The organism is Mycetohabitans sp. B46, from assembly GCF_037389205.1.
GTDB lineage: Bacteria > Pseudomonadota > Gammaproteobacteria > Burkholderiales > Burkholderiaceae > Mycetohabitans.
In genome coordinates this window covers 115,344-199,553 of sequence record NZ_JADBGL010000008.1, presented here as the reverse complement: position 1 = coordinate 199,553, position 84,210 = coordinate 115,344, and the positions used below count along the sequence as shown (strand labels likewise).

Annotated in this window: 64 protein-coding genes and 5 pseudogenes (1 of these 69 cut by a window edge); 36 read left to right on the top strand and 33 right to left on the bottom strand. The window is 63.5% G+C overall.

The genetic code is table 11. From position 1 onward, the window contains the following. Positions 1–129: 129 nt before the first annotated feature. Together secD and secF are read left to right on the top strand one after the other, a co-directional pair. Entirely contained in the window at positions 130–1,095 is a 966-nt protein-coding gene (secD, locus tag IHE30_RS10905) for a protein translocase subunit SecD (RefSeq protein ID WP_337690522.1), read from the top strand. 41 nt (positions 1,096–1,136) lie between these two features. Beyond that, a pseudogene (secF, locus tag IHE30_RS10900) lies at positions 1,137–2,094 on the top strand (protein translocase subunit SecF). Positions 2,095–2,151: 57 nt separating this feature from the next. Here secF and IHE30_RS10895 read toward each other — a convergent pair. Beyond that, positions 2,152–3,500 (bottom strand): annotated as a pseudogene (locus IHE30_RS10895) (MFS transporter). A gap of 534 nt (positions 3,501–4,034) precedes the next feature. Here IHE30_RS10895 and IHE30_RS10890 point away from each other — a divergent pair. From IHE30_RS10890 to IHE30_RS10875, 4 genes are read left to right on the top strand one after another with little or no spacing between them, the layout of a single operon-like run. Then, complete coding sequence (locus IHE30_RS10890) at positions 4,035–4,679, top strand: paraquat-inducible protein A (RefSeq protein ID WP_337690520.1); 645 nt, start codon at positions 4,035–4,037, stop codon at positions 4,677–4,679. Beyond that, positions 4,676–5,326: a paraquat-inducible protein A gene (locus tag IHE30_RS10885; protein WP_337690518.1), complete on the top strand. Its 651-nt coding sequence runs from the start codon at positions 4,676–4,678 to the stop codon at positions 5,324–5,326. The genes IHE30_RS10890 and IHE30_RS10885 overlap by 4 nt, the downstream gene beginning before the upstream one ends. Then, positions 5,319–6,992 carry a PqiB family protein gene (locus IHE30_RS10880; RefSeq protein ID WP_337690515.1) on the top strand — a complete coding sequence of 558 codons (1,674 nt, stop codon included), beginning with the start codon at positions 5,319–5,321 and terminating at the stop codon, positions 6,990–6,992. Before IHE30_RS10885 ends, IHE30_RS10880 begins: the two co-directional genes overlap by 8 nt. Beyond that, positions 6,989–7,711, top strand: a complete 723-nt coding sequence (locus tag IHE30_RS10875; RefSeq protein ID WP_337690514.1) for a PqiC family protein — start codon at positions 6,989–6,991, stop codon at positions 7,709–7,711. The genes IHE30_RS10880 and IHE30_RS10875 overlap by 4 nt, the downstream gene beginning before the upstream one ends. Before the next feature lie 14 nt (positions 7,712–7,725). Here IHE30_RS10875 and tgt read toward each other — a convergent pair whose 3' ends face one another. Together tgt and queA are read right to left on the bottom strand one after the other, a co-directional pair. Next, entirely contained in the window at positions 7,726–8,856 is a 1,131-nt protein-coding gene (tgt, locus tag IHE30_RS10870; protein WP_337690513.1) for a tRNA guanosine(34) transglycosylase Tgt, read from the bottom strand. Between the two features lie 64 nt (positions 8,857–8,920). Further along, complete coding sequence (gene queA / locus IHE30_RS10865) at positions 8,921–9,973, bottom strand: tRNA preQ1(34) S-adenosylmethionine ribosyltransferase-isomerase QueA (RefSeq protein ID WP_337690512.1); 1,053 nt, start codon at positions 9,971–9,973, stop codon at positions 8,921–8,923. Positions 9,974–10,078: 105 nt separating this feature from the next. Here queA and recG point away from each other — a divergent pair, with 105 nt between their 5' ends. From recG to ubiA, 3 genes are all read left to right on the top strand, one after another. Continuing rightward, on the top strand, positions 10,079–12,589 hold the full coding sequence (recG, locus tag IHE30_RS10860; RefSeq protein WP_337690510.1) for an ATP-dependent DNA helicase RecG: 2,511 nt from the start codon (positions 10,079–10,081) through the stop codon (positions 12,587–12,589). Positions 12,590–12,841: 252 nt separating this feature from the next. After that, positions 12,842–13,801 (top strand): hydrogen peroxide-inducible genes activator, encoded by a 960-nt coding sequence (locus IHE30_RS10855; RefSeq protein WP_337690508.1) that lies wholly within the window; start codon positions 12,842–12,844, stop codon positions 13,799–13,801. Positions 13,802–14,010: 209 nt separating this feature from the next. After that, complete coding sequence (gene ubiA / locus IHE30_RS10850; RefSeq protein WP_337690561.1) at positions 14,011–14,883, top strand: 4-hydroxybenzoate octaprenyltransferase; 873 nt, start codon at positions 14,011–14,013, stop codon at positions 14,881–14,883. A gap of 15 nt (positions 14,884–14,898) precedes the next feature. Here the strand turns inward: ubiA and proC are convergent, their stop codons facing one another. The 6 genes from proC to IHE30_RS10820 are packed head-to-tail and all read right to left on the bottom strand — an operon-like array spanning position 14,899 to position 21,736. Continuing rightward, the gene (gene proC, locus IHE30_RS10845) at positions 14,899–15,711 is read right to left on the bottom strand and encodes a pyrroline-5-carboxylate reductase (RefSeq protein ID WP_337690506.1); all 813 of its coding nucleotides are present in this window, start codon (positions 15,709–15,711) and stop codon (positions 14,899–14,901) included. Next, positions 15,708–16,427, bottom strand: coding sequence for a YggS family pyridoxal phosphate-dependent enzyme (locus tag IHE30_RS10840; protein WP_337690503.1), 720 nt, complete (start codon positions 16,425–16,427; stop codon positions 15,708–15,710). Before IHE30_RS10840 ends, proC begins: the two co-directional genes overlap by 4 nt. Positions 16,428–16,447: 20 nt before the next feature. Continuing rightward, positions 16,448–17,674, bottom strand: coding sequence for a glycolate oxidase subunit GlcF (gene glcF, locus IHE30_RS10835; protein WP_337690502.1), 1,227 nt, complete (start codon positions 17,672–17,674; stop codon positions 16,448–16,450). Between the two features lie 8 nt (positions 17,675–17,682). After that, the gene (glcE, locus tag IHE30_RS10830) at positions 17,683–18,765 is read right to left on the bottom strand and encodes a glycolate oxidase subunit GlcE (protein ID WP_337690560.1); all 1,083 of its coding nucleotides are present in this window, start codon (positions 18,763–18,765) and stop codon (positions 17,683–17,685) included. A gap of 13 nt (positions 18,766–18,778) precedes the next feature. Next, positions 18,779–20,272: an FAD-linked oxidase C-terminal domain-containing protein gene (locus IHE30_RS10825; RefSeq protein ID WP_337690500.1), complete on the bottom strand. Its 1,494-nt coding sequence runs from the start codon at positions 20,270–20,272 to the stop codon at positions 18,779–18,781. A gap of 21 nt (positions 20,273–20,293) precedes the next feature. After that, positions 20,294–21,736: an FAD-binding oxidoreductase gene (locus IHE30_RS10820; RefSeq protein WP_337690498.1), complete on the bottom strand. Its 1,443-nt coding sequence runs from the start codon at positions 21,734–21,736 to the stop codon at positions 20,294–20,296. Between the two features lie 188 nt (positions 21,737–21,924). Here IHE30_RS10820 and IHE30_RS10815 point away from each other — a divergent pair, with 188 nt between their 5' ends. Beyond that, positions 21,925–22,476 (top strand): cob(I)yrinic acid a,c-diamide adenosyltransferase, encoded by a 552-nt coding sequence (locus tag IHE30_RS10815; RefSeq protein ID WP_337690497.1) that lies wholly within the window; start codon positions 21,925–21,927, stop codon positions 22,474–22,476. Positions 22,477–22,495: 19 nt separating this feature from the next. Here IHE30_RS10815 and IHE30_RS10810 read toward each other — a convergent pair whose 3' ends face one another. The 5 genes from IHE30_RS10810 to IHE30_RS10790 form a co-directional block, all read right to left on the bottom strand. Beyond that, positions 22,496–22,747, bottom strand: a complete 252-nt coding sequence (locus IHE30_RS10810; protein ID WP_337690496.1) for a hypothetical protein — start codon at positions 22,745–22,747, stop codon at positions 22,496–22,498. A 22-nt stretch (positions 22,748–22,769) separates the two neighbouring features. Beyond that, entirely contained in the window at positions 22,770–23,843 is a 1,074-nt protein-coding gene (gene aroG / locus IHE30_RS10805; RefSeq protein ID WP_337690494.1) for a 3-deoxy-7-phosphoheptulonate synthase AroG, read from the bottom strand. Between the two features lie 353 nt (positions 23,844–24,196). After that, complete coding sequence (gene tldD, locus IHE30_RS10800; RefSeq protein ID WP_337690492.1) at positions 24,197–25,663, bottom strand: metalloprotease TldD; 1,467 nt, start codon at positions 25,661–25,663, stop codon at positions 24,197–24,199. A gap of 142 nt (positions 25,664–25,805) precedes the next feature. Continuing rightward, entirely contained in the window at positions 25,806–26,648 is an 843-nt protein-coding gene (locus tag IHE30_RS10795) for a carbon-nitrogen hydrolase family protein (RefSeq protein WP_337690490.1), read from the bottom strand. Next, positions 26,648–31,021, bottom strand: a complete 4,374-nt coding sequence (locus IHE30_RS10790; protein ID WP_337690488.1) for a YhdP family phospholipid transporter — start codon at positions 31,019–31,021, stop codon at positions 26,648–26,650. The genes IHE30_RS10795 and IHE30_RS10790 overlap by 1 nt, the downstream gene beginning before the upstream one ends. A gap of 116 nt (positions 31,022–31,137) precedes the next feature. Between IHE30_RS10790 and glnE the strand changes: the two genes are divergently transcribed. Continuing rightward, positions 31,138–33,990, top strand: coding sequence for a bifunctional [glutamate--ammonia ligase]-adenylyl-L-tyrosine phosphorylase/[glutamate--ammonia-ligase] adenylyltransferase (glnE, locus tag IHE30_RS10785; RefSeq protein ID WP_337690486.1), 2,853 nt, complete (start codon positions 31,138–31,140; stop codon positions 33,988–33,990). Positions 33,991–33,997: 7 nt separating this feature from the next. Here glnE and recN read toward each other — a convergent pair whose 3' ends face one another. Both recN and IHE30_RS10775 read right to left on the bottom strand, forming a co-directional pair. After that, positions 33,998–35,650, bottom strand: coding sequence for a DNA repair protein RecN (gene recN, locus IHE30_RS10780; RefSeq protein ID WP_337690484.1), 1,653 nt, complete (start codon positions 35,648–35,650; stop codon positions 33,998–34,000). 82 nt (positions 35,651–35,732) lie between these two features. Next, entirely contained in the window at positions 35,733–36,632 is a 900-nt protein-coding gene (locus IHE30_RS10775; RefSeq protein ID WP_337690482.1) for an NAD kinase, read from the bottom strand. 117 nt (positions 36,633–36,749) lie between these two features. On the opposite strand from IHE30_RS10775, the gene hrcA reads away from it, so the two are divergent. The 3 genes from hrcA to IHE30_RS10760 all read left to right on the top strand — a co-directional run bounded on the left by hrcA (position 36,750) and on the right by IHE30_RS10760 (position 39,403). Continuing rightward, on the top strand, positions 36,750–37,769 hold the full coding sequence (gene hrcA, locus IHE30_RS10770; RefSeq protein ID WP_337690480.1) for a heat-inducible transcriptional repressor HrcA: 1,020 nt from the start codon (positions 36,750–36,752) through the stop codon (positions 37,767–37,769). 145 nt (positions 37,770–37,914) lie between these two features. Further along, positions 37,915–38,988 carry a ferrochelatase gene (gene hemH / locus IHE30_RS10765; RefSeq protein WP_337690478.1) on the top strand — a complete coding sequence of 358 codons (1,074 nt, stop codon included), beginning with the start codon at positions 37,915–37,917 and terminating at the stop codon, positions 38,986–38,988. A gap of 7 nt (positions 38,989–38,995) precedes the next feature. Continuing rightward, positions 38,996–39,403 (top strand): RNA-binding S4 domain-containing protein, encoded by a 408-nt coding sequence (locus IHE30_RS10760; RefSeq protein ID WP_337690476.1) that lies wholly within the window; start codon positions 38,996–38,998, stop codon positions 39,401–39,403. On the opposite strand, the gene IHE30_RS10755 is transcribed toward IHE30_RS10760, so the two are convergent. Then, positions 39,375–39,536 carry a hypothetical protein gene (locus IHE30_RS10755; protein WP_337690475.1) on the bottom strand — a complete coding sequence of 54 codons (162 nt, stop codon included), beginning with the start codon at positions 39,534–39,536 and terminating at the stop codon, positions 39,375–39,377. The two genes, IHE30_RS10760 and IHE30_RS10755, sit on opposite strands and share 29 nt — an antisense overlap. Before the next feature lie 459 nt (positions 39,537–39,995). Here IHE30_RS10755 and grpE point away from each other — a divergent pair, with 459 nt between their 5' ends. From grpE to pabB, 4 genes are all read left to right on the top strand, one after another. Continuing rightward, positions 39,996–40,553 carry a nucleotide exchange factor GrpE gene (gene grpE / locus IHE30_RS10750; RefSeq protein ID WP_443193645.1) on the top strand — a complete coding sequence of 186 codons (558 nt, stop codon included), beginning with the start codon at positions 39,996–39,998 and terminating at the stop codon, positions 40,551–40,553. A 147-nt stretch (positions 40,554–40,700) separates the two neighbouring features. After that, positions 40,701–42,638, top strand: a complete 1,938-nt coding sequence (gene dnaK, locus IHE30_RS10745) for a molecular chaperone DnaK (RefSeq protein ID WP_337690472.1) — start codon at positions 40,701–40,703, stop codon at positions 42,636–42,638. A gap of 163 nt (positions 42,639–42,801) precedes the next feature. Further along, complete coding sequence (dnaJ, locus tag IHE30_RS10740) at positions 42,802–43,929, top strand: molecular chaperone DnaJ (protein ID WP_337690471.1); 1,128 nt, start codon at positions 42,802–42,804, stop codon at positions 43,927–43,929. Between the two features lies 1 nt (position 43,930). Continuing rightward, entirely contained in the window at positions 43,931–45,844 is a 1,914-nt protein-coding gene (pabB, locus tag IHE30_RS10735) for an aminodeoxychorismate synthase component I (RefSeq protein ID WP_337690470.1), read from the top strand. 31 nt (positions 45,845–45,875) lie between these two features. On the opposite strand, the gene panB is transcribed toward pabB, so the two are convergent. The 6 genes from panB to hda are packed head-to-tail and all read right to left on the bottom strand — an operon-like array spanning position 45,876 to position 51,144. After that, positions 45,876–46,694, bottom strand: a complete 819-nt coding sequence (gene panB / locus IHE30_RS10730) for a 3-methyl-2-oxobutanoate hydroxymethyltransferase (RefSeq protein WP_337690469.1) — start codon at positions 46,692–46,694, stop codon at positions 45,876–45,878. A gap of 22 nt (positions 46,695–46,716) precedes the next feature. Beyond that, entirely contained in the window at positions 46,717–47,409 is a 693-nt protein-coding gene (locus tag IHE30_RS10725; protein WP_337690559.1) for a deoxynucleoside kinase, read from the bottom strand. Further along, complete coding sequence (gene folK, locus IHE30_RS10720; RefSeq protein WP_337690468.1) at positions 47,406–47,948, bottom strand: 2-amino-4-hydroxy-6-hydroxymethyldihydropteridine diphosphokinase; 543 nt, start codon at positions 47,946–47,948, stop codon at positions 47,406–47,408. The genes IHE30_RS10725 and folK overlap by 4 nt, the downstream gene beginning before the upstream one ends. 46 nt (positions 47,949–47,994) lie before the next feature. Beyond that, the gene (gene pcnB, locus IHE30_RS10715) at positions 47,995–49,731 is read right to left on the bottom strand and encodes a polynucleotide adenylyltransferase PcnB (RefSeq protein ID WP_337690466.1); all 1,737 of its coding nucleotides are present in this window, start codon (positions 49,729–49,731) and stop codon (positions 47,995–47,997) included. Next, positions 49,728–50,426 carry an HAD family hydrolase gene (locus tag IHE30_RS10710; RefSeq protein WP_337690465.1) on the bottom strand — a complete coding sequence of 233 codons (699 nt, stop codon included), beginning with the start codon at positions 50,424–50,426 and terminating at the stop codon, positions 49,728–49,730. Before IHE30_RS10710 ends, pcnB begins: the two co-directional genes overlap by 4 nt. Positions 50,427–50,436: 10 nt before the next feature. Then, positions 50,437–51,144 (bottom strand): DnaA regulatory inactivator Hda, encoded by a 708-nt coding sequence (gene hda, locus IHE30_RS10705; RefSeq protein ID WP_337690558.1) that lies wholly within the window; start codon positions 51,142–51,144, stop codon positions 50,437–50,439. Between the two features lie 114 nt (positions 51,145–51,258). Here hda and purM point away from each other — a divergent pair, with 114 nt between their 5' ends. Next, a complete protein-coding gene (gene purM, locus IHE30_RS10700) occupies positions 51,259–52,320 on the top strand; it encodes a phosphoribosylformylglycinamidine cyclo-ligase (RefSeq protein ID WP_337690463.1) in 1,062 nt (353 codons plus the stop codon). 106 nt (positions 52,321–52,426) lie between these two features. Here the strand turns inward: purM and miaA are convergent, their stop codons facing one another. Both miaA and mutL read right to left on the bottom strand, forming a co-directional pair. After that, positions 52,427–53,533, bottom strand: coding sequence for a tRNA (adenosine(37)-N6)-dimethylallyltransferase MiaA (miaA, locus tag IHE30_RS10695; RefSeq protein WP_337690461.1), 1,107 nt, complete (start codon positions 53,531–53,533; stop codon positions 52,427–52,429). Continuing rightward, positions 53,466–55,589, bottom strand: a complete 2,124-nt coding sequence (gene mutL / locus IHE30_RS10690) for a DNA mismatch repair endonuclease MutL (protein ID WP_337690556.1) — start codon at positions 55,587–55,589, stop codon at positions 53,466–53,468. Before mutL ends, miaA begins: the two co-directional genes overlap by 68 nt. Before the next feature lie 379 nt (positions 55,590–55,968). Between mutL and IHE30_RS10685 the strand changes: the two genes are divergently transcribed. Then, complete coding sequence (locus IHE30_RS10685) at positions 55,969–56,643, top strand: DedA family protein (RefSeq protein ID WP_337690459.1); 675 nt, start codon at positions 55,969–55,971, stop codon at positions 56,641–56,643. Positions 56,644–56,647: 4 nt separating this feature from the next. On the opposite strand, the gene IHE30_RS10680 is transcribed toward IHE30_RS10685, so the two are convergent. Next, positions 56,648–58,213 carry an N-acetylmuramoyl-L-alanine amidase gene (locus tag IHE30_RS10680; protein ID WP_337690458.1) on the bottom strand — a complete coding sequence of 522 codons (1,566 nt, stop codon included), beginning with the start codon at positions 58,211–58,213 and terminating at the stop codon, positions 56,648–56,650. Beyond that, positions 58,207–58,731: a tRNA (adenosine(37)-N6)-threonylcarbamoyltransferase complex ATPase subunit type 1 TsaE gene (gene tsaE / locus IHE30_RS10675; protein ID WP_337690456.1), complete on the bottom strand. Its 525-nt coding sequence runs from the start codon at positions 58,729–58,731 to the stop codon at positions 58,207–58,209. Before tsaE ends, IHE30_RS10680 begins: the two co-directional genes overlap by 7 nt. A gap of 14 nt (positions 58,732–58,745) precedes the next feature. Here tsaE and queG point away from each other — a divergent pair, with 14 nt between their 5' ends. The 3 genes from queG to xerD all read left to right on the top strand — a co-directional run bounded on the left by queG (position 58,746) and on the right by xerD (position 61,433). Continuing rightward, complete coding sequence (gene queG / locus IHE30_RS10670) at positions 58,746–59,900, top strand: tRNA epoxyqueuosine(34) reductase QueG (protein ID WP_337690454.1); 1,155 nt, start codon at positions 58,746–58,748, stop codon at positions 59,898–59,900. 118 nt (positions 59,901–60,018) lie between these two features. Beyond that, positions 60,019–60,510: a methylated-DNA--[protein]-cysteine S-methyltransferase gene (locus tag IHE30_RS10665; protein ID WP_337690453.1), complete on the top strand. Its 492-nt coding sequence runs from the start codon at positions 60,019–60,021 to the stop codon at positions 60,508–60,510. Next, positions 60,507–61,433: a site-specific tyrosine recombinase XerD gene (gene xerD / locus IHE30_RS10660; RefSeq protein ID WP_337690452.1), complete on the top strand. Its 927-nt coding sequence runs from the start codon at positions 60,507–60,509 to the stop codon at positions 61,431–61,433. The genes IHE30_RS10665 and xerD overlap by 4 nt, the downstream gene beginning before the upstream one ends. A 174-nt stretch (positions 61,434–61,607) precedes the next feature. On the opposite strand, the gene IHE30_RS10655 is transcribed toward xerD, so the two are convergent. Continuing rightward, the gene (locus tag IHE30_RS10655) at positions 61,608–61,970 is read right to left on the bottom strand and encodes a type II toxin-antitoxin system PemK/MazF family toxin (RefSeq protein WP_337690451.1); all 363 of its coding nucleotides are present in this window, start codon (positions 61,968–61,970) and stop codon (positions 61,608–61,610) included. Continuing rightward, positions 61,970–62,224, bottom strand: coding sequence for an AbrB/MazE/SpoVT family DNA-binding domain-containing protein (locus tag IHE30_RS10650; RefSeq protein ID WP_337690450.1), 255 nt, complete (start codon positions 62,222–62,224; stop codon positions 61,970–61,972). Before IHE30_RS10650 ends, IHE30_RS10655 begins: the two co-directional genes overlap by 1 nt. 544 nt (positions 62,225–62,768) lie before the next feature. On the opposite strand from IHE30_RS10650, the pseudogene IHE30_RS10640 reads away from it, so the two are divergent. From IHE30_RS10640 to plsY, 6 genes and pseudogenes are all read left to right on the top strand, one after another. After that, positions 62,769–63,071: pseudogene (locus IHE30_RS10640) on the top strand (transposase); the annotation flags it as partial. A 457-nt stretch (positions 63,072–63,528) separates the two neighbouring features. Continuing rightward, entirely contained in the window at positions 63,529–63,711 is a 183-nt protein-coding gene (locus tag IHE30_RS10635) for a hypothetical protein (protein ID WP_337690449.1), read from the top strand. After that, complete coding sequence (locus IHE30_RS10630; RefSeq protein WP_337690447.1) at positions 63,708–65,297, top strand: Eco57I restriction-modification methylase domain-containing protein; 1,590 nt, start codon at positions 63,708–63,710, stop codon at positions 65,295–65,297. The genes IHE30_RS10635 and IHE30_RS10630 overlap by 4 nt, the downstream gene beginning before the upstream one ends. Beyond that, on the top strand, positions 65,294–66,211 hold the full coding sequence (locus IHE30_RS10625; protein WP_337690446.1) for a XamI family restriction endonuclease: 918 nt from the start codon (positions 65,294–65,296) through the stop codon (positions 66,209–66,211). The genes IHE30_RS10630 and IHE30_RS10625 overlap by 4 nt, the downstream gene beginning before the upstream one ends. Before the next feature lie 740 nt (positions 66,212–66,951). After that, positions 66,952–67,443: a Cys-tRNA(Pro) deacylase gene (ybaK, locus tag IHE30_RS10620; RefSeq protein WP_337690444.1), complete on the top strand. Its 492-nt coding sequence runs from the start codon at positions 66,952–66,954 to the stop codon at positions 67,441–67,443. 198 nt (positions 67,444–67,641) lie between these two features. After that, the gene (gene plsY / locus IHE30_RS10615) at positions 67,642–68,280 is read left to right on the top strand and encodes a glycerol-3-phosphate 1-O-acyltransferase PlsY (protein WP_337690442.1); all 639 of its coding nucleotides are present in this window, start codon (positions 67,642–67,644) and stop codon (positions 68,278–68,280) included. A 12-nt stretch (positions 68,281–68,292) separates the two neighbouring features. Here plsY and IHE30_RS10610 read toward each other — a convergent pair whose 3' ends face one another. Beyond that, positions 68,293–68,778, bottom strand: coding sequence for a YajQ family cyclic di-GMP-binding protein (locus IHE30_RS10610; RefSeq protein WP_337690440.1), 486 nt, complete (start codon positions 68,776–68,778; stop codon positions 68,293–68,295). 202 nt (positions 68,779–68,980) lie between these two features. Between IHE30_RS10610 and murB the strand changes: the two genes are divergently transcribed. Next, entirely contained in the window at positions 68,981–70,030 is a 1,050-nt protein-coding gene (gene murB, locus IHE30_RS10605; RefSeq protein WP_337690438.1) for a UDP-N-acetylmuramate dehydrogenase, read from the top strand. 117 nt (positions 70,031–70,147) lie between these two features. Here the strand turns inward: murB and argF are convergent, their stop codons facing one another. Beyond that, complete coding sequence (argF, locus tag IHE30_RS10600; protein ID WP_337690436.1) at positions 70,148–71,080, bottom strand: ornithine carbamoyltransferase; 933 nt, start codon at positions 71,078–71,080, stop codon at positions 70,148–70,150. 529 nt (positions 71,081–71,609) lie between these two features. Between argF and IHE30_RS10595 the strand changes: the two genes are divergently transcribed. Beyond that, the gene (locus tag IHE30_RS10595; RefSeq protein ID WP_237575031.1) at positions 71,610–71,957 is read left to right on the top strand and encodes a DUF3579 domain-containing protein; all 348 of its coding nucleotides are present in this window, start codon (positions 71,610–71,612) and stop codon (positions 71,955–71,957) included. 253 nt (positions 71,958–72,210) lie between these two features. Here the strand turns inward: IHE30_RS10595 and rpsT are convergent, their stop codons facing one another. After that, a complete protein-coding gene (gene rpsT, locus IHE30_RS10590; RefSeq protein ID WP_337690434.1) occupies positions 72,211–72,486 on the bottom strand; it encodes a 30S ribosomal protein S20 in 276 nt (91 codons plus the stop codon). Positions 72,487–72,744: 258 nt separating this feature from the next. Between rpsT and IHE30_RS15180 the strand changes: the two are divergent. From IHE30_RS15180 to IHE30_RS10575, 4 genes and pseudogenes are all read left to right on the top strand, one after another. Beyond that, positions 72,745–73,072 (top strand): annotated as a pseudogene (locus IHE30_RS15180) (IS110 family transposase); the annotation flags it as partial. Between the two features lie 54 nt (positions 73,073–73,126). Continuing rightward, entirely contained in the window at positions 73,127–74,077 is a 951-nt protein-coding gene (locus IHE30_RS10585) for an Rpn family recombination-promoting nuclease/putative transposase (protein ID WP_337690431.1), read from the top strand. A 783-nt stretch (positions 74,078–74,860) separates the two neighbouring features. Further along, positions 74,861–76,411 (top strand): murein biosynthesis integral membrane protein MurJ, encoded by a 1,551-nt coding sequence (gene murJ / locus IHE30_RS10580; protein WP_337690429.1) that lies wholly within the window; start codon positions 74,861–74,863, stop codon positions 76,409–76,411. Between the two features lie 7 nt (positions 76,412–76,418). Beyond that, complete coding sequence (locus tag IHE30_RS10575) at positions 76,419–77,261, top strand: SirB1 family protein (protein WP_337690427.1); 843 nt, start codon at positions 76,419–76,421, stop codon at positions 77,259–77,261. 335 nt (positions 77,262–77,596) lie between these two features. Here IHE30_RS10575 and IHE30_RS10570 read toward each other — a convergent pair whose 3' ends face one another. Beyond that, entirely contained in the window at positions 77,597–79,294 is a 1,698-nt protein-coding gene (locus IHE30_RS10570) for a ShlB/FhaC/HecB family hemolysin secretion/activation protein (RefSeq protein ID WP_443193644.1), read from the bottom strand. A 311-nt stretch (positions 79,295–79,605) separates the two neighbouring features. On the opposite strand from IHE30_RS10570, the pseudogene IHE30_RS10565 reads away from it, so the two are divergent. Then, positions 79,606–84,210, top strand: a pseudogene (locus IHE30_RS10565) (hemagglutinin repeat-containing protein); its annotated part runs 3,006 nt beyond the window's last position; the annotation flags it as partial.

Here is an 84,210-nt window from a genome sequence, read left to right as displayed (position 1 = left end):
ATTCGCGCATCAAGCGTACGAAGCACCGCAGGGCGAATGGGAGACCACGCTGGCCGAGATGGGACCGGATCACCGACGCGTCGGCCGGTTTCGACGAGCACCAGCGTCCGGCTGTGAAGATCCGCCTCGATGCGCCGGCGGACGGGTGCTGCGCGACGTGTCGCGCGACACATCGGCAAGCCGATGGCGATCGTGCTGTTCGAGAAGAACAAGGGCGAGGTGCTGACGGTGTGGGACGATCCAGTCCGAGCTTGGCGAAAACTTCCAGATCACCGGCCAGCGACGCCACAGGCGGCAACGGATCTCGCGCTGTTGCTGCGCGCCGGCTCGCTGGCCGCGCCGATGGAGATCATCGAGGAACGCACGATCGGACCGAGCCTGGGCGCGGACAACATCAAAAAGGGTTTCGACTCGGTGCAGTACGGGTTCGTCGCGATCGCGGTGTTCATGATCGCGTACTACATGCTGTTCGGACTCATCTCGGTGATTGCGTTGTCGGTGAACCTGCTGCTGCTCGTCGCGGTGCTGTCGATGATGCAGGCGACGCTGACATTGCCCGGCATCGCGGCGATCGCGCTGGCATTGGGCATGGCGATCGACGCCAACGTGCTGATTAACGAGCGCATTCGCGAAGAGCTGCGTCGCGGCGCGCCTGCGCAACTGGCGATCCAGAATGGCTTCTCGCATGCATGGGCGACAATCCTGGATTCGAACGTCACGACGCTGATCGCCGGGCTGGCGCTGCTCGCGTTCGGCTCCGGGCCGGTGCGCGGCTTTGCGGTCGTGCACTGCATCGGCATTCTGACATCGATGTTCTCCGCCGTGTTTTTCGCGCGTGGGCTGGTGAACCTGTGGTACGGTGGCAAGAAGAAGCTCAAGTCGCTGGCCATTGGTCAGGTATGGCGTCCGGAAGGCACGCCGGCCGCGTATGCCGAGTCTGCTCAGCAAGGAGCGGCTGGCGCGGCGCAGGCGCTGCCGCGCACCCCGGGCGCCAAGCGCACGGAACCGAAGCGCGCGGTACGGCGCAATGCGCCAGCGTGCCACGGCCCGGCGATGCGCCCTCATCGGAGCGCACACCGCAACGTGATGCGCTGACTAAGCCGGGCCAGTCCCGCTGACCACGCTCGGAGACCCTCATGGAATTTTTCCGGATTCGCAAAGACATTCCGTTCATGCAGCGGGCGGTTGATCTTCAACGTGATCTCGCTCGTGACGTTCCTGCTCGCGGTGTTCTTCCTGCTGCATCGTGGTTTGCATTTGTCGTCGGAATTTTACGGCGGCACCGTGCTAGAAATCCACACGCCGCAAGCCGCGCAAGTCGACCCGATCCGCGGCGCGCTAGACAAGATCGGCTATGCCGATGCGCAGGTACAGACCTTTGGCACGTCGCGTGATGTGCTGATTTCGACTGCCGTTGAAGGGGGGGCTGTCGTCGGCGCAGCAAAGCGATCAGGTGATGGCCGCGCTGAACGGGCTGGATGCGCAGATCAAGCTGCAACGCGTGGAGTTTTGTCGGGCCGCAGGTGGGCAAGGAGCTTGCGACCGACGGGTTGCTTGCGCGCTCGCCGGTGCGTAGTCTCGTGGGCATCGTGATCTATCTGTCGTTCCGCTTCGAATGGAAATATGCGATCGCCGGGATCATCGCGAACCTGCACGATGTCGTGATCATCCTGGGTTTCTTTGCGTTCTTCCAATGGGAGTTTTCGCTATCGGTGCTGGCCGCGGTGCTCGCAGTGCTCGGCTATTCGGTCAACGAGTCGGTCGTCATTTTCGATCGGATTCGCGAGACGTTTCGGCGCGAGCGCAAGATGACGGTCACCGAGGTTATCAATCATGCGATTACAAGCACGATGTCGCGTACAATCATCACGCACGGCTCGACGCAGATGATGGTGTTGTCGATGCTCTTGTTCGGCGGGCTGACGTTGCACTATTTCGCGCTGGCGCTGACCATCGGCATTTTGTTCGGCATCTATTCGTCGTTCGTCGCAGCGGCGCTGGCGATGTGGCTCGGCGTTAAGCGCGAAGACCTGATCAAAGGAAAAGAAGTCGGGGCACGACCCCAGCGATCCGAACGCCGGCGCGCAGGTGTAGCCGCGCTCGCCGCTCTGTGGCGGTTGGCCGGCCCGTGACTGGCCGGCCCGTGACGGCTCAGACCGGCCAGCCGCTACAATTGCTGCAACCGCTGCAATCAGCTCGCGCGTTCAGCGCACCGCGAGCCGCAGAGCACGCGAACAGCGCGACGATGCTGATCGCGGCCGCAAAGATCATGTAGAAGCCGGGCGCCACCTTGGTGCCAGTCGATGCGATCAACCATGAGATGATGAACGGTGCAAAGCCGCCGAAGATCGTCACAGCGATGTTGTACGACAGCGACAGCCCGGTCGTGCGGGTGCTGACCGGGAAAAATCTCCGACAGCAACCCGGGCAGCGTGGCGAAATAGCCGCTCATCAAAAAAACCGAAGATGATCTGCACGACCAGCAGCGTCGCTAAGGTTGGATGCGAGACCAGCGTCGCAAACGCAGGGTAGATCAGCACGAGGATCGCGATCGCCGACGCGAGCATGATGCCGATACGGCCGTGCCGGTCGGACCAGTGGCCCACTAGGGGCGACACGACCAGCTGGATCATGCCGGTCAACACGATCGCGGCGAACGACGCCGACGCCGGCAGGCCGAGCTGCTTCACCGCGAAGGTCGGCATGAACAGCACGACATATGTCGACACGGTGGCCAGAATCACCACGCCGATGGCGATCAGCAAACGCTCTTTCTGCGTCGCGAGGGTATCGCGCACGGGTGTCAACGTGGTCTTGCTCGACATCTCGGCCGCAACGAACTCGGGTGTCTCATCGACGCGCTTGCGGATATACCATGCGACCGGCCCAATCAATAGCCCGAAGAAAAACGGGATCCGCCAGCCCCATGCATCCATTTGCGCGGGTGACAGGTTGCTATTGAGCACGACGCCGAAGCTGGCTGCGAGCAGCGTCGTGAGCCCCTGGCTGGCGACTTGCCAACTAGAGAAAAAGCCACGGCGCTGCGGCATATGCTCAGCCAGGAACGCGGTGGCGCTGCCGAACTCGCCGCCGGCGGAAAAGCCTTGCAGCAATCGTGCGATGACTAGGATCAGCGGCGCGGCCAGCCCGATGGTCGCGTAATTGGGTAGCACCGCGATGATCAGCGTGCCGGCCATCATCAGCAAGATCGTCAGCGACAGCGCGGCCCGGCGGCCGGCGCGATCCGCATAAGCACCGAGCACGATAGCGCCCAGCGGCCGCATGAAGAACGATACGCCGAACGTGCCCAAGGTGAGCAGCAACGATATCGTGTCGTTGCCGGCCGGGAAGAATTGCCGGGAGATGACGACGGCAAAGAAGCCGTAGGCGACTAGATCGAACCATTCGAGTGCGTTGCCGATCGAGGCGGCGGCCACTGCGCGCCAAACCTTCGGCTGCACAGCCGGGGTGACGGACGACAACGAGACAGATGCACCCATGCGAGTCCCTTATTCTATGACTGCGTTGACGAATGCCGTCGCCTGATCGTTGCACGCACAATGATTTTTTGGCGCCGGTGCCTGCGTGCACCTCACCTTAACGGTAACGCCGTCGGATTTCAACCGTTAAAAAGGTGGGCCAGGGTCCGCCTTGCGATGCCGCATCGGCTGCGCGCGACGCGGTTCAAGCCGCTCACCCGGCCGCGTTTACTATTGCTTGATGCCTTCGATTTGGATCTAGAGCGTGGTCTGCATATTGAAGCTGTAGGACTTGCCATAGTCCAACCCGAAGTCAGCGCGGTTGAAGCTGGCCTTGGCATCGGCGCCGCATCATCCGCGTTTGAGCCTAGGCCGTCACCGTATCGCAACTGCCAATGCGACGTCAGCGGATGGCATGAAAGTCAGGCTCTCGTCGTAGGAAACAATGCAGTAGTATTTGCTCGAATCCATCCTCACGCTAAACGAGGCAACGCTGGCGCTATGCTTTGCTAAGATGGACCGCCGTGTGGCGCTTACCGGAACCGTCGAACCCGTATGGACCCTACCGAGCTGATTGCGTGTCACCAGTGCGACGCGCTGCATTACAAGCGCGCACTGCACCCGGGCACAGTCGCGCGCTGCGCTCGTTGTGGCGCAGTGCTGTATCGTGGCCTGTCCGGGCGGCTGGACCGAGTAACCGCAATGACGCTTGCCGCGCTGATCACGTTTGTCATCGCGCAGGCCGCGCCGATCGTTCAGTTGGAGACCAACGGGATCGTCACGCAGACCACGCTGGCCGCTGCGATTGCTGCGCTGTGGGCCGAAAACAGCCAGGTGATCGCGGTGCTCGTGCTGTGCTCCACGACGCTGTTTCCGCTCGCCGAATTGTGTGCGCTGCTCTACTTGCTGTTCTCGTTGCGCGCCGGCATTCGCCCGTATGCGTTCGACGAGTTGTTGCGGATGATCCAGTGGATCCGGCCGTGGGGCATGATCGAGGTATTCATGCTCGGCATGCTCGTCGCGCTAGTCAAGCTATCGAGCCTGGCGGAGATGCGCCCGGAAGCAGCGCTGTTCGCGTTCGGTGCGCTGACGCTGATGATCGCATCAGTGGTGACGTTCGATCCCCGTGTGCTATGGGACGTCGCGGACCGACTCGACGAAGGCGCCACCACGTGCAGCCGCGCGGCGAGGCATCCATGAGCGCGCCGCGCACGAGCTATCCAAGCGCGCGGCGCGCCGGCCTGGTGGCGTGCCATGCGTGCGGGCTGGTGTCGCCGTTGGTGCGCACCGGCGAGAGGCAGTGCTGTGCGCGTTGCGGCGCGACGCTGCACGTGCGCAAGCCGGATTCAATTGCGCGCACGTACGCGTTCTTAATGGCCGCAGCGATCATGTACGTGCCGGCGAACCTGTTGCCGGTGATGCATACGTCGTCGTTGCTTGGCTCGCAGGACGATACGATCATGTCTGGCGTCGTCTATTTCTGGACCTCTGGCGACTGGCCGCTGGCCGTGATCGTATTCGTGGCGAGCATCCTCGTGCCGATGCTCAAGCTCGCTGTGCTGACGCTGTTGGCCGTCACGGCCCAAACCGGTTTGAGATGGCGGCCGTTGCAGCGCACGCGGCTGTATCGCGGCGTCGAGGCGATCGGCCGCTGGTCGATGCTGGATATCTTTGTCATCACGCTGACCGTCGCGCTGGTGCGCTTCCGCTCGCTCGCGGAAATGACCGCTGGACCCGGTGCGGTTGCGTTTGGCGTGGTCGTCGTACTCACGATGATCGCCTCAATGCAATTCGATCCCCGCCTGATCTGGGACAACATCGAATCGTCAGGAAAGGAACATGAATAACAAAAACAGCGCCACCGAGGCCGGCTCGCCGGAGGCGGAGCCGGGCGGCCTTCTTGGGGCTGCTGACGGTGGCGTGCCGCCGCATTTGCCGGAGCCGGTCGTGCAGCGCAGGAGCCGCTGGCTGCCGTCGCTGGTCTGGGTAGTGCCGCTGATCGCCGCGCTGGTCGGCGTGTCGCTGTTCGTGAAGACGGTGCTGGAGCGCGGGCCGATGATCACTATCACATTCAGGACGGCCGAAGGGCTCGAGCCGGGCAAGACGCAGGTTAAATACAAAGACGTGGTGATCGGCGCAGTGAAGACCATTACGCTGTCCAAGGACCTGGCCACCGTGCTCGTGACCGTCGAGTTGACCAAGCAGGCCGAGGATTTCGCCGTTGACGACACGCGCTTCTGGGTCGTACGGCCGCGCGTGGCGGCCAGCGGCGTATCGGGGCTGAACACGCTGCTCTCGGGCGCCTATATTGGAGTGGATGCGGGCCGGTCGCGGGAAACGCGCAAGCAGTTCCTTGGACTCGAACAGCCGCCGCCGATCACGCGTGATCAGAGCGGGCACCAATTCGTGCTGCACGGCGATAGCCTGGGGTCGGTTGATATTGGCTCGCCGGTATTCTATCGGCGCGTGCAGGTCGGGCAGGTGGTGGGCTACAGTCTCGACCCGAATGGCACCGGCGTGACGATGCAAGTATTCGTCAATGCGCCCTATGATCAGTACGTCGGTGAGAACACGCGCTGGTGGCATGCGAGCGGCGTCGACCTGCGGCTCGATTCAGGCGGCTTTAAGCTCAATACGCAATCGCTGGCAGCCATGGTGATTGGTGGCATCGCGTTCCAATCGCCGCCGAGCGAGCCGGTGGGCACACAAGCGCGCAATGACGCCCATTTCCGCCTGGCGAGCGATGAGGCCGATGCGATGCGGGCGTCGGACGGCGAGGCGGTGTCGTTCGTGCTGAACTTCAATCAGTCGCTGCGTGGCCTGTCGGTCGGCGCGCCAGTTGATTTCCGCGGCATCGTGCTGGGCCAGGTGCGCTCGATCGGCATCGATTACGATCCGGTGAAGCACGCGTTCTTGATGCCGGTGACCGTCGAGCTGTATCCGGACCGGCTCGGGCCGCGCGTGCGCGAAGCAGCGCGCACCGGCGGCGTGCGAGCGCGCGCGACGATGATCGAGAGCCTGGTGAAATCGGGGCTGCGGGCCCAGTTGCGCACTGGCAACCTGATCACCAGCCAGTTATACGTCGCGCTGGACCTTTTCCCGAATGCGCCGCCGGCTAAGGTGAACATGAGCCGCTCGCCGATCGAGTTGCCGACCGTGCCCAATACGCTGGACGAACTGCAACTGCAGGTGGCCGACATTGCGAAGAAGCTCGACAAGGTGCCGTTCGACGAGATCGGCACGCGCTTGAACAGCACCCTGAAGAACGCGGACAGCTTGTTTAAGCAACTTGATACACAGCTTGCGCCGCAGGCCAAGGACACGTTGAGCACGGCGCAGCAAACGTTCCATGCTGCACAGTCGTCGCTGCAACAGGACTCGCCGCTGCAGACCGACGTGCGCCAGGCGCTGCAACAGCTAACTCGTACGCTGCAGTCGCTCAGTACGCTGTCGGACTATCTCGAACGTCATCCTGAATCGCTGCTGCGCGGCAAGGGGAGGGATCAACCATGAAGTCGTGCCGATCTTCGCGGCGCTGCACCGCACACATCGCGCCGCTTGCCGTCCTGTGCACGGCGGCGTTGCTTGTGAGCGCGTGTGGCAGTGTAGTGCCCGATCGCTTCTATACGCTGGCGGGACAGGCACGCGGGGCGCCGCGTGCGGCGCCAGCAAAGTTTTATATCGAGTTAATGCCGGTTGACGTGCCGCAGCAAGTGGCTCGCTCCCAATTCGTCGTCACGACCGGGCCGGGCCAGGTGGAGTTGCTCGAGCACGAGCGGTGGAGCGCGCCGTTGTCCGACGAGGTGGGCCGCGCGCTGTCCGACGAACTGAGTCGTACGCTCGGCGCGATCGATGTCTATCGCACGCCGCATCCGGCCACTTCGCCGGTGTTCCGGATCCACGTTAACGTGCAGCGCTTCGAATCGGCGCCCGGTGCACACGCCGGCGTGGAGGCGACGTGGAGTGTGCGTGCGTTGCCCGACGGGGCGCCCGTGACATGCCACAGCACGATCGAGGAGCCCGTTGCGGCCGGCTATGATGCGCTGGTGGCCGGTCATCGGCGTGCGCTGCAACGCTTGTCAGTCGACATCGCCGACGTGGTGCGCGAGCTTGTGCAGCATCGCTGCGCGACCTCTGCCTGCGCCGCGCCGCCAATTGGGCGCACCAGCGCCAGCATCGCGCCCACGGGGGCAGCGCCGGATCCGGTGCTGCGATGCCCGGCTCCTGCGTAAGCGCGCGTGAGCCGCTATTCGACGCCGCGTGCGCGGTCCGCGTGAAAGCGGGTCACGAACGCGTTGAACGTTCCCGCCTCGATGGCATCGCGGATCTCCTGCATTAAGTTTAGATAGTAATGCAGATTGTGGATCGTGTTCAGTTGCGCGCCGAGAATTTCACCGACGCGATGCAGGTGATGCAGGTACGCGCGCGAAAAGTGGCGGCACGTATGGCAGGCGCAGCTTTCGTCCAGCGGCCGCGTGTCATTGCGGTGCATCGCATTGCGGATCTTTAGGTCACCGAACCGCGTGAATAGCCAGCCGTTGCGCGCGTTGCGCGTGGGCATCACGCAGTCGAACATGTCGATGCCGGCGGCCACGCCGACCACCAGGTCCTCCGGCGTGCCAACCCCCATTAGATAGTGCGGCTTGTCGACCGGCAGCCTGGGGCCGATGTGCTGCAGCACGCGCAGCATGTCTTCCTTTGGTTCGCCGACTGATAGGCCGCCAATCGCGTAGCCGTCAAAGCCGAGGTCCGACAGTCCCGCGAGCGATTCATCGCGCAGTGCTTCGTACATGCCACCCTGCACGATGCCGAACAGCGCGTTTGGATTGGCAAGGCGCCTGAATTCGTTGAGCGAGCGTTTGGCCCAGCGCAGCGACATCTGCATCGAGCGTGCCGCGGCATCATGCGAGGTGGGCACGCCATCGGTCGCGTACGGGGTGCACTCGTCGAATTGCATCACGATGTCGGAGTTCAGCACCTTTTGCACCTGCATCGACACCTCGGGCGACAGGAACAGCCGGTCGCCGTTGATCGGCGACGCGAACGTCACGCCATCCTCGGTGATTTTGCGCAGCTCGCCGAGCGAGAACACCTGGAAGCCGCCGGAGTCGGTCAGGATCGGCCGTTGCCAGCCCATGAAGCGGTGCAAGCCGCCATGCGCGGTGATCGTGTCGAGTCCTGGGCGCAGCCATAGATGAAACGTGTTGCCCAGGATGATCTGCGCGCGGATGTCCTCAAGTTCGCGTGGTGCCACGGCCTTAACCGTGCCATAGGTGCCGACCGGCATAAAGATCGGTGTGTCGATCGTGCCGTGGTTTAGCGTCAGTCGGCCGCGCCGTGCGAGGCCATCGGTGCGCAAGAGGTCAAATTTCAACATGATGGGTTTAGGGCGGGCTCAGGGGCGGTGCGCGATGACGGCGAGCGCGGGTGGCGATGCCGGGTCATCGCTGTGCGGCGGACGCGGCCCGTGTGAGCAGCATCGCGTCGCCGTAGCTGAAAAAACGGTAGCGTTGCGCGATCGCGTGGCGGTACGCGCGGCGGATCGGCTCGACACCGGCGAACGCGGACACCAGCATGAGCAGCGTCGACTTCGGCAAATGAAAGTTCGTCACGAGCCGGTCGATGACGCGGAACTGGTAACCGGGCGTAATGAAGATGTCCGTCTCGGCACGGACCGCACGCAGCTCACGGCCATCGCGCTCGGCATCGCGAGCTGCCGCCTCCAGTGCGCGCATCGACGTCGTGCCGACCGCGATTACTGAGCGTCCCGCAGCCCGCGTGGCCTCGATGGCCTCGACGAGCGTCGGCGGGATGTGGTACCACTCGCTGTGCATCTTGTGCTGCGCAATGTCGTCGGTGCGCACCGGCTGGAACGTGCCGGCACCCACGTGCAGCGTCAACGTCGCGCGGCGTACGCCGCGCACGTCCAGCGCGGCCAGTGTTGGCGCATCGAAGTGCAAGCCGGCGGTGGGCGCCGCGACCGCGCCCGGCGTCGTCGCGAACACGGTTTGATAACGTGCCTCGTCATACGTGTCGGGAGTATGCTCGATGTAGGGCGGTAGCGGCAACCGACCATGCCGGTCAATCAATTCGATGCAATCGTGCGGGAAATGCAGCGTATGAAATGGCTCGACGCGCTCGCCGACGGTCACCTCGAAGGCGTCCGCGAGCCGAATTGTCGAACCCGGCGCGGGGCGCTTGCTTGCACGGATTTGCGCGAGCGCGGTGCGCGGACCGGTCACGCGCTCGATCAGTACCTCGACGCGTCCGCCGCTCGCCTTGACCCCGTCGAAGCGGGCTTTGAGCACTTTCGTGTCGTTGAACACCAGCAGGTCGCCGGGCTCGATGCAAGCCGGCAGTTCACCGAAACGGCGGTCCAGCAGGGCACCGCTCGGCGTGACTTCGAGCAGGCGGCTCGCGCTGCGCTCGGGCAACGCATGTTGTGCGATCAGCTCAGGGGGCAGATCGAAATCGAAATCGGATAGCGCGTACATGACAGGGGACCGGGTAGCGCAACGGCACGCTCGCGCAACCGCGCTACCCTGATGCACAATGCAGGGCCGTGCCAATAAAATCGATATTGTACTTGCGATAGCCCGATGCCTTTGTCCCGTCATCCGCAGTTGGTGTTACCGCGATCAGGTGAACCTGACGCCGTACCTGGCGATGCCACCGCAGGCGGTGCCGCTACGCCCGAGCGCGCCGCCGCCGGGCCGTCGGCACACAAGCGCCCCCCGGCGGCCATGGCCGGCGACGAGGCTGCGCTCCAAGCCGCTGATGACACGGCGGCCCAAGCTGCCGGCAATCCCGCCATTCAGCCCGCTGGCAAGGTTTCGACCCAGCCCGCCGGCAAGGCGCCGACGGGGGCCACTGCGCAGGACCCGGCCGAACCTGCTACCGAGGTTTCAGCCCCATCTGCCACCGGGGCTTCAGCCAAACCTGCCACCGGGGCTTCAGCCCAACCTGCTAACGGGGCTTCGGCCAAACCTGCTACTGAGGCTTCGGCCAAACCCGTCGCTAAGGCGACGACCCAGTCCGCCGGCAAGTCGGGTGTTAGGCCGAGCGACAAACTGGCCCGGTTGGGGCTGGTGCGCGACATCGACTTAGTGCTGCATTTGCCGATGCGCTACGAGGACGAGACGACGCTGACGCCGATTGGCCAACTGCTGCCAGGCATGACCGCGCAGGTCCAGGGCGAAGTGGTGGACAACGAGATCACCTATCGGCCACGCCGCCAGATGCTGGTGCGGCTGCGCGACGAGCATGGCGATGTGCTGATGCTGCGGTTTTTGAACTTTTGGGGCTCCCAGGCCCGGCAACTCGCCTCTGGCGCGCGCTTGCGCGTGCGTGGTGACGTGCGAGGGGGCTTCTTCGGGATGGAAATGGTCCATCCGGTATACCGCGTGGTTGAAGACGACACGCCGTTGCCCGACGCGTTGACGCCTGTGTACTCGAGCACAGCCGGCGTGTCGCAGGCGTATTTGCGCCGCGCGATCGACAACGCGCTGCAACGCACGCCATTGCCGGAGTTGCTGCCGCCGCGGATCGCCGACGCGTTCCTGGCCCCGCTTGGGGTGCCGTCGCTGGCCGATGCGGTGCGCACGCTGCATCACCCGCGTGCGGATGCGGATGAGGCCGCCCTAATGGATCGGACTCATCCGGCGTGGTTACGGATCAAATTCGACGAGTTGCTCGCGCAGCAATTGTCGCTCAAGCGCGCGCATGACGAGCGGCGCTTGCGCGCCGCACCGGCGATGGCGCGTCGTCCCGCCGCCGATCGCGACGCGCTCGTCACGCGGCTGCATGCCGCGCTGCCGTTCCAGTTGACCGGCGCGCAGCAGCGGGCCAGCGAGCAAATTGCGGCGGACCTGGCCGCGGCGCATCCGATGCAGCGGCTGCTGCAGGGGGACGTGGGCAGCGGCAAGACAGTGGTCGCCGCGCTGGCGGCGGCGCAGGCGATCGATGCCGGCTATCAGGCGGCGCTGATGGCCCCCACTGAGTTGCTGGCCGAGCAACATGCGCGCAAACTGCGCGGCTGGCTCGAGCCGCTTGGTGTGCGCACGGCGTGGCTGGCCGGCAGCCTGAAGGCGCGCGACAAGCGCGCCGCACTGGAGGCGGTGGCCAGCGGCGATGCGCCGCTGGTGATCGGCACGCATGCGATGATTCAGGAGGCAGTGAAATTCGCTCGGTTGGGTTTGGTGATCGTGGACGAGCAGCACCGCTTTGGCGTCGAACAGCGGCTTGCACTGCGCGCGAAGGCGCAGGCTGAAGCCGCGGTGTCGGGGTTCCAGCCGCATCAATTGATGATGTCTGCGACACCGATTCCGCGCACGCTCGCGATGACGTACTACGCGGACCTGGACGTGTCCACGATCGACGAGTTACCACCGGGGCGCACGCCGGTGCTCACCAAGCTGGTATCGGATGCGCGTCGCGATGAAGTGATTGCCCGCGTGCGCGAGGCCGCACTGGCTGGACGCCAGGTGTACTGGGTGTGCCCGTTGATCGAGGAGAGCGAGGCGCTGCAATTGCAGACTGCCGTGGACACCTATGAGACGCTCGTCGCCGCGCTGCCGCAGTTGCAGGTGGGACTGGTGCATGGTCGCCTGGCGGCAGCCGACAAGGCCGACGTGATGGCGCGCTTTACCCGCAACGAGATCCATTTGCTGGTAGCGACCACGGTGATCGAGGTCGGCGTTGATGTGCCCAATGCGTCGTTGATGGTAGTCGAGCACGCGGAGCGCTTCGGTCTCGCGCAATTGCACCAATTACGCGGCCGGGTTGGCCGGGGCAGCCAGTCGTCGGTGTGCCTGCTGATGTACGCCAGCCCGCTGTCGTTGGCGGCGCGCGAACGACTGCGTACGATGCGCGAGACCACGGACGGTTTTGAAATCGCGCGTCGGGATCTGGAGATTCGCGGCCCCGGAGAATTCCTCGGCGCGCGGCAATCCGGCGCAGCGATGCTGCGCTTTGCAGATATCGAGCAGGATGCTTGGCTGATCGAGCCGGCACGGCGTGCGGCCGAGCGGCTGCTGAGCGAGTATCCGCAGGTCGCCGCCGCGCATTTGGCTCGTTGGCTCGGCAGCCGCGAGCAGTACTTGAAGGCGTGAAAAGTGTAAGGCACGAAAGCACGAAAGCACGAAAGCACGAAAGCACGAAAGCACGAAAGTGCGAAAGTGCGAAAGTGCGAAAGTGCGAAAGTGCGAAAGGCGTGAAGGCGTGAAGGCGCGAAGGTGTGAAGGTGTGAAGGTGTGAAGGCGGATCGGCCGTGCCGGCGAGGGTGCGTACAGGCCCCTTGGCAAACGGGCCGGCAACGCGTATAAGAGAAAATCTATCGAAAGTATCGCCTCGATTAGTCGATAATGACGCTCACCGAACTCAAGTACATTGTTGCCGTTGCCCGGGAACGCCATTTTGGCCGGGCCGCGGAGGCATGTTTCGTCAGCCAGCCGACGTTGTCGGTCGCGATCAAGAAGCTCGAGGACGAACTAAATGTTCAGATCTTCGAGCGCGGTACCAGCGAGGTCAGCGTTACGCCGATCGGTGAGCAGATCGTTACCCAGGCGCAGCGTGTGCTTGAGCAAACGCTTGCAATCAAGGAAATCGCCAAGCAAGGCAAGGATCCGCTGGTCGGGCCGCTGCGGCTTGGCGTGATCTATACGATCGGCCCCTATTTGCTGCCGGCGCTGGTCAAGCAGATGATCGAGACGGTGCCGCAGATGCCGCTGATGCTGCAGGAGAACTTCACGCTGAAGCTGATCGAACTGCTCAAGCAAGGTGAGATCGACGTCGCGATCATGGCACTGCCGTTCCCGGAAACCGGCTTGATGGTCCGTCCGCTGTATGACGAGCCGTTTGTGGTCGCGCTTCCTGCGGGGCACCCGTGGGAGCGACGCAGCGCGATCCATGCCGAGGACCTGAAGCAAGAAACGATGTTGCTGTTGGGCAGTGGCCATTGCTTTCGGGACCATGTATTGGGCGTATGCCCGGAGCTTATGCGCTTTTCGCAAAATGCAGACGGGATTCAAAAGACGTTCGAGGGCAGCTCGCTGGAGACGATCCGCCACATGGTGGCCAGCGGCGTGGGCATTACCGTGCTGCCGCGCACCTCGGTGCAGGAAGTACGCGCGCATGCGAGCGGCGTGGACAACGGCCTGCTCAGCTACGTGCCGTTTACCGAGCCGCAGCCGGACCGGCGCGTGGTGCTGGCATGGCGCAAGAGCTTCACGCGGATGCCGGCGATCGATGCGATCTGTGATGCGATTCATGCGTGCGAGCTACCCGGTACACGCAAGCTTGAGCTACCCGCCGCGGTCAATTGACCGTTGCACCCGGATAGGCGTTTTGCCGCTCGATACGTCCCATGCCGCTTCGTGTGCTGCAAGGCTGGCGTGGCATGCGGCACGCCTGGAGAACGTGGCGCAACTGGAGAACTGGCACGGGGGCTACGCCGCGCAGGCGGCAAGCGGCGGCCTACGCGCGTTTTCGCCTAGAATAACGGATCACGACGTTTCGATCCGAGTGCTGCATGATGTCCGCGCTAACCTTGCGCCTGCCGTTGTATTTCCGCCTGCTGCGGCTGCATAAGCCGATCGGCAGCGTGCTGCTGCTGTGGCCGACGCTGAATGCGTTATGGGTAGCGGCAGACGGCCGTCCACCCGCCTATATCGTGGTGATCTTCGCGATTGGCACAGTTCTGATGCGCTCGGCCGGATGCGCGGTCAACGATTACGCGGATCGGGATTTCGACAAGCATGTGAAGCGCACACAGGATCGCCCTCTCACGTCGGGCCAGATCGCCCCATGGAAAGCCCTTGTCGTGGCGGCCGCGCTTGCGCTGGTGTCGTTCCTGCTGATCCTGCCGCTGAATGCGCTGACCCAGTGGCTATCCGTCGCGGCGCTATTCGTGGCGGGTACGTATCCGTTTATGAAGCGCTTTTTCGCGATTCCGCAGGCCTATCTGGGCATTGCGTTCGGTTTCGGGATCCCGATGGGGTTCGCCGCGATCCAGAACCATGTGCCGCCGCTCGCGTGGCTGATGCTGCTGGCGAACGTGTTCTGGTCGGTCGCCTACGATACGGCCTACGCGATGGTGGACCGGGATGATGACATCAAGATCGGCATCCGCACGTCCGCATTGACGTTCGGCCGTTTCGACGTGCTGGCCGTGATGCTGTGCTACGCAGCGATGCTGAGCATCTATGCGTGGATCGGCTATGCGCTGCACGGGTCCATCGCATACTGGGCCGGATGGGCGGGCGCGCTCGGCTGTGCAGCGTACCACTACACGTTGATCCGCGACCGCGACCGAATGCGGTGCTTTGCGGCGTTCATGCACAACAATTGGCTCGGCGGCATCCTGTTCGCCGGCATCGCCGCGCACTATGCCAGCACAGGGCACTGAGCGCGCGGCGCCTGTTCATTGCTTGCCGAACGCGTCGCCTATCTGGATCGCCCGGGCGTGGGCCGCCAACGCGCCGCGTACGATCGCCGCGCCGATGCCGTCGGCCTCGAAGGACTCGAGCGCGGCGGCCGTTGTGCCACCTTTCGAGGTCACGCGCTCGCGCAGCACGCTGGCAGGCTCGCCTGACTGTGCGGCCAGTTGAGCGGCGCCGGTGAACGTGGCGAGTGCCAGCGCGCGCGCCTGTTCGTCATCGAGTCCCAGTTCGCGTGCAGCGCGCTGCAGGGCCTCAATGAAGTAGAACACGTAGGCTGGGCCGCTGCCCGAAATGGCCGTCACCGCATCGATTTTCGATTCGTCGTCGCACCACACAACCTCGCCTACCGCGCGCAGCACCCGCTCGGCGAGTGCCCGGCCGGCATCATCGACACCGTGCAGCGCTGCCAGGCCGGTCACCCCGCTGCCGATCAGCGCTGGGGTATTGGGCATCGTGCGTATCACGCGCTGGTAGCCGTTGAGCCAATGCGCGATGTCTGCAGCGCGGATCCCGGCGGCAATGCTGATGATCAGCTGCGCACGCAACCACGGCACGAGCGATTCGACCACGGCTTTCATCACCTGGGGCTTGACCGCGATGACGATGGCATCGTAGTCGCCGAGCGACGCGTCGGCAGCCTCGCCGGTACGTATTGGGTGCTGCTGCGTCAAGCGTGTGCGCGCGTCGGCCGATGGGTCGATGGCGTACAGGTCAGCGGCCGGGATGCCACGCTTGAGCAGCCCACCGATCAGGGCGGCGGCCATGTTGCCTGCGCCGATGAATGCGATTTTCATAGAGATGTTGTTCCGTGAGTGGGGTAGGTTCGTGGGCCAAAAATCGCGGTGCCGACCCGCACGATCGTTGCGCCTTCGAGAATGGCCGCGTCCAAATCGGCCGACATGCCCATCGACAGCGTATCGAGGCCGAGGCCTTGCGCATTGACAGCATCGAATAGTTCACGCAATTGCCGATGCAGCGCGCGCTGCGCGTGCAGCCCGGACACGGGCTCAGGGATCGACATCAATCCGCGCAGCCGCAGTCGGGGCAGCGCCGCAACGTCACGCGCCAGCGTGGCCACCTCATCGGGCGCGACGCCGCTCTTGGACGCCTCGCCGCTGACGTTTACCTGCACGCAGACATTGAGCGGCGGCAGGTGGGCCGGCCGTTGCTCGGACAGCCGGTGCGCGATCTTGAGTCGATCGATTGAATGCACCCAGTCGAACTGCTCGGCGACCGGCCGCGTCTTGTTCGACTGCAGTGGTCCGATGAAATGCCATTCGAGCGACGCACGCAACGGCTGCAGGGCGGCGATTTTATCCAATGCCTCCTGCACATAGTTTTCACCGAACGCCTGCTGGCCCGCCGCGTGGGCAGTGCGTAGGGCATCGGCCGGAAAGGTTTTGGATACGGCGAGCAATTGTACGCTCGCCGGATCGCGGCCGGCGGCCGCAGCCACCGCGGCAATGCGTCGGCGGACTTCGTCCAGATGTTGCGCAATGAGGGTGGGCATGACGTGGAACGGGGAAGGGTTTAATCGGACAGCAGACGATCGACGAGTTCGATCCAATGCGCGACCGGCGTTGACGTGCCGCTTTGCAGGTGCGCGATGCAGCCCACGTTCGCCGAGACGATCATCTGTGGCTCGAGTGCCGACAAGCGTTCAAGCTTCTGGTTGCGCAGCGTGTAGGACAGCGCCGGCTGCAGCACCGAGTACGTGCCGGCCGAGCCGCAGCAAAGGTGCGCGTCGGAGGGTACACGCACCTCCAACCCAAGCGCCTGGAGCAGCCGCTCGACGCGCCCGGTAATTTTCTGCCCATGCTGCAGCGTGCATGGTGGGTGGTAGGCGACCGTATGTATGTCGCGCCGGCGGATGCGGGACGCAAGCTCGGCTTCATAGCGGGGCAGCAGCTCGGCCAGGTCTTGTGCCAGGCTGGCCACGTGCGCCGCCTTATGGGCGTAGGCCGGATCGTCGCGCAGCAGGTGTCCGTATTCCTTGATCGTCGCGCCGCACCCGGAGGCATTGATGACGACGGCTGCCGCGCCCTGCTCGATGTGGGGCCACCATGCGTCGATGTTGCGGCGTGCGTCATCGAGCGTTTCCGCGTGGTACCCCAAGTGCAGCCGGATGGCGCCGCAGCAGCCAGCGTCGTCGGCCACGACCGGCTCGATGCCGAGCGCGTCGAGCACGCGCGCGGTCGCTACGTTGATGTTGGGCATCATGCCGGGCTGCACGCAGCCGGTCAGCATTAGCATCCTGATCTGGTGCCGCGCTGTCGGCCACGCGCGCGGACGTTGCCGTGGCGGCACCTTGTCGCGCAGTCGCTTGGGCAACAGCGGGCGCAAATATTGTGCGAGCCGCATCGCCGGCGTGAACAGTGTCGCATTCGGCAGAAAGCTCGCCAGCAGGCGCCGTACGAGCCGCGAGCGCCAGCGGCGCGGCACCTTTTGCTCGACGAGCTTGCGTCCGATGTGTGCCAGTCGCCCGTACTGCACGCCGGACGGACAAGTCGTCTCGCAATTGCGGCACGTCAGACAGCGGTCCAGGTGCAACTGCGTGCTCTGCGTGACCGGCGCGCCCTCGAGCATTTGCTTGATCAAATAGATGCGCCCGCGCGGGCCGTCCAGCTCGTCGCCAAGGATTTGATAGGTAGGGCAGGTCGCCGTGCAGAAACCGCAATGCACGCATTGACGCAGGATGGCATGGGCCTCGTGGCCGTCCGGCGTATGGCGAATGAAGTCCGCAAGATTGGTCTGCATCGCAGCGGTCAGAGGTCCGGATAGAGCCGGCCACGATTGAAGATGCGTGCCGGGTCGAATACCGCTTTCAGGCGGCGATGAATGCTCATCAGCGGCGATGGCAGCGCAGTGAATACGCCGACGTTACGATTGTAGCGTGAACCGCAGCGAAACAGCGTCGCATGGCCACCGGCCTGCCGCACCGCCATGCGCACCGTCTGCGCATCGGTATCGGTAACCCACCAGCGCTGCGCGCCCCCCCATTCCATTAACTGGACCCCGGGTAATTGTAGCGGTTCGGTGATCGATGGCAGCGATAGGCGCCATAGCGCCGCGTCAGCGGGAATCATCCGAAAAAATGCATCGGTCTGCTCGCGTAGCCCGGTCCAGAAACGCTCGGCCTCCACCGCGTCGATCACTTCGCCGCCGAGCGTGTTACGCGCGCTCTTGAGCGCACTGTCTGCGCCGCCCAGGCGCAACGCCAGCGTGCCGTTACGCCACGCACTGGCCGTCAGCGGTAGCGGCCGGCCGGCCCATTCGTTGAGCTTGCGTACCGCGTCGGTGGCATTCATGTCGAACTTCAGCGTCAACTCTGCATGCGGGCGCGGCAGCACTTTCAACGACACGTCCAGCAGCAGGCCGAGCGTGCCGAGTGAGCCGGCCATCAGCCGCGCGATATCGTAGCCGGCGACATGCTTCGTCACGCGCCCGCCGAAGCGCAGCACGTCGCCGCGTCCGTTCATCACGGACGCACCCAGCACGAAGTCGCGCGCCGCGCCCGCGCTGGCACGGCGTGGGCCAGCCAGGCCGGCGGCGATGCAGCCGCCGATCGTCGCGCCACGACCGAAGTGCGGCGGCTCGAATGCGAGCATCTGACGATGTTCAGCCAGTGTCGCTTCGATGTCGGCCAACGGCGTGCCGCAGTACGCGGTGATCAGCCGTTCGGCTGGATCGTAGGCGACGATGCCGCTTACCACGCGCGTATCGAGCACTTCCCCCTCGATATTTTGGCCATACCACGACTTCGTGCCACCACCGCGAATCTGCAGCGGCATGCCGCGCTCGCTGGCTTGCGTGACCTGCGAGCGCAGGCTCGCGTAGGGATGCGGCATCTGCGTCATCGTGTCAGAGCCTTGGCAACTCGGGATGCGGCAGCAAACCTTGATGGCTCCGCATCCTGCCGTACTCGGCACAGCGCGCCCGCGTTGGGATGCCCTTGCCCGGATTCAGCAGTCCTGGCGGGTCGAACGCGCACTTAACCGCGAGGAGCGCATCGTGCTCCTCAGCACAGAATTGCACGCCCATCGCATCGATCTTCTCGATGCCTACGCCATGCTCGCCGGCGATTGTGCCGCCGAGCCCCACGCAGGTTTCCAGAATGTGCGTACCGAATGTCTCGGCGCGCCGCCACTCATCGGGATCGTTGCCGTTGAATAGGATCAGCGAACGCATGTTGCCGTCGCCCGCATGGAAGACGTTCATGCAGCGCAGCCCATATTGCTTTTCCATTTCGGCGAGGCGCGCGAGCAGCGGCCCGATCGCCCGCCGCGGCACGGTACCGTCCATGCAATAGTAGTCCGGCGAGATACGCCCCGCGGCCGGAAAGGCATTCTTGTGCCCGGACCAGAACTTGAGCCGCTCCGTCTCCGAGCGCGAGATCTGGATCCGCGTCGCGCCGTGCGCACGCAGCACCGCAGTCATGCGCACAATCTCGTTGGCGACCTCGTCGGGCGTGCCGTCGGACTCGCACAGCAGGATAGCCTGCGCCTCCAGGTCGTAGCCGGCCTGCACGAATTCTTCCACCGCGCGCGTGGCCAGCTGGTCCATTATTCCGAGGCCTGCGGGCACAATGCCGGCCGCAATGATCGCCGCGGCCGCGTCGCCGCCCTTGACTACGTCATCAAAGCTGGCCATGATGACCTGCGCCACTTGCGGCTTCGGGATCAGCCGGACCGTCACCTCCGTGACGACGGCAAACATGCCTTCGCTGCCGACCAGCACTGCCAGCAGGTCTAGCCCCGCACAATCCGGCCCCAGTGAACCGAATTCGACCAGGTCGCCCTCCATCGTGACCGCGCGCACGCGCAGCACGTTATGCACGGTCAAGCCGTATTTCAAGCAATGCACGCCGCCAGCATTCTCGGCGACATTGCCTCCGATCGTGCAGGCGATCTGCGAGGATGGATCAGGCGCGTAGTACAGCCCGTATGGCGCAGCCGCCTCCGAGATCGCCAGATTGCGCACACCGGGCTGGAGCGTCGCGGTACGCGCGTAGGGATCGATGTTGACGATCTTGCTGAGGCGCGCGAGCGACAGCACGATGCCATCGCGCAGCGGCATCGCGCCACCGGACAGACCCGTGCCGGCGCCACGCGGCACCACCGGCACGTCGAGCCGGTGGCATGTCTGCAGCACACGCCGCACTTGCGATTCTGTCTCGGGCAGCACGACCGCGAGTGGCAGCTGCCGATACGCGGCAAGCCCATCGCATTCGTACGGTGCCGTATCCTCGTCGCGATATAGCAGGCAGTGTGGGGGCAACACCGTCGTCAGCGCCTGAACCACTTCGCGTTGTCGCGCCGCGATGGCTTCCGGGGACGGTTCGACTGAAGCGTTCATGACATGCTCCGCGCGACGTGTCTAATGTGGTCCGTGAAAGGCGAAGATCTTGCCGGGATTCATCAGATTGCGCGGATCCAGCGCATGCTTGATCGCTCGCATTGTGTCAACGGCATCCGCGCCATGCTCGTTGACGAGGAAATCCATCTTGTGCAGGCCGATGCCGTGCTCGCCGGTGCATGTGCCGCCAAAGCGCAGCGCGCGTGACACGATCCGCTGGTTCAACTGCTCCGCCTCCTGAATCTCGGCGGGGCTAGCGGGGTCGATCAGCATCGCGACGTGGAAGTTGCCGTCGCCGACGTGGCCCACGATCGGGCACAGCAGTGACGATTGCTTCAGGTCCGCCTCTGTCTGTTCGACACATTCAGCCAGCTGCGAGATAGGCACGCACACGTCAGTGGTCAGCGCGCGGCAACCAGGGCGCAACTGCAACATCGCAAAGTATGCGCTGTGCCGCGCGCTCCACAACCGGCTGCGCTCCTCCGGGCGGGTGGCCCATTCGAAGCCTTGCCCGCCATGTTGCGTAGCCATGTCCTGCACCGTCTGCGCCTGCTCACGCACGCCGGTCTCGCTGCCGTGGAATTCGAAGAACAGCGTTTGCATCTCCGGCAACGTCAGGTTCGAGTGGCGGTTGATCGCACGGATCGCGAGCGCGTCAACGAATTCCACGCGCGCCACCGGCACGCCGAGCTGGATCGTCTCGATCACGGTGCGCACGGCGTCGCCCATGCTTGGGAATGCGCACACGGCCGCGGAAATTGCTTCGGGCAACGGATACAGGCGGACGGTGACGTCGGTGATCACGCCAAGCGTGCCTTCGGAGCCAACAAAGAGGTGTGTCAGATCGTAGCCCGCCGCCGACTTGCGCGCGCGCGAGCCCGTGTGGATGATGCGTGCATCGGCCCGCACCACCGTCAAGCCCAATACGTTCTCGCGCATCGTGCCGTAGCGGACCGCGTTCGTGCCCGAGGCGCGCGTGGCGGCCATGCCGCCGATGCTCGCGTCGGCGCCGGGGTCGATCGGGAAGAATAAGCCCGTTCCGCGCAACGCGTCATTGAGCGCCTTGCGCGACACGCCGGCTTGCACGGTGGCCGTCAGGTCGTGCGCGTCGATCGACAACACGCGGTTCATCTCGGACAGATCGATCGTCACGCCGCCCTGCACCGCGAGCAGATGTCCTTCAAGCGACGAGCCGTTGCCATACGGAATCACCGGCACCTCATACTGCGCGCACAGCGCGACAATGGCCGCGACCTCCTGCGTCGTACGGGCGTAGACGACTGCATCCGGCCACTGCGGATCAAACATCGACTCGTCGCGCCCATGGTGCGCGCGCACCGCTTCGGCGACCGAAACGCGCTCGCCGAATGCGCCCTTGAGCGCGTCGAGCAGTGAAGGGGGGAAGGGCTTGCGCACGGCGGCACGCGCAATCGAATGAGTCACGGGGTGGTCTCCTGAACGCATGGCATGCAAGCGGGTCAACTGTTTTGCTATTTTAAGCCAATGTGCATCGCTCAAGCCGTTTGCCTCGCAAGGCGGGGCGCCGGACGAGACCGCGTGGCGGCATACACGCCACTATAATGCGCGGCGGACACGGCAAACTGTCCTGACACGGCAAACTGCCTTCGATCCGCTCGTCAATCACAGGAGCCATGATGGGAAACCGCTTGAGCAAGATCGTCACGCGCACGGGTGACGACGGTACCACCGGTCTGGGGGACGCAAGTCGCGTGGCCAAGGACGATACGCGCATCGCGGCGATCGGCGACGTAGACGAGCTGAATGCGTCGCTGGGCGTGCTGCTGGCCGAAGCATTGCCGGCCCGTGTGCGGGAGGTGCTCGTTGCGGTGCAGCACGATTTATTCGATGTCGGTGCGCAACTATGCATGCCGGGCGAGGTGGTGATCGTCAACGAGCATGTCGCGCGGCTCGACGGCTGGCTCGAGCACTTCAATGCGCAACTGCCGCCGTTGCGCGAGTTTGTCTTGCCCGGCGGCTCGCGCTCGGCTGCGTTGTCACATCTGTGCCGTACCGTTTGCCGGCGGGCCGAGCGCACGATCGTCGCGCTCGGCCATGAACAAGCCGTCGATGCTGCGCTGCGGCAGTATGTGAACCGCTTATCGGACCTGATGTTCGTCCTGGCCCGCGTGCTCAATGACGCGACGGGCCAGCCGGAGGTGCTGTGGCAACATGAGCGGACGTAAAGGGCCGCTTGTGCCGGCGTCACGGCATGGTGTTGCCAGCCCATTGCGGCGCACGGTCATGTTCCGTCCACTCGTCAGTGGCTACCGCCGTCGATCGCCATTGCTGGTGAGTGGTGGTCGCCAGTCGATCGCCATTGTCGGTGAGTGGTGGTCGCCAGTCGATCGCCATTGCCGGTGAATGCTCATCGCCGGCCGATCGCCATTGCCAGTGAGTGGTTGTCGCCGGCTGATCGTCGTTGCCGGTAAGGGGGTATCTCCGGTCAATCGCCATTGTCACAGCGTTGCCGCCCGCGTTAATTGCCGCTGCTGCGTGCGATGCGCCGTTGCCGGACCGCATCGGCTAGTCCTTCGAGTACCATCACGCTATCGTCCCAGCCGATGCAGGCGTCGGTGACACTCTGACCGTAGGTTAGCTCGCAGCCGTCCTTCAAATCCTGGCGTCCTGCGACCAGATGGGACTCCACCATCACGCCGACGATGCGCTCGTCGCCAGCGGCGACTTGCCGGCCGATGTCCGCGCAGACCGGAATTTGGTTTTCGTGCTTCTTTTCGCTATTCGCATGGCTTGCATCGATCATCAATCGCGCAGCCAGCCCCAACTTGCCGATCGCGGCGCATGCGGCGTTGACGCTTGCCGCATCATAGTTCGGGGTTTTGCCGCCGCGCAGGATGACATGACAGTCCTCGTTGCCAGCGGTCGATACGATCGCCGAATGACCGCCTTTGGTCACTGACAGGAAATGGTGCGGCTGTGAAGCGGCCTTGATCGCATCGACCGCGATTTTCACATTGCCGTCGGTACCGTTCTTGAAGCCGACTGGGCACGACAATCCGGAGGCCAGTTCCCGATGCACCTGCGATTCGGTGGTGCGCGCGCCGATCGCGCCCCACGAGATCAAATCGGCGATGTACTGCGGGCTGATCATGTCCAGGTACTCCGTGCCGGCCGGCAGCCCGAGCGCGTTGATTTGCACCAGCAGTTCGCGCGCGGTACGTAATCCGTCGTTGATCTTGAAGCTGTTGTCCATGTCAGGGTCGTTGATCAACCCCTTCCAGCCCACGGTCGTGCGTGGCTTCTCGAAGTACACACGCATCACGATTTCTAATTCGCCGGCAAAGCGCTTGCGCTGCGCCACTAGGCGCTGCGCGTATTCCAGTGCCGCACGTGTGTCGTGGATCGAGCACGGGCCAATCACGACGATGAGCCGGTCGTCCATGCCATGCAAGATCCGATGCAGCGATTGGCGAGCATTGAAGATCAGGTGGGCGATGCGCTCCTCGCAGGGAAACTCCCGCAGCAGGTGCGCGGGCGGCATCAATTCCTTAAGCTCGCGGATTCGGACATCATCGGTGTTGTGCAGGGCCATCATTGTTCTCCGGTTCAACGGTACGCGCCTCGCGCGCGGTGTTCGGGGCCTGGCGCCTGGCGAAAAAAAAAACCGCCAGGCGGGCTGGCGGTTTTTCGGGAATGTGGGGTGATTCGCTTATCCGTCACCCACCCTCTCGGTCCGCCAGCGGCCTGAGATACCAAAAGAAATCAAAGTAAAACTTGGCGGACATCGCGGAATGCAAACGAATTGAAAGGTGGCGTCGGTTCCGACTACGCCGACTTTATACTCTGGACGAACCCCCGTTGGCAACAGGGGGCGACAACGACGATGCATGATTGCGTCATTTCAATCAAAACCGCAATCCCCTTGCGGCACCGGCACGATTGGCGTTATACCGTGCCACCCACCGTCATGCGGTCAATGCGCAGCGTCGGCTGCCCGACGCCGACCGGCACGCTCTGGCCTTCCTTGCCGCATACGCCTACGCCTGTGTCCAACGACATGTCGTTGCCGATCAGCGACACGTACTTAAGCGACTCCGGTCCGCTGCCCACTAGCGTCGCGCCTTTGACCGGGTAGGCAATCTTGCCGTTCTCGATCATGTAGGCCTCGGAGGCGGAGAACACAAACTTGCCGTTCGTGATATCGACTTGTCCGCCACCGAAGTTTACCGCGTACAGGCCATGGTTGACCGACGCGATGATCTCGGCGGGATCCTTGTCGCCGCCCAGCATGTAGGTGTTGGTCATGCGCGGCATCGGCAACGCAGCATACGATTCGCGCCGCGCGTTGCCGGTTACCTTCATCTTCATCAGCCGCGCGTTCAACGTGTCCTGCATGTAGCCGGTCAGGATGCCGTCCTCGATCAGCGTCGTGCATTGCGTGGGGTTGCCCTCGTCATCGATGTTCAGCGAGCCGCGCCGGTTCGCCAGCGTGCCGTCATCGACCACTGTGACGCCGTTGGCCGCGACCCGCTCGCCGATGCGTCCGGCGAACGCCGACGAGCCCTTGCGGTTGAAGTCACCCTCCAACCCGTGGCCGATCGCCTCGTGCAGCAGCACGCCCGGCCAGCCCGGCCCGAGCACGACGGTCATCGTGCCGGCGGGCGCGGGGCGTGCCTCCAGGTTCACCAGTGCGGCATGCACCGCGTCGTCGACGTATCGTGTCAGCACCTCGTCGGTGAAGTAGCCATAGTCGTAGCGGCCTCCGCCACCGCCGGTGCCGATCTCACGGCGCCCGTTCTGCTCCGCAATCACGGTGACCGACACGCGCACGAGCGGACGCACGTCGGCGGCCAGCGCGCCGTCGCTGCGCGCCACCAGCACGACGTCGTATTCGCCCGCCAAGCCCGCCATGACCTGCGTGATGCGTGGGTCCTTCGCGCGAGCCATTTTTTCGACGCGCTCCAGCAGCGCCACTTTCGCATTCGCATCCAGCGAGTGCAGCGGATCGTCCGGCAGGTACAGGTCGCGGCCTGCGACGCCGTGCAACGCACCGGCCGCCCGCACGCGAGTCTTTCCGCCCCCAGCCCGGGCGATCGCGCGGGTGGCCTGAGCTGCCTGTGCCAGCGCTTGCGGCGACAAATCATCCGAGTACGCAAACGCGGTGCGCTCGCCGGCCACCGCGCGCACGCCCACGCCCTGGTCGATGCTGAAGCTGCCCGATTTGACGATGTTTTCCTCCAGGCTCCACGCTTCACTGCGGGTCGTTTGGAAGTACAGGTCCGCGTAGTCAACGCGATGGGAGAAAATCTCGCCCAGCGTGCGCACGAGGATGGCCTCGTCGAGTCCGTAGCGCGTGAGCAGCAGGTCCTTGGCGGTGGCGAGATGGCGGATTTGAGGTTCGATGAGGTTCATGCGGGCTCGCCCGTTTGACTGGTAAATGGACAGGAGTTTGGACAGAAGTTGGCGTCGCGACGGCACGATTCAAGCCGTGAGCGGCCCTGCTGGACGCGGCGTGGGCCGCCGCCGGCTTGCGGGCAACGACGCTGCGGTATGCTCATGCCAGCACCCGATGCCGATACGCCGGCAGGCTCTGCCGCACCTGCGCGATACGTTGGACATCGATCGTGCCCGATACTACGCCGGCACCCTCGGTGCGCACGGCGACGACCTGGCCCCATGGGTCCACCAGCATGCTGTGGCCCCATGTGCGGCGCCCGTTCTCATGCGTGCCGCCCTGGGCCGCGGCCAGCACGTAGCACTGGTTTTCGACGGCGCGCGCACGCAGCAGCATCTCCCAATGTGCATGGCCGGTCGTGTACGTGAAGGCCGATGGCACGACGATTAGCGCGCAGTCGCCAAGCTTGCGATACAACTCCGGAAAGCGCAAGTCATAGCATACCGACAAGCCCACGCGGCCAAACGGCGCGTCGAACGCGACGACGTCGGTGCCGGGCCGGATCGTGCGCGCCTCGTCAAACGACTCGTCATCCTGGTCAAAGCTAAACAGATGGATCTTGTCGTAGCGGGCCACGGCTCGGCCTTGCGGGTCGAACACCAGCGTGGTGTTCATCACCCGCCCCGGTTCCGGGGCCACGAGCGGCAGCGTGCCACCAATGACCCACACGCGATGCCGCGTTGCGGCACCGGCGAGAAATTGCTGAATCGGGCCGTCGCCCGGCGCTTCCCGCACGGCCAGCTTGTCGGCGTCGCGATGCCCCATTAAGCAGAAATACTCGGGCAGCAGCACGAGTTGTGCGCCGCCGGCTGCGGCTTCGGCGATCAACTCATCGGCGGCTCGCAAGTTCCGCGCTACGTCCGGCGTGCTGACCATTTGCAGCGCCGCCAGCGTGAACGTGCCGGACGCGGAGCCGCTGGCGCGAAAAACGGAGTGGTTCATTACCGTGACAGATGAGATTCAGGTCGGCTCATCTTACCGCGATCGTCCGACACCTGCTCGACCTGCGGATGCGACCACGAGCCAGTTACCGCGTAGTGGCGCGCGAACGACTGCGAAATGGGGTCGGACAAGACCAGACCGGCGACGAAGGTACCCAGGCCGAGCAGCGGGTTGACCACGGCCGTGGCCAGTGCTGCAGTACCCACGCTCAGCGAGGGGACCACCGTCACCAGCAGGTCTTGCTGCTCGCACCTAAGATCCGCGTGGCCTTGCATCGTGACCTTTGCTGCTGCACTGTTCAGCATGAAATCCTCAGTCTTAGCGATGCCGTTGCTAATCATGCCGGTAGCGGTCACATTGTCAAACGGCAGTCCTTCGCCAAACAATGTGCCTAAGTCCAATGTCGCCACGCGAGCGAGCGATTGCAGGCTGAGCACGCCGAGCAGCTTGGCGGCGCCCGGCTCGACTTTTAGGATCTGGCCATGCGACAGTCCGAGCGACAGGTTCCCGCTCAGCGTCGGATAATCGATGCGCGTCGGTCCACCGCGCCAGCCGACCTTGCCGGATAGCGTGCCATTGCCGCCCTTGAGCGTGCGGGGCAGGCCGAGACGGTCGAGCAGGGCACCGCCGTCGGCGATATCGAGCTTGAAATCCAGCGCAGTGCGCCGCGGGTTATCGTCGGTGCCAGTGCCAGTGCCACTATCAGTGTCGTTGCCTCTGTTGCTGGTGCTATTGCTGGTGCTGGTGCTGGTGCGCGCGCGGCGCGGCGTTCTCCAGCTAGCGGTTGCCGACAGCTTGGCTGCTGGGTTCGTCACATCCAGCTTGTCCAATTGCCAGACGGGTACGCCGTTTTCGTTGATGTTGCGTGCGTTGACTTCCAGTTTGCCAAAGTTGTGTCCGCGCACGGTGAGTTCGTTGACGATCAGGTCAATCGCCGGGACATGCTGCGCTGGCGCCTCGAGCACGCGACTCACCAGTGTCTCATCGTGGCTGTCTGGGATTATCAGTTTGGCCAGCCGCGCGTCAAGCTGCCCGTATGGGCTGCGCGGCGTTTTCGCGTGCCACGCGATATGGCCGGACACATCGTCCGATGCAATATTCGCTTGCCATGCGCCCGGTGTGTGTGTCGCGCCGATTACCACGTTTTCCCAGCGGCGGTTCAACAACGTCAACGTATCGAAGTGCAGGCCGACGCGGGTGGGCACAAGTGCCGCGATATTGCCGGGCAGGTCGAGCGGGAAGGCCGTGTCCGGCGAAGAAGCGAATGGGGCGGCGTAAGCCGGAGCAGGGAGCAGGGACGGCGCAGTGGCCGCTGCCGGCTCAACTGATATGGCCTCGGCGGGAACCGACATGGCATCAAGCAGCGCGCGCCACGCGTCTGCATCGAAGTGCGCCACGTGCGCCGCCGCGGTCACGCCTTCACCGGGTAGCACCGCTTCCCGGTTCACGGCGATCGCGCCGCGCAGGATCGCCAGCCTGTCGTCGTTGCCGCGACGCATCAGATAAATGGCATGGAGCGGACCGAGTCGTGCATCCAGGCGACTGATGCCTGTCGCAGGTCGCTCACCGGCGGCTGTGGGCCGCAGGCGCAACGAGCACGGCATCGGCACGCCGGCCGGCTTCGTGAACGGCACCGGTAATTGCAGCGCCAGCCCACTTAAATCCGAGGTGGCCGAGATGTCGGGCAATTCGTTCTTGCGCGTGCGCACCGCCACCGAGTAAGGCGCGCTGCCCGATATGCGGGTGAGCAGCGTGGCCAGCGGCCCGGGCGGCACTGCGCTACGGGCCGCATCGGCAAGCAGGTGACCCGACACGTCGAAGCGGCTCAAGCCGTCCTGCTGGATCCCGCCGTCGGCGTGGATCTCGCCGCCGAGGAACTGACCGCTGGCATGCCCGATCGTCATTGTGTGCTCGGTGAAATCGACCTTGCCATGGATTTGCGTGACCGGCGGCAGCACGGCGAGCCGCTTGCCGGGCACGAATGACACTGCGTTGTCCGCCAGCGTAACCGAGCCGTTCACGCCGACATGCAGCTTGTCCGGATGGCGCGGGATCGCCAGCCGCAGCGCCAGCGTCGCGTTGCCTTTTGCCCGCACGGACTCGCTCAGGTGGTCGGACAGTACCGCCAGCGAGCTGCGATTTACGTAGTCGAGCATGTCGGCTAGCGGGCCACTGGCCACGCCGTTGATCACCAGATCCGAGTTCAAGTTGCCCAAATCATCGATGCGGCCGGTCAACTGCGTGAGGGCGACACGCTGGTAGCGTGCGCGCTGGATATCAAAGCGCAGCATGTTCTGGTCCATCCGAAACAGCCCGTCGATGCCGTCGAACGCCGGCCATACCTCCGGCGTGCCGTTGCTCATCCGCTTCGGCGGGTGCGGCGTTGGATCGAATCCGCCGTCTCGAAACGGCGCGACAATCTTGAAGATGCCCGCGTGGGGATGATGTGTGTACGGGAACTCGGCCAGTTCGCCATGGATGGCGATCGTCGCATTATGCGCGGTCCCGGCCGTCAGCGCATGGTCCAGGTAGGCGCGGGTATGTTCGCCGACGCCGGTCGGCAGATAGCGCGCGAGGCGGGGCAGCGACAGCCGGTCGAACCTTGCCTCCATGTCGAGCTTGCCGCGTCCGTGGCCGGGATTCGAGTAGGTGCCGGTCGCGCTGGCCCGCACGTCGTCGTTATCGACGACGAGTCGCGAGAGGTTGACGGCAACGGCGGGGCGAACCGCGTTCGCCGCTAGCGGATGCGCGGTCCATGTCGCTTCGGCCGCGAACCGGTTGAACGTGAGTCGCGGATTGTCGAATGCCCCTGGGATCGTGACCGCGGCGTGGACGGTATCGATCGCCGCATGACCGCCGTTCTGGTCGGCGTCGATCTTGCCCCAGATGTTTTCTGCGCCGGGCAGGCCCACGTGCGGGTGGCCGCCTGGTGTAAGGCCCGGCGGCGGTTCCTGCGCGCCGACGCTGACACCCTCGAGTGCAGCCTTGACGCGATAGCGTACGATCGGCTCGCCGCCTTCAACAGCCGCCACGCTGGCAGCCTCGCGGGTACGCGGCGCGCGGCGCTCGACCTGTATCGCATAGTTTGCCAGCGTGCCGCGCGGGTCGAACCGGTCCAGTTCGTTGAGCACATGGTGGGGCAGCGGCAACGTGCGCACGAACTGCGCGAGCAGCCCGAGATCGACCGTGTCGCCGCTGATACGGATCAGTTGGCCGTGGCCCAGCGTCGCGCGGCGGAGCCGGCCGTTAAATTCGCCAATGCTCAGCAGGCGGGTAATGGGCGTGCCGTCCGCGAGCGGGGCCTGCCCGCCAAGTTCGGCGCGCAGATTGCCCAGGCTCAGCGTGTAATCGAGATTGCGCATGTCGTTGCGCTGCAGCGACCAGTCCAGCCCGATGCTGGGCACGTCCAGCCATGGCAGCGTCGGATCCATGCGCAGCCGCAATGCGGACCCGGACAATGCGCCGCGCGCACCGCTCCATTTGCCGGCCGCGAAGTCGAACCACGCAGCCACGTCCAGCGTGCCGCTCTGCGTGTCCAGGCGCGCATCCGTGTAGCGGGCCAGTTCGGGCAGCGCCATATCGCCGCTTGACATAAACATCGTGCCGGTCCAGCCCGCCGGTTCGGTGAGCGGCTTCAGTGGCGAATGGCGCAAGCGTGCGCGCAAGTCGAGCGGCCCGCGCAGCAAGCGTCCGTCCGGCTGCGCCTGCACGCCGAGCCGGTGAAGTAGGCCGCGGTTGTCGATAGCCACGTGGATGCCGCGCCACGTCAGCGTCGGCAAGCCGCGCTGCGCGTCGCTCCAGTGCAGGACGCCCCCGTGCAACGCGATGGCGCGCTGCGTCATCAGCCAGCGCAGGAGCGCGTTGCTGCCGCGCTGGCGTGGATCCATCCGCACGCCGGCAATCGTATAGGTGCCGTCGGGGTGCCGCTCAGCGAAGACCTCGGGTTGTTCTACTATCAGGCTCGAGAGCACCGGCGCCAGACGCGGCAATGAGCGCCACGACAGCGTTGCGCTGGCGGTGGGCACCGCGAGCATGCGCTGGCCGTTCGGGCCCATGATCGTCAGTTGGTCGATGTCTAACGTCGGCTGTAGCCCGCTCCAGCGCCCGGTGAGCCGACCGATGTGCACCTGCGCGTGCAGCGTGTCCGAGATCCGTTGCTCGATGCGCGGCCGCAGCGAATCCAGTTGGGGAAAAATGACGTAGCGCAGCCCGACGTACAGGGCCGCGACGCCAAAGTACAGTGTGATGGCCACGCTCGCGCAGCATGCGAGTACGCGGCGCAGCACCCGCTCGCTTGGCCCGCGCCGCCATCCGCTCCCGGCTTTTGCGTTGCGCGCATCGTTCGGGTCGAGTGTTTCCTGGCGGTCGGGCATGCGAGGAGCGCGGAACGTATGATAGGTTGGGCGGAAAAACCAAATGTAACATACGGCATGCGAGCCAAACCCGCCGCCGCCGCGGGTTCCATTGCATATGCCGCACCAATGACACGATGACTGACATGCCGCTGCCAAGTTCCCCGCTGGCGTCTGACGCCGCATCGCTGTTGAGCGCCGCTTACTCCCGCTATGCCGCTCGGCAATACGCGGCACGGCCCGAACTCGCTGCGCGGGTGCGTGAGCTTGCGCGCGCGCCGCTGACGCGGCACTGGATTGAGCAGCGGCTCGCGCAACTGGGTGCGCCACAGGACGAGCCTGTGGGCGACGACGTGCTCAGGCGTGCACTGCGCCTGGTGCGCACCGAGCTGTTTTGCGCGGTAATGGAGCGCGACCTGGCCGGGCTGGCCGATGTGCCGGAGGTGACCGGCACGATGACGGATTGGGCCGAAGTGGCAATCCGCCGCTCGCTTGCCACGATCAGTGCCGAGTTGCACGCGCTGTATGGCATGCCGCTGAACGCGCAGCGACAGCCGCAAACACTCGGCGTGGTGGGCATGGGCAAGCTTGGTGGATGCGAGTTGAACGTGTCCTCGGACATCGACTTGATTTTCGTCTACGAGGACGACGGCGAGACCGAAGGCGGCTCCCGCGCGCCGATCTCGAACCAAGACTTCTTTACCCGGGTCGGGCGCCGGCTGATCGGTGCGCTGGCCGAGCATACCGCGGATGGATACGTGTTCCGCGTGGACATGCGGTTGCGTCCAAACGGTGATTCGGGTCCGCTTGTCTGCAGCCTCGGCATGTTGGAGGAGTATTTCTACGTGCAGGGACGCGAATGGGAACGCTACGCTTGGATCAAGGGACGGCTGGTGTCGGACGTGGACAGCGACGCCGGCGCGCGACTGGCGGCGCAACTGGATGCACAGGTCAGACCGTTCGTCTACCGCCGTTATCTCGATTTCGGCGTGATTGCGGCGATCCGGGCGCTGCATGTGCAGATCCGTCAGGAGGCCGCCCGCCGCGCGTCGTCGCGCCGTGACAAGGCCGATGACATCAAGCTAGGTCGCGGCGGCATCCGCGAGATCGAATTCACTGCGCAGGTCTTCCAGCTGATCCGGGGCGGTCAAGACGCCGGGTTCCGTATTCGGCCGACACTGGCGGTACTCGATCATGCCGCCTCGCACGGCTTGATCGCGCGTGGCGCGGTTCAGCGACTTGCGCAGGCGTATCACATGCTGCGCTGCATCGAGCACCGGCTGCAATACGTGAATGACGCGCAAACCCATGCGATGCCCGTGGACGAAGGCGAGCGCGCGCAACTGGCGGCATCACTCGGTTTTACCGACTATCCGGCGCTGCTGGCCGTGCTGGCGTGCCACCGCGAGTTTGTCGCGCAGCAGTTCGACCAGATCTTCGCTCGCAAGCGTGGCAACGCGGCCGCGCCGGCCGGCACGGGCGACCCAGCGCTTGGCAAGGTTGGCGGCACGGCGTGGGAGGAGGCTGCCACTTGGATCTGGAGCAGTGCACTTGCCGATGAGGCGGCCGACGATGAGTTGCGCGTCCGGCTTGCCTCGCTGGGGTTTAACGACCCGCCAGCCATCCTGTCGCGATTGCACGCGGTCTGGCAGTCCGCGCGCTATGCCAGCCTGCCGGAGCGTCATCGGGCGCGTTTCGACACGCTTGTGCTGCGCGCATTGGAGGCGGCGCCGACGCATTGCCATGAAAGGGTCGATGCGACGCTGCTGCGCTTTCTCGATCTACTCGAGGCGGTCGCGCGGCGTGGTTCGTACCTGGCGCTGCTGGTTGAGTATCCGGCTGCGCTGGCACGCGTGTTCGCCGTGCTTGGCGAGTCGCGTTGGGCCGCCGGTTATCTGATCCGCCATCCGCAGGTACTTGACGAGTTGCTCGACGACGAGGCGCTGGCCAGCCCGTTCGACTGGACCGAGTTCAAGCGGATGCTGCTCGCCCGGCTTGCCGAGGCAGACGGCGCTGAGCACCAGATGGATCTGCTGCGTCACGCGCACCAGGCCGAGGTGTTCCGGATCCTACTGCTGGATCTCGGCGGTCATCTATCGGTCGAGCATATCAGCGACCGGTTGTCGGAACTGGCCGACGCGATCCTGGATGTGACGCTGCAGACCGTATGGCCGCAGTTGGCCCGCCGTCATTGCGACGTGCCGCGCTTCTCGATCATGGCGTACGGCAAGCTCGGCGGCAAAGAGCTGGGTTATGCGTCGGACCTGGACATCATCTTTCTGTACGACGATCCGGACGAGCGTGCCGCAGAGGTCTATGCGCTGTTCGCACGACGGCTGATCACGTGGCTGACCCTGTCTACTGGCGCTGGCACGCTGTTCGACGTGGACTTGAGGCTCAGGCCGAACGGCGAGGCCGGGCTGTTGGTCACGAGCCTCAACGCCTTTCGGCGGTACCAATTGCGCGAGGGGGACGCGGCTAACACCGCGTGGGTATGGGAGCACCAGGCGTTGTCACGCGCGCGCTTCTGCGCCGGGGATGCGGCCATCGGCGCGCAGTTCGACGCGATCCGTGACCAGGTGCTCGCTCAGCCGCGCGATGCGCGGGCGCTGGCCACGGAGATCGTGGCGATGCGACAAAAGGTGGCCGAAGGCCATCCCAATCCCACGGCGCTGTTCGATCTAAAGCACGATCGCGGCGGCATGGTCGATATCGAATTCATCGTCCAGTACTGGGTGCTGTTGCATGCCGGCGCGCATTCAGCGCTGCGGCGCAACACCGGCAACATCGCATTGCTGCGCGAGGCGGCCCGCATCGGGCTGATGTCCGAGACACAGGCGGAGCAGGTCGGCGGCGCCTATCGAGCCTATCGCAAGCGACAGCATGCGCTGCGGCTCGATGGCATGGACAAGGCGCGTGTGCCGCCCGAACGCGTGCAGGCCGAGCGCGACGCGGTCATGCGGCTATGGGAGCAGGTCTTCGGTGTGTGAAGACGCTTCAAGCAGCCAGCATTTCCTTCGCGTGCTTGCGTGTGGTGGCCGTAATCTCAACGCCCCCGAGCATGCGCGCGACCTCCTCGACGCGGCTGGCGCGATCCAGCGCGGTCACTTCGCTGAGCGTTGCGCCTTGCGCATCGGTGGACTTGGCCACGCTGAAGTGGTGCTCGCCGCGGGCGGCGACCTGCGGCAGGTGGGTCACGCACAACACTTGCCGGATCTGGCCGAGTTGGTGCAGCAGTCGTCCAACGACTTCCGCGACGGCGCCGCCGATGCCGCTGTCGACTTCGTCAAAGATCAGCGTTGGCGTTGGGCTCGCAGTGCTCGCAATTACCGACAGCGCGAGGCTGATGCGTGCCAACTCGCCTCCGGACGCCACTTTCGCTAGCGGTCGCAACGGCACACCGGCGTGGCCGGCCACGCGGAACTCGACCTGCTCGAGCCCATGCTGGCCGCCTTCGGGCAATGGCTCCAACGCGACGTCGAACCGCCCGCCGGCCATCGACAAGTCCTGCATCCCGGTGGTCACCGCGCTGCTCAGCGCCTTGGCCGCCTTGGCGCGGGCCTTGGAGAGTCGCTCCGCCAGCGCCATGTAGGCTTGCTTCGCGCGCGCCTGCGCGGCGTGCAACGCGTCGATGTCGGTCGCCGCATCCAGCGCTTGCAATTGGGCGCGTCGTGCTAGCAACTCGTCGGGCAGTGCATCCGGTTGCATCCTGAATTTGCGCGCAGTTGAATGCAATGCATCGAGCCGGGCTTCGACCTGCGCGAGCCGCGCCGGGTCCAGCTCGAGTCGCTGCGCATAGTGGGTTAGCGAGTAGGCCGCTTCTTGCAGTTGAATTTCGGCCGGCTCTAGCGCGGCCAACGCGTCGCCGAGCGTGCTGTCGATCTCGGCCAGGCCGCGCAGTTTCGCGATAAGGGTACCCAGTTGCGTGATCATGGCCTCGTCCGACTCGGACAAGGCACCTAGCGCCGCCTGCACACCGTCGATTAGGTTCGCCGCGTGGGACAGCCGGCGGTGCTCGGCACTGATCTCATCCCATTCGCCGGGTTGTGGCGCCAGCTTCTCAAGCTCTGACAATTGCCACACTAGCCGCTCGCGCTCGAATTGCATCTCGCGCTCGCGCGCTTGCGCGGCCTGCACGGCTGCCGCCGCGTCGCGCCAGCCACGCCACGCCCGCGCGACGTCCGTGGCCAGCGTCGTCAGGCCCGCGTGCGCATCGAACAGCTCGCGCTGCGCGTCGCCGCGCATCAGCAACTGGTGGGCGTGCTGGCCATGGATGTCCACCAGCATTTCGCCGATGTCCCGCAACTGGCCCAGCGTAGCGGCCGTGCCGTTGATGAATGCACGCGAACGGCCGTTGGCGTCAATCACGCGGCGCAGCACCACGTGCCCACTGCCGTCGTCAAACGCATGCTCGGCCAGCCACCGCGCGGCGCCCTCATGCGCGTCGAACTCTGCGGTGATATCTGCACGGCTCTGGCCAGTGCGGACCACTGTCGCGTCGGCTCGCGCGCCGAGCGCCAGCGCCAACGCGTCGATCAGAATGGATTTGCCGGCGCCGGTTTCGCCGGAAAAAACGGTAAAGCCACGCTCGAGCTCGATGTCGAGCGAGGCGACGATGACAAAATCCCGGATCGACAAATGACGCAGCATAGGCGAACGAAAGCGGTCGTCGTGAAAGGCGGATTGGTTGGGTTGGCAACGATTGAGCTGGCGTGCGGCGACGGGCGCTGGCTTAGCCGGGCTCGTCCGCGCCGAGCGACGAGTGCTCATTCCAGTGCAGCTTCTTGCGCAAGGTCCGGTAATAACTGTAGCCAACCGGATGCAGGAACGGCACCGTGTGCTTGGAGCGCCACACCTCGATCGTATCCTTGAGGTGCAACGCGGTGAATGACTGCATATCGAAATTCACGTTGACGTCGCGCCCGCCGATGATCTGAATCGTAATCCGGCACGTATCGGGCAAAACGATTGGCCGGTTTGACAACGCGTGTGGCGCGATCGGCACTAGCACGATCCCTTGCAATTGCGGATGCAGCAACGGGCCGTTAGACGAGAGCGCGTATGCGGTGGAACCGGTTGGCGTGGCCACGATCAGCCCGTCCGAGCGTTGGTCCGACATGAAGTGGCCATCGACCGACACGCGTAGCTCTGCCATCCCGGAGAAGCCGCTGCGGTTCACGACGACGTCGTTCAGCGCCTGCGCGTGGTAGATCGGCTCGCCGTTGCGCATGATGCGGGCCTCCAGCAACGAGCGCTCCTCGCGCTCATGGCTGCCTGACAGCATGTGCGGCACCAATTGCTTCATGTCGGCGATCGCGATATCGGTGATGAAGCCGAGTCGGCCATGGTTGACACCGATGAGCGGGGTATGGTAAGGCGCGAGTTGCCGGCCGATACCCAGCATTGTGCCGTCGCCGCCGAGCACGACGGCGACGTCAGCGCGCGCGCCGATCTGCGCCGGCGTGAGCGCCGGATAGGCGTGCAAATTGTTTTCGCGCGCCGTGTCGGCTTCGAACACGATCTGAAAGCCGCGTTGCGTCAGGCAACCGGCGAGCGCGGCAAGCGGCTCGCCGATGCCAGGCGTGTTGTTGCGGCCGATCAGCGCAACGGTCTTAAATTGGCCCATTTCCATGCCCGCATTACACCATAGGTATCTGACAAACTGTATGCCTTCGTGTTTTGGCTCGCACGTGCGCGTCGGATCGATGCCAATCCTCGCCGCGCGCAGATTTAAGCTAGAATTTTCACCATGCTAGATCCTCGTGCCCAGACCCTGCTTAAGACGCTGATCGAACGGTATATCGCCGAAGGTCAGCCGGTCGGTTCGCGCACGTTGTCCAAGTATTCAGGCCTCGAACTCAGTCCGGCGACGATCCGCAACGTGATGTCCGACCTCGAGGAGCTTGGGCTTGTCGCCAGTCCTCATACGTCGGCCGGGCGGATTCCGACGCCACGCGGCTACCGGTTGTTCGTCGACACGATGCTGACCGTGCAGCCCGACGCGCAGGAAGCCGAGGTCAAGCTCGCGGTGCAAGACAAGCTCAAGCCGGGCGAGACGCAGAAGGTCGTCGCGGCAGCGGCCAGCGTGCTGTCCAACCTGTCGCAGTTCGCCGGCGTCGTGCTCACGCCGCGGCGCAGCCACGTGTTTAAGCAGATCGAGTTTATGCGGCTGTCCGACAAGCGGATCTTGCTGATCATCGTCACCCCCGAAGGTGACGTGCAGAACCGAATCATGGCGACTCAGCGCGACTATTCGCCGTCGCAGCTAACCGAGGCCTCCAACTATATCAACGCGCATTATGCGGGCTTGTCGTTCGATGAGGTGCGACGCCGACTGCGCGAGGAAATCGATGCGCTGCGCGGCGACATGATGCAGCTGATGCAGGCCGCCGTCACCGCTAGCACGGAAACCGACGACGAATCCGACAACGTCCTGATCTCGGGTGAACGGAACCTGCTTGAAGTAGCCGATCTGTCGTCCGACATGGCGCGCCTGCGCAAGCTGTTCGATGTCTTTGACCAGAAGACGAGCCTGCTCCAGTTGCTCGACGTATCGAGCCATGCGCAGGGCGTGCAGATCTTCATCGGTGGAGAATCCACGCTCGTGCCGATCGAGGAAATGAGCGTCGTGACCGCGCCGTATGAGGTCGATGGCAAAATCGTCGGCACGCTCGGCGTGATTGGTCCGACCCGCATGGCGTACAACCGTGTGATTCCAATCGTCGATATCACGGCCCGTCTCCTGTCGTTCGCGCTGTCTCAGCATTGACGCGAACCTGCGGGTACATCCTGCGCTGATTCAGCGTGGCGCACCACTCTCCGGATGGCCATCATCCGCACCACCGCGGCAAGCGCCGAGCGGCCGTTATAATCGGATAACAAGTGCACCATGGCGGTGCTCAACGGATCCTCTCATGCATTTTGATCTTGAGTTGCCATCGCAGCCGAGCGCATCGCACCGGGTCGGTGTGCTGCTGATCAACCTTGGCACCCCCACTGCACCGACGCCGCGCGCGGTGCGGCGCTACTTGGCCGAGTTTCTATCCGACCCGCGCGTCGTCGAGATTCCTGCGCCGCTCTGGCAGATCATTCTGCGTGCGCTGATCCTGCCGCTGCGCGGCCGCGCGTCAGCGCGCAAGTACACGGCAATCTGGGAGGCGGAGGGCTCACCGCTGCGCGTGCACACCGAGCGGCAGGTTGACGGCCTGAGGCAGCGGCTGGCGGCGGGCCGTTGCGCTGTGCTCGTCGATTATGCCATGCGCTACGGCTCACCCAGCATCGGCAATGTGCTGAATCAGCTCAAGCGTGCCGGCGCCGAGCGGGTGCTATTGGTGCCGCTGTATCCGCAGTATTCAGCCTCGACCAGCGCCAGTGCATTCGATGCGGCGTTCTGCGCGCTGGCGCGCATGCGCAACCAACTGGAGATCCGCACGATCAAGCATTATGCGGACCATCCCGCCTATATCGAGGCGCTGGCGTCTCAGGTGCTGCGCTATTGGCAGCAGCACGGCCGGCCCGATTTTGCGGCCGGCGATCGGCTGTTGCTAAGCTTTCATGGCGTGCCCAAGCGCACGTTGGATTTGGGCGATCCCTATGCCGAGCAATGCCGGCAAACCGCGACGTTGCTGGCTCATGCACTCGGATTGACCGAGGTTGAATGCCGGCTCACGTTCCAGTCGCGATTCGGACGCGCGCAATGGCTGCAACCTTATACCGCACCGACGCTGCAGGAGTTGGGCGCGGCCGGGGCCGGTCGGGTCGACGTGTTCTGCCCGGGCTTCACGTCCGATTGCCTCGAGACGCTCGAGGAAATTGGCATCGAGGGTCGCGATACGTTCTTGCGGGCGGGGGGGCGCGAGTTCCATCGGATTCCCTGTGTTAATGACGCGCAACCGTGGATTCGAGCGCTGGCCGAGATCGTCGTCACCCATCTGCAAGGGTGGCCGACTGCGGCATCGCAACAGGGCACGGCAGGGACATCCGCGTGAGTGACCGATGAAGTTGCAGATTTCAACTGATCCTCACGCGCGGCTGCGCATCGACAAGTGGCTGTGGGCGGCGCGGTTTTTCAAGACCCGCTCACTGGCGGCCGACGCACTTAGTAAGGGCCGGGTGTGCATCGGCGGCGAGTCGGTGAAGGCGGCTAAGGAGGTGCGCGTCGGCGACATTGTGCAAATCGACATCGAGCGCATCGTATGGGAAGTGCAGGTGCGCGGCGTATGTGAGGTGCGCGGCCCGGCGGCGATCGCGCAGACGCTATACGAGGAGACGCCGGCCGGCAACGCGCGGCGGCTGGCCGAGCTGGAGCGGCGCAGGACCTTCCGGGAGCCGGCTGCGACGCTTCACGGGCGGCCGACGAAGCGCGATCGGCGCATCATTGACAAGCTGTCTGGTGCGGATTGAACAGTGACTCGAACGTCGCGTGGACGCCGCCGTACTCGGTCGTAGACTCGGTGACGGCACCGGACAGGCAAATGGCGGTGGTTCCCGCGATCAATACCACGGCGACCACTCCAATGGCAAAGGTCAGTTTCATGGCACGGGCGGAAACGGGCATTTGGCTGGGCGGTGGCGAGTGCTGTTGACGAAATTCAGGGTAAATGCGTCTTGGAGCGCCTTATAGCGAAGTGTAGGTCAGCGCCGGCGGGCGCTCAATCTATTTGCGACGCAATAGACGGAAAATCGTGTCAACCATACGTAAATCGCGTAACCCATGCGGGAAATGGGGTAACGGCATATTGCCACGCCACGCGTGCCACGCCATACGGCGCTGCGCTGCGACTTTTTGCAGCGCACTATTGAAAAGGTCTGCGTTGACCCCATGTCGATTGCGCAACCGCGGCTTCCCGCGCCCTAGCGCCCGTCGGGGCGGCCGAGGGCGGGAAGAGCCGAATCGAACCATTGACTGAAATTGACCACGGCCATCATGGAAGAGAAGCAAGCAAGCCAGAATCGCCCCGCATCGGATACTGAACCCACCGGCAACGGCACGCAAATGGCGCAGGACGCACCGGTGCAATCGGCCGAGGCTCAGCGCGAGGTCGCCGCGGCGGCACAGCCGGGCGCCGACAATGGGCAATTGGACGAGGCCAATGCCGCCGCTGAGGCCAACGCCCTCGAGCAAGCGCATGCCAAGATCGCCGAGTTGCAAGAGAGTTTTTTGCGCGCCTGCGCGGAAACCGAGAACGTACGGCGGCGCGCGCAGGATGACGTCGCCAAGGCGCACAAGTTCGCGATCGAAAGTTTTGCCGAACACCTGCTGCCGGTCGTCGATAGCCTGGAGGCTGCGCTGGCGGACAACGCTGGCGACTTGGCGAAGGTGCGTGAGGGCGTTGAGTTGACGTTGCGTCAATTGTCGAGCGCGCTGGAGAAGGGGCGTGTCGTGCAGATCAATCCGGTCGGCGAGAAATTCGACCCGCACCGGCACCAGGCGATTTCGATGGTGCCGGCCGAGCAGGAGGCCAACACTGTCGTCAGCGTGTTGCAAAAAGGCTACGTGATCGCCGACCGTGTGCTGCGTCCGGCGTTGGTTACCGTGGCTGCCCCCAAGTGAGCGCGGCCGGCGTCTTGCCACGGCAAAGCCCGCATGCACGCCAGGGTATTGAAATCGGCGCTGTTGTACCCACGTTGTGGGCAGACGTGAATGAATGACCGCGTGCTGCGCGGGTCTAGCTAGATCAAAGCCAGGAGATTAGTAAAAATGGGCAAGATTATCGGGATCGACCTCGGTACCACGAATTCGTGCGTGGCGCTGATGGAAGGCAACCAGGTGCGGGTGATTGAGAATTCGGAAGGTGCACGCACGACGCCTTCGATCATCGCGTATATGGACGATGGCGAGATTCTGGTCGGCGCGCCGGCCAAACGTCAGTCCGTGACGAACCCAAAGAACACGCTGTTTGCCGTCAAGCGGCTGATCGGCCGTCGCTTTGAAGAGAAGGAAGTGCAGAAGGACATTGGCCTAATGCCTTACCAGATCATCAAGGCGGACAATGGCGACGCGTGGGTGCAGGTGCGTGACAAGAAGCTCGCACCGCCGCAGATTTCCGCCGAAGTGCTGCGCAAGATGAAGAAGACGGCCGAGGATTACCTGGGCGAGCCGGTGACTGAAGCGGTGATCACCGTGCCGGCGTACTTCAACGACAGCCAGCGGCAAGCCACGAAGGATGCGGGCCGCATCGCCGGCCTGGACGTGAAGCGGATCATCAACGAGCCGACTGCCGCGGCGCTCGCATTCGGACTGGACAAATCCGAGAAGGGAGATCGCAAGATCGCGGTCTATGACTTGGGCGGTGGCACGTTCGACATCTCGATCATTGAGATCGCGGACGTGGACGGCGAAATGCAATTCGAGGTGTTGTCGACCAACGGCGACACGTTCCTTGGTGGCGAGGACTTTGATCAGCGGATCATCGACTACATCATCGGTGAGTTCAAGAAGGAGCAGGGCGTCGATCTGTCCAAGGACGTGCTCGCACTGCAACGGCTGAAGGAAGCGGCCGAGAAGGCCAAGATCGAGCTGTCGAGTTCGGCACAAACCGAGATCAACCTGCCGTATATCACGGCGGATGCGTCCGGCCCGAAGCACTTGAACCTGAAGATCACCCGCGCGAAGCTGGAGGCGCTGGTCGAGGAGCTGATCGAGCGCACGATCGAGCCGTGCCGGATCGCGATCAAGGACGCGGGCGTGAAGGTCAGCGACATCGATGACGTGATCCTAGTGGGCGGCATGACGCGGATGCCGAAGGTGCAAGACAAGGTCAAGGCGTTCTTCGGCAAGGATCCGCGTCGCGACGTGAACCCGGACGAGGCGGTCGCGGTTGGCGCGGCGATCCAGGGCCAGGTACTCTCCGGCGACCGCAAGGATGTGCTGTTGCTGGACGTGACGCCGCTGTCGCTGGGCATCGAGACGCTCGGCGGCGTGATGACCAAGATGATCAACAAGAACACGACGATCCCGACCAAGCACACGCAGGTGTACTCGACGGCCGACGACAACCAGTCGGCGGTGACGATCAAGGTGTTCCAGGGTGAGCGCGAGATGGCGGCTGGCAACAAGCTGCTGGGCGAATTCAACCTGGAAGGCATCCCGCCCGCGCCGCGCGGCGTGCCGCAGATCGAAGTGACGTTCGACATCGACGCGAACGGCATCCTGCATGTGCATGCGCGTGACAAGGGCACTGGCAAAGAGAACAAGATCACGATTAAGGCCAATTCGGGCCTGTCCGAGGCTGAGATCGAGAAGATGGTGAAGGATGCTGAGGCGAACGCCGAGGAGGACCACCGTCTGCGCGAGCTGGCCGACGTGCGCAACCAGGGTGACGCGCTGGTGCATAGCACGAAGAAGGCGCTGTCCGACTACGGCGACAAGATCGACGCGAGCGAGAAGACCGCGATCGAGGCTGCGCTCAAGGAACTGGAGGAAGCGCTGAAGAGCGCGTCCGACAAGGCACAGGTTGAGGCGAAGATCGAGGCGCTGTCGAAGGTGTCGCAAAAGCTCGGCGAGAAGATGTACGCCGACATGCAGGCTCAGGCGGGTGCGGCCGGGGCGGCGCCCGACGCGCAGTCTGCTGCGCCGTCGGGCAAAGCCGAGGACGACGTCGTCGACGCCGACTTCAAGGAAGTGAAGAAGGACTGAGTGAAGCGGCGGTGGCGGCCGGTGGGCGGTGCGCAAGGCGTGCTGCGTCCACCGGACTGGCCACCTGTGTGCCATCGTGCACCGCAGCACGATGGCGAAGACAGCGCGCCTGGCGGGCTTAGCGGCTCTCCGGGCCCATTTTGTTTTGTGGCATTGACTCGATATGGCCAAACGGGACTACTACGACGTGCTGGGTGTCGCCAAAAATGCGTCCGATGACGAAATTAAGAAGGCGTATCGGAAGCTGGCAATGAAGTACCACCCGGACCGCAATCCTGGCAATAAGGAGGCGGAAGAGCGTTTCAAGGAGGCGAAGGAGGCCTACGAGATGCTGTCCGACTCGCAGAAGCGCGCCGCGTACGATCAGTACGGCCATGCGGGCGTGGACCCGAACATGGGCGCCGCCGGTGCACAAGGCTTCGGCGGCTTTGCCGATGCGTTCGGCGACATCTTCGGCGATATCTTTGGGCAAGCCGCGGGTGGTGGCCGGCGTGCCGGTCCGCAGGTGTACCGCGGCGCGGACCTGCGCTACAGCATGGAGATCACGCTGGAGCAGGCTGCGCATGGCTATGAGACGCAAATCCGTGTGCCGAGCTGGGCATCGTGCCAGGTATGCCATGGCTCCGGCGCGAAGCCGGGCACCAAGCCCGAAACGTGCCCGACCTGCCATGGGCAAGGCCAGGTGCGCATGTCGCAGGGTTTTTTCAGCATCCAGCAGGCGTGTCCGAAGTGCCACGGCACTGGGACGTACATTCCGGAGCCGTGCGCCCATTGCCACGGCGTTGGCAAGGTCAAGGAAACCAAGACGCTGGAGGTGAAGATTCCCGCCGGCATCGATAACGGGATGCGGATCCGTTCCGCCGGCAACGGCGAGCCGGGTATCAATGGCGGTCCGAACGGCGATCTGTATGTGGAGATCCACATCAAGCCGCACACGGTCTTCGAGCGTGACGGCGACGACCTGCATTGCCAGATGCCGATCGCATTCACCGCCGCGGCGCTGGGCGGCGAGATCGAGGTGCCGACGCTGGCCGGCAAGGCATCGTTCACCGTGCCAGAGGGCACGCAATCGGGTAAGACGTTCCGTCTGCGCGGCAAGGGCCTCAAGGGCTTGCGCTCAAGTCTGCCGGGCGACCTGTACGTGCACGTGCAGGTGGAGACGCCGGTCAAGCTGACCGATACGCAGCGTGACCTGCTGCGCCAGTTCGAAAAATCGCTGCTCGAAGGGGGTGCGCGGCATAGCCCGCAGAGCAAGGGCTGGTTCGACCGTGTGAAGCGCTTCTTCGATTGACATGATGGCATTTGACGCCGGAGTGGGGCGGGCCGCGGGCGATCCCGGCAACACCCGCGTGTTCGCGTTGCTCGACGACTGTGCGCCCGGCGAGGCGTCGGCCGATGCCCCTGTATGTCGCTCGCGTCTTTATACGGCGTTTTCGCATGAGCGCATTTGCACCGATCCTGGCCGGCTCGATGCGCTGCTCGCCGAAGTCGACGCCGATCTGCGCACGGGTCTGCATGCGCTGTTGCTTGCGGATTATGAATGGGGGGTACGGCTGCAATGCCCGGCCAAGCGGACCGGCGGCGGTGCGCTGCGCATTCTTCTGTTTCGTGAGTTGCGCCGCCTGTTCCCGGAGCAGGTCGCAGCGTGGTTGCAGCAGCAGGACGATGGCCGCGCGGATCCCGGGGTGGCCGGCATCGCGAACGTACGCAGCAGCGTCACGCGTGACGCATTCGACGACGCGATCACGCGCATTCATGCAGCATTGCACGACGGCGATTCCTATCAAGTCAATTATACGTATCGGCTCGCGTTCGAGATGTTCGGCTCGGCGCCTGCGTTGTATCGACGCTTGCGGGCGCGTCAGCCGGTGTCGTTCGGTGCGTTGCTGGCGCTACCCGACGGCACCCATGTGCTGTCGCTGTCGCCCGAACTGTTCGTTGAGCATCGTGGCGGGACGATCGTCGCGCGGCCGATGAAAGGCACGGCGCCGCGGGAGAATGAAGCGCAACTCGACGCGCGGCAAGCGCGGGCGCTGGCCACCGACGACAAGAACCGGGCTGAGAACCTGATGATCGTCGACTTGCTGCGCAACGATCTGGGCAAAATCGCGCGGACCGGCTCGGTTCGCGTGCCTGCACTGTTTGCGGTTGAGCCGTACGCGTCGGTGTGGCAAATGACGTCGACCGTGCATGCGCGCGTGCGTGATGAGATCAGGTTTGCCGACGTGCTGCGGGCGCTTTTTCCGTGTGGCTCGATTACCGGCGCGCCGAAGGTGCGCACGATGGCGTTGATTGAGTCGATTGAGACGACACCACGCGGGTTGTATACCGGCGCGATCGGGTGGCTCGATACGCCTGCCGACGCACACACGCTCGGCGATTTTTGTTTGTCGGTGGCTATTCGCACGCTGGTGCTGGAGCCGCGATCGGCTCCCGACATGGGCGTCGACGTGCGGGCGGGCACGTTCGGGGTGGGCGCCGGCATTGTGCTGGACAGCGTCGCGCATGACGAATATTTCGAATGTGCATTAAAGGCTCGCTTCTTGACCGAGGCGGATCCCGGCTTCCAGTTGTTCGAGACGATGTATGCAACGCGGGATGGCGTGCGGCACGTAGACCTTCATGTCGCCCGTATCGAGCGCAGCGCGCACTATTTTGGCTTCCCGTTCGAGGCCAGCGTGTTTGCGGCGCGGCTCGCAAAGGACTGCGCGGCGCTCACGCCGGGCGGCGCCTATCGGATGCGCGCGACGCTGCGCAAGGACGGGGTGATCGACGTCAGCGCGGCGCCATTGCTCCCGCTTGCGCCCAGTCCGGTGCGCGTGCTGTTGGCTGACGATCACGGCATGGCTGCGCCGGACCCGGATGATCCGTTGCTGCGTCACAAGACCACCTGCCGGAATGCCTATGATCAGGCATGGCGGCTGGCGGAAACCCATCACGCGTTTGACCTGTTGTTTTTCAATCGGCGTGGCGAGTTGACCGAAGGCGGCCGCAGCACGGTATTCGTGCAAATCGACGGCCGCTGGGTCACCCCGCCGCTGGCCAGCGGCGTATTGCCCGGCGTCATGCGCTCGGTGCTGCTCGCGGACCCAGCGTGGCAGGCCATCGAGCGGCCGATCACGCGTGCCGACTTTGAGCGCCGCGATGCGCTCGTGGTCTGCAATGCGCTGCGCGGCGCGATGCCGGCACAGTTGCTTCGCCGCTAGCTTCGCCTTCTTCGCCTGAAGCGACGTCGATTCAGAACGTGTGCTCTGCGGTGGGGAACGTCCGTTCCTTGACTGCGCGCACGTAGGCCTGGACGGCGGCCTCGATCGACGGCTGGCCGACCATGAAATCCTTGACGAACCGAGGCCGTTTGCCAGGGAACACGCCTAGCATGTCATGCAACACCAGTACCTGACCCGAGCAGTCGATTCCGGCACCGATGCCGATGGTCGGAATTGTCAGCGCCGCGGTGACCTGGGACCCCAGCGTAGCAGGAATCGCTTCAAGCACGACCATCTGCGCGCCGGCCTGCTCGATCAACTGGGCGTCCTTTTTCAACTGTTCGGCCGCCAAATCGTTCTTGCCCTGGACCTTGAAGCCGCCGAGCGCGTGCACCGACTGCGGCGTGAGTCCCAGGTGCGCGCAGACCGGCACCGAGCGTTCGACCAGGAAGCGGATCGTCTCGGCAAGCCACGCGCCGCCCTCAAGCTTGACCATCTGCGCGCCCGCCTGCATTAGCTTGACGGCGCTCGAATACGCGTCTGCCGGCGTACCGTAGCTGCCAAACGGCAAATCCGAGATGATCAGCGCATCGCCGCGGCTGCCGCGTGCCACACTGGCAGTATGGTACGCGATATCCGCCACGCTGACCGGCAACGTCGTGGCCTGGCCCTGCAGCACGTTGCCGAGCGAGTCGCCGATGAGGAGCACATCTACACCCGCGCGCTCGAGCAATGCCGCAAAGCTCGCATCGTAGCATGTCAGCACCGCGATTGGCTCGCCGGCCTCGCGCATCTGCTGAAGGCGTGGAACAGTGACGGCGCGACGGCCAGAATCCTGCAAATAGTTCATAACAAATAATCCTAGGAGAGCGTCATCGCGCCGTGCCCTTTACCCATACCGCCTTGCGGCCGCGCATCGATCCGATGTGCTTGACCAGCAAGTCCAGGTCTGCGTCAGATTCTGCCAGATCCAGATGGTCGGTATTGACGCTGAGCAGCGGCGCGTCGTCGTAGTGATAGAAAAATTCGCTGTACGCGTCGCACAATGTGCGCAGGTACGCATCGGTGATATGCGTCTCCATCGGAATCGCGCGCTTCTGGATCCGGGCGAACAGCGTTTCCGGACTGGCCTGAAGGTAGATCACGAGATCTGGCACTGGCCGGGCGAGTGGCACGCGTGCGGCCAGCGCGCGATACAGCGTAAATTCATCGTCAGGCAGCGTCAGGCGGGCAAACAACTCATTTTTCTGCGGCAGAAAGTCTGCGGCGAGCGGCGTGCCGCGCTGCCGCGCATCGGCTATCGCACGCATTTGTGTTTCGCGCTGCAGCAGGAAGTCCAACTGCGCCGGTAACGCGTAGCGCGCGTTGTCGTGATAGAAGCGCTCGAGGAATGGGTTGTCAGTCGCGCGCTCAAGCAGCGTCTGCATGGACCAGCGCGTCGCCAGTTGCGTCGCCAGCGTGGTCTTGCCGACGCCGATTGGCCCCTCGATCACCAAGTAGCCGAGGGGTGTGTACTGCGCCGACGCATGAACGGTCAGCGGTGGCACGGCGGCGGACGGGTTCATCGGCGCGGCCCCGACTTGCCGCCCACGATCGCCGCGGCGATGCGTCGGAACGGACATTGGCAGGTCTCGACCTTTTCGATGCGCTGCGACGCGACGCCAGGCAAGTAACGGTCCGCACGGCCCAGCGCGGGAATCTCGATCGCTGCGTCCAGTTCGAGCAGCGGCACTAGTGCGAACGCCCGCGCGGATAGCCGCGGGTGCGGCACCGTCAGGTCGTGCTCATCGAGTTGCGCGGTGCCGTACAGCAGAATATCGATGTCCAGCGTCCGAGGTGCGTTCCGGTACGGGCGCTCGCGGCCGAAGTGCTGCTCAATGCCGTGGCATAGGGCGAGCAGCTGCCGTGCGGCAAGCGTGGTATCGATCTTCACCACGCAATTGTAGAAGTCGTTGCCACCGGCATCGACCGGGGCGGTGCGGTACAGGCTCGATTTCGCGAGCACGGTGACGGGAGCCTGCTGCGCGAGGCAGACCACGGCGTCCTTCAGCGTCTGGCGTGCGTCGCCAAGGTTCGCGCCCAGGCCAAGATAGGCTACGGTCATGACGTCGACTCCTGCTGCATTCGATGGTCGGCGTGCGCGCAAGCCGCTAGGCGTCGCCGTTGCCGCGTGGTTCGCCGTTGCCACGCGGTTCGCCGTCGGTCGGCGATGCGGCCGGCCGGGCGCCTTCGCCAGGATCCTGGCGGTGGCGCGAGCCGCCACGGCGCCGGCGCTTGCGCGGCGAGCGCTCCTTGTCGCCCTGCGCCAGCAGCGCCTCGCGCGTGTCCGGATCGCCGGCGATGAAATCCGTCCACCATTGACCGACCGACGCGTCCAACTCGCCCGCCTCGCAGCGTAGCAGGAGAAAATCATAACCTGCCCTGAACCGCTGGTGCTCCAGCAGCCTCAATGCGCTGCGGCCGGAGCGCTTCTCCAGCCGGGGTTGCAGCCCCCAGATTTCGCGCATGTCGGCGGTATAGCGCTTCTGGATCGCGAGCTTTTCGGTCTGCTGGTCGAGCACGTCGTCCATGGCTCGATGCAGCGCCGGGATCGAATGCTCGCCGCCGGCCTCGTATTGCTGCCAGCGCAGTTGCATTTCGTGCCACAGCAGCGAGGCGAACAGAAACCCGGGTGAGACCGGCTTGCCCAAGCGCACGCGCTCGTCGGTATGGGTCAGCGCAAGCGTAATGAAACGCTCCCCGCTGGGCTGTTCGAGCACCACGTCCAGCAACGGCAACAGCCCATGGTGCAGGCCCAGCGCGCGCAACTGCTTCAGGCAGCCGAGCGCGTGCCCGGACAGCAGCAGCTTGAGCATCTCGTCGAATAGCCGGGCCGCCGGCACGTTGTTGATCAGATCCGCCAGTTCGGCGATCGGCGCGTGCGTCGACGATTCGATCGTGAAGCCTAGCTTGGCCGCGAAACGCACGACACGCAGCATCCTGACCGGATCCTCGCGAAAGCGGGTGGCTGGCTCGCCGATCATTCGCAGCACGCCGGCGCGAACGTCGTCCATACCGCGATGGTAGTCGAGCACGGTCTGCGTCGCCGGATCGTAGTACATCGCGTTGACGGTGAAGTCGCGCCGCGTCGCGTCCTCGTGCTGCTCGCCCCAAACATTGTCGCGCAGCACGCGTCCGCTCGCGTCCACCGCATGCGTGCGCCGGTCCAGCTCGCCGCGCCGCAGCTTGCGCGGTGGCGCGGCCGGTGCGCTGTGCGCGGATTCGGCGTCAGCGGGCGCCGCATCCATCAGCGCGCGAAACGTCGACACTTCGATGATCTCCTGTCCGAACTGGACGTGGACGATCTGAAAACGCCGGCCGATTAACCGGGCGCGGCGGAACAGCTTGACGACCTCGTCCGGCGTGGCGTCCGTAGCGACATCAAAATCCTTCGGCGCGATATTGAGCAGCAGGTCGCGCACCGCGCCGCCGACGATGAATGCGCGGAAACCGGCTTGTTGCAGCGTGTCGGTGACGCGGATGGCATGGCGCGAGATCAGCGCCGGATCGATACGATGGATGTCGGCTGGCACGATCACCGGTACTTGGGCTTCGCCACCGGCAGCAAGATGGCTGCCGGCATGGCCGCCAGCGGCTAAGGCGTTGCGGCGTGGCGTGCGGCGTGCTGGCTTGCGTGACGCCAGCCTAGCGTCCTGCGCGGCCCGCGCGTCAGCTGGTGCGTTGCGCTGCTCGTCGCGCGTCGCGTTGCGTCGACGGCCGGTCGGGGCGATGCCCGGGTTGGCATGGGCGCCGCTTCGATCGGTGTCGGCGCCGTGCGCCGTGTCGGCCGGCGGGGTGGCATCGCCGCTACGCGAGCCGAACAACTTGCGGATGAATTTTGTAATCACGTCGATTGGAACAGTTCAAGGATGCGCCAACCACGAGCCAGCGCATAGTCACGCAGCTTCTCGTCCGGATTGGTCGCCACCGGGACGGTGACTTTTTCGAGCAGCGGGATGTCGTTGTGCGAGTCGCTATAGAAGTAGCTGTTTGCAAAGCTTGTCCAGTCGCAGCCGAGTGAATCCAGCCACGCCTGCACGCGTACGATCTTGCCCTCGCGGTAGCTCGGCACGCCCATCGGCTTGCCCGTGTACGGGCTATCGGGATGCCCGTCCGTCGTCTCCACTTCGCACGCGATTAACGTCTCGATGCCAAATGCTTGCGCGATCGGTGCGGTGATGAATGCGTTGGTCGCCGTCACGATGCAGCACAGGTCTCCCGCTTCCTGGTGCTCGCGCACCAATGCGCGAGCGGCGGGCAGGATTCGCGGATTGATGACCTCGTGCATGAATAGCTCATGCCAGTCGTCCAGTTGCCGCCGCGAGTATTTGGCCAGCGGAGTGAGCATTGCGCGTAGGTACGCATGGATATCGAGCTTGCCTGCCTGGTAGTCAGCGTAGAAGCGGTCGTTTTCGCGCGAGAAGCTGTCGGCATCGACAATGCCGAGCTTGACCATGAAGCGTCCCCACTCGTGGTCGCTATCGGTGGGGATCAGCGTATGGTCCAGGTCGAACAGGGCGAGATTGCGTGCGGTTTTCGTCATGAAGCGCATTTTACTTGAAGCTGTCCGCCAGCATCGCACGCAGCAGCGGCAGCGTGACCGCGCGCTTGTGCTCGAGGGCGAAACGGTCGAGCTTGTCCAATACGCGCATCAGGCTGGGCATGTCGCGGCGGTAGTGCGTGAGCAGCCATGTCGGTACGTCGTCGGCGAGCGTCAGGCCGCGTTCGCGTGCGGCCTGCTTGAGCACGGCTGCCTTGCCCTCGTCGGCCAGCGCGCCGAGATGGAACACCAGGCCCCAGCCCAGGCGCGTGCGCAAATCCTCGCGCACGGCCAGATGCAGCGGCGCGGCATTGCCGGTGGCCACTAGCGCGCTGCCGGGGCTGGCGCGCACCTCATTGAACAGGTTGAACAGCGCGATCTGTTGTGCATCGGCGAGCTGGTCGACATCGTCAACCGCATAAATCGCGACACGCGGATCGTAGCCGAACGCCGACAGCGGGCTGGGTGGCGCGACAAAGCGCGCGCGGCCGCTGGATGCGCCGGCCACCAGCGCCTGCAGCAGGTGGCTGCGCCCGCTCCCGGCGTCCCCCCATACGTAGAACGTGCGATCCGCGACCGGTCCGGCCGCGAGAGCGGCGTCCAGGCCGGCGAGACGGGCGACCAATTCAGCATGGGCGCCGGCGAAGAAGTTCTCGAATGTCTTCGGCGGCGGCGTGCCCAGATCGAGTGTCAGTTGACGGTGGGAAGCAGACGAGGTCAGCACGGGTGGCAAGGTCCAGGAATGCGGTTTTGACGAGATCGTGCGGTCGGCACACTCGCATCGGGTAAAATTGCAATTTTACCGACCTTCCCGCGAGCTTCTCGCGCTCTCGCCATGAATCAACCGAAATCCACTCCCGGCACGCAGGCGCCGGGCCTGTCCTACCGTGACGCGGGCGTCGACATCGACGCAGGAGACGCGCTCATTGACCGCATCAAGCCGTTCGCGAAAAAGACGATGCGCGACGGCGTGCTGGCGGGCATCGGTGGATTCGGCGCGCTGTTTGAGGTACCGAAGAAATACCGCGAGCCGGTGCTGGTCTCCGGCACCGACGGCGTGGGCACGAAGCTCAAGCTCGCGTTCCATTTGAACCGGCATGATACGGTCGGGCAGGATCTGGTGGCCATGAGCGTCAACGACATTCTCGTGCAAGGCGCCGAGCCGCTGTTCTTCCTCGACTATTTCGCCTGCGGCAAGCTCGACGTCGAGACAGCGGCGAGCGTGGTCAAGGGGATTGCCGCCGGGTGCGAGCTGGCGGGCTGCGCGCTGATTGGTGGCGAGACGGCCGAGATGCCAGGGATGTATCCGGACGGCGAATATGACCTGGCCGGATTCGCGGTCGGGGCAGTCGAAAAAAGCCAGATCATCGACGGCAGCACGATCGGCGCTGGCGATGTGGTGCTGGGCCTGGCCTCCAGCGGCATCCACTCGAACGGCTATTCGCTGGTGCGCAAGATCATCGAGCGCGCGGCGCCGGACCTGCACGCCGATTTCGACGGCCGTTCGCTGGCCGATGCGCTGATGGCGCCCACGCGCATCTACGTGAAGCCCATGCTCGAGTTGATGCGGCAACTTCCGGTCAAGGGTATCGCCCATATCACAGGGGGTGGGCTTGTCGAGAACGTGCCGCGCGTGCTGCCCGAGCAGTTGTGCGCGGAACTGGACCACCGCGCATGGCCGTTGCCGCCCCTGTTCACGTGGTTGCAGCAGCACGGTGGTGTGGTCGACGCGGAGATGCACCGCGTTTTCAACTGCGGGATCGGGATGGTGGTCATCGTCGCGGCCGAGCATGCGCAGGCGGCTGCCGGCGTGCTGTCGGCTGCCGGCGAGCAAGTGTGGACGCTCGGCACGGTGCGCGAGCGTCACGCCGGCGACGCACAGACGATCGTGGTTTGACGTCACGCACGCAGACGTGAGCCGCGCGCGGGGGTGTAACGCCGCGTGCTGCAGCGTCGCGTTCGGTGGTGCCGTCGTGGCGCCGGCGCACCGATTGCGGCATCGGCTACGTCGGTGTCCATAGGCGCCGCACCGCGTCGACGGCACGCGGAACGGCGTCGGTGCCGACGCAGTCCACGACGATCCGCTCGGGCATCGAGCGCAACCATGTCAACTGCCGCTTGCAAAGCTGGCGTGTTGCGAAGATGCCCTTGTCGCGCATCGTTGCGTAATCGTATTCACCGTCCAGGTACGCCCACACCTGTCGGTATCCGACGCAGCGCATCGACGGCAATTCGGGGTGTAGGTCGCCGCGCGCGCGCAATTGCTGCACCTCGTCGATCAAGCCGGCGTCCAGCATCGCGTCGAAGCGCTGTGCGATGCGCGCGTGCAGCACCGACCGGTCGGAGGGCTCCAGCGAAACGGCAGCAAAGTGGGGCGACGGCGGCGGGTCGGCGTGCATCGTACACGCATCGACGTCTCTCTCGCGCGCATCGACGTCGCCTGCGGCCTGGCGCCCGGCGCTTTGACCGGCGGCCGGGTTGAGCCTCGGGCGCAGCAGCGTGGACATCGGCTGTCCGGTCAGCCGCCAGACCTCCAGCGCACGCTGGATCCGCTGTGAATCGTTGGGCGCGATCCGCGCCGCCGATACGGGGTCAATTTGCGCCAATTTCGCGTGCAGTGCCGGCCAGCCTTCGCGCGCCGCATCCTGCTCGAGCGCGGCGCGGATCGACGCGTTGGCGCTTGGCAATTCGTTCAAGCCCTCGACTAGCGCCTTGTAGTACAACATGGTTCCACCCACTAGCAATGGCCGCTTGCCGCGCGCAATGATTTGGGCGCACAGGCGCAGCGCGTCAGTGCGGAACTGAGCGGCCGAGTAGGCGTCGAGCGGGTCGATGATGTCGATCAGATGATGGGGCACCGCGGCGCGTTCGGTCGCGGTGGGTTTGGCGGTCCCAATGTCCATTTGCCGGTAGACGAGGGCCGAATCGACGCTGACGATCTCGACCGGGGCATGGCGCGCAAGCGCGAGCGCGGTAGCGGTCTTACCGGACGCGGTCGGCCCGAGCAGGCATGCGATGACGGGGTTGGATGGCACGGCGCGACTATTGGCCCCGCATGAACAACCGGTCCAGCTCGCTGAGCGTAAGCTGGAACCAGGTCGGACGACCATGATTGCATTGATCGGCGCGCTCGGTGGCTTCCATTTGCCGCAACAGCGCGTTCATCTCATCGATACTCAGGCGCCGGTTCGCGCGCACCGCATGGTGGCACGCCAGTGTGCCGAGCAACTCGTGCTGGTGCTCGGTCAGCACCCGCGAGCCGCCGTACGCGTGCAAGTCCGCGAGCACCGCGCGCGCCAGCGAGACCAGGTCGGCATCCTTGAGCAGCGCGGGCACCGCACGGATGGCCAGCGTGGTGGGAGACAGCGAAGCAATGTCAAAGCCTAATGCATCGAGCGTTTCGCGTTCCTCGCCGGCCACGCCGATCTCGACCGCATCGGCTGGCATCGTCACCGGGATCAGCAGCGGTTGCACGGCGATGCGCCGCTGAGCGAGCGCGTGCTTGAATTGCTCGTACAGAATGCGTTCATGGGCTGCGTGCATGTCAACCAGCACCAGTCCGCGCGTGTTCTGCGCCAGCACATAGATGCCGTGCAACTGGCCGAGCGCGAATCCCAGCGGATGCTCGTCAAGCGGCTGTGCCGGCGCCGTCGCGGGCCCGTTAGCGGCAGACGCGGGATGGACTTCGTTGTTGTTGACGGAGGCGGGATGGGCCTCGTTGGTAGCGCACGGGCCGGGCTGCGTGCTTTCGGTGTCTATCGGCGACGATGCCTGGTCCGCGGTCGAGCCGGGTGCCGGCGAAGGTGCGGCAGAGGCGTCATCGTGCGTGGGCAACGCAGGGGTTGCGGCCGGATCGCGCCGGCCGAACAACGCATCGTAGACCGCCAGCGGTTGGGCCACCGGTAGCACGCCCTGACGCATCCGCGTATGCGATATCCAGCTCGAGGATCCCGGTGTCGTGGCGGGCCCGCCACGGCGAAGCCTGGCGGATTGCCCGCCGCCCTGTGGCGGCGCCACGCCGGACAACGCCGCCGACATAGCACTGGATCCGGCCAGTGAGCCTGCGCCCACACCGCCGCTCGCTTCGGCTCCCGGGCCCGCCGTATCCGGCACAGCAGGTGTCAGATGCGCCGCGTGGCCTGCCGCGGTCGTGTCGGGCGAGGCGCCGGCGTGCCGGGCCAGTGCACGCTGGACCGCATGGAAGACGAACTGATGGATCGAGCGCGAGTCACGAAAGCGTACCTCGATCTTGGACGGGTGGACGTTGACGTCGACGCCCTCGGGCGGCAGGTCGAGAAACAGCACGTAAGCTGGATAGCGGTCGCCGTGCAGCACATCCTCGTAGGCGGCACGCACCGCATGGGTGAGCAACTTGTCCCGCACGAAACGGCCATTGACGAAGAAATACTGCTGATCGGCGCGGCCGCGGCTGGCGGTCGGCAGCCCGGCAAAGCCATAGATCGCGATCGGGCCGGCCACCTCCTCGAGCGGCAGATGCGACGTCGCAAACGCCTCGCCCAGGATTTTCGCGGTACGCGCGGCGGCGCTGGCCGCGTTCCAGTGCTCGATGGCGCGGCCGTTGTGCAGCACCGAGAAGGCGACATCCGGGCGCGACAGCGCGGCGCGGCGAATCACGTCCAGGCAGTGTCCGAGTTCGGTCTGTTCACTCTTGAGAAATTTGCGGCGCGCGGGGGTGCTGAAATACAGATCGCGTACCTCGATCGTGGTGCCCACGCCGCCGGCAGCCGGTGATAGTGCACCGGTCTGCGCATCGATGCGGGTGGCGTGCGGCGCGTCGGCGGTGCGGCTCGTGATGCTGGTCTGCGCGACCGCTGCGATCGACGCGAGCGCCTCGCCACGGAAGCCCAATGTGCAGACGCTTTCAAGCTCCGCTAGCGAGCGGATCTTGCTGGTGGCGTGGCGCAGCAGCGCCAGCGGCAATTCGTCGGCCGTGATGCCGCAGCCGTCGTCCGCGATCATGATGCGCTTCACGCCGCCTTCATCCAGCGTAATGCGCAACGCCGTCGCGCCGGCGTCCAGCGCATTCTCGATCAACTCCTTGACGACCGATGCCGGCCGCTCGACGACCTCGCCCGCCGCGATTTGGCTGATCAACTGATCCGGCAGCGGCTGGATGGCGCGCGTCGGCCTGCCGCGCCGCTGCATGGCAGGCCCGTCGGTGGGGGCCGGATCAGCAGCGGGGGCTGGATCTGTGGCAGAGGCCGGATCAGCAGCGGAAGCCGGATCTGTGGCGGGGGTTGGATCTGCGGCGGAGGCCGGATCTGTGGCGAGGGTTGGATCTGCGGCGGGGGCCGGATCGGCGACAGGGGGCGACGGCGTCGCCGGTGGCGATTCGCCGTCAACGGGTGGGCGCGCCGTGTCGGACATGCTCGGCTCAATGGATTGTGACATTCATCTATTATAGCGAGGCGCCGCTGCTCGGTCGTGACGGGGTGGAGTGCGCTGGCGAGCGGACGGTTTCATCGGAGCAGACCGAGTATTCCGGTATCATCCACGCCAATTTTTGTGGTTTCAAGGATGCCTTTTGGATACCTTCCTGCAATTTCTCAGCCTAGTTCTGCATATCGACAAGTTTCTGGGCGACTTCATCCAGCAGTACGGCGCTTGGGTGTACGTCATGCTGTTCCTCATTGTGTTCTGCGAAACCGGTTTGGTCGTGTTGCCGTTCCTGCCGGGCGATTCGCTGCTGTTCATCGGCGGTGCGTTCAGTGCGTCCGGCTCACTGGACCTGCTATTGCTGAACGTGCTGTTGCTGGCGGCGGCAATCGGCGGAAACACAGTGAATTATTTGCTCGGCGGCTATATCGGGCCGAAAGTCTTCGATGCGCACTGGAAGTTTGGCGAACGCTTCCTGGATCGGGCCGCGCTGATGAAAACGCATCAATTCTATGAGCGCCACGGCGGCAAGACGATCGTGCTCGCGCGCTTCGTACCGGTAGTGCGCACGTTTGCACCGTTCGTGGCCGGCGTATCCGGCATGAGCATGATGCGCTTTCAGCTATACAACGTGCTGGGCGCGTTGTTGTGGGTTGTGCTGCTGACCGTGTGCGGCTACTGGTTCGGCAATATTCCGTTCATCCGCGACCACCTGAATACGATCGTACTGGTCGGCGTAGCCGCGGCCGTGGTACCGGTGGCACTGGGCGCGGGCTGGAAAATATGGCGCCGGCGCCGGGCTAGCCAGTCGCGGGCGCGCTGACGCATTACGCCATCCGGTTCTTAGAGAGCGGCGGATTCGCGGCGAAGTAGCGCTTGATGCCCTTTAGAATCGCATTGGCCATCTGATCGCGGTACGCTTCGGAGTTCAGCCGCTGCTCCTCGTCCGGATTGCTGAGGAATGCGGTTTCCACGAGGATCGATGGAATGTCTGGCGCTTTGAGCACCGCGAAGCCGGCTTGTTCGACGCTGCCCTTGTGCAATTTGTTGATACCACCAATCTCCTTGAGTACGTAATTGCCGTACTTTAGCGAGTCGCGGATCTGCGCGGTCGTCGACATATCGAACAGCGCCCGCGTCAGCGTCACATCCCGGGTCTTGAAATCCACGCCGCCTATCTGATCGGAGGCGTTCTCCTTTTGCGCTATCCAGCGCGCCGCGGCGCTGGTTGCGCCGCGCTCGGACAGCGCGAACACCGACGAGCCGCGCGCCTGCGGCGAAGTGAACGCATCCGCGTGAATCGACACGAACAGGTCGGCGCCGACACGCCGTGCCTTTTGTACGCGCACCGCGAGCGGCACAAAAAAGTCCGCGTCGCGCGTCATCATCGCCCGCATGTTCGGCTGCGCGTCGATTTTCGCGCGCAGCCGCTTACCGATGTCCAGCGCGACATGCTTCTCGTAGGTTCCGGCGCCGCCGATCGCGCCCGGGTCCTCACCGCCGTGCCCGGGATCGATCGCCACGGTTAGCAGGCGGACCGTGCCAGGCTTGCCCGGCGGCACTTTGAAGCCGTAGCTGTCGTCGTCGCGCCGCGCCGCGAGCGCGCCCCTATCGGCATTGCGGTGGGGCTGTGGCGGTGTCGACGGTGGTTGGGCGAGCTTGGCCGATGGCGCGCCCTGTGACGGCGCCGTATCGGCCTGCGCAAAGCGCTGGAAGAACGCATCGCTGTTGTCACTCGCATGGCCGCGTCCGCTGGCTGGCGGCGCGATGCCGGCCAGCGCGTCGCGCCCCGGGGCGCCGTTAGGCGGCGACGGCATCGCGAGCGCCGGGCCCGACAGCGTCGCACCCGGGACCGAGCGTTGCTCAAGCGCTTCCTCCTTGCGTTGCGTTTGCGCGAGCAGCTCCATCAGCGGATCGGGCGGCACGGCTGGATACAGGTCGAACACGAGCCGATACTTGTACGAGCCGACCGGGGTGAGCGCGAACACCTGCGGCTTGACTGTCCCCTTCAGGTCGAACACCATCCGGACCACGTGCGGCTGGAACTGGCCCACGCGTACCGATTGGATTTGCGGGTCGTTGGGCGTGATCTTCGCGACCAGATCCTTCAGCGTCTGGTCCAGTTCCAGCCCATCGAGATCGACGACGAGCCGGTCCGGTTCCTGTAGCAGTTTTTGCGAATTCTGCAGCGGTTGATCCGACTCGATCGTCACGCGCGTATAGTCACGCGCCGGCCACACACGCACGCCAAGCACCGCGGCCGCGTGCGCGATGCGCGGCGCGGCCAAGCCCAGCAACAGCGTCGAGGCGCCCGCGCGCAGGATCTGCCGGCGTCGCCAGCAATGCGATGCGGTGGCGGCGGATTCAATCGAGCGGAACGGTTTGATCAGCATCGGGCAAGGCACTCTTTTCCGGTTTCGCTATAGGCACGCGCGGTCAGCTTGCGGCCTTCGCCTTGGACTTCGAGCTCGATCTGCAGGTCGGGTACGCCCAGCACGCCGCCGGCGCGCTGCGGCCACTCGATCAGGCACAGTGCCCCAGTGTCGAAGTACTCGCGAAAACCGGCATCCTCCCATTCCGCCGGATCCGCAAAGCGGTATAAGTCGAAGTGATAGATTGACAGTGGCGCGCCGTCGATGTTCTCGATTGTGTAGGGCTCGACAAGCGTGTAGGTTGGGCTGCGCACGCGTTGTGTGTGGCCGAGCGCGCGCAGCATCGCGCGCACCAGCGTCGTCTTGCCGGCGCCGAGCGCGCCGACCAGGTGCACTTGCATGCCATGCGCGGGTGTGGTCCGCATCGCCGCCGTGATCGCCGTGGCCAACGTTGCGCCGAACGCGTTAGCCGCGTGCTCGTTCGGCAGCGCGAACACGCGTTCTGTCAACGGACGAGGCGAGGCTTGTGCATCTGGCATTGCGTACAATAGGAATGATGAAACAACCGCCGGATACCGAGATTCACCGCGCGACGCTTACCGACGCCGACCTTGCGTCGCTGGCGCGGCGTGTGCGCGAATGGGCGCGCGAGTTGGGCTTCAGCGCAATCGGCATCTGCGATATCGATTTGTCCCATGCCGAAGCGGGGCTCGCCGCGTGGATCGACGCAGGTTATCACGGCGAGATGGATTATATGGCCAAACACGGCATGAAGCGTGCGCGGCCGGCCGAAATTGTGCCCGGAACGCAACGGGTCATTAGCGCCCGAATGCCGTATCTGCCCGCCGGGACGCCGGCGTCGTGGCGCGCGCGCGAGCATGCGCGGCTGGCCGATCCGAGCGCTGCGGTGGTCTCGATCTATGCGCGCGGTCGCGATTACCACAAAGTGATGCGCCAGCGCCTGCAGCGATTGGCCGAGCGGATCGAAGCCGCCATTGGTCCGCTTGGCTATCGGGTGTTCACTGACTCAGCGCCGGTACTAGAAGTCGAGCTTGCGCAAAAGGCCGGACTCGGATGGCGTGGCAAGCACACATTGCTGCTCGATCGCGATGCCGGCTCGTTGTTTTTTCTCGGCGAGATCTTCGTTGACGTGCCGTTGCCCACCGATGCGCAAAGCCAGCCGTCGCGCGCGCCGCAACACGCGGGCGCGCATTGCGGCGCCTGCACGCGCTGTATCGATGCGTGCCCGACGGGCGCCATCGTGGCGCCGTACAGGCTCGATGCGCGTAAGTGCATCTCGTACCTGACGATTGAGTTGCGCGGCAGCATTCCGGTCGAGCTGCGCGAGGCGATTGGCAACCGCGTGTACGGATGCGACGATTGCCAGCTCGTGTGCCCATGGAACAAGTTTGCGCAGCCGAACGGGTGCGCGGACTTCGATGTGCGTAATGGGCTGGACGGCGCGCAACTGATCGAATTGTTCGGCTGGAGCGAGCAGGATTTCGACACGCGCCTGGCGGGCAGCGCGATCCGCCGGATCGGCTATGAGCGCTGGCTGCGCAATCTCGCGGTCGGACTCGGCAATGCGCTGCGCGCCGGTGGCGGCGCGGCGGGGCGCGACGCTGTGCTGGCGGCGTTGCGCAAGCGTGAAGATGATCCGTCTGCGCTGGTGCGCGAGCACGTGCGCTGGGCGTTGGGCTACGGGTAGCCATCGCCCATCTGCCGGTCGTCGCGGATGCCGCGTCGTGATGCCGTAGACACGATTCGGACGTAAAATCGACCCATCCGTGCCGCGTACTGCCGCGCGCGTCCCCAGGAGAATTGGCATGTTCAATGCCGTGATCGATGCACCATTCGGACGGGTTGGTATCCGCAGCGACGACCGGTTCGTTCATGAAATTGTTTACCTGCCCGGCACGACCCCGCTGTGCATACCGGACAATGCGCTGGCCCGGCGTGCGGCAGCGCAGATCATGGTCTATTTCGAACGGGCCGACACGGTGTTCGACTTGCCACTGTCGCTTGCCGGCACCCCGTTCCAGCGCCGGGTATGGGACGGTATCTGTCGCATTGCACCCGGCACCGTCTGGACCTATGGGCAACTGGCGGCGTCGATCGGCGCGGTGCCGCGTGCCGTCGGACAGGCGTGCGGGTCCAACCCCGCGCCACTGGTCGTTCCATGTCATCGCGTCGTGGCAGCAAACGACCTCGGCGGCTTTGCGCATCATGCCGGCAAGGGATTTTTTCGTGACGTCAAGTGTTGGCTGCTGCGCCATGAAGGCATCCGGGTGCCTCAGCAGGGTGAGCTGTACGCATGAGCGACGTGCAAGTCCAACAGTCGAGCGCGTCTCGCGACACGAGCGCGCAGGCGATCGACGCATTTTGCGACGCGCTATGGCTCGAGCATGGGTTATCCCGCAATACATTGGATGCGTATCGGCGCGACTTGTCGCTGTATTGCGACTGGCTCGCGGCGACGCACGAGCGCACGCTTGACGCGACGCGCGAGTCGGACTTGAACGGCTACCTGGCGGTGCGCAGTGATGGCAAGGCCAGTTCCGCGAACCGGCGCCTGTCGGTGTTCCGGCGCTACTTCGCGTGGGCGCTGCGTGAGCATCGTGTCGCGGCTGATCCGACGCTGCGCATCCGTTCGGCCCGGCAGCCGCCTCGTTTTCCATCCTCGCTCAACGAAGCTCAGGTCGAGGCGTTGCTGGGCGCGCCGGACCTGGACACGCCACTTGGATTGCGCGACCGTGCGATGCTTGAGTTGATGTACGCGAGTGGGTTGCGTGTTTCGGAGCTGGTCACGCTTAAGACGGTCGAGGTGGGGTTGAACGAGGGGGTGGTGCGTGTGATGGGCAAGGGTGCGAAAGAGCGCCTGGTGCCGTTCGGCGACGAGGCCCGAGGCTGGCTGGAGCGCTACCTACGCGACGCGCGCGCAGTGCTCCTCGGAGCGCGCGGCGCCGACGCCCTGTTCGTGACGGCGCGCGGCGGCGCGATGACGCGTCAGCAATTCTGGAACCTCATCAAGCGATATGCGTTGCGCGCCGACATTCACGTGCCGTTGTCGCCGCATACGTTGCGGCATGCGTTCGCGACACATTTGCTCAATCATGGCGCGGACCTGCGCGTGGTGCAGATGCTGCTTGGCCACAGCGATATTTCGACGACCCAGATTTACACGCATGTTGCACGTGAGCGTCTTAAGGCGCTGCATGCGACGCATCATCCACGTGGGTGAGTGCGTGGTAACGATTGACCTGTGCGCGGTAAGCTTCGCGCTGCTCGTGTACGCGAGCGCGTGGCTCAAATGCCACGCACCGGCTGCGTTTCTGTTTGCACTGCTAAACAGTCAACCGTTAGGCCCGACCAGTGCTCGTACGCCTAGCATAATCCATCACTGTTTTTTGTTTCCCTAATCGCCAATCGCAATAATCTGGTTCAACTGTTCGCATGCGGACGCGAACACATCATCCGGTACGCGCTTCCACGGATGGGCCTTCGCCCCCCGCGCTCGCCAGTCAAATGACTTGGGCTGGTGTCCAAGCACGTAGCTCGTGACGTTTTTCGGCCCCTGAAACTTGATAGCAAACGGATTCGTGTCATTGAAGTCGGCCGTCGTCATCGGAAGCCCGATGACCATGCCGGTTCGCTCGTTGAACGGTTTCGGTGACAGGACCAGCATCGGGTGTAAATCCTTCATTTCACGACCGATCTGCGGATTGCAATCAATCCAGATAATGTCACGTCGGTCAGGCACCCATAAAGCACCTGTCATTAAAACACCTCCGCACCAACGCGGCTTGTTGCCATCGCCTCACCGCCATGCTTTGCTGGATCAAACCGCGCTAGTTTCTCCGCGAGCGTAAGCTTACGCGGACCCACCGGCTTTACTGTTACACCAACTTCATCCGTCGTCACCTCTACCTCCTGGCCAACCTGGAAATGCGCCGAGCGTGCAACCGCAGCGGGAATGCGCACAGCTAGGCTGTTTCCCCACTGTTGGATCGTGAGCGTCGCGGTTTTTGCCATGATGTCACTCCTCCCTATCATCGTATAAACAAGTATATACGATGATGCCGGAAGTTTCGACATGTTTATACATTCTGCGTCTCGTGCGACGCGGCAAAATAGCGGCACGCGCAGGACGGAGGCATCGTACCTGTGCGACGTGAAAGTCACGCAGTTTGTTGTTTTACCGCCAATGTTAGACGGCGGTGCAGGCATGGGAGTGCGGGAAAGCGAAGGTCGCCTTGTAATGGGCAGATAGGAGTTGCGTCGCAAGTCGAGGCAAGGAGGATAGCTTGCTCAAATACTGAGTCGGGTTGACCTCCTGAAAATCGCAAGCTATGAATGCGCCGCCCAAGCGTTGCAAGCGGTACTTGAGCATGGGCCAATACTCACGCAGGCAGGACGTTCAAACAGGGAGATTGTGAAAGTGGCCTCGTGCCCAGGCTCGGCCAGCCAGTTGTGCAAGATGGCTGCAGGCTTGCAGTGCGCTTGAACGCTCAAAGATCGACGCCGGCGGAGCCTGTCAGCATTTTCGTGTGCCGAGGTCATGAGACGATAATGGAATGAGCACATGCTCTCGGCAGAACTGACGTACCATCTGGAAAGCGAAGTCGAGCAAGGCAAGGATGGCAATCATCGCAATGGGACCCGCCCCAAGACGGTAATTACGCCCAGCGGCGAACTGAAGTGAGCTATTCCACGTGATCGGCAGGCGAGGTTCGAGCCACAGCTGGTGGGTAAATATCAGCGCCGGCTGCTCGGTTTTGACAATTACGTCATCAGCATGTATACGCGCGGCATGAGCGTGCGCGAGATCCAAGGCCATTTGCTGGAACTGTATGGCCTTCAGGTGTCGGCCGATCTGATTTATCCTGGTTTTGTCGTATCAGCGCGATAGGATAAAATAGCAAATTGTTGGGTCTGAGCGGCGAAATGGTGTTGAAGCCAAAGACGGCTTGCCCGATGACTGTTGTCACAGCATCGAAGCCTTGCGCTACTCGTTGGACCTGAGCGTAGAGAGGGCGGCTTAACAAGACTGCGTCAACCTCACATGCCTTCACACCCTCGAAAGTGATCGGCTGTCGTTATATTATCGACGGCCCATTCGCGCGCTTATCCACTCGACGATGGGTCGCCGGCGACGCTCATTACCTGTATGGCCAGCCGCTTTCTGCCAGCTGAAGCTATCCCACCATGTCATCGGTAACGGGTAGGGTTCGAGATTAGGTAGCAGCTCAGCAATCAATTTGGCTCGTTCCCCACTCTGTCGATCAATCGGTTAGACTGTCGACTAGTCGACGACCAGAAAAGAGGGGGGCTCGAATATGACCACGGCAAAAACAGTCCGCAAAAATGCCAAGTACGACGACAAGACGCAGATCGTCGGCATCCGTATGACTCCGTCGCTCGCGCAGGAAGTCAAGATGGAGGCGACCAAGCGCGGCATTACATTGAAAGTTCTCTTCGCTGAGCTGTGGGAAAACCACAAGTATCGTGTCCAGTCATGAATAGCATCCAAACGGAAGATGACCTGATCGCCGTCGCCGCGGCACTGATCGGGCCTTCGGCCGTGCTCTCTCCGGGCGAAAAGGCGCTTTTAAAAAAAGTCTCCAGGCGAGCCATTGAGCCGGCCTTCTTGGGTACTATTCGCGACGATATCCTTGCCGGAAACGATCCGCTAGGTAATGCGTTTGCCGTTATCCGCTCCGCCCTCGAGCGCCGTGCGGCTGGAGCCGTTTACACGCCCTTGCCCATTGTCCGCTCGATGACGGCTTGGTTATTCGCTCAAAGCACGCCGAGCTGCATCGTCGATCCGGGGGCGGGCTCGGGTCGCTTCGTCCTCGCCGCAGGCGAAACTTTTCCGGATGCCCAACTCGTCGCTGTCGAGATGGACCCCCTGGCCGCGCTGATGCTGCGAGCCAATTTGAGCGTACGGGGCTGGACTGATCGGGCGACCGTACTGGTCGACGACTATCGTGAGATCAAGCTTCCTCGCTGCACCGGGATGACGGCTTTCATCGGCAATCCGCCTTATGTGCGGCATCACGACATCGCCGAGGACTGGAAAGCTTGGTACGCCTCGAACTTCGCCAAATTCGGCATCAAGGCCAGTGCTCTGGCTGGTCTGCACCTGCACTTTTTCCTGCAAACTCGGCTACTCGCGAAGCCGGGCGACATGGGCGCGTTCATTACCTCGGCTGAGTGGATGGACGTGAACTACGGTTCAGCGCTGCGCCGGCTGCTACTTGAGGAACTGGGTGGCATTGCCCTGCACGTGCTTGAGCCAACCGTCGAAGCCTTTCCTGGTACGGCGACGACTGCTGCGATCACATGCTTTTGCGTCGGGGAGATGGATGAGCCGGTGCGCGTTCGCGACATCGGCGAGCTGGAACAACTTAACGGCTTGACCAAGGGAACTGAGATTCCGCGCGAGCGGCTACAAGCCGCTTCGCGCTGGTCGATCATTGTTCGACCGTCTGAGCCTGCTACAGCCGGCGACATCGAGCTTGGCGAGTTGTTCCGCGTACACCGAGGTCAGGTCACAGGCGCAAACGATATTTGGATTGCAGGCGAGCACGCAAAGGATCTGCCCGAGCGCGTCAAGCTGCCGGCAGTCACTAAGGCCAAGGATTTGATCTTGGCCGGCGCTCAACTGCAGTCGACAGAGGCCCTACGGCGTGTGATTGATCTTCCTGCCGAGCTGGATGATTTTACCGAGGAAGAGTGTTGCCGCATCAACGCCTTTCTTTCGTGGGCTAAGCTGAACGGTGCCGATCAGAGCTACATCGCGCAACACCGCAAGGTCTGGTGGTCGGTGGGGCTCAAGGCTCCGGCCCCGATCCTTTGCACCTACATGGCTCGCCGGCCGCCGCAATTCACGCTCAACGCATGCGACGCGCGGCACATCAACGTGGCACACGGCCTCTACCCGCGCGAGCCGCTGGCTGATGGCGTGATGGCTAGGCTGGTGACGTGGCTCAACAAGAACATCAACACGGGGAGCGGCAGAACGTATGCCGGCGGTTTGACCAAGTTCGAGCCCAAGGAGATCGAGCGCCTGCGCATCCCAAGCCTAGAAACGCTTCTCGCATGACCAGTGCACCACCTCGATGGACCACAGCTGAACTTGCCAAAGACGCTGCTACCTCTGCTGGCCAGTTCCGGGCCGAGCGCCTGGCCGTCTCTGACTCCTGGGAGACGCACTACACCCAGGCGCGCGGCAAGTTCGAGCTGCTTTTCAAGAAGCTGAGCGACCTCAACCCAGGCGCGATTACCGACGACAACCTAGCCGAAGCCTACAATTTGGGTCTTGGCGAAGCGCTGCGCTACTTAGCCGGCCCGCCGATTTCGGACGACGACTTGCAGGTGATCGCCGATGTCGACTCGATCGCTCCGGGCGTCTTGAAGAAGAACCCCGAGGCGCTGCGTAAGGTGTTTAAGGTCATTGAGCGGGTGATCGACCTGCATCGGTTCCCGTGGATAGAAGCCGGTGGCGCACCCACCGAGCAACAGCGTGAGGCGGCATTGCTGGCCTCCTCCGTGCTCTTGGCCGCACAGCGCATCGCCACCGAGCGTCGCAATGAGGGCAAGGAAAACCAAGGAACCAAGGTTAAGGACTATCTTTGCAGTCTGGGCTTCACCGAGGCCCCAGCCGTAGCGATCAATACGATCGTCAAGGGCCCGCAGGCCATGCAGTTTTGCGCCGAGTGCCAGCTCGGTGAACGCAAGGCCGATGTCGTCGTGCGCTTGCACGACACGCGACTCATGGCGATCGAGTGCAAGGTGTCGAACAGCGCCACTAACAGCGTGAAGCGCCTGAACAATGACGCCGCCGTAAAGGCCGAATACTGGATCAAACAGTTTGGCACCGCGCAGGTCGTACCGGCCGCCGCGCTGGCGGGCGTCTTCAAGGTTCTTAACCTCGAACAAGCGCAAGCGCGCGGGCTTGCCCTGTTCTGGTCACACGAACTCGATAAGCTTGGCGCGTTCATTGAATCTACCAAGTGAGCCGCGCATGAGACGGCCACCTTGGTTTTCGGCTGGTCACAGATAATCCTGGTTCGCGCGTGCGTCAGTGGGATCGGCTTGTTTCGATTTCAGGCCGCAACAAACAAACGTTACGGACGTATCGGCGCGCGCCGCTTCGGATACCGGATGAAAATGCAGAAGGTTGCGCCTACGAGGATGAGCACACTCGACAAGCGCACCAGACGAAGCCGAGGGCGAGGTCCACCAGTGCTCAGAATAGCGGCTCGAACACGGACATCAACCTGCCAACCAGCGCCCTTATTTTCGGTTCCCCTTTGCGTAGTCCTGCCGCACGCTGAGGATACGCACAAACTTAATCACTCACGCCGGCCTGCTTCTTGATCCGGTAGACTAGCACATAGTTGGACGTTAGGGCCGTTTCACGGGCACCACGCACGCGTTCGGGCTTGTACAGCTCGGGCCGCATTGTGTCACCTTTCGCTTTTCGCTAACCATGCTGCTATTTCTCGACGCGGAATATACCAGCCTCGGTCAATCGCGGCCCAAGTTCATCCGTTTCGCACCCGTGGCCGAAAATGGCTGGCGCGATCAACATTTTAAGCGCGGGACATGCCCGCCTCGCCTGTGAAGTGAGCGGTGTCGTCATGCCACCAGCAGCAGGAACCTGCCGAAGCGACTCATTGCGGCTCGATGCCGGGGCGAGCGCCGTAGGAATCCCCCGACTACTTTAAGCGGGGAGGATGTCAAAATTGATCTCCATGGCAAAGAACAAGCACGTTTCACAAACGCCGGCCACCCAGTTGCTGCGCCAGCATCACATCGAGTTCGGCGAGCATGCCTACGACTACGTGGAGCACGGCGGCACCGCCGAATCCGCGCGGCAACTCGGCGTACAAGAGCATTGTGTGATTAAGACGCTGGTGATGGAGGACGAGCACGCGAAACCGCTGATCGTGCTGATGCACGGCGATCGCACGGTATCGACCAAAAATCTGGCGCGGCAAATTGGCGCCAAGCGCATCGAGCCATGCAAGCCCGATGTCGCGAACCGGCATTCGGGCTATCTGGTCGGCGGCACGTCGCCATTCGGCACGCGCAAGCCGCTGCCGGTGTATGTGGAGCGCACGATTCTCTCGCTCGAACGGATTTACCTGAACGGCGGGCGTCGCGGCTACCTCGTGAGCCTCGCGCCGGCAGTACTCACGACACTGCTAGCCGCCACGCCGGTGGACTGCGCGAGCGGGGACTAAACGCGTGGGAGCGCAGCACGCTACCATGCGTCATGCGTCATGCGCCGTGTGTCGTGTGTCGTGTGTCGTGTGTCGTGTGTCGTGTGTCGTGTGTCGCGCGTGCGTGCGCCATGCGCCGGCACAGCGGGCTCTCACGTGCCTGGACAGGGCCGTGTTAGGTAGAATGACGCGCTTTGAACGAATTGCACGACCTTCTCCATGGCTAACCTGCTTGTCGCCGTCGTTGCGTACCTGATCGGCTCGATATCGTTCGCGGTGGTGGTCAGCGCCGCAATGGGCCTGTCCGATCCGCGCACCTATGGCTCGAAGAACCCCGGCGCGACCAATGTGCTGCGCAGCGGCAACAAGGCGGCGGCGATTCTGACGCTGCTTGGCGACGCGTTCAAGGGATGGCTTGCCGTGTGGCTCGTCAAGCAGGTTGGCGCCGCATACGGGCTCGACGCATTCTCGGTGGCGCTGGCATCGATCGCCGTATTCGTCGGCCACCTGTATCCGGTGTTCTTCTGCTTCAAGGGTGGTAAGGGCGTGGCCACCGCGGCCGGCGTGCTGCTCGCGATCGACCCGGTACTCGGCATCGCGACTGCCGCCACGTGGCTGATCATTGCTTTCTTTTTCCGCTACTCGTCGTTGGCCGCACTGATCGCGGCGCTGTTCGCGCCGCTGTTCGACCTGTTCATGTTCGGCGGCAATCCGGTAGCCGGAGCCATCATTGCCATGAGCGTGTTGCTAGTGTGGCGGCACCGCGTGAATATCAGCAAGCTACTGGCCGGACAGGAGAGCCGGATTGGCGACAAGAAAGGCGCACCCGGTCGCGGTGGTGACGGCGGGGGCCGCTAGGCGATGCGCCGCTCAGTCGCGGAAATTATTGAAGTCGAGTGGGGCGTCGCTCACCTCCTTGCGCAGTATCGCCATGACGGATTGCAGATCGTCGCGCTTGGTGCCGCTCACGCGCACCGCGTCGCCTTGTATGCTGGCCTGCACTTTGATCTTGCTGTCTTTGACTAGCTTGACAATCTTCTTTGCGAGATCGCCCGCCACGCCCTTTCTAACGGTGACGAGTTGCTTGACCTTGTCGCCGCCGATTTTCTCGATTTTGCCGTAGTCGAGAAAGCGCACGTCGACCTGGCGCTTGGCCATTTTCTGCAGCAACACGTCCTTGACCTGACCGAGCTTGAAATCGTCGTCGGCGAACAGCGTCAACTCACGTTCCTTCTGCTCGACGCGTGCATCCGATCCCTTGAAGTCGAAGCGCGTCGAGATTTCCTTGTTCGACTGCTCGACCGCGTTCTTGACCTCAACCATGTTGGCTTCCACGACTACATCGAACGACGGCATTGCATTTTCTCCCGAAAGAACTGCTAGCACGGCTGCACGATGCCCGGTGCGCTGTGCCGGGACGATCGTGACGAGCCGCTATAATGCGACACATCTTGTCATTTTACCGATGGCCTGCGTTTTGCCAAATCGCTCGCCACGCCTGCCGTGCCACAGCGGGCCACGTGCGCGTCGGCGGCGTTGACCCATGACGGCCTTTGCGATGTCCCGATTGTCTGACGCTGACCTGGCGCCCAATGCGCTGCAGGCGGATTATTCACTGCGAGAGCACAATACGTTTGGCTTCGCCGTGCGCGCGCGACTGGGTGGTGCGATCCGCTCGGAAGCTGCCCTCGTCGCGCTGCACGCCGATAGGCGGATTGCCGGCATGCCGCGCCTGGTGCTCGGTGCGGGCAGCAATGTCGTGCTCACGCGCGACTTCGATGGCTTGGCGCTCGTGATCGACTTGCGCGGCAGGCGCGTCGTCGCACAGACCGACGATGCCTACATCGTCGAGGCCGCTGCCGGCGAGCGCTGGCACGACTTTGTTGACTGGACGCTGCAACAAGGCATGGCCGGATTGGAGAATCTCGCGCTGATCCCCGGTACGGTCGGCGCCGCGCCGGTGCAGAATATCGGGGCATATGGTCTCGAGCTTGCCGAGTGCTTCGAACGGTTGCGTGCGCTCGACATGGTCGATGGGCGTATCGTGGAGCTTGATGCACCAGCCTGCGCGTTCGGCTATCGCGACAGCGTATTCAAGCATGCGGCGCGCGACCGGCTGATCATCCTGTCCGTTGCGTTTCGTTTGCCGAAGCGATGGCGCGCCCGCGCTTCGTACGCAGACGTTGCAAGCCGGCTCGCCGCGAGCGGGATTGGCGAGCCGACGGCGCGACAGGTCTTCGACGCGGTTACCGCGATCCGACGTGAAAAGCTGCCTGACCCAGCGGTCCTGGGCAACGCAGGCAGTTTTTTCAAGAATCCGATCGTTGACGCCGAGCAGTTTGCGGCGCTGCGCGCGAAGGAGCCGGATATCGTGTGCTACCCGCAGCGCGATGGCCGCGTCAAGCTGGCCGCCGGTTGGATGATCGATCGCTGCGGGTGGAAAGGGCGCTCAATCGGTGCGGCCGCCGTGCACGAGCGCCAGGCCCTGGTGCTGGTCAATCGCGGCGGCGCGACCGGCGAACAGGTATTGGCGCTGGCGCGGGCGATCCGCGCCGACGTTAGCCAGCGCTTCGGCGTGGTTCTCAACATGGAGCCGCTGGTCGTCTGAATCCGCGCATGCGAAGCGCGGGTGCTGGCGAGGGCGCGGCTGTCCACACGCAATTGCGGGCGGCTGGTGCGCATCCAGTGTTGTGCATCCGATGTTGCGCACGGCCGATGAAAGGGCTCAATGATTCAGGCGGCCGAGCATCAAGAACTCCATCAACGCCTTTTGCACGTGCAGCCGGTTTTCGGCCTCGTCCCACACGACGCTCTGCCGACCGTCGATGACGTCGGCGCTCACTTCCTCGCCGCGATGCGCGGGCAGGCAATGCATGAACAGCGCGTCAGGCTGCGCGAGTGCCATCAGTTCCGCATCGACGCACCAATCCGCGAACGCGGCTTTGCGTGCGTCGTTTTCTTGTTCGAAGCCCATGCTGGTCCACACATCGGTCGTGACCAGGTGGGCGTCTTTGCAGGCGGCGCGCGGATCGTCGGTTTCCTCAACCGATGCCAGATGTGCCGGGTCGATCGATGCGTGATCGAGCCTGTATCCCGGCGGCGTCGACACGCGAAGCTTGAACCCGAGGATGTGCGCGGCCTCGATCCATGTATAAGCCATGTTATTCGCATCACCTACCCACGCGACGGTTTTGCCGCGGATCGGTCCCCGGTGCTCGTGGAACGTGAAGACGTCGGCCAGCACCTGGCAGGGGTGATACTCGTTGGTTAGTCCATTGATGACTGGAACGCGCGAATTCTGCGCAAAGCGCCGCAGGATGTCCTGGCCGAACGTGCGAATCATGATGATGTCGACCATGCGTGATATGACCTGCGCCGCATCCTCGATCGGTTCGCCGCGACCCAGCTGCGTGTCGCGTGTGCTCATGAAGACCGCGTGACCGCCCAACTGGAAGATCCCGGCTTCAAACGAGAGCCGCGTGCGCGTCGAGTTTTTCTCGAAGATCATGGCTAGCGTGCGATCGTGCAACGGGTGGTAGGTTTCGTAGTTCTTGAACTTCTGTTTCAGAATCCGGGCGCGTTCCAGCACGTAGTCATAATCGTCGGCGGAAAAATCTCGGAACTGCAGGTAGTGGCGAATCGTCTTGGTGGAGGTCATAAAAACAGATACGGCGGACTGAGCCGGTCAGTACGCCGGGCGCCGCCGCTTGCCATGTGGATCATTCTATCCAGCATAAAGGATTTCGGTGCCTTTGACGAGCCGGCCTACGCTCGCTGCCGCGCCCGAACGGGCATCGCTACGTTGCGCGGCGCCGCACGATTCTCATGTGCGGGCGACACGGCCGAGTCGTCGGCGGGTAAGCAGGCGGCGAAAGCGGCGCGTCCCGGCTTGCGCATCTTGCGTGCGCTCCCGGTTCGGCGTGACGCTTGTTCAGCGCCCAGGCAGGCTCAGCGCGACGGGGCGAGAACGACGGGAAAGCGCAGATCCGGTATCCTGGGCAGCGTAGTGCGCTGCGGCAAGGGACCGCGTACGCTATAATGAACGGCTTTCGCGGCGAGTCTGCCGCCGTGGTGTCGCGCGGCGGTACGGCGTGGGAAAGCATGTCCGTGCGTCGCGGAGCCTCATTTGCCCTGTTCGCGGGTGCCGTTGAGTCGGTGCTAGCGGGGCGGTCTTTCAGGTGTTCCACATGGGCGACTCATCCTCAACCGAATACTTCATTCAAGGCATCACCAAGAGCGGAAAGAAGTTTCGGCCGAGTGACTGGTCGGAGCGGCTGTGCGGTGTGATGTCGTCGTTTGGTCCAGGGGCGACCGGGCCGAATGCGAAGCTGAAGTATTCGCTATACGTGCGGCCTGTGATGCTCGGTGACATCAAGACGGTGATCGTCGATTCGCGACTGCGCGACATTGAGCCGATGGCTTTCGATTTTGTGATGAATTTCGCACGGGACAATGATCTGGTGGTGACCGAAGCTTGCGAGCTGCCGATCGAGCATCCAGTGCAGCGCGCCGCGCCCAAACGCGAGGTCGGCTAAGCGGCGGCGGCGAGCGACCGTTGCGGGCAGAGGCTGCCGCCGGATTGGCGTGGCCGCGCAGTGCCCTGCGGTTTGGTTGCTACTTAAGCGCAAAAAGCCCGCGATTGCGGGCTTTTTGCTTCGACTACTCCACTCCATCGCTGCACCACCGGTGTTGCGCCGGGCCGACTCGGTGCGTTTTGACGAGACCGAGTCTTCACACGACGTGCCCGCTTGGCGGGCCGCGCCGCGGGCAATCAACCGGCGTGGGGCTTTACGCTGCGGCTTGCGTCAGACCCTTGATAGCAGCGGCCAGGCGGCTCTTATGGCGAGCGGCCTTGTTCTTATGGATGATCTTCTTGTCGGCGATGATGTCCAGCGTCTTTGACGATTGCTTCAGCACCTCGGCAGCCTTTGCCTTGTCGCCGGATTCGATCGCCTTGCGCACGGCCTTGATCGCGGTACGCATTTTAGAGCGCAGCGCAGAGTTGTGTGAGTTGGCTTTCGCGGCCTGACGGGCACGCTTGCGAGCTTGTGCGGAGTTAGCCATGACGGTTCCTTATCCTGTTTCCAGCGGTATTGGAGTATGAGCCGCGGGGAACGGTTGCCCGGCGGACTATCGAAACGGCGGATTATAACAATAAAACAATGGGATGCGCAATCGGTGCCCCTTCCTGGATTGACCTCAGTAGATGGAGTGATCGTCTCCTGCTACCGCAGCTATTCCAGCGCCTGGTCTATGCTCTCGTTCCTGGTGCAAATGTGCGACAGTGTTTTTTCTGTTCTTTCGTTAAAGAAGCTTCAATGAATGAAGCCCACGACAATCGCCATTGACCTGGCTAAGTGCGTTTTTCAGATTCAATTACGTCGATCCTGTGTTCTGTGTTCTGTGTCCTGCGTCTGGTGTGATCCATAGCTGGGTTCTCAAGCGTGTTCAACTCGTGCCGTTTTTTGCCAACCGGCCAGCGAGTCGCGTCGTTATGGAAGCCTGCGGCAGCGTTCATCACTGACTCGGGTCTTAGCACGGCTTGGCCACCCTATGCGGTTCATTGCTGCCCAGTTGGTGCGTCCATTCGTGAAGTCGAATAAACGACGCAGTCGATGCCGCGGCGAGCTGGGAAGCGGTCCAGCGCCCAGGCGCTGCGCGCGAGCGATGATAAAGTAAGCGCCCCCCATGATCCACGCTCGCCATGAAACGTTCATCGACGATGACGCCGCATGATGCGCTGTTCAAGCAGTTCCTCACGCATCCGGACACCGCACGAGATTTCTTAAGCCTGCATTTGCCCACGCCGTGGTTGGCGCAGTGCGACTTGGGCACATTGCGTCTGGAGTCGGCAAGCTTTGTGGAAGAAGATTTACGCGCCTACTATTCGGACGTGCTGTGGTCGCTGCAGACTCGGCAGGGCGATGGGTATGTGTATGCGCTGATTGAGCATCAAAGCCGGCCGGAGCGTCATATGGCGTTTCGGCTAATGCGCTACGCGGTAGCTGCCATGCAGCGCCATCTAGAGGCCGGACATGACCAGTTGCCGCTGGTGATTCCGATGCTGTTTTATCACGGACAGGTCAGTCCGTATCCGTACTCGATGCGGTGGCTGGACAGCTTCGAGGTGCCTGAGTGGGCGTCGCAGCTGTATGCAGGAGGCTTTCCCTTGGTGGATGTCACGGTGATTCCGGATGATGAAATCATCACGCATCGGCGCATGGCGATGCTGGAGTTATTGCAAAAGCATATCCGGCAACGCGATTTGGCGACCCTGGTGGAGCAACTGGCCAGCCTGTTGAGCACGGGGTACACTACGCACGAGCAGTTGGTGTCGCTGATGCATTACATGCTGCAGTGGGGCGACACGGCGGATCCGGAGCGATTTATGCGAGAGTTGGCGATCCGCTCACCGCAACACGAGGAGGTTTTAATGACAATTGCACAGAAGCTCGAGCAAAAAGGCCTGGAGCGCGGCCGGATGCTGGGACGCGAAGAAGGCCGTGAAGAAGGTCGTGAAAAAGGCCGTGAAGAAGGGCACAAGGAAGCTGCGCTGAAGATCGCGCGCACGTTGCTAGAAAACGGCTTGGAGCGCGAGACGGTCAAGCGTATGACGGGCTTGCCCGAAGCCGACATGAAGCAGATTTGCCACTAATAAGGCAGTTCAGGGCTTAGGCCCCTATCCCACGGAATCGAGAACGCAAGCGCGTGCTGCGCTTGAGGGCTGTGGCGTGGCCAATGGTTACTAGCCAGCTGCGCCGCTATCGGGCAGCAAAGGCCGAGATGGCAGCGCTTGCCAAGGTAAAGCCCGTGTTTGTGAAAGCAGCTTCCCGGATGACACCAAACCGAGCATTACTACCCACGCGGGCAGGTGAATGACGCATGCGTGGGTGGCGCAATCCGTAGCGCAAGCGCTTCGCGCAAGTGTTGATGATCCTGGCGAACGGGGAAGGATACCGATTTCGCGCGTGTGGATGACGGCGAGGCGGCGCATTTCTATGCTCGGCATTCACGACCACGACGAATAGGGGTAGCCCCGATTTCTCGAACCTCGAGTCCGCTATTAGATTAGGACCTTTGTAGATTAAGACCTTGCGGCGAAATCCATCGGGGCCCAGCGAGCACGCCCGTGATCGAGTCCGGATATCAGTCCGTAACCCCCTCCTTGCCGCGCACCATCGCCTTGCAAATGGAAGGTGACCATATAAGAAACGTCCAGTCAGTTGCAGAGGCGACGGGCGCGGACGGTCCATTGACCAGCGCTCTGGGACCACTACCACGGGACCGTGCTGCCACGGGCCGCTGTCCCGGGACCCTTGCCACGGATCGCCGCCACGAGTCCCGAGACCCCCGCCACGTCGCGCTGCCATCGGTCAGCGCAGCTATCGCGGCGTGCCATTGTCGTGTCTATCGCATAGGGTCCGTATAATTCCCTCGCATGAATCTACTTCGCGCCCTTGTCACCGTCAGTGGCTTCACCCTGCTTTCCCGGATCACTGGATTGGCGCGTGAAACGCTAATTGCCCGCGCTTTTGGCGCCAGCCTGTACACCGACGCGTTTAATGTCGCGTTTCGTATCCCGAACCTGCTGCGGCGCCTGTCCGCCGAGGGCGCGTTTTCGCAGGCGTTCGTGCCGATCCTGGCCGAGTTCAAGAACCAGAAGGGGCACGAGGCGACGCGTACGCTGATTGACGCGACCGCCACCGTGCTCGCCTGGGTGCTGGTCGGCCTGTCGGTGCTGGGCATCGCCGGCGCCGGGTTCGTCGTGTGGGTGGTGGCATCGGGGTTGCGTCACGACGCTCAGGCGTTCGGGATCTCAGTGACGATGACGCGGATCATGTTTCCGTACATCGCATTGATCTCGCTGACCTCGCTGGCGTCCGGTGTCTTGAATACTTATCGGAATTTTTCGCTGCCGGCATTTGCGCCTGTCCTGCTCAATGTCAGCTTCATCGTCGCGGCGTTGGTGGTTGCGCCGCGCCTGGCCACCCCAATCTACGCGCTTGCTTTCGCCGTGTTGGCCGGTGGTGTGCTGCAGCTGCTTGTGCAACTGCCGGGGCTGAAACGGGTCCGGATGATGCCCCGGATTGGACTCAATCCGGCCCGCGCGCTGGCCCACCCCGGGGTCAAGCGGGTCTTATGGAAAATGCTGCCCGCCAGCTTCGCGGTATCGGTCGCCCAGCTGTCACTGATCGTCAATACCAATATCGCTTCACACCTGGCGCCCGGCAGCGTATCGTGGTTATCGTACGCGGATCGGCTGATGGAGTTCCCCACCGCGCTGCTGGGCGTTGCGCTCGGCACGATTCTGTTGCCTAGCTTGTCTAAGGCACACGCGGATGCCGATGCGGCGGAATACGCGGCGCTGCTCGACTGGGGCTTGCGGCTCACTTTCCTGCTGGCCGCCCCCAGTGCTGTCGCGCTGTTCGTCTACGCTGAACCCTTAACAGCCACGTTGTTCAATTATGGACGGTTCTCGGGCCACGACGTCATGATGGTGTCGCGTGCACTGGCCGCCTATGGGGTGGGGTTGCTCGGGCTGATCCTGATCAAGATCCTCGCGCCCGGTTTTTATGCTAAACAGGACATCAAGACACCGGTGAAGATCGCGTTGGCGGTGCTAGTCGTCACGCAATTGTGCAATGTCGTGTTCGTGCCCCATCTTGCACATGCGGGCTTGTCACTGAGCATCGGCATCGGCGCATGCGTGAATGCGCTGCTGCTGTTCGCCGGCTTGCGCCGGCGCTCGATCTACGTGCCATCGGCTGGATGGGGGCTGTTTTTCGTGCAGTTGGCTGGCGCGTGCCTTGTGCTTGCCGGCGTCATGCGCTGGTTCAACCAGTCGTTCGATTGGATTGCACTGGGGCACCACCCGGGTATGCGCATTGCAGCATTGGGCGCTACGCTGATCATCCTTGCCGCGCTATATTTTGCCATGTTGTTTCTGATGGGCTTTAAATATGCGTACTTCCGCCGCCGCGTGAAATAACGAGCCGATGACGACTTCCCGAATACTCGATTTTTTCACCACATTGGTCGCGCAGGACGAGAGCCTGCCGCTGACTGAAGCCGCCTTATCACTGGCACAGGATGCCTATCCAGACCTGGACGTGCAGGGTACGCTCGCGGACATCGACGCGCTGGTGGCGCGGCTGCGTCAACGCATACCGCAGGGCGCCGATGTGGCGCAGAAGTTATTGGTGCTGAACCGCTTCTTCTTCCGGGAATTGGGATTTTGCGCGAACCTGAACGACTACTATGATCCGGACAACAGCCATCTGAACATGGTGCTCAAAAAGCGACGCGGCATTCCGATTTCGCTTGCCGTGATCTACTTGGAGATGGCCGAACAACTCGGATTACCCGTCAAGGGCGTGTCGTTCCCGGGTCACTTCCTGTTGCGGGCGACGATCGCGGAAGGTGAAGTGATGCTAGATCCGACGACTGGAGAGTCGCTGAACGAGTCACGCATGGTCGAGATGCTCGAGCCGTACTTGGACAAAGGCGGGCAATCGATCGCCGGCACCCTGCACGCGCTGCTGCAGCCGGCCACCGAGCGGGAGATCATCGCGCGGATGTTGCGCAACCTGAAAGCGATCTATCTGCAGACCGAGCGCTGGCAACGGCTGCTGGCTGTCCAACAACGACTCGTCATCTTGTTGCCGGAGAACATCGAGGAAGTCCGCGATCGCGGCTTCGCGTATGCGCGGCTGGACTATCTACGACCGGCGCTGGACGATTTGGAGCGCTATTTGGCGCAGGAGCCCGACGCGGCCGATGCGACTGTCATCGAGTTGCAATTGCAGGAGTTGCGCCAGCGTATGCGTCGCGGCGATTAACGTCCCGACGCGACAGCAACCGGTCCGGCGGTTCGGCTTTGGGCGTGTGCGCAGGTGACTGCGGTTTGCAATAAAGGCCGTGTACCACGGCGATTAGGATGCCCTGCATAAACGGCCGTTCATGTGAACGGCCACCGCCGATTCCATCCTCGAAAAAATCGCACGCTTATGCAAAGTTATTTTTTGGGAGAGCACACTAGATCCGTTGCCAATGCGGTATGAGAGGTGAGGGACAGCGCTAAAGCTAAAAACAGCACAAGACTCCTCGTGCGGATGCGCATAGAGCTTGCTCGAAAAGACAGGAAAAGGGATAGAGATCAACGATAGGTGTCTGCTCACAGCTGCGCGCTCAGTCGAAAGCCGACCGTGACGCGGGCCGTCGATAATGCCGCTGGATGATACAGGGGCGTGCCGGCAAATAGCTCGTACGTGTAGGTGGCTAAGCGTGTGGGCACCGTGCCGCGCAACCCAAGGGCCGTGCCAACGAGCCGCGTGCCGTCCTGGTCTCGTGTTAGCGGACCGAAGACTTGGCCATAATCAAGCGCCGCGTAAGCGTGCTGCCCGGTGTGCGCAATCGGCGCTTGCAGTTCGTTGCGCCAGTAAAAGCCGCGTTCGCCAGCGAGCATCGTCTCGCCATCCAAGCCGCGCACGGTGTAGCGGCTGCCGATGGTGAGGCCATCCAGATAAAAAAGTCGGTTGTTCGTAAACTGCCCGTGAGCGGCACTGACGTAGCGCAACGGCTGGCCCGCGAGCGTGAACGGCACGGACAGATTCGCATCGAGCGATGCCATGCGCAGTCGGTACGTCGGATAGCCGCGTGGCAACGCCGGCGTTGCGCCGAGCCAACCCAGACCCTGCCGGTATGCGAGCAGGCCATCAAACTGTGCACCGCCGACATAATGCCGGTGGGTCAAGCCCAGCTCGATAAACGTATTATTCCGTCGTTGTCGTTTGATTTCGGTGTCTTCGATAAAGCTCGCACCAAAGCGCTTAATGCCGCGCAGCTGCACACCGAACACACCGGTCTGGCTGCGCGCTAGGGTGCGATGCACGCGCGCGTCGACGAACTGGCTGTTGCCGCTCGCGACAAAGGTGTGATTCACGCCAGCAATCTGTTGGTAGTAGGTGTTCGAACTGGCGGACAGCGATGCGCTCCAGTACCCATACGGGATCGAGTAGGACGCGTTCCAGCCGTGCGAGCCGAGGCGCTTGTCGCCGAAACTCAGGTCATGGTTGGCGCCCACATTCAGTATGTCGTTCAAGCCCAGCGGGTTATCGACGCCGACGCTCACTTGGCCTTGCAGCTTGCCGGTCGCCCGCGCGCCCGAGTTGTCGACTGCGACGACGATCGTCCACGGCTTAGTGCGCCTGACCTGGATCACCACGTCACTCTGACCTGGCGTCTGGGCGGGTTCAATGCGCATGTCCACGTCCTGGCTCGGCACGCGCTTGAGTTGCTCTAGGCCTTGTTCAAGATCGCGCAGATTCAGTGCGTCGCCGGCTCTAGCCGGAAACGCGGATTTCCATGTGCCGCGTATCGTTGGCTCCGAAAAACGCACGGCATGAATCACGCCCGGCACGAGCGTGACGGTCAACTCACCGTGCGAGAGATCCTGCTCGGCCAGCATAACCCGTGTTGTGATGTAACCGTGGCTTAAAATCTCCTGTGTTAGGCCACTGACAATGCGCTCCACACCCTGCTTGCCGACGCATTGACCCGCATAGTGCGCCAGCCATTGACGTGCAAATGCGAAGCGGTCCTGGGGCAACGCCGAGGCACCTTGTGCGCGCACGGCTGCCGGCAGCTGCTTGGGCACCTCAAGCGCGAAGTGCTCAATGCGAAAGCACGGCTGCTCGGTGGGCAACACCGGGTAAGCCGCGGCGGGCGGCGTGCTGGAGCGTACAGCCGGCGTGTTGATGGCTTGTTCGCGCTCTTGTGCCTGGCGCTGTTGCTCAAGCCGCTGTTCCGGATAGGCTATCTGCGGCGTCGATTCGGGCGGGTTTTGCGCGAGCGCCCCGGGGCTGGTGCCTATGCCGCCGAGCAGCAGGGCCGCGCACCCTGCAAGCGGACCAGCGTAGCGAAGGGGTACCAGTGCTGTCGAGGTTGGCAAAGCAGGTGCTCCTTGGCAAATAGGGGCTGGCGCGGCCAGCGGGGACCTGATATTGGCATGGCGGGGCGGCCCACTAGGGTGGGCCGGTCCGTCCTGCGCAGTATTTTTTCCGATCGAATGGGGGGCGGTGTCCGGGTGCGGCACGGGCGGTTGGCCAATGGCGAATCTTTATACTAAGTTAGTTAAATTGCCCGACGAGGCTAACCTATATGGCAACGCGCTGGATTCTAGTGGGTGTTGAGCCAGTGTGGCGTGTGGGCCGGGCCCGCTTCGTGGCGCTCGGGCTAAGCGCGTGGCCAGCGTGGGGCCTTGCGCAAATCGTACCGGCTCCTGGGGGAGAGACTCGAGTCATCCAAACGCAAAATGGTTTGCCGCAGGTCGATATCGCTCGGCCGTCGGGGGCAGGGGTGTCGATCAATCACTACCATCAGTTCGACGTCCAAGCGCCCGGCGTGATCCTGAACAATGCTTCGGCGGTTGTTAAAACGGATCAAGCAGGCTATATCAACGGCAATCCGCACTTCGGTCCGAATCAGTCGGCGCGCCTAATCGTCAACGAGGTTCATAGCCTAGAGGCAAGCCAGCTGCGTGGCCATGTGGAAGTGGCAGGTCCGCGCGCCGAGGTGGTGGTTGCTAATCCGTCGGGCATTGTCGTGAACGGCGGGGGCTTCATCAACACAAGCCGGGCGACGCTGACGACCGGACAACCTTACTATGGCGCGGACGGCTCGCTAGCCGGCTTCAATGTGTCGCGTGGGCTGGTGACCGTGCATGGCGCGGAGTTTAAAGCGTCAGACATTGATCAAGTCGACTTGATCGCGCGCGCAGTACAGGCGAACGCTAAAATTTACGCAAAAAACTTGAACGTGGTGACCGGCGCGAACCAAGTGCCTTACGACACGTTAGCGGCCACGCCAATTCATGGCGACGGGCCGGCGCCAAGCGTATCGATTGACGTTGGCCAACTTGGCGGTATGTACGCTGATAGGATCGTCATGGTCGGCACCGAATACGGTGTGGGGGTGCACAGCGCGGGTGAGATTAGCGCGCAGGCCGGTGATTTGACGCTGACGAGCGAAGGCCGCCTGGTGTTGACGGGCAAGACGCAGGCGAGCGGCAATATCGGGCTGTCGGCCGCTGGCGGGATCGATAATCGCGGCACGATCGATAGCCGACAGTACCTATCTGTAAATACGTGCGCCGACCTTGTCCACAGCGGAATGCTGACGGCTCAGAAGGATGTCACGGTGAACGCTGGCAGTGTCCATTCGACTGGTACGCTCGGCGCGGGCGTAAATGGCGACGGCTCAATGGGCCCATCCGGCGACCTGCAAGTGACGGCGACAGGGCTGTTGAGCGTGACTGGCAAGCACGGCGCAGGCAGCAGCGTGTCCCTAATGGGTAGCGACATGCCTCTGATGGGCAGCGATGTGTCCCTGGCGGGCAGCAACGTGTTCCTGACGGGCAGCAACGTGAATCTTGCGGGTAGCCTTACCATCGCAAATGGCGGCCTGACGTTGAACGCTAACGCGGGCGACCTAAATCTATCGGCCGCGACGACGAGCGCGCAAGGCGGGATCAAGGCGAGCGCATCGGGCGCATTAATTAACGACCACGGCAAGCTGTCGAGCGGCGCGGACGTGACGCTGATGGGCGGCAGCGTATCGAACCAAAGCGGCAAAATCTCGGCGCAAGGCCCGCTGTTAGTGAAGACAGGCGGACAAGTTGCCAATCAGAGCGGCGAGCTGCTGTCGCAAAGTACGGTCGAGGTGCACGGCGGGGCAATCTTGAACCAGCAAGGCATCATCGAGAGCGCCAGCCACATGACTGTAGACGGCGCATCGCTGGACAATTTTGGCGGTCGGGTGACGTCGCTCAACCGTGACAGCCTGTCCGTCACGACGAGTGGCCAGTTGACGAACACAGCAGGCACGGCGGCGAACGGCGCGCAAGGCGGTGTGATCAGTGGCAACGGCGACGTGACGGTGCAAGGAGGAATTGTCGCCAATCAGGGCACGATGTCGAGCAAGGCGAATCTGCGCGTGATCGGACAGCAGTTTGTTGGCAATGGCAACGGGCTGCTGAAGGCCGCTCAGAACGTCACGGTTGATGCGGGTTCGCGTCTTTATAATGCCGGCGGCACGATCGTAGGGCAGGCGGCCACATTGAACGGAACGACGCTGGACAATCGTTCCGGGACCGTACAGGCAGATCGGTTGTCGTTGAACGGGTCCGACTTGCTCAATCGCGGCGGCTCCATAACGCAGACTGGAACCGATCCGATCGCTGTCAACGTTAGCGGCACGCTCGACAACTCGAACGACGGCACGCTCAAGACCAACAGCACGGATCTGAAACTTGCCCTCGCGGTGTTGATTAATGACGGCGGTACGCTTTATCACGCAGGCAACGGCACGCTCACGCTCGGCAATGGCATCGGCTCAATTTCAAACGTCGGTGGTAAGATCGACAGCAACGGCCAGATCGTCGTCCAAACGCACACCCTCAACAATACGTCGGGTTTCCTGGTCGGCCAAACCGGACTCACCGCGACGCTTGGCGGTACGTTGACGAACGACAACGGCACATTGAAGACAAGCGCGGGGGCGGCGATCCTTCATAGCACCACGCTGTCGAATCACGGTGGTTCGATCGGTGCACCCCATTTAAGCCTGACGGTCGATTCAACGCTGGGTAACGACGAAGGGACGATCGAAGCCAACCAGCTTGCATTGAAGGCGGCGGACCTGACGAACCGCGGCGGCAAAATCACGCAATGGCAAGCGTCGCCGATGACCGTTGAGGTAAGCGGCAAGATCGACAACTCGAATGGCGGCACGCTCAAGACCAACAGCCGTGAACTGGCACTCACTCCCGCTGAACTGATCAACTCAGGGGGCACGATTACGCATGCCGGCACGGGGACGCTGACGGTGGCGCCGGGGCACAGAGCAGGCCGTCTGAACAACACATCGGGCCGGATCGAAAGCACGGGCCAGGTGCTGATTGAAGCCGGCGACCTAAGCAACGTACAAGGGGTCGTGTCGGCCCAGCGCGGCATCATCGCCACGATCAAGGGCGATATCAATAATACGCAAGGACTGATGCGCTCGGACATGTCCTTGTCGTTGGTAAATGAAGGCGCGCTCGTGAACCAGGTCGGCCATATTCAGGCGGGCCAATCGACGCCCGGCGATACGAGTACGCTTAAGATTCAATCCGCGTCGATCGACAATACTGACGGTTCGATCAACGATCTCGGCACGGGCAACATGACCGTGCAAGGTACCAACCAAATCGTCAACAGCCATGCGGGCGGTGTTGCCGACATGGGCAAGATTACGGGCAACGGCGACGTGAAGGTAAGTGCGGCGTCGATTGTCAACGCGCAAGGTGGCCAACTGAGTGGCGCGACGCTCCACGTTCAAGGGGCCACGCTGGACAATCGTGGTGGCAAAATCGGCAATCTCGCCAACTCTAACGGCGACGTGGACGTGACAATGACTGGCGCAGTGACGAACACGGATGGCTCGGTTAGCTCGACGCGCAACCTGACGGTAGCGGCGGCCACGCTGCAAGGCGGCGGCACATACGGCGCGGCCAACGATGCAACGTTGCATCTGCAAGGCGATTACACGGTGGCCTCCGACACGCAGTTCAATGTCGGTCACGGCCTGACCTTCACGTTGCCGGGCACGTTCACAAACCACGCGAACCTGCAATGGGTCCCCAATGTGAGCGTCAATGCAGACAATATCGTCAACTCTGGTTCGATCTCGGCGGGCAGTTTGCTCCGTACGCATTCTGGCCATCTGACCAATACCGGAACGCTAGTTGGCGGCAGTGCGACGATTTAGGCGCACGGTACGGTGTTCAATCTGGGGCCGACGGCGCTGATGGGCGCCTCGGACAGCCAAGGCCTGCTGGAAATTCTCGCGCGCGACATCGAGAACCGCGACGACACGACGGCCACTGACACGATGGCACAAACGGGAATCGTCGGCATGGGCAAGGTCGTGTTGGCCGGGGGCAAGGATGCCAATGGTCATTACACGAGAGCTGCGCTGATCAACAACCAGTCTGCGCGGATCGAGTCCGGTGGCCCAATGCAGTTGCATGCCGACAGGGTCCTGAACACGCGCCGCGTGATGAGAACCTCGGGCTTCACCGAAAACGTTGACCCGGCCTTGCTAGCGCGACACAACATCAGCATGCAAGGCTGCACTGCGATTTATATGGAGGCCTGCTACGGTCACAGTGTCCCTTGGGTCGACAAGCCCACGCCGGAGATGGCGAACATGATTGGCGGCGCATTCACCGAGCCGCCGCATGGCGGCCAGTGGAACAGCACATATCAGTACACGACCTACGAGGGCAAGGCGGTCGCGAACACCGTGACGGACATCAGCCCAGCCGGACAGATTATCTCGGGTGGATCCCTCGACGCGTCGGCAGTCGGCCTGCTGCAAAATTATTGGAGCAATGTGGCGGCAGCCGGCGATATCCAGCAACCCACCCACCTGGACATGGATGGCTGGGCCGCCACCGGCCAGCAGGCGCCGATGGTCAGAGTGAGGTACTCGGGGCAGTATCATTACAACAACTACGACAACAGTGAATACAACTGGCAGTTGCCGTTTGGCGATGCGCCGTTCGTCACTGGCCGTCCGGGAGGCTATACGCAAGCGGCACCTGCCGACATCAAGGATTACAGGCTGCCAAGTTACGACGCGACTTGGGGGGCCAACGGCACGATTTCCGGCACGGGCGTGAGCATCAGCAACCCGGCGGGCAGCCCATCAGTTCCGTCGCTCGGCCTGCTCCCCGGCCAGTCGGTG

Excerpts from the sequence above, each read along its gene's own strand:
- secD (WP_337690522.1), top strand. The coding sequence starts at position 130 with ATGCGCCGGCGGACGGGTGCTGCGCGACGTGTCGCGCGACACATCGGC.
- IHE30_RS10890 (WP_337690520.1), top strand. The coding sequence starts at position 4,035 with ATGGACCCTACCGAGCTGATTGCGTGTCACCAGTGCGACGCGCTGCAT.
- IHE30_RS10885 (WP_337690518.1), top strand. The coding sequence starts at position 4,676 with ATGAGCGCGCCGCGCACGAGCTATCCAAGCGCGCGGCGCGCCGGCCTG.
- IHE30_RS10880 (WP_337690515.1), top strand. The coding sequence starts at position 5,319 with ATGAATAACAAAAACAGCGCCACCGAGGCCGGCTCGCCGGAGGCGGAG.
- IHE30_RS10875 (WP_337690514.1), top strand. The coding sequence starts at position 6,989 with ATGAAGTCGTGCCGATCTTCGCGGCGCTGCACCGCACACATCGCGCCG.
- tgt (WP_337690513.1), bottom strand. The coding sequence starts at position 8,856 with ATGTTGAAATTTGACCTCTTGCGCACCGATGGCCTCGCACGGCGCGGC.
- queA (WP_337690512.1), bottom strand. The coding sequence starts at position 9,973 with ATGTACGCGCTATCCGATTTCGATTTCGATCTGCCCCCTGAGCTGATC.
- recG (WP_337690510.1), top strand. The coding sequence starts at position 10,079 with ATGCCTTTGTCCCGTCATCCGCAGTTGGTGTTACCGCGATCAGGTGAA.
- IHE30_RS10855 (WP_337690508.1), top strand. The coding sequence starts at position 12,842 with ATGACGCTCACCGAACTCAAGTACATTGTTGCCGTTGCCCGGGAACGC.
- ubiA (WP_337690561.1), top strand. The coding sequence starts at position 14,011 with ATGTCCGCGCTAACCTTGCGCCTGCCGTTGTATTTCCGCCTGCTGCGG.
- proC (WP_337690506.1), bottom strand. The coding sequence starts at position 15,711 with ATGAAAATCGCATTCATCGGCGCAGGCAACATGGCCGCCGCCCTGATC.
- IHE30_RS10840 (WP_337690503.1), bottom strand. The coding sequence starts at position 16,427 with ATGCCCACCCTCATTGCGCAACATCTGGACGAAGTCCGCCGACGCATT.
- glcF (WP_337690502.1), bottom strand. The coding sequence starts at position 17,674 with ATGCAGACCAATCTTGCGGACTTCATTCGCCATACGCCGGACGGCCAC.
- glcE (WP_337690560.1), bottom strand. The coding sequence starts at position 18,765 with ATGCCGCATCCCTACGCGAGCCTGCGCTCGCAGGTCACGCAAGCCAGC.
- IHE30_RS10825 (WP_337690500.1), bottom strand. The coding sequence starts at position 20,272 with ATGAACGCTTCAGTCGAACCGTCCCCGGAAGCCATCGCGGCGCGACAA.
- IHE30_RS10820 (WP_337690498.1), bottom strand. The coding sequence starts at position 21,736 with ATGCGTTCAGGAGACCACCCCGTGACTCATTCGATTGCGCGTGCCGCC.
- IHE30_RS10815 (WP_337690497.1), top strand. The coding sequence starts at position 21,925 with ATGATGGGAAACCGCTTGAGCAAGATCGTCACGCGCACGGGTGACGAC.
- IHE30_RS10810 (WP_337690496.1), bottom strand. The coding sequence starts at position 22,747 with ATGGCGATTGACCGGAGATACCCCCTTACCGGCAACGACGATCAGCCG.
- aroG (WP_337690494.1), bottom strand. The coding sequence starts at position 23,843 with ATGGCCCTGCACAACACCGATGATGTCCGAATCCGCGAGCTTAAGGAA.
- tldD (WP_337690492.1), bottom strand. The coding sequence starts at position 25,663 with ATGAACCTCATCGAACCTCAAATCCGCCATCTCGCCACCGCCAAGGAC.
- IHE30_RS10795 (WP_337690490.1), bottom strand. The coding sequence starts at position 26,648 with ATGAACCACTCCGTTTTTCGCGCCAGCGGCTCCGCGTCCGGCACGTTC.
- IHE30_RS10790 (WP_337690488.1), bottom strand. The coding sequence starts at position 31,021 with ATGCCCGACCGCCAGGAAACACTCGACCCGAACGATGCGCGCAACGCA.
- glnE (WP_337690486.1), top strand. The coding sequence starts at position 31,138 with ATGACTGACATGCCGCTGCCAAGTTCCCCGCTGGCGTCTGACGCCGCA.
- recN (WP_337690484.1), bottom strand. The coding sequence starts at position 35,650 with ATGCTGCGTCATTTGTCGATCCGGGATTTTGTCATCGTCGCCTCGCTC.
- IHE30_RS10775 (WP_337690482.1), bottom strand. The coding sequence starts at position 36,632 with ATGGAAATGGGCCAATTTAAGACCGTTGCGCTGATCGGCCGCAACAAC.
- hrcA (WP_337690480.1), top strand. The coding sequence starts at position 36,750 with ATGCTAGATCCTCGTGCCCAGACCCTGCTTAAGACGCTGATCGAACGG.
- hemH (WP_337690478.1), top strand. The coding sequence starts at position 37,915 with ATGCATTTTGATCTTGAGTTGCCATCGCAGCCGAGCGCATCGCACCGG.
- IHE30_RS10760 (WP_337690476.1), top strand. The coding sequence starts at position 38,996 with ATGAAGTTGCAGATTTCAACTGATCCTCACGCGCGGCTGCGCATCGAC.
- IHE30_RS10755 (WP_337690475.1), bottom strand. The coding sequence starts at position 39,536 with ATGAAACTGACCTTTGCCATTGGAGTGGTCGCCGTGGTATTGATCGCG.
- grpE (WP_443193645.1), top strand. The coding sequence starts at position 39,996 with ATGGCGCAGGACGCACCGGTGCAATCGGCCGAGGCTCAGCGCGAGGTC.
- dnaK (WP_337690472.1), top strand. The coding sequence starts at position 40,701 with ATGGGCAAGATTATCGGGATCGACCTCGGTACCACGAATTCGTGCGTG.
- dnaJ (WP_337690471.1), top strand. The coding sequence starts at position 42,802 with ATGGCCAAACGGGACTACTACGACGTGCTGGGTGTCGCCAAAAATGCG.
- pabB (WP_337690470.1), top strand. The coding sequence starts at position 43,931 with ATGATGGCATTTGACGCCGGAGTGGGGCGGGCCGCGGGCGATCCCGGC.
- panB (WP_337690469.1), bottom strand. The coding sequence starts at position 46,694 with ATGAACTATTTGCAGGATTCTGGCCGTCGCGCCGTCACTGTTCCACGC.
- IHE30_RS10725 (WP_337690559.1), bottom strand. The coding sequence starts at position 47,409 with ATGAACCCGTCCGCCGCCGTGCCACCGCTGACCGTTCATGCGTCGGCG.
- folK (WP_337690468.1), bottom strand. The coding sequence starts at position 47,948 with ATGACCGTAGCCTATCTTGGCCTGGGCGCGAACCTTGGCGACGCACGC.
- IHE30_RS10710 (WP_337690465.1), bottom strand. The coding sequence starts at position 50,426 with ATGACGAAAACCGCACGCAATCTCGCCCTGTTCGACCTGGACCATACG.
- purM (WP_337690463.1), top strand. The coding sequence starts at position 51,259 with ATGAATCAACCGAAATCCACTCCCGGCACGCAGGCGCCGGGCCTGTCC.
- miaA (WP_337690461.1), bottom strand. The coding sequence starts at position 53,533 with ATGGTCGTCCGACCTGGTTCCAGCTTACGCTCAGCGAGCTGGACCGGT.
- mutL (WP_337690556.1), bottom strand. The coding sequence starts at position 55,589 with ATGCAGCGGCGCGGCAGGCCGACGCGCGCCATCCAGCCGCTGCCGGAT.
- IHE30_RS10680 (WP_337690458.1), bottom strand. The coding sequence starts at position 58,213 with ATGCTGATCAAACCGTTCCGCTCGATTGAATCCGCCGCCACCGCATCG.
- tsaE (WP_337690456.1), bottom strand. The coding sequence starts at position 58,731 with ATGCCAGATGCACAAGCCTCGCCTCGTCCGTTGACAGAACGCGTGTTC.
- queG (WP_337690454.1), top strand. The coding sequence starts at position 58,746 with ATGATGAAACAACCGCCGGATACCGAGATTCACCGCGCGACGCTTACC.
- IHE30_RS10665 (WP_337690453.1), top strand. The coding sequence starts at position 60,019 with ATGTTCAATGCCGTGATCGATGCACCATTCGGACGGGTTGGTATCCGC.
- xerD (WP_337690452.1), top strand. The coding sequence starts at position 60,507 with ATGAGCGACGTGCAAGTCCAACAGTCGAGCGCGTCTCGCGACACGAGC.
- IHE30_RS10655 (WP_337690451.1), bottom strand. The coding sequence starts at position 61,970 with ATGACAGGTGCTTTATGGGTGCCTGACCGACGTGACATTATCTGGATT.
- IHE30_RS10650 (WP_337690450.1), bottom strand. The coding sequence starts at position 62,224 with ATGGCAAAAACCGCGACGCTCACGATCCAACAGTGGGGAAACAGCCTA.
- IHE30_RS10635 (WP_337690449.1), top strand. The coding sequence starts at position 63,529 with ATGACCACGGCAAAAACAGTCCGCAAAAATGCCAAGTACGACGACAAG.
- IHE30_RS10630 (WP_337690447.1), top strand. The coding sequence starts at position 63,708 with ATGAATAGCATCCAAACGGAAGATGACCTGATCGCCGTCGCCGCGGCA.
- IHE30_RS10625 (WP_337690446.1), top strand. The coding sequence starts at position 65,294 with ATGACCAGTGCACCACCTCGATGGACCACAGCTGAACTTGCCAAAGAC.
- ybaK (WP_337690444.1), top strand. The coding sequence starts at position 66,952 with ATGGCAAAGAACAAGCACGTTTCACAAACGCCGGCCACCCAGTTGCTG.
- plsY (WP_337690442.1), top strand. The coding sequence starts at position 67,642 with ATGGCTAACCTGCTTGTCGCCGTCGTTGCGTACCTGATCGGCTCGATA.
- IHE30_RS10610 (WP_337690440.1), bottom strand. The coding sequence starts at position 68,778 with ATGCCGTCGTTCGATGTAGTCGTGGAAGCCAACATGGTTGAGGTCAAG.
- murB (WP_337690438.1), top strand. The coding sequence starts at position 68,981 with ATGTCCCGATTGTCTGACGCTGACCTGGCGCCCAATGCGCTGCAGGCG.
- argF (WP_337690436.1), bottom strand. The coding sequence starts at position 71,080 with ATGACCTCCACCAAGACGATTCGCCACTACCTGCAGTTCCGAGATTTT.
- IHE30_RS10595 (WP_237575031.1), top strand. The coding sequence starts at position 71,610 with ATGGGCGACTCATCCTCAACCGAATACTTCATTCAAGGCATCACCAAG.
- rpsT (WP_337690434.1), bottom strand. The coding sequence starts at position 72,486 with ATGGCTAACTCCGCACAAGCTCGCAAGCGTGCCCGTCAGGCCGCGAAA.
- IHE30_RS10585 (WP_337690431.1), top strand. The coding sequence starts at position 73,127 with ATGAAACGTTCATCGACGATGACGCCGCATGATGCGCTGTTCAAGCAG.
- murJ (WP_337690429.1), top strand. The coding sequence starts at position 74,861 with ATGAATCTACTTCGCGCCCTTGTCACCGTCAGTGGCTTCACCCTGCTT.
- IHE30_RS10575 (WP_337690427.1), top strand. The coding sequence starts at position 76,419 with ATGACGACTTCCCGAATACTCGATTTTTTCACCACATTGGTCGCGCAG.